Origin of the sequence: Rhizobium sp. MHM7A (assembly GCF_005862215.1) — a bacterium.
Lineage (GTDB): Bacteria > Pseudomonadota > Alphaproteobacteria > Rhizobiales > Rhizobiaceae > Rhizobium > Rhizobium bangladeshense.
Map to the genome: position 1 here is coordinate 114,482 of NZ_VCHT01000006.1, position 113,806 is coordinate 228,287.

The window sequence follows — 113,806 nt, forward strand, 5'->3', positions numbered from 1 at the left end:
TGCCATTCCGAATATAACGTTCCTTCTGTCCATGGGACAATCTCCTTCGTTTGCCATGTGCACGAACAAGCTCGATGCGTTCCAGTTCCCTCAGATAAGGCGGAAGCGAATCCTTCGGAAATCTGGCACCGCAACCGGCGAATCCCGTTCACCCATCGTAGTTAGCCATAGATCCAGCTTGCGACCGCCACCGCGACCGCAACAACAACCAACGTGCCAACGAGGATGCGCATCGAAGGCGAGCGGGTGGTCTGGGGAATGGTCGTCGCGCCTCCGCGCGGCGGCCTTGTCCCTTTCTTAGTCATTAAAGCTCTCTTCGTTCGATCGCCGGTGAAGGACCCTCGTCGCGACCGCTCAACTTCCAGGAAGAAATGGAGCCGAGGGCACTGATGAGTCCGATGGTGACGATGATACCTGGGTAGGCCAGAACCAATCCGCGCGGGGAACCCTGATCAATCGACATCCTCCTCCTGCTCCTACGCGTCCTCAAGTCTGCCCTGAGTGGGTCAGGCTGCTGTCGTCCAGGGCAAGGGCAGCGGTCAGGCCGACACTTTCATCAATGATGCGCGCGCCGCGTTCACGCGTGAGATAGCGCCGCCGATGTTCGCGCCGTCCTTTGTAATTTCGACGACCCGACTTCCCGTGCGAACTTCGACGCCGATCTTTTCAAGGTATCGTGTTGCATAGGCAGAGAGATGCTTAGGAAAGGCCGCCAGAATGCGGGGGCCGGCTTCCACCAGCAGAACGCGGAGATGGTCGGGCTGAAGGTCGCGAAAGTCCTTGCTGATCATGAAGCGTCCGAGCTCCGAAATGGCGCCGGCCATTTCGACGCCGCTGGGGCCGCCGCCAATAATGATGCTCGTCAACAGCGCCTGCTTTTCGGCGGGGCTGTCCGCTCGTTCGGCCTTCTCAAATGCCAGAAGAAGGCGATGCCTGATCTCCCGCGCCTCGTGGATCGTCTTGAGACCCGGCGCCAGAGCCTGCCACTCGTCTGAGAGTGCGGTCCCGTACAGTGCCGGAACCACCGAGGCGGAGTGCGGTTGTCGTGGACCAAAGCGACCTTAGACGCATTCAACCCTGGAGAAGCAGCATGAAATCCCTCAACACCGTCACGAGCGAACGGGCGGTGAGAGCCATGGATGTGCGCGAGGCAGCCATCTATCGCGGACCGCATCTTTACAGCCAAACGCCGATGATCCGCATCCAGCTGGACTTGGGAACGCTGGAGCAGTATCCGACGGACCGCCTTCCTGGCTTCGCGGAGAAGCTCACGCAGCTGCTTCCCGGGCTACACCAACACGGCTGCTGCTACGGCGAAGCGGGTGGCTTTCTCCGCCGCATGGCGGAAGGAACCTGGCTTGGGCATGTGGCCGAGCATGTCGCCCTGGAATTGCAGAACATGGTAGGGGCCGACGTCGCCAGGGGGAAAACTCGTTCGGTGGCGGACGAGCCAGGCGTCTACAACGTCATGTTCGCCTATCAGGAAGAGGAGATTGGCCTGCTGGCCGGGCGTTTTGCGCTGGAACTGGTGGATGGCCTGCTGCCGCCAGAGCTCCAGGGTGTCTCGAGCCTCGGGAAAATCGCTGCTTCTTCACTTGGCGCCTTCGAGCTTGCCGGAGCGCTCGACGCTCTGCGCGCGCTTCATCGGGACCGGGCGTTCGGCCCGACCACGGCATCTCTCATCAAGGAGGCGGAGGTGCGCGGCATTCCCTGGCGTCGAATGGACTCGAGCAGCCTGGTGCAGCTTGGCTACGGCAAGCACCTCCGGCGTATCAGGGCGGGTTGCAGTTCGCTCACCTCGGAAATTGCGGCTGAGATCGCTAGCGACAAGGATCTGACGTGCAAGCTGCTGCAGGAGGCCGGGCTGCCGGTTCCGCGAAGCATCATCGTTGAAGATGCCGCAGCCGCAGTGCGTGCTGCACGTCGCCTTGGTTTTCCCGTCGTCACTAAGCCGATCGATGGCAATCATGGCCGCGGCGTCAATGTGGGTCTGGCCAGCGACGAGGAGGTGACGTGGGGTTTCCTACAGGCGCAGGCGCATAGTCCATCAGTCCTCGTTGAGCAGCAACTGACAGGCGCCGATCACCGCATCCTGATTGTGGCAGGAAAGCTCGTGGCCGCGGCCAAGCGAGTTCCCGCACAAGTCACCGGCGATGGACGATCGACGATCCGGGAACTGATCGAACAGGTAAACCAGGATCCACGCCGCGGCGAGGGGCACGAGGCCGCGCTGACCAAGATTGTGATAGATGAGTGCCTGCTGCATTTCATCGCAAGATCGGGTCTCAGCCTTTCGAGCGTGCCTGCCAGGCACGAGCGGGTGATGCTGCTTCCGACGGCCAACCTTTCGACCGGCGGCACTGCAGTCGACTGCACCGACGAGGTTCACCCCGGCAACGCGCTGATTGCCTGCCGGGCGGCACAGATAGTTGGTCTCGACATTGCAGGCATCGACTTTATCGCGCCGGATATTGGCCGGTCTGTCCTTGAAACAGGCGGAGGAATTATTGAGGTCAATGCCGGCCCCGGTTTCCGCATGCATCTCCATCCCTCCCAGGGACGGGCCCGTAACGTCGCGAAGCCGATTCTCGACCTTCTTTATCCGGAAGGAACGCCCTCGAGTGTGCCGATATTCGCCGTTACGGGCACGAATGGCAAGACGACCACTGCCCGGATGCTTGCCCATATTCTCTCGACCGAAGGCCATACAGTGGGGCTGACCACCAGCACCGGCATATACATAGACGGCCAGCGGATCATGAGCGGGGATTGCACAGGGCCGAAAAGCGCCCGCGTGGTCCTTGCCGAGCCGATGATCGACGTGGCGGTGCTCGAGACGGCCCGAGGCGGCATCCTGCGTGAGGGCCTGGCCTTCGACCGCTGCGACGTCGGTTGCGTGACGAATGTGGCGAGCGATCATCTCGGCTTGAAGGGCATTGGGACCGTTGAGGATCTTGCTGCCGTCAAGTCCATCGTCGTTGAGTCGGTCAGGCGCGGAGGATGGAGCATTCTCAATGCCGACAACAGCCATACGGCCGCAATGCGTGAGGAAGCAGGCGGTCAGCTATGCTACTTCTCGACAGCGCCGCAGGACCGCTGGCCCGATTTCCTGAAGGAACATGTTTGGGAAGGCGGTAGAGCCATCGTTTGCGACCTGGCATCCCAACCGCAGGATATAGTGCTTTACGATGGCGGCCACATGATGCTGGTCGCGACGGCGGATGAAATACCGGCGACCCTTGGCGGCCTGGCCGCCTTCAACGTCGAGAACGCGCTTGCGGCGGCGGCGATGGCCTATTGCGGCGGCATCGCCCTTTCGGCGGTCCGCAACGCGCTGAGCACCTTCGGAACCTCGTTCGAGCAGTCTCCCGGCCGCCTGAACATCATCGACAGGCATGGTTTAAAGATCATCGTCGACTATGCCCATAATCCCGGCGGTCTGCGTGCACTGGGCCAGCTTGTCGAAAAGCTCAAAGCGGAACACGGCAGCTGCATCGGGGTCATCGCGATCGCCGGCGACCGGCGTGATGAAGACATATTGGAAATGGGTAAGCTTTCAGGCGGCATCTTTGACCGGCTGATCTTCAAGGAAGATGAGGATCCTCGGGGCCGGCCTGTCGGTGAGGTGGCCGCCATCCTGAAGGAAGGAGCGCGACGCGCAGGTTTCCCTCCTGAAAACATCGAAATCGTCCTAAGCGAAAGACGAGCCGTCGACAAGGCTCTCGCTATGGCGCTGGAAAATGATCTCGTGGTCATCACTGCCGACGACGTGGGTCAAGTCTGGCAGCAGGCATCGCGTCAGGTCCGCAGGCGCAAAATGGAGGCCTTCGTTCCTCCCGAGATGACGGCCAAGAACGAGGCGAGGATGTCCTGATGTGGTCGATCATTCTACATGGCGGCGCCAAGACCATCACCGAAGAGGACGCAACTGCGAACCGCGCCGGCTGCCGCCGGGCGCTGGAGGCAGGTGCAGAGATCCTGAAGAACGGCGGGAACTGCGTCGATGCCGTTGAAGCGGCAGTATGCGTTTTGGAAGATGATCCGACTTTCAATGCCGGTTATGGCAGCGCGCGCAATGCCGATGGCGAGGTTGAAATGTGCGCAGCGCTGATGGAAGGAGCGAGTTTCAACGTCGGAGCCGTGGCCGTTGCCAAGGGTCTACGCAATCCGATATCCGTCGCCAAGGCGATGCTCTATGAAGAGCCTGTCCTGATTGCCGGCGACTGTGCAAGGGCGTTCGCTGCTGAAGCGGGGGAGAGGCTCTGTGACGCCGACGCAATGAATGCATTGCCCAAAGGATCGGCACACGAGGAAAGAGGACACGACACCGTCGGCTGTATCGCGCTCGACGAGAACGGCCGTCTTGCGACAGCCGTCTCCACCGGAGGCCTTGAGGGCGCGCCGGCCGGAAGAGTCGGCGACTCGCCGCAGCCCGGCTGCGGCTTTTACTGCGACGACAATATCGGCGGCGTCGTCTTCTCCGGCGACGGTGAGCAGATCGCGCGAATGATCCTCGCGGCGCGGGTGATCCAGGCGCTGGAGGATCTGTCGCCCGACCGGGCGGTCGAGGCGGCGCTGACTCATCTGGAGCGCACCGGCGGCGAAGCGGGCGGCATCGTATTGACGCCCGACGGAAAGTTCGGCTGGGGCCATAACAGCGAAGATTTCGCGGTTGCTTTCGCAAGCAGCGCCCATCCTGATCCTCAGATCTACCTGAGAAAGGGGAAAACAAGCCGTGGCTAAGGAAACGAAGGTCGGGAAAACCGGCCACGGCACCCTGATCATCATTGGCGGCCACGAGGATCACGACGGCGAGCGGGTCATTCTGAAGGAGGTGGCGAGCCGCATCAAGGATGGCAAGTTGGTCCTAGCAACGGTGGCCTCGCACGAACCAGATGGCTATTTGGCGAAATACCGGTCGTCCTTTGCCGATGTTGGCGTGCCCGATGTGACCGAGCTCTATATCGACGAGCGCGACCAGGCGGCGATGGAGGAGAAGCTCGAGAGTCTGAGACAGGTCAGAGCGGTGTTTTTCTCCGGCGGGGATCAATTGCGGATCACCAGCCTGATCGGCGACACCCCCATCTACCGGCAGATTCACGACATCTTCGCCGGCGGCGGGGTCATCGCGGGAACCTCGGCGGGCGCTTCGGCAATGAGCGAGACGATGTTAGTGCGCGGGCGGAATGCCTCGTCCTTCCGTATCGGCGATATCAGCATGGCTACCGGCCTTGGGCTTCTTCCGAACGTGATCATCGACCAGCATTTTGCCGAACGCGGGAGGATCGGCCGCCTCATCGGTGCCGTCTCGCAGAACCCTCGCGTGCTCGGCATCGGGATCGACGAAGACACCGCGATTGTAGTTCAAGGCCATCAGTTCCGGGTGATAGGCAGCGGAGCCGTCTATCTCGTCGACGGCGGCGATGTCACCCATTCGAACATTGCCGAAGCTTCTCCTGAGGAAGCTCTATCGATCTACGATCTCAGGCTTCATGTGCTGAGCTCCGGCGATCGGTTCGACCTCGAAACACGTCGGCCTGTCCGGGAGCCGCATAAGGAAGGCTGAGTCCAACGCGCTCTTCCACGGCTGCCGCCTTACATCAGACAGCGGCGCTATCGCCGGATTGACGCCCGCTGCGCCGGTGGATAGACGAGTCGAAGCTAGGGAAGACGTCATCGCTATCGCGGGCGGTGTTGGCATGTTTCACGGTCGTGGCGCTGCGTTTCTTGAACGCGGACGCAAAGGACGCTTCGCGCCTGGCGACCAGCGATTTCCGTTCACTAAGTCAGAGATTAGGCGCATGATCTACCTTGAGGAGATGGCCATGGATCGGGCAATGGCGGAGAAACATTTGCAGCAGGCGCGCGAGCATGTCGCCTTGGGAGAAATGCATCTTGCTCGGCAGCGCGAAATACTGGCCGAGCTGACTCATCGTGGCGCCGACCTCACGGAAGCCAAACGGCTTCTGACGAATTTCGAAGAATTCCAAGTCATCCATCTTGCTCACCTCGACAGGCTCAAAGCGGAACTTGCCTTGCCAAGAGGAGCAGCGTGAGGCGAGAAGCCCACGACAAGATCGAGGGCTCAGATCCTAGCAAGAGTCTGATCGATGACGCACTAATTCACCTCCAGTTTGGAAATCCGGCATCCGGGCAGTTGATGAGTTTCGAACCATCGACCAGGCGGTCGATGACGAGCGACGCTTCGAATGAAACGCTGTAGCTAGAGCCGAACTCGATCTTCATCGAGTCCGGCTTTGTTTAGAGTAATTGTCGAAGGTCAGATGCGAACGGTGCGGAAAGCGGTCCGCAGCTCGTCGCAGAACACTTCGGTCTGCTCCCAGGCGGCGAAGTGGCCGCCCTTGGCCAGCTTGTTGAAGTGGATCAGGTTCGGATAAGCCTTTTCGGTCCAGCTTCGAGGCGCCGCATAGATCTCGTCGGGAAAGACGCTGACCGCCACCGGTATCTTGACGTTCTTCGGCTGAAAGAACGCCAGCTTGTTCTCCCAGTACAGCCGCGCTGACGAAACCGCGGTGTTCGTCAGCCAGTAGAGTGTAACGTTGTCGAGGATATCATCACGACTGAGGCCCTCCGTCTTTCCGTCGAAAATCCGCGCGATGAGCTCATAGCTGCGGATATCATGGTCGATCATCCAAGCGGCGAGCCCGACCGGAGAATCCGCAATGGCGATCAGCGTCTGGGGCCGGTTTGCCATCTCGATCGCATATCCGAGACCATGGGTGTAGAAGTCGGCGAGCTGATCGTAGGCATGCGACTCATCCGGCGACAATCCCACCGGCTTCTTGCCGCCGGGCTGCAAAGCCGCGGCAATGTCGTCCGGTACCGTTGCCGGCATGTTGACATGGATGCCGAGAAGTTCGGGCGGGGCGATCAGCGCCATCTGCTCGGTCACGGCATCGCCCCAGTCGCCGCCCTGCGCGACGTATCTGGTGTAGCCCAGACGTTTCATCAGCTCTATCCATGCTCGCGCGATGCGGATCGGGTCCCAGCCCTTTTCGGTCGGCTTGCCCGAGAATCCGTAACCTGGAATCGACGGGATGACGACGTCAAAGGCATCGGATACCGTGCCGCCATGTGCTGTCGGATCCGTCAGAGGTCCGATGATCTTGATCTGCTCGATGATCGAGCCCGGCCATCCGTGCGTTACGATGATCGGCAGAGCGCCGGCATGCTTCGACTTGACGTGGATGAAATGGATATCGACGCCGTCGATCTTCGTGATGAACTGGGGCAACCCGTTGAGCCTGGCTTCGATTTTTCGCCAGTCGTGGTTCTCCACCCAATATTTCGCCAGCTTCTCGATGGTTGCGGATTGAACGCCCTGCGAGCTGTCATCGACGATTTCGCGTTCAGGAAAGCGCGTTGCCGCGATCCGGCTGCGGAGATCTGCAAGCTGCTCTTCGCTTGCCTTGAATTTGAAGGGGCGGATTTCTTCGGCGCCGTTACCGGCGAATGCTATCGAGTGCGGCAAGACGCCGAGTGCGCTGGCGACAGCGGCGCCGGCCAGAAGGTTTCTGCGGGTAACGAGATTTTCGGCAGACGACATGGTGATCTCCTGTGACGATGTGGGACTTAGGAGAGCTTTCCACTTGCTGCGGCCTCAATCTATTGCACCAAGGTGTCGGCGATACCTTTAGGTGGGTCTCTTTACCTGAACGGAAAATCCTAGGATGACTGCGCAGGCATGGAGTCTGCGGAGTTGAGGAATGGATCGCATCGACGCAATGAAGGTCTTCGTCACGGCTGTGGAAGAAGGAAGCCTGGCGGGCGCGGCGCGCAAGCTCAAGCGTTCCCCAACTGCAATCAGCCGCGCGCTTGGCTTGCTTGAACAGCATGTCGGCGTCGAGTTGCTGCACCGCACGACCAGAAGCCTGAGGCTCAGCGAAGCGGGGCAGCGATATGTCGAGGCATGCCGCCGGGTTCTCATCGACCTCGAGGAGGCAGATATTATCGCCGGCGCCGAACGCTCGTCTCCCCGCGGCGTCCTGACGATCTCGGCCCCGCCGATCCTTGGGGAGGAAGTTCTTCGGCCGGTCCTCGACAGCTTCTTAAAGGCACATCCGACTGTCTCGGTCCGGCTTCTGATGCTCGACAGATTCGTCAATCTGATCGACGAGGGTGTCGACATCGCCCTGAGGATCGGAAACCTCACGGACTCCACGCATATTTCTACGCGCATCGGCGGCGATGTCAGGCGGGTGGTCGTGGCTTCGGGTGAGTACCTGGCGGATAATCCCGCGATAGCGGAGCCTTCAGACCTTTCAGGCCACCACATCATCGCATTCTCGAATTTCGGTCTTGAATCCTGGAGCTTTAGCCCGGCCGCTGAGGGAACCATCCCAAGGACAGTGCATTTCACGCCGCGCTACGTCGTCAACAGCGTCCGCGCCGCAGCTGCTTCCGCCGCGGCCGGAATAGGCGTCACAAGGCTCTACTCCTATCACGTAGCGGAATACGTCCGGGATGGCCGCCTGCAGATCGTGCTTGAGGATTACGAACCCCCGGCCCTGCCGGTGCATCTTCTCTCGCCGCAAGGCCGAACAGCTGTTCCAAAGGTGCGCGCCTTCATGGATTTCGCCGTCCCTAAACTGAGGCTGGATTTAGGACGTATCGCATCCGAGGCTGGCTCTACAAATTGATTATGCCGATTATCGGTCGAGTGTCAGCCGATCGGCAGCAATTCTCCCGGTGAATGATTGCTTCTAAATAAGTCCTACCGACGCCAGAGGGCGTGGACGCGGCCTGACAGATGGCCGAGCACTTGAAAGGATGCAAATCATGAACAGTCAACAGAAGGTCGCCATCATCACCGGTGCCTCACAAGGCATCGGAGAGGCTCTGGTCAAGGCTTACCGGGATCGCGGCTACAACGTCGTCGCCACGTCGCGGTCGATCAAGCAAAATTCGAATACCGGGGTGCACGCCGTTGCTGGCGACATCGCGAAAGCGGAAACGGCCGAGCGCGTGGTGCGGGAAGCCATTGAGCGCTTTGGCCGAATTGACGCCCTCGTCAACAATGCCGGCGTATTCGTTGCCAAGCCCTTTGTCGACTTCACGCAAGAAGATTTCGACTTGAATTTCGGCGTCAATATTTCGGGCTTTTTCCACATCACCCAGCGGGCTGCAAAGGTGATGCTTCAACAGGGCTCAGGACACATCGTCAATATCACCACCAGCCTCGTGAATCAGCCGATAGCAGGTGTGCCCGCGGCACTTGCATCGCTGACGAAGGGCGGCCTGAACTCGGTGACGCAGGAACTGGCGATCGAGTTTGCCAAGACGGGCGTCCGGGTGAACGCTGTATCGCCGGGTATCATCAAGACGCCGATGCACGCGCCGGAAACCCATGAGGCAATGTCTGCTCTGCATCCGGTCGGCCGGATGGGCGAGATCGGCGATATCGTCGACGCTGTGATCTATCTCGAAGGCGCACAGTTCGTCACCGGCGAAATCCTTCACGTCGACGGCGGACAGAACGCGGGCCGCTGGTAAGCGCTGCGATGCCAGACCAAGGAAGTCGCTCCTATCCATCCGCATCCGGGAGGCCCGCAAGCAAGCGGGCCCCCTCGCCGAATGAACGGAATTAAATTACAGAAGTTGAAAGGAATGACCATGCCAATCGTCACGGTACAGGTAACTCGGGAGGGAACCACGCCTGATCGGTCGTCGGTAACAGCCGAGGAGAAGGCGCGCATCATTGCGGGCGTCAGTCAGGTGATGCTCGACGTGCTGAACAAACCGCTGGAGTCGACTTACGTCGTGATCGAGGAAATCGATCTCGACAACTGGGGCTGGGGTGGTCTCCCGACAGCAGAGTACCGCAGGATCCTTGCCGATAAACCTTCGGCCGGCTGAACCCGTCAGGTCGGAAGAGCAGCGCCGGATTGCTCTGCGGCCATGTATTGCGCATACCAGTCCGGCCAGTTCTCGTCGTGCTTGCCTCCGGTACGCATCTCATGGTCGCCATGGGCCGCAGCGGCACGACGAAGGGCGCCGGCGAGATCATTGACAGAGGCGAATGCCGCACCGTTTCCATCAATCCGGCCAGGCAGTCGCGTCGTGACTTCCTGAAAAACCCAGCCGTTTCCATCCGGATCGCTGAATGAGGCAAATGAACCATAGCTGGCACGTGTGGGATGGGGACCGGGCAGTCTTTCTTCGCTGCCACGGTGGTGAAAGACGCCGCCGGCGTCATGGAACACACCGCTCATTTCAGCGCCTCGAGAGGCCAATGCGGCATGAACCATTTCGATGTCGGATACGATGAGATGAAGCCCCTGAGCTGACCCCGGCAGAGCCGAGGTGATCTTCGATCCGAAGATCACCGAGCATGGAGATCCAGGCGGCGTCACCTGTACGACGCGGAACCCGTCCGGGCCGGGAACATCCGCATCGAGCCGCCAGCCAAGCCCAGTATAAAATGCCTTGGCGCGGTCGACGTCTGAGACGGGAATGACAACGACTTCGAGCTTCATGTCGATGTCGCTCAAGGCGGCAGTTCTTGGATTCATTGCGTCATCAATGGTCATTTCGATCTCCTGTTGTGAATTTGCATGCGGTCCTTGCCGCCATGTCGGAGACGATGCGCTTGCGTGGGGGCAACTGTCCATTGTGCCAAGGTGTCGGTCGCTCAAGAGGAGCAGACGACTATCCATAGGTGGCGCCGATACCATCGTGCAATAGCGCTCGCCAACACCATGATCCCAACTAGGGGACCAGCTCCGGTCACGGCAGAGCCGATAGCCCCGCCTGCGACATCCGGTGTTGAAACACGCCATCCCTTCCAGGGCAGACCCAGCCGGCATGCCGGCTCCGTTCGGGAGGCAACCGTTTTTCGGAAAGCAAAGAAGGAGAAAGTCCATGGCAATTTCAAACAAAGGCACGGCGCTGATCACGGGTGGCTCTTCGGGGTTGGGTGCAATCTATGCCGACAGGCTGGCCCGCCGCGGCTACGACCTCATCCTCGTGGCTCGGAGCGAGGATGCGCTGGCCAAGGTGGCAAAGAGCGTGTCGGCGTCCACAGGACGGAGAGTCTCGGCCGTGCGCGCCGACCTTGGCCGGAGGGATGACCTCTTACGGGTGGAAGAGACACTTCGGACCAACCCGTCGATCGCAATGCTCGTGAACAATGCGGGTGTCGGAGCCGTCGAGCCGCTTCTCATGTCGGACGTGGTGGCGATGGAGCAAATGATAAATCTGAACGTCACGGCGCTCACCCGCTTGGTTTACGCAGTCGCACCCGCATTCGTCGCACGCGGCGGCGGGACGATCGTCAACATGGCCTCCGCTCTGGGCATCGCTCCTGAAATCCTGAATGGCGTCTATGGCGCGACGAAAGCGTTCGTGATCGGATTGACGTTCTCGCTGCAGAAGGAGCTTGCCGACAAGAACATCCGAATTCAGGCGGTTCTTCCGGGGGCGGTGGAGACGCCGTTCTGGGATGCGTCCGGCGGTTCATTGGACCGGCTGCCCGAAGATATCGTGATGAAGCCGGAGGACGCGGTCGATGCCGCACTTGCGGGACTGGACATTGGCGAGTTGATCACTCTTCCGTCCGTTCCGGACGCCGAAGACTGGAACGCCTATGAAGCGGCGAGGCAGAGACTGATTCCAAATCTGTCCAGGAGCATCCCGGCAGCGCGTTACAGAGTGCCGGCGCTGGCTTCGTAGCGACGGCACCGGGCGCTGGGCCATTCATCAAAAACATCCGGCGAGCGGTGGAAACGCTCGCCGGATGGTTTCTGACATTCGGTTTGGTTACGCTTCCTCGGTCAACGAGAGAGCAGCGACGACTTCCTTCGTCTCGACAATTGCGCTCGCGTAGTTCGGCAGGTTGACCTCGAGCGCGGCATGCATCATCTCCTGAGAGTAGTCTGCAACGGCGTCCTTCACCACCGTTACGTCGTAACCCAGCTCTGCGGCATAGCGCACAGTCGCCTCGATGCAGGTGTGGGCGACGAGGCCGATCACGATGATCCTCTGGACCCCATGCCGCTTCAATTCGAGATCGAGATCGGTATTTGCGAAACCACTTGAGCACCAGTGCTCCGAGGCCACGACTTCGCCGGCCTGCGGCACGAATTCTGCGCGAAACTCGCCACCCCAGGTGCCGAATTCGAAACTCCTGCGATGCCACGCCGCGCGCTGGATCGGAGCCACGTATTTCCAGTTCTCGTAGTCGCCGGGCCGGTAGCGGTGGTGCATGGCGTAGAAGACGCGCAGCTTCGCTTGCCGCGCGGCGTTGAGCACTTCGAGCATGTGCGGAACGCAGCCGTTCGCCTCGGCCACCTCTTTGATCCGAGGCCAGATCTTTCCCCCCTCCGAGATAAAGTCGTTATAGGGATCGACAACGAGCAATCCGGTATTCTTCCGGTTGAACGATAGTTGTGTCATTGCAATTCTCCTAGAGGTCAGGCCGCTTTTGTCGATGAAGCATTGCGCAAGGCGGCCCGTTCGATGCTTGCCGCAAAAAGCGGTGTTTCACCCTGGTTGTGCGCGATGGACATAGGCTGCCGTTGGGCCCGGAAGACCTCGAAAGGAATGCCCTGCCGATCCAAGAAAGCCATCATTTCGTCGGTTGCGTAGGACCTGACGCGATTAGTGAACTCGCATCGTTGTGCGTCGATTTCCTTCACACTCAGCTCCCAGGTGACGTGGATGGTCAGCCGGCCGTTTGGCGTGAATACATCAGAATCGGAGTCGAGGATAAGATGGTCCTTTTCGCCGAGGGTCTCAGTGTAGTGCTGCACCATCAGGCTTCCGCCGATCGTTTCGACATTGATCGACATCCGTGTGCCGTCAGGGGCCGTGGTAAAACCTGCGGCGATGTGCGCGGGCGAGCAGAGCTGATACTCCTTCTCCGGCAAGGTGAAGCACCATTTCGGGATGTCTACCTGCTCGATCGGCGCATTGATGATCGCAGAGAAACTTGAATCAACAATCTGATTTTCGATGCTGTGCATGTGATCTCTCCATAGCTGTTAGTGATGCTGTGCAGGGCAATCGAACCGGCTCGGTATCGCTGTCCGCGGCCGTAGCGCTGCGGGGCAGCGGTGCGGCCTAGTCGTTGCCTAAAGTCTGAGTGTAGTGCCCAAGCCGCGCTTCGATATCGGGGTTGGTCTGCAAACCCATCTCCATCAGGCGGCCGATGTTCTTCTGCGCAACGGGGCGCTGCACCGACGAGATGAAGGCATCCCAGCCGGCCCCGATCTCCGGATCCGACGGCAGGCTGGCGAAATCGACCAGGCGTTTGGTGTCTGCGATTGCCTGGCGATCGAAACCGGAAATCCTTGCGGCAAGAGCGTCGACGAAGGGATCGAGCTTGTCGTCGTCAAAGGAGCGGTTGACGTAGCCGTATTTCTCCGCCAGCTCGCCGTTGATATCGTCGGAGCCGAGCAAAACTTCCAGCGCTCTGCCGCGTCCCATAAGCCGCGGAAGGCGAGCCATCGGTCCGCCGCCCGGCACCAAACCGGCGCCGACCTCCCACTGCGACAGGATCGCTTTCTCCCTGCTGGCAAAACGCATATCGCTCGCAAGCGCGAGTTCGCTTCCCACTCCCGTCGCCCGGCCGCGGATCAGCGCAATGGAAACGACAGGCGCCTTGCTGATGCGCACCAGCATATCGGGAAGAGGATGGAGACCCGTCCGCCCCGAGGGGAGGCTGGTCGATTCTGCAAGCGGCGGGGTGAAGTTGTAGTGGGTGAGAAAAAAGCCCGGCACGGCGCTGTCGAAGACGACGATCTTCAGCTTCGGATCGGTCTCGATCTCCGCCACGACTTTTTCCATCTGCGGAATGGTTTCAGGACCGAAGATGTTGAAGGGAGGATTGTCGAAAGTGACGCGCCAATAGGCGGGCGACCGCTTGTCGATCCTGATCTGCGGCCGCTCTTTGGCCGACTGAGCTGTGACATCCGACGCGCGGTCGGATTTCTCCGCGACGAGTGTCTGCCCGGCAGGCGCCGGCGCCGGCAGCATCAGCAGCGCCGCAGCTGCGAGAAACTGCGATGACAGGGTCGCGAATGTGGTCGATTTCTGCATTTTTACGTTCATGACTGGCTCCACGGAAATTGAGCGAAGTGTTCGCTAGGTTTCGATCTCGAGGACGAGTTCGACCTCTATCGGCATTCCAAGCGGCAGGCTTGAAACGCCGAGTACGATGCGAGGTGGAACCCGTGTTTCCCCGAAGATCCGGGAAAGCAGCTCGGAAGCGCCATCGGCGACCTTAGGGTGCTCCCGGAAATCACTGGTGGTTGCGATGTAGACGCCGAGCTTGGCGATCGTCCTGATCCTGTCGAGAGATCCGAGATGCGATCTGGCGGCCGACAATCCGCTGAGGCACGCCGTTCTCGCGGCGTCGTAACCCGCTTCGACAGAGAGATCTTCACCAAGCCGCCCCAGATATTTCGGCACGTGCCCGACGACGGGGAGCATGCCGCTCAGGAACAGCAGGGGGCCGGCTTGAACCGTCTCGACGTAAGCGCCGAAGGGCGTCGGCGGAGGAGGCAGCACGAGCGCGAGTTCCCGCAGCCGCGCTTCTGCGCTCGGCGTCACCATTTACCGAGATGTGCGCCGTTGTCGACGTGCAGCACCTCCCCGGTGATGTTGGACGATTCCGCGAGAAAGACGACACCGTCGACGATTTCCTGGACCGCGGTGATGGTGCCCATGGGCGAGAGAGATTTCAGGAAGTCTTTCGAATCCGCCGCGTGCATCGGCGTGTCGACAATGCCCGGAGAAACGGCATTCACACGAATATTGTCGCCGGCAAATTCGAGCGCCAGGCTTTTGGTGATCGCGTTGAGGCCACCCTTGGTGATCATCGCCAGCGATGCATTCACGCCGGCAATCGGGTGATCGGTCAGGGACGAGGTGATGGTGATGATGCTGCCGCCGGCCTTCTGGCGGAGCATCTGCCGTACGGCCTGTTTGGTGAAATGGAGGAAGCCCTCGACGTTGGTCGCCGACAGACGCCGAAGATCCTCGATGGTGTAGTCGAGAAACGGCTTGGTCAGAAAGATGCCCGCATTGTTGACCAGCACGTCGATCGAGCCGAACTGTTCGAGTGCCGTCAGGGCCACACGCTCTGCCGTCTCAGGGTCGCTGACGTCCCCGTCGATCAGCTCAAGTCGCCCGGCCCGATCGAAGAGGGTCGTTTGGCTGATGCGCCTTGATGTCGCGACGACGTTCCAGCCCTTGTCGAGAAACGTTTTCACGAGGCCCGCACCGATCCCCTGCGAAGCGCCTGTGATGACGACTGTCTTGTGTATACTCATTCCCGTGGCTCCGTTCTGTTTGTGTGCGAGATCCCGTCACCAGGGGATGAACCGGGGCGTCTCATTGGCAGGAAATCCGTTTGAGCGGGCTTGGCCGAAGGGCAGGAATTGATTGTCATGCCGCTCGGTGCAGACTTTCGCGCCAAAGGCACTGGGGAGCTATTGCACCAAGGTGTCGCCGATACCTTTGGATCGGTCGGCGCCGGGAATACCAAGGTGTGATGGACCGGTGATGCGGAGAAGGATATCACCCGCGAGCGTAATGCTTCGAATGGAGTCCGATATGACAGCCTGGCACGACCGTCGAATTCTCGATCTTTTCGGAATTGAACTTCCCATCATTCAGGCGCCCATGGCCGGTTCGACCACGGTCGACATGGTAATCGCGACCTGCAGGGCTGGTGGTCTCGGCTCGCTGCCGAGCGCCCAATATTCCGTCGAGCAGCTGCGGGAGGCGCTTCGGCGCATCAATGAAGAGACGGCCGCTCCCATCAACGTGAACTTCTTCAGCCATACGACGCCGGCGGACGATCCGGCTGCGCAGATGAAATGGCGTTCGGCGCTCGCGCCTTATTACCGGGAGCTCGGGCTTGATCCGGCCGTTCCCGTCTCCGGTTCGGGCCGGGCGCCCTTCGACGATGCGTTCTGCGATGTCGTCGAAGAGTTTCGTCCAGCCGTCGTCAGTTTCCATTTCGGCCTTCCGGAGCCGCGGCTGGTCGAGCGCGTGAGGGCCACCGGCGCCAAGATCATATCCTCGGCAACCATCGTGGAGGAGGCGGTCTGGCTGGAAGACAATGGCGTCGACGCGGTGATAGCCATGGGCCTCGAGGCCGGCGGCCATCGCGGCAATTTTCTTACGACGGATATGTCCACGCAGGTCGGGACGATGGCTCTCGTCCCGCAGGTCGTCGATGCGGTGCGAGTTCCCGTCATCGCCGCCGGCGGCATCGCCGACGGTCGGGGTGTGGCTGCAGCATTGATGCTCGGCGCGTCGGCAGTCCAGATCGGCACGGCCTATCTCTTCAGCCCCGAGGCAAAGATACCGGCCGTGCACGCGGCAGCGCTCGGCCACGCAGGCGATGCCAGCACGGCGATCACCAACCTCTTCACCGGGCGGCCGGCACGCGGCGTCGTCAACCGGATCATGCGCGAACTCGGGCCGATTTCCCATATCGCGCCGCCATTTCCGACGGCAGGGGCGGCCCTTGCGGCCATCCGGGCGACGGCGGAGGACAAAGGGAGCGACGACTTCACGAACCTGTGGGCGGGACAGTCGGCAAGGCTCGCGAAACATCTGCCGGCCGGCGAGCTCACGAGATCACTCTTCGACGACGCCATCGCAGTCCTGAATGCGCATTCGAGAGCCCGCAAAGACTGAGGAGCAGTTCGCTTTTCCTGCTGCCGGCGACACCATAGTGCAATGGAACCCATCGTCATTCATGCGCAAGGTAAGCATGTCGACGGCACACAAACCACGTTGATAGCTTCGCCAGCGACCGGAGAGGCGCCGCACGCCTCCACAACGTCTCAATGGAGAGAAGGATGAGCAAGATCCTGATGGTTCTGACTTCGCATGATCGTCTTGGCGACACCGGACGCAAGACGGGGTTTTGGCTGGAAGAGTTCGCGGCGCCCTATTACGTCTTCAAGGATGCCGGCGCGCAGATAGTCGTCGCTTCGCCCAAGGGCGGTCAGCCTCCGATTGATCCTAAGAGCGACGAGGCTGGCAATCAGACGCCTGCCATGGCGCGCTTCAAAGAGGACAGGGACGCTCAGTCGGTCCTTGCCGCCACCGTGCGGCTCGTCGCCGTGGATGCCAGGGATTTCGACACGGTCTTCTATTCCGGCGGGCACGGTCCGATGTGGGATCTCGTCGAGGATCGCACATCCATTTCGCTGATCGAGGATTTCTACAATGCTGGCAAACCTGTGGCTGCTGTCTGCCACGCTCCGGCTGTGTTCCATCACGTCACCCATAACGGCCAACCCATCGTCAAGGGAAAGCGCGTGACCGGCTTCGCCAACAGCGAGGAGGAGGCCGTTCAGCTGACGAAGGTCGTGCCTTTCCTGGTCGAGGATGATCTGAAGGCGCTCGGCGGCAGGTACGAGAAGGCCGACGACTGGGCAAGTTTTTCGATCGTCGACGGCCGTCTGATCACTGGGCAGAACCCGGCATCGTCCACAGCTGCGGCGCACTCGCTCCTGCACCTTCTCGAAAACGAATACGAGCTTTCCAATGCTTGAGCATCCGCCCGAAATCTCAGGCAACGAGAGGAGGGCCGGCGACGGCGGTCCTCTCGACGTCCTCATCGATTTCTACCATGCGTTCAATTCCGGTGACATGAAAGGGCTTGAAGCTGTCTGGTTCGACGGCGAGGCGCCCAGCATGGATAATCCGATCGGCGGGATAAGGCGCGGCTGGGCGTCGATCGCCGAGGGATACGCCAAGCTCTTCGGCGGCGCAGCCAGGGTCAATGTGACTTTCCATGACTTCAGCAGTCAGGGAGGAGAAGAATGGCATCTCTTCGTCGGCCGCGAGCGTGGCGTCTGCTGGACGCCGGAAACACGCTTTGATCTTGCTTTTCGCACAACGCGCTGGTTCGTCCGGATTGATAGCCGATGGCGTCAACTCCATCATCATGGATCGGTCGAGGATCCGACAATGCTGGCTGATTATCAGCGGCTGATCTTTGCCGCGAGTTGATTGCAAGTTCCAATCGGAATGTTCCACGCGCCAATATCCGCGTGGAACAGTTGCGTCGGCTCTTGCTCGGGACTAGGCCCAGGAATCCGCGTCGATTACAGCCTTGGCAAAGGCTTCAGGAGCTTCCTGCGGGAGGTTGTGTCCGATGCCGCCGCCGATGTCGCGATGCTCGTACCTTGCCTTGAATTTCGCCGCATAGGCCTTGGGGTCCGGATGCGGTGCGCCATTGGCATCTCCTTCCAGCGTGATGGTCGGCACGGTAATCTCGGGGCCGGCGGCGAGCTTCTGCTCGTATTTGTCGAACCGCTTTTCTCCCTCGGCCAGGCCCAACCGCCAGCGATAGTTATGGACGACGATGGCGACGTGATCGAGATTGGAAAAGGCAGCTGCGCTCCGCTCGAACGTGGCATCATCGAAATTCCAACGCGGCGAAGCCAGTTTCCAGATGAGCTTTGCGAAATCCTTGGTATATTTCTCGTATCCCTCACGCCCCCGTTCGGTGGCGAAGTAGTATTGGTACCACCACTGCAGCTCCGCGGATGGGGGTAGCGGCTGTTTTCCGGCGCTCTGGCTTCCCACGAGATAGCCGCTGACCGAGACGAGACCTCTGCACCGCTCCGGCCAGAGTGCGGCGACGATATCCGCCGTGCGAGCTCCCCAGTCGAAGCCGGCAACCGTCGCCCTGTCGATCTTCAGGGCGTCCATGAGCTTGATGGCATCCAGGGCGAGCGCCGACTGCTGGCCGTTGCGTTTCGTTTTTGCCGACAGGAACGTCGTGCCGCCATAGCCGCGGAGGAAGGGAACGATGACCCGGTGCCCGCGGGCGGCCAGTATCGGAGCCACTTTCGCGAAGCTATTGATATCGTAGGGCCAGCCATGCAGGAGCAGGACCGGCGAGCCATCGGCGGGGCCGAGCGCCGCATAGGCGACGTTGAGGTCTCCAGCATCAATCCGCTCGCCGGCGTTCAGCGCCCCCTCGGCGGTCGGGGCAGAGGCCGGTTGCTCCGCGTGCGCCGCGCCAATCTCTCCAAGAATTCCTGCCGCCGTCAGCCCGAGAGCGACACCGCCGAATGTCCGGCGTGTCAGGTTCGCGATTTCGATGTTCCGCATAGTTCCGTCTCCAAAGATATGCGCACCAGCAAGCCCGAGGAGAGGCTGCGGCACGCGCGGTTGACGGACAGAGTGTGAAGGGCGGCACAAGGGGTCGCTACTGAACGAAGGTATCGGTCATACCAAGGTATAGCCAATACCTATGTGCAGCTGCGAGGCCGGCAGGCCATCGACATACTCGTCTTTGATCTTTGACGCGGAGCACAGGAGAGGACGATGTACGATGATGACCAGACACGAGGTTCGATTTTTCCGGGCTTCGCTATTCTGCTTGCGATGGCAGCGATGATCGCCGCATTGGTGTTTGTAGGGCAGCCCGTGCAGGCGACCCGGGTCTGGGTTCCGGCAGCGCCGGCCGACCCCGAGCAGACGCAGGACAAAGCGGGGACGGCGTGCTCTTCCGGCTGCATCGTCTCACGCAATCCGGCCTGATCCCATATGGGACACAGATCCATGTATCGGGAATTCGATTGGGGTGGCCGCCCGCTCGGACCGGAGGCGATCTCGATGATCCGGCAGCTCCTCAGGGAATATTGCACAGCCAGAAGCTGCCAGCATCAGGGACCTGAGGCCGAGGATGCGGCGCGTCGCCTGGTCGTCTTATATCAGAATGGAATTGACGATGCCGGCGAGCTTCGCCGTCTTCTGCCAGGCAATTAGAGGCGGTCGCCTGTCGAGACAAACGGCGACCGCCACTCTGTCGCTATCGAAGCGCTGCCGGCAACAGGGCCTTCGTGAAGTCCTGATAGGACACCGGCCGCAGGAACCGATAAATCGCCAGCGTTCCCACGGATGTCGATCGCCCGTCAGCCGTTGCCGGATAAGGTCCGCCATGAACCATGGCGGGAGACACTTCCACCCCGGTTCCGAAACCATTGACGAGCAGCCGGCCCGCGAGCATTTCCAGCGTGGGGATCAGTCGGCGTGCTGCGGCTTCGTCCTCGTCTGCGATATGAAGCGCGACGGTGAGCTGGCCCTCCAGCTCTTCCAGCACTGCCTCGAGCTGTTGAAAATCCCTGCAACGAACGACGAGGCCGGCGGCGCCGAAGACCTCGTCCTGAAGCTCGTGATGCGCGAGGAAAGCGTCCGCCGACGTCTCGAACAGAGCCGCCGTGCCTTCAAATTCGCTGCCGGGCCTGCCCGATGCCACCGCCCGCACCTCTGAATGCTGCCTGAGCCTGGCAACGCCGTCGCAATAGGCCTTTGCAATCGACGGCGTCAGCATTGCCTGAGGCGCGACATCCGGAAGCAGCTCAGCTGTCCTTGCAACGAAGGCGTCAAGTCCAGCGCCGTCGACAGCGAGGATCAGACCGGGGTTTGTGCAGAATTGGCCGGCGCCCAGGACGAGCGACGTCACGAAACTGGCAGCAATGTCGGTTGCCTTGGTCTTGAGCGCGCCGGGAAACAGAATAACCGGGTTGATGCTGCTCATTTCGGCATAGACCGGGATGGGTTGTTTGCGCTTCGACGCGATTCCCATCAGGGCGGTTCCACCACGGCGGGAGCCGGTAAAGCCGACCGCCCGGATCCTGAAGTCCGCCACCAGTTTCTGACCGACGTCGAAGCCGGTGTCGAACAGCAGCGAGAAGGTTCCTGGATGAAGGCTTGCGCTTGCGACGGCCCTCTGCACTGCCCGGCCGACGAGCTCCGAGGTGCCAGGATGCGCCGAGTGGGCCTTTACGACGACCGGGCAGCCCGCGGCCAGCGCGGACGCCGTGTCGCCCCCGGCAACGGAGAAAGCGAGCGGAAAATTCGAGGCGCCAAAGACCGCCACGGGGCCGAGCGGTACGTTTCTGAGCCTGAGATCCGGCTTCGCAACGGGTTTGCGGGAAGGATCGCCTGCATCGAAACGCAGTTCCTGGAAACGGCCTTCACGCACCTCTCTGGCGAACAGGCGGAGCTGGCCGGTCGTGCGCGCCCGCTCTCCCTCCAGCCTTCCCCGGGGGAGCCCGGTTTCCGCCATCGCGCGGAGAACGAGATCATCGCCGATGGCTTCGATTTCCTCGGCGATCTGCTCCAGAAATTTTGCTCTGACTTCCAGATCGGTCTCGCGGTAGGAGGCGAAGGCCTGCCATGCCTGCTGGGCTGCCTGCTCGACATCTTCGGGCGAAGCGCCACCAAAGGAAACCGGAAGTGGCTTTCCGGTAGCCGCTTCGATACCATAAAACTCACCGTTTGAGCCACGTTTTTGCGTTCCCGCAACGAGCAGGTTTCCATTGATTGTCATGATCGATTTCCTTTCAAAGGGCTGATATAGGAACTGAAAGCGTCCCTGTCACTATGGCACGCTATCGCGGGCGCGCGACTGACGGCCGCATGAAGAAAAGGCCGTCTCCGGGCGGACGGAGACGGCCCCTGGCGGACCTTGAGGATCCGCGCGCTCCGGCGGAGGGGAGGACGCGGGAGCACTGTCGCTGTTCAGGCGTATCGCCTTATCGACGAAGGCGACGTAGAAGAGATTATACTGATCGACGCGGATTTTAAGTACACTTAGGTATAGGCTAAACTGTCGAACCGTCCGTGGCGGAATTCAGCATGGGGCACAGAAGCCCGGCTCAATCTTCGCGGCCATATTGACCAGCTCCGGCAGCGAGCGCGCCCTCATCTTCCTCATGACCTGTCCGCGGTGGGCCTTTACCGTGATCACGCTGATATTCAACTTATATGCGACTTGCTTGTTCAGCAGGCCTTCGACGACGAACTGCATGACCTGTCGTTCGCGCGCCGAAAGTGTCTGATAACGGCAATCCAGCTGGCTCATCGAGATGGTCGCCTCAACGGAAGAGCGGATCAGTTCGAGGAGATTATCCGTGCTGGAAGGCCTCGGCAGAAACGTCACCGGATAGCGCGTGGCAGTCAACGTCACCTGGGAATCCCCCTCGGACGTCAGCACGATCACTGGGTGACGAACTGCCTGCAGGCAAATGAGGAGGGTGAGGACGTCCACGTCGAGATCGGGCACGGCGGTGTCGATGATAACGCAGTTGAAGCGCGCATTCCGAGACTGGGTCAGGAAACCCCGTGCAGAACTGAAGCTGGCCGGCCGCCAACCAAGCGTTTGGATCTCTTCCTCGAGAGATCGGCGGGATGCCGGATCGTTGCTCACGAGGCATACGACAGGTGCGTCTTCCGCCGGCGACGCTATCTTTTTTGCCGGGAACTGAAGTAGACTGTCACTATACATGCCATCCTCCTTCTCTTTGTGATCTTGTCGGTCCAGGAATGTTGCGCCGATGCGGCGCGGGACCTGTTCAATCTTCTAGAGCGGGATGACTGCGAACGCGACTTAAGTCGCTTGAGCGAATCTGAAATATCCTGAAATATATCTTCTTGGGCAGCAGGCATTGTTTACAAGCAGGCGCGTTCTTGAGGTTCAGCGGTCCGTGAATTTTCGCGGCTTTGGCAAGAGAGATCGGATTAGCTTGGGACAGATAGAACGGAATCTATTCGAGTTCTCGGGCTGGGAGCTGGATCTTGGGAAGCGGGAGCTCCGTGCTCTCGGGGCTCCGGTCCCTTTAGGCAGCCGCGCCTTCGACGTCCTGGAAGTGCTGGCGACTGCCTCCGGAGAGGCGGTCACCAAGGACGATCTCATGCGACGCGTCTGGCCGGGCCTTGTCGTGGAGGACAACACGATCCAGGTCCACATTTCGGCGATCCGGAAGGCGCTGGGGAAAGACCGGGACCTGCTGAAGACAATCTCGGGCCGGGGGTATCGGCTGATCGGTCAGTGGAAATCCGATCGTCCATCCGCCGCTGGGCAGATTGCGACAACAGACACGCCGTCACTGGAAATCCGGCCTGTCTCGAACATTCCGGCACCCACCTCCGAACTGATTGGGCGCGAGAACGCCCTTCGCAGGCTTCTGACGCTGACCTCGGCATATCGTGTCGTCACACTGACCGGTCCTGGCGGCATCGGCAAGACAGTGCTCGCGTCTGAATTGGCGCGTCATCTGTTGCCGCAACTCGGTGGCGACGCAATCTTCGTGGAACTCGTCTCGCTGGCGGAGCCTGGGCTTGTTCCGACGACCGTCGCCCAAGCTCTCGATCTGAAGCTTCAGAGCGATCAAATCTCGGCAGAGGTGGTCGCGCGCGCCGTCGGTGCACGCCGGGTTCTGCTTGTCATCGACAACTGCGAGCATGTCATTGACGCCGCCGCCGCCATGATCGACACGATCCTGCGAATATGTCCGAATGCGACGGTTATTGCGACGAGCCGAGAATCGCTGCGAATAGAAGGAGAATTCGCCTACCGCGTGCCGCCATTGGAGGTGCCGGACAGTGGAGAAGCGATCAGTGCCGCAGAACACAGCGCCATCCAGCTGTTTGTTGCGCGCACACGGGCGCTTCAATGGGATTTCGAGCCGGATCAGCAGAAGCTCTCAACAATCGCCGACATCTGCCGGCATCTCGACGGCATCCCGCTCGCAATCGAACTGGCGGCGGCCCGCGCTGCGACGCTTGGAATACAGCAGATCGCCGGGCGCCTCGACGACCGGTTCGTTCTTCTCACGGGCGGTCGCCGGACCGCCTTGCCCCGTCATCAGACGCTGCGGGCAGCCCTGGACTGGAGCTATCAGCTCCTGCCGGAGTCCGAGCGCCAGCTATTGTGCAGGCTGGCGGTGTTTTCCGGGGGCTTCACTTTGGATGCCGCCGTGGCCGTGAGCGGTGAAGGGGATGCGGAAACGGCGCTGGCCATATCCAACCTCGTCAGCAAGTCCCTGATTACATTCGACGGATCGGAAAATGCACCGCGCTGGCGTCTGCTGGAGACGGTACGCGTCTATTCGCTCGAGAAACTCGGCGACGGTGAAGATTTTCGCCGGACGATGTGCAAGGTTGCGAAGCATTTTCTTAAATTCTTCAAACCTTTTTCGGAACGGCGCACGCTTTCGGCGGCCATCGAGAACATCACGCACTATCGACGCGAGATCGACAATTTGCGAGCGGCCCTGCGATGGGCATTGTCCGAGGGCGGCAAGGGTCCCCTAGGCGCCAAGCTCGCTGCGATATCGAGTGATTTCTGGACGGCGATCTCGCTGGTATCGGAGGCTGGCGACTGGGCAGAGCGTGCACTCGCCCAGCTCGGCGATGAGAAAGGAAGCCGCACCGAGATGGTCTTGCGCTGTGCGCTCGGTTACGCCCTGATCTACACGCAGGGGATGAATCCCCGCGGGAAAGAGGTGCTCATCGGCGCGCTGCACCTGGCAAGAAGCCTCAACGACCCTGACTACCGCCAGCGCGTCACCTGTGGCTTGTGGCTCTTTTCTGCGAGGTCGGCGAGGCTGGAAGATGCGTTGACATTTGCGCAGGAATACGAGGCCACGCTCGACGAGCGAGACCTGCACGGACGGACCACCGCTTCATGGTTGGTTGGTATCCCGCAAACCTATCAGGCGCGGCACCGGGAGGCAGGTGATCGATTGAGTTGGGCCGCGGCGAACTATCCGGTCGAGCACCGCAAGACCGATCTGCTGAGGCTGGAAGCGGATGTCCGCACCTCTTCCTTGTCTCATAACACGGTCAACCTCATGTCGCGTGGCCTGCTCGAGCAGGCGGCGGAAACGGCAGAACGGGCAATTCACGAGGCCCGGCAAACCGGGCAGCCTTTTGTCCTGTGCGTTGCGCTCGCTTGGTCCGCCTCGTTCGTCGCGCTCAGCCTCGACGACTTGGACCGGGCGAGAGCCTGGGGCGAAGAGCTGTCGCGGCAGGCTTCCCAACATGGCCTTCGGCCCTTTCAGGCCGTCGGCACGAGCGTCAGGGGAGCAATTGCGCGCCGGATCCGCAATGCCTCCGCGGGCGTTGAAGAACTTCGGGCCGGCCTCGCGGAGATGCGCGAAGCTTCATACCTGTTGTTCTATCCCACTTTCCTTTGCGAACTCGCCGCGGCGCTGCAGGCCTTGGGACGATATGATGAGGCGCTCGATGAGCTCGGCAACGCATCGGCGTTTGCGCGAGAATATGGTTACCTCTGGATGAACCCGGAGATACTGAGGAGAAGGGGTGAGGTACTGAGGGATCTAGGATCGAGCTCGCCGGCGACGATAGATGACCTCTTCCTGCGAGCCATGTCGGAAGCTTCGCAGCAGGAAGCGATATATTGGCAACTGATTGCGGCCCTGAGCCTTGTCGACTTCCGTAAGGCGAGACAACATGACGGGGACAGCAAGAGCGTTCTCTTCCCTATCGTTCAACGGTTTACAGAGGGCCTTACCAACCCGATCTTGCGCAGGGCCAAAGCGTTGATTGACTCGCATTAGGGAACGACCAGTACCATCCTCCATCGGCTTTGGAGCTGCCTCGGTGCCGGGGTGACAATCGCGCGACCTGGTGCGGCGGCAGAATTCTCGATCGGCAGCTCGATGCCGAGCGTCAGGCCGCCTGCGGTTTGCGGATGAGGTCAAGCGCGGAAGAATGGCCCATGTTTGAATGGGACATCAGAATTCTCCGGATAAATTGGGCGGGATCGGCCCGGCGGCGGGTGCGCCGGGCTCCAGGCATCAGGCGATCTTCGGAACTGGGACTGTGCGGCGGTCGAGTACGCCGCTCCACATCGTCAGGAAGAGGGCGATGACGACCAGGATCGCACCGACCCAGGGGGTTGCACCAAGGCCCAGCGGCGATTCAACGACCAGGCCGCCCAACCATGCGCCGATGGCGATACCGAGGTTGAAGGCAGCGATGTTGAGCGCGGAGGCGACGTCAACCGCGCCGGGGCGGTGCTCCTTGGCAAGCTGCACCACATAAAGCTGCAGGCCGGGAACATTGCCGAACTGAAGGAAGCCAAGTGCGGCAAGGGTGATGATTGCCAGTACCGGCGAGACCGCGGTGAAGGTCAGGACGACCAGCACTATGGCCTGCAGAATGAATAAGCCGACCAGCGCTTTAACAGGGTTGTGATTGGCGATCTTTCCGCCGGCGATGTTGCCGATGGCGATGGCGATGCCGTAGAGCACGAGGATCAGGCTGACGCTCCGCTCGGAAAACCCGGTGATTTCCTGCAGGATCGGCGCAAGAAAGGTGAAGGCGACGAATGTGCCGCCGTAGCCGAGCGCCGTCATGGCGAAGACGATCAGCAGACGACCGGAGCCGAGAACGCCGACCTGGTCGAGCAGGCTTGCCGGCGGCGCCTTCTTCAGCGTGTTCGGCAGAAGGGCGGTGATGGCGAGGAATGCGACGACGCCAAGGGCGGCAACGACCCAGAAGGTTGCACGCCAGCCGAAGACCTGCCCGATATAGGTGCCGAGCGGAACGCCGGTGACGATGGCGACCGTCAGCCCCATGAACATCATGGCAATGGCCGAGGCGCGACGGTTTTCCGGCACGAGATCGGCGGCGATAGTCGATCCGACCGAGAAGAAGACGCCGTGGGCAAAGGCTGCGAGCACACGGGCGACGAGCAGCAGTTCATAGTTATGCGACAGAGCAGCGACTGTGTTGCCGACGATGAACAGAGCCATCAGGGCAAGCAGCAGCGGCTTTCTTTCGATCTTGCCGGTGAGCGCGGTCAGGATCGGCGCACCGAAGGTGACGCCGAGCGCGTAGACGCTGACGATCAGGCCGGCGAGCGGCAGGGTGATGTTGAGGTCCGTCGCGACCGTCGGCAGCAGCCCGACGATCACGAATTCGGTTGTCCCGATCGCGTAAGCCGCGATCGTCAGGGCAAAGATTGCTAAAGGCATGACAAGTTCCTCTCCGCCTCACCGTCGATGTGAGGGGGCTGAGACAGCGATGCTGTCGGTTGATCGATTGCTGCCTTGCAATATGGCGGAAGAGGACTTGCGCGATAATCCAGATTATTGAAAAAATACCTTTGAACTCAGTTCATAGGTGTTTTGACATGGATAATCGCGCCGGGGAAATGGAAGTATTTGTGGCGACAGCGGAATTGCAGAGCTTTTCGGCGGCCGGGCGGCGGTTGAAACTCTCGCCGTCAGCGGTCAGCAAGCTCGTTACCCGGATCGAGGACCGACTCGGCACCCGCCTTATGGTGCGTTCCACCCGCACGATGAAGCTGACCCCGGAAGGGGAGGTCTATCTTGCAAGAGCGCAGCGCATTTTGGCGGAGATTGCCGAAACCGAGCAGATTGTCGCCGGCGGCGGCAGGATGGTTCCGCGCGGGCTACTGCGGGTCAACGCCTCGGTGGGCTTCGGTGAGCGATACCTGCTTCCACTCATTCCAGCGTTTCTGGAGCTCTATCCCGAAGTCAAGCTCGATGTCTCGCTAACGGACGGCGTCATCGGGCTGATCGAGGAACGCACTGATATCGCCATCCGCTCAGGCCCGATGAGTGACTCGGCACTCAAGGCAAGGAAACTGTTGGAGAGCCGACGTGTGATCGTCGCCTCTCCCGCCTACCTCAAAATGCATGGCGTACCGAAAACGCCACAGGATCTTGCCGATCGCAACTGCTTCTGCTTCAACTTCCGGCGCAGCCTCAATGAGTGGCCGTTTCGCGATCCGCGTTCATCCGAGATCTATCGTGTACCCGTTTCGGGCAATACGTCGGTCAACAGCGGCCTGATCATGCGTCGGCTCTGTCTTGCCGGCAGCGGACTCGGACGGGTCGGCCAATTCCATGTCCAACCGGATATCGACGCAGGTCTACTGATCCCCGTGCTCGAGGACTACAATCCCGAAGACATCGAATTGATCCATGCGGTTTTTGCCGGACACGAGCATTTGGCCGCTCGCATTCGTGCATTCATCGACTTTCTGGTGGAACACGTCAGTGGAGAAAGAAAATCGGAATCGATACCGTGATACCATGATGGTCCCTTGGTTTTCGGCTTGGTCAAGCGATGGCCGGCTCCAATCCGGCGCTCGATCACCATCGAACCACAGCAGCGATGACAGGGCTCTTCTGCCGCTGCTCGACCCGGCACTGATTACTCCGCCACGCCAAAGGACAGGCATGCCCGTTGACGCTCGCCCCTTCTGATCCCATCTGCTCCAGTATGCCCAAGACGAAAACAAATACGAAAAGCAATGATCCCGAGCTGATCAGGGAGTGGTCACTCCCCGCGGAGGCGACGCTCGGATCGGCTGTCAGGGTGAAGGGAATCCTGCAGGAGATCCGGTCCCGCCTGTCCCCCGCGGTCAGAAAGTCGCTGGACATGGAGTCGGGCGAGCTTACCCTCGTCATGCCGGAGACTTCGAAGACAGCGTTTCGCGCGACCTCGTTGATTGTGACTGAAGCCCTCCAGAACATTTCAGACCTTCGGATCATCCCTCGCGAGATCGAGGACATCCTGACGATCACGGCCTCTGAAAGGAAGCGTTGGCTGGAGGATGGACGTCTTCCGAGTGCTGGAACGAGGACCGTCCGGCTGCAAGGCCGAGCGCGACGGATCACCTTCCATGTATTTGATCCACGGGTTGTAGAGGATCTGCTCGACCGCGGGGCCGTGGACGAATGGCGCGAGCAAGACGCGGTGGTGAAAGCCGAAAACAGGAGACGCGCCGCCTATCAGGCGAAGCTGTCGCGATCACTGAAAAAACAAGAAAAAGCCAAACAAGCTGATGAGAACGATGACGACCCCGCGACCGGGCTGAGCGGTTGGGACGAGTTCGGGAGCGAAGGCCTGCTGCGGTAGGATTGGCGGCGTTCGCATCGGCAAATGTTCGCAGGAGTTACCTAGCTCGCCAGAGGATCCGGAGGCGGCAGCCGTAGCCGCCACCCCTTTTTTCCGTGTCAAGCCGCCGTCGGTCGGTTGATTGTCAGGAAGTGCCGGACGACGGGCTTCTCAGGACCGGCATGGTAAGCCAGAACCTTCCCCTGCAGATCGGCGTCGGCGTTCGAGACCCGCTTGTGCTGGCGAAGATGTTCAGCCCAGGATTCCACCATGAACCACTCGACGATCTTCTCAGGGTCCGCCGAGTCCTCAGTGACACCCCATCCGTAGGCACCGTCGCGGCGACGTTCCCTGGAAAGATGGTCGAGAGCGTGCAGGAAGGCTGTGCGGTGCTGCTTCTCGACCTTGTATTCGATCAGGATGAGAACTGGGCCACGATCATGGGCAACTGGCTCGGCAACGAGCGGCTCGGGCCAGTGGTTGGACGGCACAAGGTCGGCATCGCCTGCGGGAAGCTTCACGCGGTGCATGATGAACCCGGCGATGAGCAGGCCGGCCGCTCCAATGAGCAAGGTGGACTGGATGCCGACAGCTTCGCCGACTGCACCCCAGCCGAGGCTTCCGGCAGTCATCGCACCGTTGAAGACGGTTAGGTAGACCGCAAGACCGCGACCACGCACCCAGTTCGGGAGAACGGCCTGTGCTGCTCCGTTGAGTGTCGTCAGGGCGGTGATCCACGCTCCCCCGAGGAAAAAAAGGACCACGATGGCGACGATCTTCGGCGGCGCAAGCGACAGGACTCCCATGACGGCTGCTGTGACAAGCGCGGCGCCGAGAAGCAGGCCGTCGGAGCTCAAGCGTTCACGCAGCTTAGGCATCACCAAGGCCCCGCCGATCGCACCAGCACCTACCGCACCAAGCAGGATGCCATAGAAGCTGGCATCACCACCGAGCAGTTGTCGGGCAACGAGCGGAAGAAGAGCCCAGACCGCGCTGGCGAAGGCAAAGAAGATCGCGGCCCGCAGAAGCACGACGTGCAGTGGCTCGCTCGAGCGGGTGTAGCGAAGGCCGGCCCGGAACGCACCGAAGAAGTTCTCCTGAAGCGCATCGTTGGAGGTCTTTGTCCGCGGCCACCAGACAAGAGCTGCGATCACGACGATATAGCTGGCCACGTCCGCGCCATAGGTGATCCCAGCTCCGAAGGCAGCGAGAAGCAGGCCGCCCGCGGCAGGCCCGATGGAGCGGGCGATGTTGATGCCGAGCGAGTTGAGCGCTACCGCGCTCTTCACGTCCTCGCGCTTCACCAGTTCCGGCACAATTGCTTGCCATGTCGGTCCCATCAGCGCCGCGCCAATGCCGCCGAAAAAGGTCAGGCCGATCAGCGCGCTGACCGAAAGCATGCCTGTCTGCGAGAGAACCATCAGCGCGATGCTGACAGAGGCGAGTAGCACCTGGACGGCAATCAGGAACTTGCGGCGATCGAGGATGTCGGTGAGAACGCCTGCGGGGATGGCAAGCAGGAAGATCGGCAGGGTTCCGGCAGCCTGGACCATGGCGACCGCGGCCGGCGATGCGGACAGATCCGTCATCAACCAGGAGCTTGCGACATCGCGCATGAAGCTTCCGGTGTTGCCGATAACGGTGGCGATCCAGAGGACAGCGAACACGGGCTGTGCAAGCGGCGCGAAGGCTCCCGCGGGTGATTTTGCGGCGCTCATTTGCCTGCTCCCTTTGTGAGGTCAAATGCTGCAACGAACACGAATGCGCCCGCCAGGCCTAGGTGCTCAAAGAAGGCATTGGTGGCCATCATGCGGTCCATCCCAGGCGCCATCTCCCAGAAGCGGAGGGCGATGAGGGTCGCTAGAAGCGTGAAGCCAGCCAGCGCCAGCGCGCCTGCCCAGCGCAGGAAGCCCGAGATGACCATGGCGGAGGCCGTCAGCTCGAATACGATGACGGCGACTGCGAAGAAAAAGGCTGGGTGCAGACCGAAGTGATCCATCTCGCTCAGGGCACCGTTGAAGTCGAAGATCTTGGTGAGTGGGTCTTGGATGTAGGCCGCGCAAAGAGCCATCAGCGACACCATCCGCAAGACAGGTGATCTGACCACGCGTGCCACGCCGCTCCGGATTGGGTTGGATAGTTGAGATTGGTAAGTCATATCTGCTCCTGCATGTTCACCGCGAGCGGCTGCGTTCGATGGAGCGATATTGACTGGTTACCGCATTGCCAACAATTGCAGCAATAGTTTCTATTTAATTGCAAAATCGGCAATTATGGAGTGACGCCCGGGTGCCGGTGGGCCACCCGAGCTGGATGTTCGTCAGACCGCCCAGCAGGAGCAGCCGAGAGCGCCAAAGAAGCCCTTGAGGTCGGCAATCGGGAGCTTGGATGTCCAGGCTCCGGAATGGTCGTGGCCGTGCACGCCGCAATTGCTCGCGCATCCGCATGTAGAGATCGCGGTGCGGCGCAGCGAACGAGCGCCTGCCCCTTCCGGTTCGCCCCAGGCCGCGTAACCGCCGAACTTGCGCACCGGAGACCAGTCTGGCATGGCAGGCGGGATGTCGTTTTCGTCGAGCGCCTTGAAGTCACCCGCGCCGTAGACGATCTTGCCGCCGACCATTGTCAGTTCCGAAACAAGGAAGGAGATCTCGTTCTCGGCGCAGGAGAAGAAATCCTTGTCCGGCACCACGAGATCAGCGAACTGACCCTTCTCGATGCGGCCTTTCTTGCCTTCCTCGTTGGAGAACCAGGTCACTTTCTCGGTCCACATCCTGAGCGCCGTCTCGCGGTCGAGGCAATTGGCGCGCGGATAGAGCTGCATGCCGCCGACGGTCTTGCCAGTTACCATCCAAGACATCGAGACCCACGGATTATAGGAGGCGACGCGGGTGGCATCGGTGCCGGCCGAGACGTTCACGCCTTTGTCGAGCATCTTCCTGATCGGCGGTGTCGCTTCCGCCACGCCGTGCCCGTAGCGCTCAACGAAGTATTCGCCCTGATATGCCATGCGGTGTTGTGTGGCGATGCCACCGCCGAGGGCGGCGATACGGTCGATCGAGCGATCCGAGATAGTCTCGGCATGGTCGAAGAACCAGTTCAATCCTTCGAGTGGAATGTCCTTGTCGACCTTCTCGAACACGTCGAGGGCACGGGAGATCGTCTCGTCATAGGTGGCGTGCAGACGCCACGGCCAACGGTTTTCCGCCAGGACGCGGACAACCTCTTCCAGCTCACCTTCCATTTCCGGAGCCATCTCCGGACGGGGCTGGCGGAAATCCTCGAAGTCGGCGGCCGAGAACACAAGCATCTCGCCCGCACCATTGTGCCGGAAGTAGTCGTTACCCTGCTTGTATTTGACCGACTGGGTCCATTTCAGGAAGTCCTGCTTCTCTTCCTTCGGCTTCTGGGTGAAGAGATTGTAGGCCAGCCGAACCGTCATCTGGTTCTCGTCGGACAGCTTCTGGATGACCTCATAGTCGTCAGGATAGTTCTGGAAACCACCACCCGCGTCGATCACACCTGTCACGCCAAGGCGGTTCAACTCGCGCATGAAGTGGCGGGTCGAATTGACCTGGTAGTCCAGCGGAAGCTTGGGCCCCTTGGCAAGCGTCGAATAGAGAATGCCTGCATTCGGCTTCGCCAGCAGCATACCGGTAGGATTGCCGTTGGCGTCGCGGGTGATCTCGCCTCCGGGCGGGTTCGGGGTGTCACGGGTGTAGCCGACAGCGCGGAGAGCCGCACCGTTGAGCAGCGCACGATCATAGAGGTGCAGAAGGAATACGGGTGTGTCAGGCGCGACAGCGTTGATCTCGTCGAGAGTGGGCAGCCGCTTTTCGGCGAACTGATGTTCCGTGAACCCGCCGACGACGCGAACCCACTGCGGCGCAGGCGTGATCGCCACCTGGCGCTTCAGCATGTCCATCGCGTCGGCGAGCGAGCGTACGCCGTCCCAGCGCAGTTCCATGTTGTAGTTGAGGCCACCGCGAACGACGTGGGTATGGTTGTCGATCAAGCCGGGAAGGACGCGCTTGCCCTTGAGGTCGATGATCTTGGTGCTGGGACCAGCCAGCGCCATGATCTCGCTGTTGGATCCGACCCCCAGAAACAACCCGTCCTTTATTGCGATCGCAGTCGCATTCGGATTGGTCCGGTCAAGGGTCGTCACGCGGCCATTGTGGAGGATCAGGTCGGGATGCATGATGTCTACTCCGGTCTGGTTGGGATCGGCAGCTTTCGCTGGTGAGAAGAGGTTCGAAAACGCCAGGCTCGATGCACCTCCGAGAAAGGATCGACGCGTCGTCATCAACCCCTCTCCTCTACACTCGCATCTGCCTGACGAGCAATGTTGATACCATCGCTACCCTTCGGCAGGTGACCGAACATGTGCGGCTTGATCTGGTGAAGCCATGAGATGGCCGCCGGCTCGCTTCTCCAAAGCGTCTTCGCGAACGGAATGATCTGTTCGCCGACAAGGATTCCGAGAAGGCCGACCAGGGCAATGACAGGCGGTGCGGGTGATCGGACGTTGAGCAGGCTGTAGACGATACCGACGAGCAGCCCTGCGCCAAGCGATAGGAGATAGAGCTTCATGTGATGTTCTCCGATTGCGAAAAGGACCGCTCCGATGGGGTTATCGGAGCGGTCTGATCAGCCCGTTACTTCGCGGGGTTCGGTCCGATGCGCTTGCCGTGCTTGACGCGTTCCTCTGCGCCGTGAACCATCGTGTAGGCATAGTCGATGCCCATGCCGTAAGCGCCCGAATGTTCCTTTGCGAGAGTTGTAACGGCATCGTAGGTTTCCTTACGAGCCCAGTCGCGCTGCCACTCGAGCAGGACCTGCTGCCAGGTGACCGGAATCACGCCTGCCTGCACCATGCGATCCATTGCGTACTTGTGTGCGTCCGAGGATGTGCCGCCGGAGGCATCGGCGACCATGTAAATCTCGTATTCCGGCACGTCATGGAGAGCCGAGAGAGCGAATGTGGTGTTGCAGACTTCGGTCCAGAGACCGGAGACGACGATCTTCTTGCGGCCGTTCGCGGCGTTCTTCGCCAGAGCGTCACGAACGTTCTGGTCGTCCCACGAATTCATCGAGGTGCGCTCGAGGATATCGTTCTCGGGGAACACGGCGAGGAGTTCTGGGAAGGTGTTGCCCGAGAAGGATTGTGTCTCGACTGTGGTGATCGTGGTCGGGATGTTGAAGATCTTGGCGGCCTTGGCGAGCCCGACGACATTGTTCTTCAGCGTCTGACGGTCGATCGACTGGACCCCGAACGCCATCTGCGGCTGCTGGTCGATGAAGATGAGCTGGCTATTTGCCGGGGTCAGGACTTCGAGCTTGGACATGGTCAATTCCTCTTCGGTTTGTTTGGACCGCCTGTTGCGGTGTTAGACATGGGCAGCAGCGGTTGATCGGACGCCCGCGCGACGCTCGTTCTGCAATCCTTGAAGTGTTTGCTGGATCCGTCTCGGAGCCGCTCACTCGTTGTCTTGGCTGCTGAAAACAAACGTATCGCGCGGCTAACGCGTACGGAATTGCAATAAGAATTTCTATTGAATTGCGATATCTGCAACAATAGTTTGACTGCTGGCGCGGCTGAAATGAAAAGCGCCGCGGCCCTTTCGGAACGCGGCGCTCTTATCGCGGCTTTGTCTGGAGATTGCTGCTCATGCCGTCAGCGGCACAAGATTGGCCTGGATCTCATCGCGGTAGTCCTCATATCTGCTCGGGAGTTTGAGAGCCTCGCCGAGATGCGCCGTGTCCTCGTCCCGGTTGAAGCCAGGCTCGTTCGTGGCAACCTCGAACAGAACTCCGCCAGGTGTACGGAAGTAGATGGCCCAGAAGTAATCGCGGTCGATGACGGGCGTGACCTGATATCCCGTGTCCATAAGGGCCTTGCGCACATCAAGCTGCTTCTCACGGTTATCGACGGCGAAGGCGATGTGGTGAACCGAACCTGCGCCCGGACGCGCAAAAGGCGTCTTCGGCAACGCTGCGAGATCGATGGTATCTGCCCCGTTGCCGTTGGGGATGACGAAGCGGGCCACGTCGCCCTCCTTCTCGGCGCGCTGATAGCCCATGAAGCCGAGCAGCTCCTCAGTCGCAGCCGTGTCATGAAGGTTGAAGCGGGCGCCGGCGAAGCCGCGGATGGCCGCAGCGTCTGGGATTCCATCTGCAACCCACGGAGCCCGCGTGTCGTCGGGGGATTCGATCAGCGCAAGCCCGTCGCCGTCCGGCCCCATGAAGCGAAGTCGGTTCGCACCGAAGACGGTGTCCACTTCCAGGCCGTCCACACCTTGAGCGGTAAATCGATCCTGCCAGAACTTCAGCGAGCCCTTCGGCACGGAGAACTGCGTCTCGCCGACCTCGCCGACGCCGGGGCGGCCGAGCATCATGTTCGGGAACGGGAAGTAGGTCATGACCGTGCCGGCCGACCCGATCTCATCACCGTAGTACAGGTGGTAGACGCTCGGGTCGTCGAAGTTGACCGTCTGCTTGACGCGGCGCAGGCCGAGCGTCTCCGTGAAGAAGCGATTATTCTGCCGCGCGTCCGACGCCATCGAAGTCACGTGGTGCAGTCCCTTGATGTCCCTGATCATGGCGATGCCTTTGAGTAGGTTAAAATTCCTTGTTGATGTTAAAGCTACGCCCGTTGATCGCCATCGGGTATTGCAATATTTCTCTCGACTGAATTGCAAATACTGAAACAATGACATGAACGATTACAAAGCCCTTCGGACCTTCCTCCTCGCCGCCGAGAAACGCAATTTCGCCCAGGTTGCCCGCGAATTGGACATGACCCCCGCAGCCGTCACGCGTGCAATTGCCGCGCTTGAAGCAGAACTTGGCGTGCAGCTTTTTGTGCGCACGACGAGGCAGGTCTCGCTGACGACTGACGGCGCAATCTTCGCTGCCCAGATCCAGCCAGCGGTTAAGACGCTGGAAGAAGCGCGGCGGGATGTGATGAATGCACACAAGGCCGACGAAGGGCGGCTCCGGATCAGCGCGCCCACCTGGTTCGGCAAGACGGTGCTGCCGCCGATCCTGTCAGGTTTCAAGGAACGCTATCCGAAGATGAGCTTCGAGATCTCCTTATCCGACGGTTTGGTGAATATCGTCGATGACGACTATGATCTGGCGATCCGCATCTCATCACAGCCTTCGGACAAGTACACGATCTGGAGAAAGATCAGGGTGGTGCCGCGCATCCTGGTCGCGGCACCAGGGAGCCGTTTCGCCGATATGCAACATCCCAATGAACTAAAGCCGGACGACTGCCTCGCCTATAGTGGCGAGAGCCGGCGCGAGACCTGGGTTTTGTCCGACGGCGGCTCGAGCATCACGATCTCGGCAGGTCGAGCCTTCAGCGCCAACAGTGGCGAGGTACTGGCGGACATGGCCGCCGACGGTGCAGGAGTTGCGTTGCTGCCCGGGTTCAATATTGCCGATCACATCCGAAGTGGTAGGCTGGTCCACGTCTTTAAGGGATGGGCGCCGCCGGACCTGTGGCTGACGCTGTTCTACCCGCCTTACCAGGCACTGCCGCCGAGGATTGCGTCATTCTCGAAATTCTTCGAGGAGCAGGTCGCGGCAAAGATGGTCATGCTGGACTGACGCACGCAAAGGCCGGTCAGCGTGATCTGGCGGCACACCGCTTTTAGATCCGATCATCCTCTGGGAGTGCTCGAAGTCTAGCGGCGACCATTTGCTGTAGCTGCCACAGGTTTCGATCATAGATATTGCGGCCTGCCAGATCCAAAACGGTTCGGTGCAGGTATTCCGCGCAGGATCCGGCAGGTCCACAAGCCTGGGCGATCAGCCCTGCCGCTTCTTCGAGGGGGATCTTCTCCGTGAGCGGAGATTGCTTGCTGCTTGCCCAGAACGTGAGCGCCGGGCGTATACCCGTCGGTGTCTTGACCGCGACCCATCGCGCCATGTCGCATACTTCGGCGTATCGGATCTCTCGCGCAAGAAGAGTACGCAGGTTCTCCCTCTTGGTTGTGCACGGGAGCTTGAGGACAAGACCGGAGCAGCTTCCTCCTCGCCGAAGCGCCAGCATGAGGCCCGGCGCATCAGAGGTGGCTCTGAACCGTTCAATCCTCAACGAGAACGAACGGTGCCAGCCGTAAGCGACGGCTTCTTCGCTGGCTGCCACCTCGAAACCCGGGTTCCACATCAGGGATCCGTACGCGAACACCCAGATCTCCTCGTCACCGGCCTCCTCCTCAACCCTGCTGACGAGGTCATCGAGCTGCGCAGACGAAATCGGAGTCCAATTTGGTTCCGGCCCCTCGTCTTCGACAAATTTGAGGGTTTTGGCGACGAGCTGGGGGGTCAGTTGCATGGCAAAAGAGGGTGTCTTGGCGGCGAGTCTTTTGGGCATCGTAGAAACCGTTTGAAACGAGATCACCGGCGGAGACCCATCGCCTCCGGCGGGTTCATGGCGTAACTGCCGCGCGATCAATCAGCGGGTCGGTCGACAACCGCGCGGAATGTGATTTCGACGATCTGCTCGGAGAAAGCCAGTGCCGAAACCCCGATCAGGTTGCTGGCGCACTGAGGCACATCGGTGCCGTACATTTCCTTGCGCACCTTGGATGCGGCCGCAAACGCGCTAGGAACATCAAGCACGTACAGTGTCTCTTCAACGACATCATCGAGGGTCGCACCATATTTGGCGAGCAGAGTCTTTGCGTTGACATAGGTCTGGCGGATCTGGCTCTCCATCTGCGAGAAGTCCGCAGGCCGCTTATCCGCGTCGAGTTCCGCCGGAGCGACAAGATTGCCATTGTCATCGTGGCTCAACTGGCCCGAGACATAGATCGTGTCCTTGACCTGCAAGGCCTGAACGTATCCGAAGGCGCGCTCCCAGGCGACGCCATGGTTCTCTACTTTCTTGGACGGGTTGCTGTTCGTCATGATAAGTTCCTTGCATTAGATGATGGCGTGCCGAGTATGCACTCGTGGTTCATGGAGGCGACGGATGCATGGGAGGCCGCACCCGCCGCCGGACCGATCAGGCGTTCACGAAGGCCAAGAGATCGGCATTCAGGACATCGGCGTTGACGGTCAGCATGCCGTGCGAGAACCCCGGATAGGTTTTGAGAGAGCCGTTCTTCAGGAGCTTGGAGGACTTCAGCGCCGAGTCGGCGATCGGAACGATCTGGTCGTCTTCGCCGTGCAGGACGAGTGTAGGGACAGTGATCGCTTTCAGGTCTTCCGTCTGGTCGGTTTCGGAGAAGGCCTTGATACCGTCGTAGTGGGCTTTGGCGCCGCCCATCATTCCCTGCCGCCACCAGTTCTGGATCACCCCTTCCTGTACGGTCGCACCATCGCGGTTGAAGCCGTAGAAGGGTCCGGCGGGAACGTCCCGAAAGAACTGAGCGCGGTTGGCGGCGAGTGCGGAGCGGAAGCCATCGAAAACTTCCATCGGCAGGCCTTCAGGGTTGCTTTCGGTCTTCAGCATTAGCGGAGGGACGGCGGAGACAAGAACCGCCTTGGCGACGCGTCCAGAAGGCTGACCGTGCTTGGCGACGTACCGGGCGACTTCGCCGCCACCAGTGGAGTGGCCGATATGAACGGCGTTCTTCAGGTCAAGTGCTTCGACCACAGCGAAAGCGTCCGCTGCATAATGGTCCATATCGTGACCTTCCGAGACCTGGGCGGAGCGGCCATGACCACGGCGGTCATGGGCGACGACACGGTAACCCCTGGAGAGGAAGAACAGCATCTGTCCGTCCCAGTCATCAGAAGACAACGGCCAGCCATGATGGAAGACGATGGGTTGAGCGTCCTTCGGACCCCAGTCCTTGTAGAAGATTTCAACGCCGTCCTTGGTGGTTACATATGCCATTGTCTTGGTTCCTTCGATGAGATTGATGGCGGCAGCCCCATTGGCCGCGACGCTGAGAGTGGGTGATATTGTCATGACCGCTGCGGCGGCACCTGCAGAAAGCAGCACGCTCCTGCGGGTCACGGAGGAAAGGGCATCGGTCATTCGGGGTTCCTACGAACTTCGCTTTGAGAGCTTCAGGCGACGCTGAGTTCGTCTGACGGGTTGATAATGCCGTCAAATCCGACGCCTCACAATTGCAGCAATAGTTTCTAGTTTATTGTTGATTGCGCAATTATAGCCGCGACACACGGGTTCTATATCCAAGGCGCTGTTGGCAGTGCTGCCGCCTCTCGGGCATTGCACATGTTCGCACTGCTCAGGCTTTCCCGGGCAGAGCAGTGCACGTCATGACGGTCGCGGATGAATCGGGTGCGGCGATGGAAACGGCCGGACGTGCGTGCGAGCTCCTCGCACGACATGGTACTCCCCACGCGCGCGCGATCGGTCTGGGAGATCGAGAAGCAGGAACGCCCGCGGAGACGATCCTGGGCCCCGCCAAGAGCCTAAATGTGGAAGTGATCGTGATGGGCGCGTACGGGCATCACGGCATTCGGGAAATTTTCGGATCAACGACACGCGAGGTGCTGAACGCCTCTCCGACAGTGCTTTTCCTCCACCACTGAGAGAGCGTTCGCTTGAGACAAGCTCGAAGGGGAACGAGACAGGGATAATGATTTGAGTTCCAGCTTCTTGGCGCCCCCCGCAGGTGGCGAATTAGATTTCTCCTATGCCAGTGAAATTTTCGACAGTCATCGTGTCGCCCGGGAAGAAACATCGACATCCTGAGCGGCAACGAAGGCGGCATTTGTGTTCGTTTTCGGATTGCCATTAGGCCGAGCCAGTGGCAATTTCCCGCGGTCATCGCTCGCCAACTGGAAACGCCATTTGACCGACAACAAGCTGCGATCAGCCGATCCGGAGCTGGAACACCAGGCTCGGCAAGGACTGCCGTCTCTCGTTCTCGCCGCCTTGGGCGTCGTCTATGGCGACATCGGGACAAGCCCGCTCTACGCGTTCAGGGAAGCCCTCCATGCCACCGGCGGTTCGGGAGCGGATCGAGCCGACGTGCTTGGAATCCTGTCATTGATCGTATGGGCGCTTACCATCGTCGTCACGTTGAAATACGTGACGTTCGTGCTGAAGGCGGACAACCGGGGCGAAGGCGGCACCCTGTCTCTCATGACTCTCGCTCGCGAAGGTCTTGCCGGACGGCCGAAGTGGGTTCTCGTCCTCGGCGTGATCGGAGCCTCGCTTTTTCTCGGCGACGCAATCATCACGCCGGCGATCTCCGTTCTGTCCGCGGTTGAGGGTATCGAGGTGGTTGCACCGGCGTTGTCCAACTGGGTCGTGCCTATCACTCTTACGATCATTGCCGTTCTGTTTTTCGTACAACGGTTCGGCACGAGCGGGGTAGCGTCGGTATTCGGTCCCGTAACGGCTCTGTGGTTTGTTGTCCTTGGCGTCAGTGGGGCGATCCACATCTTTGACGACCCGTCGGTGTTGGGCGCAGTCAATCCGGTACACGCACTCCGATATATAGCAAACAACATTGGATCGGCCATCGCGGTCCTCGGAGCCGTCTTTCTTGCCGTGACCGGCGCCGAGGCCCTATATGTCGACCTCGGACATTTCGGACGCCGTCCGATCGTCACGGCGTGGTTTTCGCTCGTCTTCCCCAGCCTGCTCCTGAACTATTTCGGGCAGGGCGCGTTCGTGCTCGCGAACCCGCATACGGCTGAGCATCCCTTTTTCAACATGCACCCGGAATGGGCGAGAATTCCGATGGTCTGCCTCGCGACAGCGGCAACGGTCATCGCCAGCCAGGCAGTGATCTCCGGCGCTTATTCGCTAGTCCGTCAGGCGATGCACCTTAACCTGCTTCCGCGCCTGCGCATCCTCCACACCTCCGAAACGCAATCCGGGCAGATCTTCATGCCGCAGGTAAACAACCTGCTATTCATGTTCGTGGCTGCACTCGTGCTCTTCTTCCAGAATTCAAGCGCCCTATCCGCCGCCTACGGTATCGCCGTGACAGGCGAAATGTTGATCACTTCGATCCTCCTGTTTGTCGTGATCCGCCGTATCTGGAGCTGGAAGCTGGCGACGGCTCTTGCCGTCATGGTGCCGATTTCACTGATCGACGCCGGATTTCTAGCCGCCAACATTGCCAAGTTCGCCGAGGGCGGCTGGGTTCCTGTTGCGGTGGCGTCGACGATGGCGCTCGTCATGCAGACATGGACAGCGGGGCGTCGGCTGCTTGCTTCCCGCACCAAGGCCGACGAAATTCCACTCGCGGCGATCATCGATAACCTGGCCCGGAAGAAGCCGCTCACGGTGCCTGGAACTGCGATGTTCCTGACAAGCGACATCGAAGGAGCGCCAACCGCACTGCTCCATAGCCTGAAGCACTACAAGGTTCTGCATGAGCAGAACGTCATTCTCAGCGTTGTCACCTCTACGACGCCGTTCGTTCCGGACGATGAAAAAATCTTCCTTGAAAGCTTCAATCCCCACTTCAGCCGGCTGGTGATCACGTTCGGCTACATGGAGACCCCCAACATCCCTCGTGCGCTCGTCCTCGCCCGCAAGCTTGGCCTGAAGTTCGATATCATGTCGACCTCGTTCTTCCTCTCCCGCCGAACTATCCTCCCGTCGAAGAAAGGCGGCCTGCCATTCTGGCAGGACCGGCTGTTTATTTCGCTCGCACAGAATGCCAGCAATGCCACAGACTATTTCGGACTGCCGTCGGGGCGAGTGGTCGAGCTCGGGCTGCAGACAGCCATCTAGTATACGCGGCCGCATCGAGATGCTTCTGCTCCTCCTGAAAGGCGTCGTGCGGCTCCGCTGTCGCTTCGTCGAACGGCAAGGAGCGGACGTGGCCTCGCATATGCGCTGAGGCTTGCTCACTCCAGCGCCGGGTCACTCCACGGAACAACTGAATGGAAATGGCTACGAAGCATATGGCAGACCTTAGCCGCCGCGCCTAAATATCTCGATGATGGTTCAAACCCATAGAATTACGCAGGCCGGTGGTCGTCGAAGGAATTTTTCAGCCGCTTATTAATGTGCGACTTGGGAAGCCGCTGACAACAATTCTTCCGGACTCGGCGCGCGGCATATATTTTGGCCTTCCTCTTCGGCTTCTGTGAAACTCCAGCGCACAGTGCCTTCCCGATCGAGCAGGAACTCGCCGATAAGCGGCATGTGACCGGCGATCATAATCTGCCGGTCGGCCGCGGTAATTTCATACCAGTCCTTTTTCTCAAGAAAGTCGCCCGCCGCAGCCGGGTTCATCGGCACTGGCAACTCCCCCGGCAGATCGATCCGCATTGCCATGACCGCGTCCATCCCGAGCTTGTGCGGCCATTCGGTTTCATTCTCCGTGAACTCGAGGATGGGTAAACCGAAGGCCCGATGCGAAGCCCCCTCTGGGTCGGATGCGCTAAGAAGGTCGGGTAGCGGATGGTAACGGAAGTAGAGCCGCGCCCGCTCGACCGGCGTCTTGACCACGGCGAGACATTCGATGCCTTTCTCCTTCAGGGCCGGATTGAGTTGCGCCATCGCCGAGACATGACGCCGGCAGAACGGACAGTGCAGGCCTCGAAACAAACCGATCAGTAACGGGCTGCGGCCTCGAAAGTCATCGAGCGCGATCTTGCCTTCGCGCGAGATCGCGTCGAATACGACATTCGGTGCCCGGTCGCCCGGCTGCAGCGGGCGGTCGACACTACTCGTGGACATGAACAACCTCCTCGCCCGGGATCAGCAAAAAAGGCGGCACACCCAGCGCTCCGGGGGTCGCGCCCGTGCTGGGCGCCAACTCCCTACGCCGGGGCAAAGTGGCGTTCGGCCTCTGCCATATTGCCGAGGTCGAGATAGAGCCTTTGCAGGCCAATCATAGCACGGAAAAAGCATCTGCGGGTGAACATTCAGGCTGGTCAGCAATCCGCGGCGCGCTATCTCCTCTGCGCGATCTTCGATCGAGACGCCTGCCTTTAATCGGCTCACCAGCCGGTGCCAGCCCACAGCGACACCCTGATCAGCCTGAGCAGCCTGCATTGCCACAAAGATCTTGCCGAACCTTCGGCCATGGAGGCGTTCGGCAAGGGCGGGCGGCATGGCTTATCCTGTTGAAAATAGGCGACGCGCGCGATCCCGGCCCCTTCCCCAGCGGGGTCCCGCCGACGCCAAGATGATTGGCGTCGGGGAAAAAGTCCTTTTGGACGTTCCAAAGGTTCTGGCCGAGGCCAAGAACCGGCTTCAAAGAATAACGAAATCTTGATCGGCATCAACGGTTACCGGATCGCACCTTCGGCGCTATTTCCCAGCTTCGCGTTGAAATGCGGGCATCGAGGGAGAGTGTAGGATGCTTCAAATTCGCAAATCCTTGGCAGCCGTGACAGCCGTCATCGCGATTGCCGTGTCGCTATCATCCTGCACGACGAGTTCGAGCGATCCGGTGCAGACCGGTTCGGTCGGATATAGCAGCGTCGACTTCGGCCTCAGACCTGCCTGCCGCGGCGGCTTCGGCAACGATCGGCCTTGCAGCTATTGATCGGTGGTCGCTTGACGCGTCCCATCCACACTGTCGGAAGCCGAAATTTCATTCCGCCTCAGCTTTGTCGCGAGCGTTCAAAGTAGCGATTCACGATGTCCTTTACTTCCCTTGAACTGAACCCTGAAACCTATCTGTGCGGTATCGCGACGGTCCTTTCAAGAGGCGGCCGCTTGCGCAAATGTTCAAGTATCTCCGGATAAGCGTCCTTGCGGACAGTCAGATAGATGAATTCCGCGTGCCAGGCGTCGGCGATATCGACACGTTCGATCATTGACCAAGGGATGAGCTTCGACAGCTTTTGACTAGAGATGCCGTCAGGCCCGATCTCCATTATGGGCTTCGTAAAGTCCACCTTCCGAGCCTTTACCAGAACATAGACGATGAGGGCGAGGAAGACGATCGCGAACAAGCCCTCTCCGAAGCCACTTGTAGGTCTGCTCATTTTGATCTGCCCAAGGGCGATAAGTGAAAGGTATGCGAAAAGGAGCGCCATAACGCAAAGGGTTATCCATCTGACGCTCCCACGCAGTATGAGAATTGGCTGCGTAGCGTTTGGGTCGCGGTCGGTGGCGGGGGAATGTTCATCGGTCACGGTTGAATTCAACTCTCCACGCAACTCATCCGAACACACCTTAACTGTGTAGAGCCGCGGCCCTTCGTTACACCCATCTACCGGAAAATCGTTACGAACACCTGCTAGCGTGATACACAACCGAAATGTTGCTCTAGGAAAGACAGTCATGCGGTATCTTCGGTCCGGGCCGCGTCGGCTTCACACTCAAGAGATGGGCGTTCCCCGCGCCAAATCGGTGGGCTTGAGGTCGGGTGAGATCGCCGACCGGAATATCCGCGTCATCCTGGAAGCGATCCGCCGGCATGGGCCCTTGACCCGCACGGAGCTTGGCCGGCACAGCGGCCTGACTGGGCCCGGCATCACCAATATCCTGCGGCGGCTCGCCGACGAGAAGCTCGTGACGTCGAACCGGCGCAACGGGCTCGGCGGTAGGGCGACCGCCACGGAATTCGCGCTGCGCCCGGAGGGCGCGTTTTCGATCGGCGTCAAACTTCGCCGGACCCGCGGCGAAATTGTGCTGATCGATCTCAGCGGCCAGGTGCATGATCGGGTTTATTTCGACGTGGAACCGGAAGACGGGGTCGGCGCAGTGCATGCGTCGGTCATGGACATGGCCGATCGGCATGCGACATTGCCGATCGTCGGGCTCGGGATCGCCGCCAATGATTGGAGTGACGCGCGCAGCGAACAGCTTGCTGCGATGTCGACGATCTCACGCACCTACGTCGAAAACGAATGCACGGCGAGCCTGCTCGCCGAGCGCACGATCGGCAGCACCATGCCTGAGGGTGGGCTCGCGATGATCATCATCGACGATGACGTGCAGGCGGGTTTCCTCATCCGCGGTATTCCCTATTCCGGCGTCCACGGGCGGGCGGGCAGCATCGGCGAAATGCTGACCGGGCCCGACAATGTCCAGCTCAACACCGTCGTCGGTTTCGATTCCCTGCGCTCGCGCATCGGCGACAAGGACTTCGCGCGCCTGCTCAAGGGGGAGGAGTTCTCCTCGCCCTCGCTGTCGCAATGGATACGCGATGCCGCGGGGCACCTGCTCGATCCCATCATCGCCATGGCAGGCTTCATCGCCCCGAGCGTGGTGATGATCGGCGGCGACCTGCCGCAAGGAGTGATCGAAGCACTGATCCATCAGCTTTCCGTCGAGCGGCGCGACACTTCGACCAGGCCGCTGCTGACGCCCTGGATTTCGCCGATGCGGCCGGCAAGCTTTAGCGGCGGCGGCGTCGCGCTGGGGGCTGCTCTCCTGCCCTTCCTCAACACGCTGCTGCTGCCGCCGGCTTCGGCCTGAACTCTGGCGGGCTCAGCCGATCGCTTCGTCGGCGTGGCTGAGATCGGAGGCGAGCGCCTTGTCCAGCACCTTTTGGATGTTGGCGGCACGCCGGAAGGAGGGTTCCTGGGTCTTGCCCGCCCGCACAGCCTGGACGAAACGCTGATAGTTCGTCTCCACAGGATCGAAGGGCACGTCGCGCCAAGTCGCGGTATGGACGTCCTCGCCAAGGCAGGCGCGCAACGTCGATTTGCCTGTATCGTAGATCATCTCGACCGAACCTGTTTCGCCATAGACCCTGAGGCGCAGCTGGTCCATCTGGCCCGCGGCCGTGCGCGTCGCCTGGATCGTACCGATCGCGCCATTGGCGAAGTCGACATTCATCGTGAAGCTGTCATTGGCGTCGAGATCATATTCGCCGATCTTATGTCCGGGCGCCTTTTCGAAAGTCTTCAGCCGCGCGAAGACATGAGCAACGTCGAGGCAGGAACCATAAGAGGCGAAATCGACGATGTGGATGCCTATGTCGCCGAGCGCGCCGTTCGAGCCGTGCTTTTTACTCAGCCGCCAGAGCCATTTGCTTTCGCTCTTCCAATCGCCCCAGTGGCGGCCGACCAGCCAGCTTTGCAGATGCGACGCCTCGACATGGCGCACCGCGCCGATCTCGCCCGCGAGAACCATCTGTCGGCCCTTCTGCAACGCCGGTGAATTGCGATAGGTGAGGTTGACCATGCCGACCTTGCCCGCCCGCTCGATCGCCTCGGTCATTTCCATGGCCTTGGCCGCATCCGTGGCGAGCGGCTTTTCACAGAAGACATGTTTGCCGGCGGCAATCGCCTGGAGCGTCGTCGGGTGGTGAATGCGGTCAGGCGTGACATTCGCCACCGCGTCAAACTCGCCCCAGGCGAGCGCCTCCTCGAGCGTGGAGAAATGATTGGCGATGCCGTGTTCGGTGCAGAACGCCGCCAGCCGCTCCGGGATGACATCGACGCCGGCGACGACGCTGACGCCTTCGATCGCCTTAAAATGAGCAGCGTGGTGATTGGCCATGCCGCCGGTGCCGAGAATGAGTAAACGCATCGTCTCCTCCACAGAGTTACCGGCTGCCGCTGCCGCCGGGCAAAAACCACCGCCTGCGTTCGCGGCCATCCGCGATCGCTCGGGCTCTTCTTCAGGAAAATTGCGGGTGGATGCGCCGCGCGTGCGTAAGGCGCGCTTCATAACTAAATTCGAAACGCATCCCTTCCGAAAACCGGAGCGTGCGCTAGCTGCTGTTGAATGTCGCCAGCATCCTAACCTCCCAAGCTCTGGCTTGACATCAAATCAAAGTAACTTAATCTAATTAATGCAGCACGGAAAAGAGGAGAGGTCAACCGACCGCCAAGCTGTAATTCGTTCAAAATGGGGAGGAGACCCATCATGAAGAGCGCGACCGTCAGCGCATTGGCGCTGAGCACTGCATTATTTTCAGCATCCACGATTTTTGCCCAGGAACTTGCCACAAAAGACCGGATCGGCCTCGCCGATGCGGCAAAAGCCCTTGTCGTGCGCCTTACCAACGACAGCCCGAACAATTCGGATCCCGCCATCGCCGAGGGCTACCAGAAGCTCTTCGTCGATTTCATCAAGAAGCACCCGGACTGGAAATTGCAGATGCAATTCATGTCCTCCGACATCGGCACCGAACAGGCCAAGATGCTGGAGCAGGCGAAGGCCGGCAATGCGCCGGATTGCGCCGCCGTCGACTCCTTCGTGCTGTCGCAGTTCATGGTCAACAAGGTGCTGGCGGATTTCACACCCTACTTCTCCAAAGAAGAAGTGGACGACCTCTTCCCCTTCATCCGCGCGGGCATCACCGACAAGGACCAGACGATCCGCGCCTGGTGGTGGGATACGGACCTTCGCGTGCTCTATCGCAACAAGTCTGTCGTAGCAGATGCGCCGCAGACCTGGGACGACCTGAAGAAGGCCGCGCTCGCCTCCACCAAGGAAGGCATGGAAGGCGTGCTCTTCAACGGCGGGCGCTGGGAAGGCACGACCTTCGACTGGCTGGCGAACTACTGGGCGCTCGGCGGCAAGCTCGTCGACGATTCAGGCAAGCCGGTCTTCGGCGAAGGCGAGAACAAAGAAAAATTCCTGAAGGCGTTGAACTACTTCAAGGATCTCGTCGATTCCGGCGCGGCCCCGAAGCGCGTCACTACCATCGCCAACTATGACGACATGAACGCGGCGGCAGCTGCGGCGACCACGGCGCTCTTCATCGGCGGCAATTGGCAATATGCTCAGCTGAAGTCGACGCTCGACGAAGAGGAATTCAAGAACTGGACCTTCTCGCCCATCCCCGGCCCTTCGGCCAATGAACGCTCGACCGGCACCGGCGGCTGGACCATCGCTTCGTTCAGCAAGGACAAGGAGAAGATCGAAATGTGCGCCAATCTGGCGCGCGACGTCTACATGGGCCCGGCAAACGCACTGCAGCAGCAGCTGCCGACCCGCAAGTCGCTCTTCGACAAGTACGAGGTCTTCTCGACGGAAGCCAACAAGACCTTCGCCAATGCGCTGGTCGACGGCCAGGCGCGCCCGGGCGTGCCGATCTATCCCGAGATCTCCAACCAGATCCAGATCATGATGGGCGACGTGCTGTCGGGAACGAAGAAACCGGAAGAAGCCCTGGATGCCGCATTCAGCGCGGCGATGGAGGCTTACAAGCGTCTGTGATCCGGCGGGCGTCTCCAACGCTTTCGACCGCGGCGGCGCCTGCCCTTCAGGCGCCGTCGACAGTGCCAAACCCGGACAGAGAAGCCAATGAGCCCTATTGCCATCGAGGCTGACACCCCGCCTCAAAGCAGAACGTTCATGCGCCGGTTTGCCGGTGCGCCCCTGCCCTGGATCATGCCCGTGATCATCGTCATTGGCATATTCTACCTTTATCCCGTCATCGACGTTTTCCGGCTTTCTTTCACCAATGCGACACTGATCGGCGAAAACCACCAATATACGTTTGGCTCGATCTCCAACGCGCTCAGCTCGCCGCAACTCCCCGACATTCTCTGGGCGACGCTGATCTTCGTCGGCGGCAGCGTCATCGGCCAGCAGATCCTTGGTCTTGCGGTCGCCGTCACCGTCATTCGCGGCGAAAAGCGCGGCCTGTTCGGCACTACGATTCTCAGAACAACGGCGCTCGTTGCCTGGGTGGTGCCGGGCATTGCCGGTGGCATCATCTGGCAGATGCTGTTTTCCGAAGCGCCCTACGGCGCGTTGAACAGCATTTTGAGGCTGATGCACATGCCGACCGTCGCCTGGCTTTCGGACCCTGCGATGGCCCCCTGGTCAACGCTGATTTCGAACATCTGGCGCGGCACCGCCTTTTCGATGGTCGTCATGTATGCGGCGCTGAAATCGATCGATCCCTCTCTCTATGAAGCAGCGGAAGTCGATGGCGCGACGGCTTCCCAGCAGTTCTTCTTCGTCACACTTCCGCAGCTGCGCGCCGCCATCCTCGTCAACATGATCCTCATCACCATCCAGACAGTGAACACCTTCGATGCGATCATCTCACTGACAGGCGGCGGACCGGGGCGCGCGACCGAGGTGATCTCGCTCTACGTCTTCAATATTGTGTTCCGAAACTACGATCTCTCCGGCGGCAGCGTGCTCTCCGTGTTGATGCTGATCATCAGCCTTGGGCTTGCCTTCATCTACGCATCCTTCCTGCCGGAGGAGGAAGAGCAATGAGCGGACGCACAGGAAGCCGGCTCGGCGATGCCATGAGCTATCTCTTCATGCTGGTGATGTTCGTCTTCTTCGCCGGTCCCCTCACCTATCTCCTGTCGATGGCGCTTCGTGATAAGCGCGAGGTCTATCGCGGCGCGGCGCGTTACATTCCCGACAATCCCACCATCCAGAACTTCATCACCGTTCTGAACAACAGCTACTTTCCGATCTATCTCTGGAACGGCCTCAAACTTGCTGCCTTGAGCGGCTTCGGCGTGCTGATCGTCGCCTTGCCCGCCGCTTACGCTTTCTCGCGCTTCCAGTTCCGCGGCAAGGGCCTCTCGATGATGGGGCTGCTTCTCTTCCAGATGATCTCGCCGCTCGTCATCATGGTGCCGCTCTATCGCTACATGAACCGGCTCGGCCTACTGGACACGCATTTCGCCGTCGTCATGGTCTATGTCGCGCTCGGCGTTCCGCTGGCGACATGGCTGTTGAAGAGCACCGTCGACGGCATTCCGCGCAGCCTTGACGAGGCTGCCATGATCGACGGCTGCAACCGCTTCTCGGTCTTCTGGCGCATCATTCTGCCCCTGTCGGCGCCGGGCATCGCCTCAGTCTTCATCATCACCGTCATTGCCGGCTGGTCGCAATTCCTGGTGCCCTTCCTGCTGCTCACGAAAAATGACCTGATGCCGATCGGCGTCGGAATCTTTAACTTCCGTGGCATGCAGACTGACTCGTCCATCCAGCTGCTAGCCGCCGCCTGCCTGATCTCCGTCGTTCCGGCGATCGTGGCCTTCCTGTCGCTCCAGAGGCTGATCCTCGGCGCGATGACCAGCGGCGCGGTGAAGGGATGAAGAGGTCTGCTCCACTCTCCACGCGTGAGGAAGGATTGAACCTATGAACCAGACACTCGGCGCCAGGCCCTCCCCCGATCTGACGGGCGCCAATGTCGAAGACGCGGGCGAGCACAACAGGGCCGTCGTCCTGCGCTGCATTCACAGACAGGCGCCGATTTCGCGCGCCGAGATAGCCAGGCAAACCGGCTTCACCAAACCGGCGATCGCCCGCATCGTCGACCGCCTGCTGGACGAGGGCCTGATCATGGAAGCTCGCCGTCGGCATGGGCTGAGAGGCCAGCCGGCAATCGAGCTCGAGATCAATCCGGACGCCTACTACGCCATAGGCGTCAATATCGACCGCGACCATCTGACGATTCTCGCAGTCGACGCCGTCGGCAATGTTCGCGCCCGCGTGCATCACGAAAAACGCTTCATCCTGCCGGCGGAATTCATGCAGCTGACATCAGATGCGATCTCGCATTTCCAGCGCAGCCGGCTGATCGACGATGCGCGCCTTGCCGGTATCGGCCTCGCCATGCCGGATTGGCTCGGCGAAATCTCGCTGCTCGGCAAGCCCGACGCCTATCAGGAGTGGACGGAATTCGATGTGCGGGCGGCGCTGGAGAGCCTGACGCCGCATCCCGTCTTCACCGAAAACGAAGCCAATGCCGCCGCTCTTGCCGAACTCAACTACGGCCTCGGCGCCGAAAGCAGCAGCTTCTTTTATATCGCCGTCAATGCCTGCCCGGGCGGTGGCCTCGTGCTCGACGGCAACGGCCATCGCGGCGCCATGGGCCTCAGCGGCGAGATCGGCTGGCTTCCGATTGCCGATGGCCGCGACGGCGAGGCGCAGAAGGTCCAACTTCTCGGTGAGATCTTCTCGCTGTTCTTCCTCTATGATTTCCTCGCCCGGCACGGGATCAAGGTGAGCGTGCCGCAGGATCTGCTGACGCTCGACGCCCGCGGCAAGCGCCTCGTCTCGCAGTGGCTGAAGGAGATGAGCGCGCATCTGGCGGTCGCCGTCAAACATATCGCCATGATCGTCGATCCCGACGCCGTGCTCGTCGGCGGCCGGCTGCCGATCCGCATCGTCGATGAATTGCTGCGTTATGTGCACGAACATCTCGATGCGCAGGATACGAACCTGCCCTCGCTCCATCGCGCCTCGATCGGCGAGGACGCATCGGCTATGGGCGCGGCGGCGATGCCGATGGCGGCGGCCCTCATGCTCGCCTCGGCCGATGTCGCGCAGCGGACGCGCTCGCCGCTCAAATTCATGGACCGGCTGAACAGTTGAACGGCCGCTTGGCCCGGAGGATATGGTGACGATCGGCTTCTATACCTCAACTTTCAATGACCGACCGCTGGAGGAAGTGGTGGATTTTGCCGCATCGGCCGGTTTCGATGCAATCGAGATCGACGTCGGCGGTCATATCAAGGCGCCCGACCGGGTGGAGGATGCCGTCGCGCTGGCAAGAAGCCGCGGCCTCTTCGTCTCCTCGATCACCTATTTCGGCAATCAGCTCGATGCCGATCGCGAAAGGCGGCGGGAGCTTCGGGCGGGGACATCAGAATTTGCAAGCGCCATTGGGCAAGCGGGCGTCCCGATCTTCGTGATTTTCCCTGGGCGGGACGACACGGCGAGCGACGAGGCCAATTACGACGACTTCGCCGACTTCGCGAATGGGCTGATCGCAGAGACGCAGGCAAGCGGCCTCACCTTCGCGATCGAGAACTGGCCGGGACCTGGAGATAACTTCATCGGGACGACGCCGAAGGGATGGCAGGAGCTTTTCCGCCGGATCGAGGACCGCCGCTTCGGCCTCGAATTCGATCCCTCGCACCTTATCCGCATCGGCGTCGATCCCTATCGGGCGCTGGAGGCGGTGAAGGATCGCATCGCTATTCTGCATGCCAAGGATACGGCGATCGACAAAGAGGCCCTGCAGGCGCTCGGTTATCACGGCAAGGGCTGGTGGCACTACAAGCTGCCGGGGCTCGGCCTCCTCGACTGGCCGCGCTTCTTGCGGCAGGCACGCGGCCACGGTTTTGCCGGCACGCTGTCGATCGAGCACGAGGACGCCTCTTACGGCTGGCCGGGCAAGGACTTGGCCGCGCGCAGGCAAGGCGCGCGCCTTGGCCTCGACTATCTCAAAAGTGTCTTGAACGGACTTTGACGGCGATTTCGGGAGGAGTTTCATGGCCCATGTTTCGGTCAGCAATGCGCGCAAGGATTACGGCGCCTTCAAAGCCATCAAAGGCGTGTCGGTCGATATCGGCGACGGTGAGTTCGTCGTCCTCGTCGGCCCCTCAGGCTGCGGGAAATCGACGTTGCTCAGGATGATCGCCGGCCTGGAGGGCATCACCTCTGGCAATATCCAGATCGGCAAGCACATCGTCAACGAGCTTGCGCCCAAGGACCGCGATATCGCCATGGTGTTCCAGAACTACGCGCTCTATCCGCATATGACGGTGGCCAAGAACATGGGCTTTTCCCTGCGGCTGAAGCGCATGCCGAGGGCAGAGATCGACAAGCGGGTCGGGAATGCGGCGAAAATCCTCGGGCTGGAAGCCCTGTTGGAGCGCTATCCGAAGCAGCTCTCGGGCGGCCAGCGGCAGCGGGTCGCCATGGGCCGGGCGATCGTGCGCGACCCGGCCGTCTTCCTTTTTGACGAGCCGCTGTCGAACCTCGACGCCAAGCTCCGGGTGCAGATGCGCTCGGAGATCAAGGAGCTGCACCAGCGGCTGCAGACGACGACGATCTACGTCACCCACGACCAGATCGAGGCCATGACCATGGCCGACAAGATCGTCGTCATGAAGGACGGGCTGATCGAGCAGTCCGGCTCGCCGCTCGAACTCTACGACCGCCCGAGCAATCTTTTCGTCGCCGGCTTCATCGGCTCGCCGGCAATGAATTTCATCGAGGGCAGCATGGTGGAAGACGGATTCCGGACTGTCGACGGCCTGCTGCTGCCGAGCGAACGCCGGCCAGCCAACGCCGTCACTTACGGCATTCGCCCCGAACATATAAGGCTCGACCCCAACGGCATCGAGGTGACGACCGTTGTCGTCGAGCCTACCGGCTCGGAAACGCTCGTCCTCGCCCGGCTAGGCGGGCAGACGCTGACCTGCGTCTTCCGCGAGCGGATCAGGGCCGCCCCCGGCGATATTCTGAGGATCGCGCCGATCCACGATGCCGTTCATCTGTTCGGCGCGGACGAACAGCGCATCACCTCGGGTGAGGCGCCATTGAGTTAAGCCCGCCGAATGCCCCCTCCCCTTCGGCCGGGCGCCGCCGGGGGCGCGTTCGCCGCGCCCCCGGCCCAAAGTTCCCGGCTTTCCAGAAGCCGTGCATCGGGGCCAAGCGCTTGAACGGGCAATGAAAAGGTTAATATGCGTTAACCTTAAATTTCTTGGCCGGCATCGAAGAATCGCGGATAGTAACGGTTGGAAGGGCTTTCGAACCCGAAAATCGTTATCCGAGAGATCGCTGCCGATGAACGCTAATTCAAACGCCGTGAAGGCCGCGCCGCTCTATTTCGAGGATCAGATTCTCGAGCAGGGCGACGTGATTTCGAAGAAGCTGCATCTGCTCAGCGTGCAGCGCTTTCCGCCAAACGCGAAGAAGACGCTGCGAAGCTTTTCTCTCGCCGAGGTCGCCAATTATGTCGGGGCGTCGCAGAGCACGCTGAAGAAGCTGCATCTCGAGGGCAAAGGCCCCTGCCCGCAGACCTCGCCTTCCGGCCGGCGCTCCTACAGCGCCGAGCAGATGCTGGAACTCAGACGCTATCTCGATGCACATGGCCGCTCCGAGAGCCGCAAGTATGTGCCGCATCGCCGCGGCCATGAGAAGCTGCAGGTGATCGCCGTCGTCAACTTCAAGGGCGGCTCGGGCAAGACGACGACATCAGCCCATCTTGCCCAGCATCTGGCGCTGACCGGCCATCGCGTGCTTGCCGTCGACCTCGATCCGCAAGCCTCGCTCTCCTCGCTGCACGGCTTCCAGCCGGAGTTCGACCAGGCTCCGTCGCTCTATGAAGCGATCCGCTATGACGGGGAGAAGAAGCCGCTCTCGGAAATCATCCACAAGACCAATTTTCCCGGTCTCGACATCGTGCCGGCCAATCTCGACCTGCAGGAATATGAGTACGACACGCCGCTCGCCATGGCCGATAAAACCAGCAATGACGGCAAGACCTTCTTCACCCGCATCTCCCGCGCGCTCGCCGAAGTCGATGACCGCTACGACGTCGTTGTCATCGATTGCCCGCCGCAGCTCGGCTACCTCACTCTGACGGCGCTGACGGCGGCAACGAGCGTGCTGATCACCATCCATCCGCAGATGCTCGACGTCATGTCGATGGGCCAGTTCCTTCTTATGCTCGGCGGCATCCTGAAGCCGATCCGCGCCGCCGGCGCCGAAGTGAACCTCTCCTGGTACCGCTATCTCATCACCCGCTATGAGCCGACCGATGTGCCGCAGGCGCAGATGGTCGGCTTCATGTCGACCATGTTCCACGAGTTCATGCTGAAGAACCAGATGGTCAAGTCGACGGCGATCTCGGATGCAGGCATCACCAAACAGACGCTGTATGAAGTCGAGCGCTCCTCGATGAATCGGGGAACCTATGATCGCGCGCTGGAGGCCATGGATGGCGTCAACGCGGAAATCGCCGGCCTAATTCACCAGGCATGGGGACGGTGACTTTGTCGGCTGACAAATTTGCCATTTCCCTGAAGCATATCAATAAAATGACCGCAATCGGAGGACGCGATGGCACGAAAGAATCTGCTTGAAGGGCTGGCCGAGATGCCTGATGAAAACGCGGGCGCGCCGAGCTATCCGATGCGCGGGGCAGGTCGGTCGCTCGTCCGCTCGCTGGATGAGCTCGCCAAGCAGGCCGAGAAATTCCTGGAGGGCGAAGCGGTGGTCGACCTTGACCCCGATCTCGTCGAGGCCTCCTTCGTAAAGGATCGTCTATCGGAGGATGACGAGGATTTCCACGCACTGGTGGAAGCGATCCGCGCGCGTGGCCAGGATACGCCGATCCTGGTGCGTCCGCACGCAAGGATCGAAGGGCGCTACCAAGTGGTCTTCGGCCATCGGCGGCTGCGCGCGGCCCGCGAGCTCGGCCGCAATGTCAGGGCGGTTGTCAAGACGATGGACGACCGGACGCATGTCATCGCCCAGGGCCAGGAGAATTCGGCGCGCGCCAACCTTACCTTCATCGAGCGCGCGCTCTTCGCCAGACGGCTGGAGGAGCTCGGCTACGACAGGGAGGTCATCTCGGCAGCACTTGCCGCCAACGCGGCTTCGGTCTCGAAGATGATGTCGGTCATGGATCGCATCGCGCAGGAGGTCGTCCAGGCGATCGGGCCTGCGCCCGGTGTCGGGCGCGAGCGCTGGGTGGAGCTGTCGCTGCTCGCGGGCAGACCGGCCAATGCGGCAAGCATCGCCAAGGTCCTGCAGGACGATAGCTTTCATCAGCTGGCTTCTGACAAACGTTTCGAAGCGCTCTACGCCGCGCTGAACAAAACCGCGCGGCCAGTGAAGAAAACGGTCACCGCGAGGAAGGTGACTTGGCAGCCGCGGGACAAGGCGGTGAAGGCCGAAATGAGCAATGACGGCAAGGCGTTCTCGCTCTCGATGAAGGCGAAAAATGCCGGCCGCTTTGGGGAATTTCTCTCGAGTAGGCTGGATGCGCTCTATGACCAATTCCTCGCCGAGGAGGGCAATCAAGGAGACTGAAACCGCAAAAGAAAAAGGCCCCCAAACGAACGAGTCGTGGAAGCCCTTCTCACATCCTTAGCAAGACAGAGAATCGCATTTTCACGAATCCCCGTCAAGAGTCCTGAAGCGCCCTGACGTCTTTTCAGACGGGCAAATGACGCTGCAGCACTTTCCCTCGCATCGTTTCGGTGAGCGGATTTCTTTTGCCCGAATAGAGGTGAAGGAAATGGAGAGTGAATATGTGACGACGCCCTTCGGGCGGCGGCCGATGACGCTTGCCTTGCTGCTGAAACAGCGGCGAGGCGAAGCGATCGCGGCCGGAACGACGCGCAACAAATGGAAATTGTTCCGATCGGCCTGCGAAGCGCGGGCGGGACTCGGCGTGACGGATCGGGCGCTGACGGTGCTCGATGCGCTGCTGAGCTTTCACCCGGAGGATGAGCTCTCCGGCGAAAAGCCGCTGGTGGTGTTTCCCTCGAACGCGCAGCTTTCGCTCAGGGCCCGCGGCATGGCCGCGGCGACCTTGCGCCGGCATCTCGCCGTACTCGTCGAGGCCGGCCTGATCTCCCGCAAGGATAGCCCGAACGGCAAGCGCTATGTGCGCCGCGGCAGGGAAGGCGGGATCGACGAAGCCTACGGCTTCAGCCTCGCGCCACTTCTCGCCCGCGCCGACGAAATCGAGACGATGGCGACGCGTATCGCCGCCGACCGGCAGATGCTGCGCGCCATGAAGGAGCGGCTGACGATCTGCCGGCGTGACATCGCCAAGCTGATCTCCGCAGCCGTCGAGGAAGCCGTTCCCGGCGACTGGCAGCGTTTGTCGTCAATGTTCCAGGCGATCCTGCAGCGCATTCCGAAGGCAGCAAATCTGGAAAACCTCCCGCCGATCCTCCAAGAACTGGAGACAACACGCGAAAATATTATCAACCTGTTGGACCTGCAGGAGAAAATTCAGATGCCGAGCGCCAGTGAATCCCAGATTGAGCGCCACATACAGGATTCGTATCCCGAATCCATGATTGACTTTGAACCGGGCCTGGAAAGCGGGCAGGGGGTAACGGTGGAGAGGCAGACCGAGCGGAATGATCAGCCGCAGACGAAATCGGGCGATGATCGGCCGGAAGGGCAGGCGTATGGCGGGGCGGGATGGCGCTTCTCCGTCAGGAAGAGGGCAGGCGAACTCAAATCCTTCCCGCTCGGCATGATCCTCCAAGCCTGCCCCGACATTGCTGATTACGGCCCGGGCGGCGCAGTGCGCAGCTGGCGGGATTTGATGACGGCGGCTGTGGTCGTGCACCGGATGCTCGGCGTCAGCCCCTCGGCCTATGAGGCGGCGGCAAGCGTGATGGGACCTGCACACGCCGCCACCGTCATGGCCTGTATCCTGCAAAGGGCAGGGTGCATCGCTTCCGCCGGCGGCTATCTCAGAGATCTCACACGGCGTGCCGAGAGGGGCGAATTCGCTCTCGGCCCGATGCTGATGGCGCTACGGCGGGCCCAGGAACAACCTGCCGCCAGGGTTAGCTGACGGCATTCTTTCTGCTGCGCAGCAGTGCAGCGCGGATCTGTTCGTTTTTGCTCAGGACAGGAGCGGGAACAACCGGCGCCCGCTCCGGCGTCTCGGCCTTTGCGGCGCTCTGCTTGAGGCTGAGGAAGCGCTTTTGCGCGACCAGCCGGTCCTCCTGCGACAGCGGCTCGACGGGCTCGCCATCTAGGTTGTGGCGCATGGAGTCGGGCTGGGCGCTGGCGAAATAATAGCGCCGGCAGTGGACATAGGCAGCGGTCGCGCGCCTGAGCGTCGTCACGCCGGCGTCGGGCTTCAGAAGCGGACGCAGCTCGTTGAAGAGACCGACGGCGAAGGGGAGGATCGGATCGCCAGGCTTTGTCGGAAGCACGCCGACCTGTCGGATCAACAGCGTGTTGATCGCGTTTGCCTTCTCCACGTCGAACTCGGTCGCGGCAATCGGCCCGCGGCTGATCTTCCAGGGTTTGTCCATGCATTCTCCATAGCGGCCGACTGTGATGGTATCTTGACGGAGAGAGTAGATAGAGGCGCAGAGCGCACATTGCTACCCCCCGCAGCAGCCGGCGCGAGACGCCATTTCCGGGAGCCGATATAGGCCGGTCCCAGCAGTCGGCCATTCTGTATAATCGTTTTTATCGCGGAATGTGCATTGACCTCCCGCTTCGATTACACTTCTTATCCGCGCCCAAGATGACGTGACAGGCCGCGGGGAGGATATATGCGGGTTTTCTCGAGCATTGACGAGCTGCGCCACACGCTCGATGCGCTAAGGCGGCAGGGACGAACCGTCGGCCTTGTGCCGACAATGGGTTATCTCCACGCCGGTCATATGAAGCTGGTCGCACGCGCTCGCGCCGAGAACGACATCGTTGTCGTCTCGATTTTTGTCAATCCGCTGCAGTTCGGCCCGGCGGAAGACCTCAGCAAATATCCGCGCGATCTTGAGCGAGACGCTGCGATGCTGAAACAGGCCGGGGTCAATTTCCTTTTTTCGCCTGGCGTCGAAGACATGTATCCCCGGCCGATGCAGACGGTGGTCGACCTTCCCGATCTCGGCGGTGAGCTGGAAGGCGCAGTCAGGCCCGGCCATTTTGCCGGCGTCGCCACCGTCGTCACGAAGCTTTTCAACATCGTGCAGCCGCAGACCGCCTATTTTGGAGAGAAAGACTACCAGCAGGTGGTCATCATCAAACACATGGTTGAGGATCTCGCCGTGCCGGTACGCGTAATATCGGTGCCGACGGTTAGGGACAGCGACGGCCTCGCCTTATCGTCGCGCAATGTCTATCTCAGCCCCGATGAGCGGCGCGCGGCGGTGATTGTCCCACAGACGCTCGACGAGGCCGAGCGCTTGATTGGCGAGGGCTTGACCAATGCTGAAGAACTCGAGGCGAAGCTCACCGCCTTCATCGAGCGCGAGCCCCTGGCAAAGCCAGAAGTCGTAGCTGTCAGGGATGCGGAAACCCTGGCGCCGGTCGCCTCGGTCGAAGAACCCATTGTCGTGGCATTGTTCGTACGAATCGGCACGACGCGACTTCTCGACAACAGAGTGATCCGCAGCTGGGCGGGCGGAGACAACAACGTGATCCGGGATAACAAGGTGACGCGAGACAACAGGATTGCCGGCCAGCCGGGAAAGAGAGTGACGAAATGAGCGCCACCGGATCTCAGAAGCGCCTGACGCCGGCACGCATCGCCGCCATGAAGGGTGGCACGCCGATTGTCTGCCTCACCGCCTATACGACACCGATGGCGCGGCTGCTCGACGAGCATTGCGACCTGCTGCTAGTTGGGGATTCGCTCGGCATGGTGCTCTACGGGATGGAGACGACGATTGGCGTGACGCTCGACATGATGATCGCACACGGCAAGGCCGTGATCCGCGGCGTCGGCAATGCGTGCGTCGTCGTCGATATGCCCTTCGGCAGCTATCAGGAATCCAAGGAAATCGCCTTCCGCAATGCCGTGCGCATCATGCAGGAAACCGGCTGCGACGCGGTGAAGCTCGAAGGCGGCGAGGAGATGGCCGAAACCATAGCCTTCCTGACCAAGCGTGGAATTCCGGTCATGGGCCACATCGGCCTGATGCCGCAGCAGGTCCAGACCGCCGGCGGCTATCGTTCCGTCGGCCATTCCGAACACGAGACGTCGAAGATCCGGCGCGATGCGCATGCCATCGGAGGCTCGGGCGCCTTTGCCGTCGTGGTCGAGGGCACGGTGGAGCCGCTCGCCCGCGAGGTGTCGACCTCAATCCACATACCGACCATCGGCATCGGTGCCTCTTCCGCCTGCGATGGTCAGATCCTGGTCTCCGACGACATTCTCGGCCTTTTCAACGACTTCAAGCCGCGTTTCGTCAAGCGCTACGACGAACTCGGAAAGAGGGTCGCGGACGCCGTCGCCTCTTATGCCGAGGAGGTACGCGCGCGCAAATTTCCGGCAGCCGAACATACGTTCAAGCGCCGCAGCTGAGGCAAGGTCGCCAGAACTCAGGCACTAAACTCTCCATCACCCGCTTGCGTGCTGCCTGCGCATCGTCTCAGCCGAGCGGCGCACCGCTTCTGCGACCTCCTGCAGTTGCTTTGCCATAGGCGTCGAATTGCGCCAGACCATGCCGATCGTCCGCGACGGCGGCGGCGAAGGGAAGCGGGCGATCGAGACAGGTGCCGAGCGTGTTTCGACGGCAACGGCCATTTCTGGGATCAAGGTGATGCCGATGCCGGCGCCGACCATCTGGACGAGGGTGGAGAGCGAACTGCCTTCCATGATTTCTCGCGGGCGGGCCGGCCCGACCTTGCAGAAGGACAGCGCCTGATCACGGAAGCAGTGCCCCTCCTCGAGCAGCAGCAGCCGCATTTCACGCAGCGCCTCGCGCTCTGGCACCGGCTTGTCTCCGTCCTCCTGCCGCCTGACCAGCACGAATTCTTCCCTGAACAGCTCGAGTTCGGTGAGCGAGGCTTCCGAGACCGGCAGCGCGACGATCGCCATGTCAAGCTGGCCCTGCGTCAGTTCCTGAACCAGCTTTCCTGTCTGCGTCTCACGCACTTCGATCTGAATTCCGGCGAAGGTGTTGTTGAGATCGTTTATAACAGTCGGCAGCAGATAAGGCGCGATGGTCGGGATGATGCCGATGCGCAGGCGCGTGAGGAAGGAATCGCGCGAGGCGCGGGCGAACTCCCCCAGCTCGTCCACAGCGCGCAGGATTTCGCGGACTCGCAGCGCAAAGGTCTGGCCGAACGGGGTAAGTTTGACCTCCCGCGCGCTTCGCTCGAAGAGCTCGCTGCCCAACTCTTGCTCAAGTTCTTTGATCTGCATGGAGAGCGCCGGCTGGGAAATGGCGCAGGCGTCGGCGGCGCGGCGGAAGCGGCCATCCCGCGCCAGGGCTTCAAAATAACGCAGCTGTTTCAGGGTAAGATTCTTCATAATCTCAGCTTATCGCAGCAATCAGTAAATCCAACTTAAAATTATTGAGCGCTTCCGATATGAAGACTGCCAGGGAGAGAGTGGGGCGCCAGCTCGGCTTATCTTTTGAACCGCAGACAGATCAAGCAATGAAGGAGACGATCATGGATAACCCCACTGACAGCACAGGCAAATGTCCTGTCGCTCATGGCAATACGCCGCGCGGCAGAGCCAACCGCGACTGGTGGCCGAACCAGCTGAATGTGCAGATTCTTCATCATAACTCCGGCCGCGCCGACCCGATGGGCAAGGAGTTCGACTATGCCGAGGAATTCAAGAAGCTCGATCTCGCCGCGCTGAAGAAGGATCTTCACGCGCTGATGACGGATTCGCAGGACTGGTGGCCGGCCGACTTCGGTCATTACGGCGGCCTCTTCATCCGTATGGCGTGGCACAGCGCCGGCACCTATCGCATCACCGACGGCCGCGGTGGCGCCGGTCAGGGACAGCAGCGTTTCGCGCCGCTGAACAGCTGGCCTGACAATGCCAACCTCGATAAGGCCCGGCGCCTGCTGTGGCCGATCAAGCAGAAATACGGCAACCGCATCTCCTGGGCCGACCTCCTGATCCTCACCGGCAATGTCGCGCTCGAATCCATGGGTTTCAAGACCTTCGGTTTCGCCGGCGGCCGCGCCGACGTCTGGGAGCCGGAAGAGCTCTACTGGGGTCCTGAGGGCACCTGGCTCGGCGACGAGCGCTACAGCGGCGAACGGCAGCTCGCAGAGCCGCTCGGCGCCGTGCAGATGGGTCTCATCTACGTCAACCCGGAAGGTCCGAACGGCAATCCCGACCCGGTCGCTGCGGCGCGAGACATCCGCGAAACCTTCGCCCGCATGGCGATGAACGACGAGGAAACTGTGGCGTTGATCGCCGGCGGCCACACCTTCGGCAAGACCCATGGCGCGGGCGACCCGTCCTTCATCGGCGCAGAGCCGGAAGGCGGCGCGATCGAGGACCAGGGCCTCGGTTGGAAGAGCTCCTTCGGCACCGGCGTCGGCAAGGACGCGATTACCGCCGGCCTCGAAGTCACCTGGTCGCAGACGCCGACCAAGTGGAGCAACTACTTCTTCGAAAACCTCTTCGCTTACGAGTGGGAGCTGACGAAGAGCCCGGCGGGCGCGCATCAGTGGCGTGCCAAGAACGCCGAAGCATCCATCCCGGATGCCTATGAGGCGGGCAAGAAGCATGTGCCGACCATGCTGACCACCGATCTTTCGCTGCGCTTCGATCCGATCTACGAAAAGATCTCGCGTCGCTTCCTCGAAAATCCCGATCAGTTCGCCGACGCTTTCGCCCGCGCCTGGTTCAAGCTGACTCACCGCGACATGGGACCGAAAGTGCGTTACCTCGGCCCTGAAGTTCCGGCCGAAGACCTGATCTGGCAGGACGTGATCCCGTCCGTCGACCATCCGCTCGTCGACGACAAGGACATTGCCGATCTGAAGGCGAAGGTTCTCGCGACCGGTCTTACCGTGCAGGAACTGGTTTCGACCGCCTGGGCGTCGGCCTCGACCTTCCGCGGCTCCGATAAGCGCGGCGGCGCCAATGGTGCGCGCATCCGCCTAGCTCCGCAAAAGGACTGGGAAGCCAACCAGCCGGCCCAGCTCGCCAAGGTGCTCGGTGTTCTCGAAGGCATCCAGAAGGACTTCAACGGCGCCCAGACCGGCGGCAAGAAGATCTCTCTCGCCGATCTGATCGTGCTTGCCGGCGCCGCCGGTGTCGAGAAGGCGGCGGCAGCGGGCGGCAACGCCGTCAGCGTGCCCTTCACGCCGGGCCGCATGGATGCTTCCGAAGCCCAGACGGACGCGCATTCCTTCGCGGCGCTCGAACCGCGCATCGACGGCTTCCGCAACTATGTGAACAGCAAGCGCCTGCAGTTCATGAAGCCGGAGGAAGCGCTCGTCGATCGCGCCCAGCTCTTGACGCTGACCGGGCCTGAAATGACCGTCCTCGTCGGCGGGCTGCGCGTGCTGAAGGCCGGTAACCCCGATCATGGCGTCTTCACGTCGCGCCCGGAAACACTGACGAACGACTTCTTCGTCAACCTGCTCGACATGGCCACGCAGTGGGTTCCCGCCGCCGGCAAGGACGGCGTCTATGAAGGCCGCGACCGCAAGACGGGTGCCGCCAAGTGGACCGGCACCCGCGTCGACCTGATCTTCGGCTCGCACTCGCAGCTGCGCGCCTTCGCCGAAGTCTATGGCCAGGCCGACGCCAGGGAGAAGTTCGTCAAGGACTTCGTCACCGCCTGGAACAAGGTCATGAACGCCGACCGCTTCGACCTCGTCTGATCGGCAGCATTCGCCCGGGCGCAGTTCGGCTGCGCCCGGGCTTTTTCTTATCGGTGCATCGCCAGAGCTCAGGCGGCATCATCGAACGGCCCCGGCACTACCACTGTGTCGCGCGACGGCATCCCCCTAACGAGCGCAGCCCGCGGGCATGACGCGCAACGCGCCGCATCCACCTTCAGGGCCGCTCAGGCTGGCCTAGCGTTTGTGTCGCGAAAACGTCGCTGACGAGAGCGCTCCGCGATGACGCCCACCGCGACGAAGCGTCTCGGCGCTCCCGCTAGCGGGGCAGAACGCCGAAGGGCGAGAGCGACAGCAGATCAGGATCGACTGTCGCCGTTGCTTTCGCCACCTTGGCGTGGCTCATGCTGTAGCCATAGGTAAGGACGCGCACGCCGTCGATCATAAAAAATTGCGCCTGGTCCAGGCCAGGCCGCAGGGTGCCGGTCACGGTGACGGTCTCGTACATCCGTGCGAGGTGCAAAGGCTCTTGCGGAACGACACGCACCAACTGGTTGGGCGGCGGGGAGGGCATGTGGCTGCAGGCTCCGGCCCAGGGGACGAGCATGAACTCGTAGACGAGATCGCCGTCCCGGTCGATCGGCAGAACGAAGCCCGTCAATTCGACCAGAAGAGCTTCATCATGCCAGGCAAGCGTTTCTCCCAGCGGGCCGCTGACGGTTGTTTCCGACAGGGGCACAATCGCTTTGGCCTGATCAGGCGGCCGTAACGCGCTCCAGAAGATGGGCTGCGCTGCGGCGAAGGCACCGGAAATCGGCCAAGCGGAGCCAAAGGCCAGCGCCGCGAAGATCAGGCGAAAAGGTCTGTGCTTTGTCATCGCGTCTCCCGGGTCGCCGTGTCGGCGGCCACTGCCAAGCGGATGCTACTCCCGATTTCGCTCGGCCGTCAAAGCCCCTGTCCTTGTTGGGCGTTCCTTCTGGGTTTTCGTACGAGCGAGCGAACTCTCAGAACAGACGCACCATGTCATGGCCCTAGCGTCACCTCTTGTTCTCAAGGATTGACCCAGCGACAAGAGGAGAGAGAGCCGGCCTCGTCATAGCCGAACAAGGCTCTTCGATTGGCCTGCTGCCTCAACTCAAACCAGTCCAGCGTCCGGGCGCGAAAACTCAGAACGCCGAAGCGCGCCTTTCCTTTCGTTTCGTCGAGAGGTTCTGTCAATTCGTCGACAATTTCGAAAGCGCATTCGTCTCCGGGCGGACCGCCCGCATAGGTGACTCGTGTCCGGTTGGGCAGCCTGTTCCAGGCGGTATCGGCACGTTCGCTCCCGGGGCCATGACGCTCGACTGTTCCCCAAAGCCGAAGCTGGAGCCGGCCGATCGGGCTAAAGCCGAGTACTGTGACCTGAGGATTCGCCGAGAGCTCTCTCCATTTCGGGCTTTGTGTATCGGTGTGAAATTCGAGGCTCCGCGTCGCTCTCTCGGCCGCACGCAGCACGACCATGCGTGCTTGCGGCCCGCCCTGCGGGTCGACCGAGCAGAGGTTCACATAGCGGAAACCCGACTGCGGATTCACCGCAGCCCTTTCGAGCTCCGTCCATGCCGAGGCGTCGATATCCGAGAGCTTCACCGCAGTCTGTCTCAGACCGAACGGGCAATGCCGCCGTCAACACGGATGTTTTGGCCGGTGATGTAGCCGGCCCCCTCCGACAAGAGAAAAGCGATAGTGGCTGCGATTTCCTCGCTCGTGCCGTAGCGGCGCATCGGAACGGTGTCGCGCCGCTCTTCGGTGGCGGGCAGGCTATCGATCCAGCCGGGCAGGACGTTGTTCATGCGAATGTTCTTGGCCGCATAGGTGTCGGCGAAGATCTTGGTGAAGCTCGCCAACCCCGCCCGGGCGACCGCGGAGGTCGGGAACATCGGAGACGGTTCGAAGGCCCATGCCGTTGAGATATTGACGATCGCGCCGCCGCCCTGCGCTTCCATGATTGGCGTCACCAGGCGGATCGGCCGCACCGCGCTCAAGAAATAGACTTCCATGCCCTTGTGCCAGTCCTCGTCGGAGATCTCGAGGATCGGCGCGCGCGGGCCGTGGCCGGCGGAATTGACCAAAGCGTCAATCCGCCCCCATTGTTCCATCGCCAGATCGACAAGCCGCTTGAGATCTTCGTTCGACTGGTTCGAGCCGGTGACGCCGACGCCGCCGAGTTCCTTTGCCAGCGCCTCGCCCTTGCCGGAGGAGGAGAGAACGGCGATGCGATAGCCGTCTGCGGCGAGTTTTCGTGCGGCTGCGGCGCCCATGCCGGACCCGCCGGCGGTGATGAGAGCGACCTTTCCTTCAGACATTGAGACCTCCGATAGGTGATTTTGTGCAGCATTATGGCAGATACCGCCGAGACTTTCGCGACAGAAAGAAAGCTGCCAGACTGTAGAAAATCTACTGGATATGCCGATGACCCGATCCCACCGCACCCTGCCGCCTCTGAATGCCCTGCGCGCCTTCGAAGCCTCGGGCCGCAGGCTGAATTTCCGCGCCGCCGGCGAGGAACTGGGCGTCACGCAGGGGGCGGTCGCCCAGCAGGTTCGCGCGCTGGAGGATCAGCTCGGCCTGAAGCTGTTTCAACGCCTTGCCCGCGGCCTGGCACTCACCCACCAAGGCACGCGCTATCTAGCGGACGTGACCCGCGCCCTCGATACGCTTGCTGAAGCGACCGGGCGGCTTCTGGACCGGCCGGAAACGGTGACGATCAGCGTCACCCCTACAGCTGCCACCAAGCTGTTGATCCCACGGCTTGCCGAGTTCCACGCCGCCCTTCCCGACATCGACCTGCGGACGGTCGCCACCGAGGCGCTGGCGGATTTCGATCGCGATCAGGTGGATATTGCGGTGCGCCTCACCCGCCCGCCCTTTCCGGCGAAGCTGCAGGCACTGCTGCTATTCCGCCAGGAGCTTGTAGCGGTCGCGAGCCCGCATCTCGTCAAGGGCCTGGTGCTGCCCTTGAGCGGCGAAGAGCTGCGCAAACTGCCGCTTCTGCACGACTCGCACGATCATTGGCCCGTATTCCTGGGTTCGCGTGAGAAACTGCCCGGCGCGGCGTTCAACCACACGACACTGGCGCTGGATGCAGCACTCGCCGGCCAGGGCGTGGCGCTGGTTTGCAGGGCCTTCGTGGCGGCCGATCTCAAGGCAGAGCGGCTGGTGCAGGTGACGGATGCGACGGCGACCATCGGACCCGATTACTTCCTCGTGCGTAAACGCTCGCCATCACCGCGAAAGGCTGTGGACGCCGTATGGGATTGGTGTGCAGCGCGGCTGTCTCCGCCATCGGACGAAGCGCCCTAGAACATGGTGTTCTTGTTGGCAACCTCGCTAGGGGAGAGGCAGGCCCTCACACCAGCAATACCTTGCCGCCCGTGCGGAAGGGAAGGGCGGCGCGTAGCGCATCACCGACCTTTTCCAGCGGAAACACCTCCCGCACATCAGTGGCGATGACCTTGGCCGCGATCTGCGCCGCGACTTCGGCATAGGCGCGCTGGACCTCGCTCATCGCTTCGGAATGAACCCACTCCCGAAGATGGAAATACGAAAACGCGACGTCAGGATGCGACGCCCAGAAGGACGGCGGGATGCTCTCTCCCGACAGCAGGCCGTAATGCACGAAATGTCCGCCGGGTTTGAGCGCATCGGCAAGGGTCGATGCGCGCGCGCCGCCGACGCAGTCGAGCACCGCGTCGAGCGCATGCAGGCCGGCCAGTCCGGCGGCGAGATCGCCGTCGGCCATGTCGAGAATGATGGCCTCGAGCCGGCCGCTGAGGCGTGCGCGGGATTGTTCGCTGCGAACGATTGCCACCGGCTCGACGCCGGCGGCATTCGCCATGCCGATCAGGATGGACCCGATCGAGGAGGCGGCGGCGTTGATGGCGATGCGCATGCCGGGTCTCAGCCCGATCTTCCTGTGCAGCATCAGCCAAGCCGTCATCGGGTTGACGTAGCTGGTCGCGGCCTCGAAATCGGAAAGCGCGTCGGGGACGCGAAGGCACCAGCTCGGATCGGTGTCCTTGAACTCCTGCCACCCGCCGGCGCTGCGCACCGGCAATACGCGCATCCCGGGCACAAGCCCGTGTACCTCTTCGCCGCACTCTTCAACCACGCCGAAGGCTTCGAAGCCGGGAACGAAGGGCAGCGCCGTACGCCCGGCATAGGCGCCTGAAATGGTGATGATGTCGGAGGGATTGATCGAGCGCGCCAGCAGCCGCACCCGCACCTGGTCGCGCGAGAGCGGCGCCAGTTCGGCCCGCTCTATCGCGACCACCTCCTCGGCCGGCCCGAATTTTCGCACGACCGCCTGATATTGCATTTGCATCCCCCGCACAGTCGGTTAGAACACGCCTTCGAAATTTCGGTGATCGAATGCGCTTTGACGACAGGCCTTTAGCATCGTTCCGGGTCTCGATGCGAGACATCGACATCTATGGCCATGTCCACAATTCGGTTTATCTCGACTATTGCGAGGACGCAGTCGTCGAGCTCCTGCGGCACCGCGGCATTCTCAGCCACTTCCGCCACACCTCCTCGGGCGTGGCCTATCACGTGAAGAAGGCAGAGATCACCTTTCACAATCCGATCGACGTCGACGATGTCGTCGAGCCCAAGGTCGAAGTGGCGCAGATCGGGCGGTCGAGCCTCTCCTTTGCAATCGAGCTCTATCGCCGGCGTGATGGCGCTCATTGCGCATCGGCAGGCCTTGTCTGGGTCTGCGTCGGCCTCTCCGACAGCCGCCCGACGCCGATCCCCGAGGCGACCAGAGCCGCCCTGACGCCGGGCTGAGCCATGCCGATCCATGCAGCGCTTCTTCGACATGCCTTGGAGAGACCGGAAAAGCCGGCAGTCGTGCTCGACGGCCGCTGCCTGACCTATGGCGAACTTTATTCCCGCTCGAGCGCGATCTGTCGGTTTCTCCAGGAGCTTCCGCGCTCGAACCGCCGCTCGCTCGATCTGCCGGGCGTCGAGAAGCTGGTCGCCATGAGCCTCGGCAACCACATCGGCTTTGCCGAATACTTCGTCGCCGCCACCGCGCTCCCGAATGCCTCAGCGGTGATCGATCCGATGATGCCGGCCGAAAGGATCGAACGCATCGTCGAACGCCTGATACCTGACGTGCTCGTCGTCGACGATGGTTCGAGCCCGAGCGCCGAAATCGGCCGCAGGCTCGGCATCCCCTTCATCGTTGCCGGCGCCGAGCCCTTCGACCTCGCGGCAGAACCGGACGACTTGCCGGTCGATGCCGAGGGAATCTTCCTGATCGGCTTCACCTCGGGCACAACAGCCGAGCCGAAGGCCTATTATCGCTCGCGCGAGCAGTGGCGCCGGAGCCTCGACCGGGGACGTCTGGTTTTCGAACTCCGGGACGCGCCCTCGACGCTCTGTCCCGGCGCCCTGGTGCATGGCCTTGCGCTTTACGCCCTAGTCGAGGCGCTCGATGCCGGGGCGACCTTTCATTCGGTGGGGAAATGGAACCCCGGCGCGGTTGCCCACATCCTCTCTTCCGGCATCGAACGGCTGGTCGCCGTTCCGACCCATATAGCGGGCATTGCCCGGGCATGGGCGGACGCGCCGCTGATATCCATGCGCGACGTGCTGACCGCCGGGGCGAAACTGAACCTGAACGAGGTTGAATCCATGCGCCGCCTTTTTCCGAAGGCGCGCATCCGGGAATATTACGGCGCGTCCGAGATCGGCTTCATGACGGTTTCGACGCTCGTCGGCGGCGCGACCGACGATCCGATCGACCGGGTCGGACGCGCCTACCCCGGCGTCAAAATATCCATTCGCGACCCCGAAGAAAACGATGTCGGCACTGATGTGCCGGGCACCATCTTCGTCAACAGCGACCTGATCGCCGACGGCTATCTCTGGGGCGATGACGGGCAGGCGTTTCGGGTCACCCCGGCGGGTGCCACGGTCGGCGATCTCGGCGAAATCGATCAAAACGGCATGCTGCGGGTGATTGGCCGGGCCGGCGGCATGTTGATATCGGGCGGCAACAACGTCTACCCCGCCGAGGTCGAGAGCGCACTCAAAACCTGCCCCGGCGTCGAAGACGCCGTCGTCTTCGGGCTGCCGGATGCCTATTACGGCCAAAGGATCGTCGCCGTGATATCGGGCGAAGCGACGGATGCGAAAATTCTCGGCGACCATTGCGCGGGCAAGCTCGCAAGGTTCAAGATCCCCAGGCAATTCTACCATATCGGCTGCTGGCCGATGACGAGCAGCGGCAAGATCGCGCGCGGGCAGGTAGAGGCATCAGTGGTTTCGGGAGACGGTCTTGTCCTACGCTTATCAGCCTGACGAGGATTGGCAGCCGATCGTGGTCGCCGCCTACCGCGCGCCGATCGGCCGGGCCTTCGGCTCGCTCTCGACGGTCGCGGCCGAAGACCTGCTTGCCCCGATCATCCGCCGTATCCTTGCGGAAACCGGCATTGCCCCCGACACAATCGACGATGTGCTGGTCGGCAATGCCGCCGGCGGCGGCGGCAATATCGGCCGGCTGGCGGCCCTCAATGCCGGCCTGCCGATCGCCGTTCCCGGCGTCGCCATCGACCGGCAATGCGGTTCGGGACTGGAAGCAGTCATCCTGGCCGCCCGGCTGATCCAGGCGAAGGCGGGAGCCTGTTTTCTCGCCGGCGGCGTCGAAAGCGTCAGCACCGCGCCGTGGCGCGTCGAAAGACCGAAAGCAACCGGCGCGCTGCCGCGCTTCTACGGGCGTGCCCGGTTTTCCACCGAGGCGATCGGCGATCCGGAGATGGGCATTGCCGCCGAACATGTCGCGCGCCAATTCGGCATATCCCGCCGACAGCAGGATGAATTCGCACTCCGCAGCCACCGCCTCGCCGTCGCAGCGGCCGAAGCGGGCCTCTTCCGGCCCGAGATCGTCGAGATCCTCACAGCCAATGGCCTGGTGGAGCGAGACGAATGCCCGCGTCCATCGACATCGCTCGAGGCGCTCGCAAAGCTGAAACCCGTTTTCCTGGCCGACGGCTCGGTAACGGCAGGCAATGCCTGCCCTCTGAATGACGGAGCCTGCCTGGTTCTCGTCATGAGCCGCGGCATGGCGAGGAACCTCGGTATCGAAAAGGGCCTCGCCTTCATCGATAGCGCGGCTGCCGGCGTCGATCCCAATCTGCTCGGCATCGGCCCGGTCGCCTCGACCGGCAAGCTTCTGCAGCGCCAGCCCGGCCTCTCGCTCTCGAAGATCGACGTGATCGAATTCAATGAGGCTTTTGCCGCCCAGGTCCTGGCATCGCTCGATCAGTTGGATATATCAGCCGACGCAGTCAACCGGGAGGGCGGCGCCATCGCGCTCGGCCATCCCTTCGGCGCCTCGGGCGCGATCCTCGTAAGCCGGCTATATAGCCAGCTGGTGCGCAAGGACGGCTGGTCGCCCGCCGCGACCGGCCTCGCCATGATCGGCATCGGCGGCGGCATCGGACTGACGGCGCTGTTCGAGGCGGTTAGCTTGTCTTGATGAGACGGCAGTCGGGAACGGAGGCGTCGCACCATCTCCGCTCCTTCCCAACGCCGGGCGACGCAAAATCCCCTCCATTTCCGCAGGCCGCTTCGATCCAGGACTAGCCGTCCTACTGCCTTGGCATAGGCCGACAGCGACCGAGAGAGAATGGTTCGCCGCCGCGATCCGGCGCATTCTCCTGCCGATCGGTTCCGGCCGATGAAGTGACTTGCCCTTGCAGGCACGCAGATTGCGGCTTCAAGGCAAGTCAGCAGAGGACATTCTTCGTAACGGACAAGGGAGATTACCATGAAGATCGTCGTCATCGGCGGCACCGGGCTCATCGGCTCGAAGACCGTGGAAAGGCTGCGTGGGAAAGGGCATGACGTTCTGGCGGCTTCGCCGAACTCGGGCGTCGATACGATCAGCGGCAAAGGCGTTGCCGAAGCGCTATCGGGCGCCGAGGTGGTGCTCGACCTTGCCAACTCGCCCTCCTTCGAGGACAAGGCCGTCCTCGAATTCTTCCAGACCTCGGGCCGCAACCTGCTCAAGGCGGGCGCGGTGGCCGGCGTGAAGCATCACATCGCGCTGTCGATCGTCGGCATGGAGCGGCTGCAGGGCAGCGGCTACATGCGCGCCAAGATGGCCCAGGAAGAGCTGATCAAAGGCTCCGGCATTCCCTATACCATTGTGCATTCCACCCAGTTTCATGAATTCATGGCGGGCATCGCCCAGGCGAACACGGTCGGCCAGACCGCGCACCTGTCGCCGGCCTACCTGCAGCCGATCGCCTCCAACGACGTCGCAGACGTCATGGCCGAAGTGGCGCTCGCAGCACCTGTGAACGGCACCATCGAGATCGGCGGCCCGGAGAAGATCCGTCTTACCGATATCGTCACGCGTCTCTTCAAGGCGACGAACGATCCGCGCCAGGTGATGGCGGATCCGCACGCCCGCTATTTCGGCGTCGAGCTAGATGACACCTCGCTCGTCACCGGTGCCAATGCGCGGCTCGGCAAAATCCGCTTCGACAACTGGCTGCGCCAGCAGCCGCCGCAGAAAAAGAGCGCCTAACCAGCGAGGTGGCGTTCGTCGACCATTCTATAAACTGAGGAGACAAGATATGCTCAGGGAAATCATCTCGGTAACAGCCTTCGCCCTTGTGCTTGCAGCCGGCACCCAGGTTCACGCCGGAGGCGAGAAAGCGAAGGTAAGCGTGGTTTTCGACCAGAAGCTTCCCAATGTTCCGGGCAAAAGCATGAAGGGCGTGCTGGTGGAATATCAGCCCGGCGGCATGTCACCCGGCCATACCCATCCGGATTCGGCCTTCATCTATGCCACCGTTCTCGAAGGTTCGATCCGCAGCGCGGTCAACGACGGTCCGGTGAAAACCTATAAGGCCGGAGAAAGCTTCGCGGAATTCCCCGGCGATCATCACAGCGTCAGCGCCAACGCCAGCACAACCGAGCCGGCACGCCTGCTTGCGGTCTTCGTGCTTGACACGGACGAGACGGAACTGACGATCGACGACAAGTAAAGCCGCTCCCGATGCCCGGCGCCGCCGGGCATCGTTTCCCACCGCCTCAGGCCGCCTGCAGCGCCAGTTCCAGATCGGCGATGAGATCATCCGGATGCTCGATGCCGATCGACAGGCGGATCGTCGATTCCAGCACGCCGATGCGCTCCCTGATATCGGCAGGCACGCCGGAATGCGTCATTGTAGCGGGGTGGCTCGCAAGGGATTCCGTGCCGCCGAGGCTGACGGCGAGCTTGAAGACCTGCAGGGCGTTCAGGAATTTGAAGGAGGCCGGCTGGCCGCCGCGGATATCGAAAGAGAAGGTCGAGCCGGCGCCGGTGCTTTGTGCGGCGAAGGTGCGGCCCGACGGCGAGTCCGGATCGTGATACGGGAGATAATGGACCGTCTCGACCTTTGGATGACCGCGCAGGAAATTGGCGACGGCCCGGGCATTGCTGTTGGCCCGCTCCATGCGCAGCTGAAGCGTTTCCAGCGACCGGCCGAGCATCCAACAGGAATGCGGATCGAGCTGGGTGCCGATCGCGCCGCGCAACGCCTTGACCTGCTTGATGACAGCCTTGCGCCCGAGGACGGCTCCGGCGATCAGATCGGAGTGGCCGCCGACATATTTGGTCAGCGAATAGAGCGAGATATCGGCGCCATGCTCGATTGGCCGCTGGAAGACCGGCCCGAGCAGGGTATTGTCGCAGACGACGATCGGCTGATGCCCCTGCTTCGCTCCGATCGAATCGGCCACACGCCGGATCATCGCGATATCGACCAGGCTGTTGGTCGGATTGGCAGGCGTCTCGATCAGGATCACGGAGACACGACCCTTCGCCGCCGCCTCCTCCGCCGCCTTCTGCACCGACCCCTCGCTGACCCCATCGGCAAAGCCGACTGCGGCGACCCCGAAATTGAGGAAGGTCTTTGCCAGCAAGGTTTCGGTGCCACCATAGAGAGGCTGCGAATGCAGGATCGCATCGCCCGGCCGGACGAAGGCGAACAGAGTTGTGGCAATCGCCGCCATGCCTGAGGAGAAGAGCGCGCCGCTTTCGGTCCGCTCATAGACGGCGAGCCTGTCTTCGACGATCTCGCTGTTTGGATGGTTGAAGCGCGAATAGACGAGGCCAGCGCCCTTGCCGGCCGGCGGCTCGCGACGGCCAGAGACGTAATCGAAAAAATCGCGGCCATCCTCGGCGGAATTGAAGACGAAGGTGGAAGTCAGGAATACCGGCGGCTTGACCGCCCCTTCCGAAAGTTCGGGATCGTAGCCGTAATTCAGCATCTGCGTTTCGGGATGCAGCGCGTGATTGCCGATATGGGTTTTGGAAGGGTGCGGGGCGGTCATGATCGTCTCCTCTGTCGAACCTGCCGAGGGTTAGGATACATCAATTCGAGGAGCAGTCACCGAGACTGCTCAACTGAAGAGTGGAGCATGAGTTCATCCGAAAACCGGTCGCACTTCTCGGCATCAAGCCCCGCCGCTCAGCTCGCAGTCTCGCCCAAAGTATCGGCGACATAGGCGCCGCGCGCGCCCATCGGCAGCGGATGGCCCGTCGTCGTGTCCCGCGCCGTCTGGTGCTCCAGCTCCGCATTGACCTCCGCGCCGACAATGAGAATGACGACGGAAAGCCAGATCCAGATGAGGAAGCCGATCAGCGCGCCGAGCGTGCCGTAGGTGGCGTCGTAATTGGCGAAATGCTCGAGGTAGAAGGAGAAGCCGAGCGACATAAGGGCCCAGGCGACCGCTGTCAGAGCAGCACCCCAGGTCATCCACCGTACCCTGGCGGGTTCGCGGCTCGGACCGAAGCGGTAGATCAGCATGACTGCTGCCGCCACCACAAGCAGGAGCAGTGGCCATCTCAGCAGAAGAGCCATTTGCTCCTGGAATCGGTCGAGCCAGAGATAGGAGAGCACGACCGGCATCACCCCGACCAGCGCCACCATCAGGCCGGCGAAGAAGATTACGCATAAGGTGAAGCAGAAGCCGACCAGGTTCAGCCGCACGAGGCTGCGCTTCTCGTCCTCCTCATAGGCGACGTTCATCGCGTCGAAGATCGCGAGCGTGCCGTTGTGCGTGCTCCAGAGGGCGACGGCGAGGCCGACGAAGAAGGTTATGCCGAGCGTGCTTTCTCGCTTTTCGACAAGCGACTTGATCTGATCGGCAAGAAGATCAAAGGCTCCGGGCGGCAAGAGAATGGCGAGCTCGCGCAGATGTTCGGAGATGGTGACGGGATCGGCAACCAATCCGTAGAGAGACACGAGAGCCGCCAATGACGGAAAGATCGCCAGCAGCAGATAGAAGGTCACGCCGGCGGCAATAAGCGTGACGCGGTCGTGCAGGATTTCATGGAAGACGCGCCAGAACACGTCGCGAAGGCCGCGCATCGGAATGGCCTCGGGTGTGGCTGCGCTACGCCCGTGATCATCGCCGCTCCAACTGGTCGTGGCAGGCGGCGCCAGCGCGTCGCGCTGCCTTGCCTGCAGTACGACCAAAGCACCGATCGCCGCCGCCATCACCGTCGCGGCGAGGGGAAATCTCTTGAGGTGGAGCGCATCAGCCATTACCCTATCCTCCGATTTGCTGCGTTGATAACGCTGGGCGTCGCTAAAAGATGCAAGCCCTTGCTTTCTTGCGGAGAATCCAGGCAGGGGAGGGGCTCTGCCTGCGCCCGGTAACGTTTTTGCGCGCAGGAAGCGCACAGATCATCAAGTCATAAGTTACTGATTTCAAAAGGTCCGCCTGGGCATACGGAAATGAAATCCGTCTTTACTTTCGTTACCGCGCGCGGGCGGGGCTGAGGGTGCTGCCGCTGTTTGCTGCCATTGCGGCTCCAGAGCCGGAGAACCGGACCGCATAAAACCTCACGAAACGCGATCTCGATCCTAATCTCACTGCCGAGATCGGCGGTTGAGCGGCCGGTTTCTTCAACGGCAGCCAGCCGAGCCAAACGGCGGGTGGCAATCCTATTCCGGCAAGCCTGCCTTGCGCAATGCCGATGCCAGCCCATCCATGAGCTGGGGTCGCACCACATCCATTCGTACGAACGCGCCGATCGTCCAGCCGGGCGCGACCTCCAGGAGGCGCCTGGCAGCTGCCCAGGCGGCCTCCAGCCGATCGAGATTGGCGTAGCTCGCCGCTAGGCTGGCGTGGAGTATGCTGAAAGCGGGGTTCACTTGGATCCCGAGCGCTGAATATTTTACGGCGTCCTCAAACCGAGCGGTAAACAGGCTGACCCAGGCCAACGCGAGATAGGAATGATAGTTCATCGGATCGAGCGGGCTTAGCCGGAGGGCCCTGAATGCGTGATCGCGTGACTGATCATAGGTTTCGTTGAACATGTGAACCATCGCGCTTAAACCGTAGGCGAGCGATGAATTTCCATCGAGCATCAGCGCCCTGTCGAGCGCATTGATGGAGCGGTCATAATCATGCGTGATCGTGGCGTGGACGAAGCCCCCCAGGCAAAGCGCCTGCGGTTCATCGCCGCCGGTGGCGAGCGCCGCGTCAGCGTGCCTGAGAGCAGCAGCTCTGTCCTCGGGATGGAACCCGCCACGTAGGAAACGCTGTTCATATCCCCAGGCAGCATAGCCATGCGCGCAGGCATAGTTGGGATCAAGACGCAAGGCCTCGCCCAGCAACCGCAGAGCCTCACTGGTATCCGCCGGTGTATTGGCATAGCTGTGCGGCAGCGCGCGGAGGAATAAATCATAGGCATCCAGGCTATCCGGCCGCTTGCGACGCGCGCGCTCGATCTCCGCGCGCCGGATCGTCGGCTCAAGCGTTCCGACGATCCGTTCGGTCAGTTGATCCTGCAAATCGAAAACGTCCTCAGCCGCACCCTCAAACCTGTCGGCCCAGATATGGGTTGCGTCCCGCCCTTCAATCAAGTGCGCAGTGATACGCAAGCGGTTCGCCGCCCGCCGTACACTGCCTACGAGCACGTAGCGAACGCCTAGATCCCTGGCGATCTGCCTGACGTCCATGGCCCTGCTTTTGTAGGCGAAGGTGGAGTTTCGCGCGATGACGAAAAGGCTCGAAATCTTCGAAAGGTTAGTGATGACATCTTCAACCAATCCATCGGTAAAATATTCCTGCTCTGGGTCGCCGCTCATGTTTTCGAAGGCCAATACGGCTATCGACGGCTTATTCGGCAGGGCAGGTGGCCTTGCCAATCGCGCTTCCGGAGAAGTACCTTCCTGCACCAGACGATGGACTGTGATCGGCTCGGCAATGTTCTTGACCCTTTGCTCGCCCATCGGTTCAAATCCGAAGGCAAGTGTCTTTTCGACCTCGCGCACGACCTTGCCGGAGATACAGATGCCGCCGGGATCGGCGAGTTGCTGCAGGCGCGCCGACACATTGACTCCTTCGCCATAGCGGTCATCGCCGTCGACAATAACTTCACCGAGATTGAGCCCTATTCTCAGCTCCAGCCGCTCATTCTGCGGCACCTCCGCATTGCGCTCGTTTAGCGCGCGCTGCACTGACACCGCGCATTCAACCGCATCCACGGCGCTGCAGAATTCGGCAAGCAAGCCGTCTCCCATGAGCTTGAAGATGCAGCCGCGTCGCCTGGCGATTTCCGGCTCGATCAGCTTCTTGCGTATCGTGGTGAGACGCTCGAAGGTGCCCGTCTCGTCACGCTCCATCAGCGCCGAGTATCCAACCACGTCGGCCGCTAGGATAGCCACAAGCTTCCTGTCCATCAGCCCCTCACATGAAGCAATGCCGAACATTAACATATAAGCGAAGTGCCACCTAGGGCGTCGCCTCCGGCATCGCCGCCCGAGACATGAAGCTCAGCTGGAAAATACGTTGTCCGCGGACAACCGATCCACGGGATCCCCGCCGGCACACGAAGGCCAGCCCTCATAAGAGATGCGCGCAGCAAGAATAATGTCGGACTTGGCACGCCTCCGGACCGCTGGGGTCGGATGGCCGTCGCGGACATGCTGCCAGGTGCCGCCGGGAGCTTCGCGCATTTTTGCTTGCGGCCGACCAGATGTCCCGCGCGCTCAGTTGTCCGCGGACAACCCAATTCTAAACCTGAGGATCACTGGCGGCCGAACGAAACATCCGCCACCACTGCTTCTTTCACGGCGCAATCCGTACGATATCGACGCAGCTACCGGCTTGAATTCGCCGCATTGCGACACTACCTCCTGACGAGCCGAAGCGCTGACCCTCCTAGCTGCTTTGGCCCGATAGACAGCACTCCCCCTCCCATGCTGTCGGTCACTATCGAAGCCCGGCGCACTCTCCCGCGCCGGGCTTCTTTCACTTTGATGCATGGCATCCGCCTCGCCATTCGATGCCCCTGACAGGACGGTTCAGGACGAGGCCTCCCAGGCAGCCCCGCTGATCCTCGGCGTCCCTGATCGACCGCGGCCTCCACCAACGGACCAGGCGCCGCGGCACCCTTCGACACGCCTGAAACCGCAGCAACCTCCACCACCAAAGCAATCCCGGGCGCGGCATCCGCCAACGTCCCTCATACCGAGGCGCGCAGACCAAAGACCGGAGCCTCGAAGGACACGCCGCCACACCGCTCCTTGGATCACCCGACTCGATGCGTGCCCGCCCTCCGAACCCTTGGGTGCCGCTGCGACCTCCTCCAGCACCTCTCGTCTCCCACAGCCTCCGCCGATGGATGCCAATCTGCGGCATCCCCAACCAGCGAGGTTATCCCCAACACCTCTGATGGGATCCGCCAGTCTGGCCGGTATAAACGAGATCAGCAAAAGCAACCGAACTAACAGGGGGATAGCCATGCGCGATGCCATTTGCGGATTGCACAGCGCGAAGACATCAGGCGATCCGGTCGCAGGGCCATATGCTCCCGTCGCGATTCTCACCTGAGCCGGAGCCGTGTCGGGTCGCGGTGCGAGGAGCGGACAGCAAAGCATATTCGAGAGGAACGGATCGATGCCAGCTACAGATGATCAGCCCGCGACCGATCGATGATCCCATCGGCACCCGCCGCTCCGGCGCCATCGGCCGCGCGCCATGTCGGCGGCTCTTCCCACCTGGTCAATGCTGAGCGCGCAGCAGCACCGCTCCCTGTTTCCATCTCTCGCAGGCGCACCCGCGCCACCCCTCCGAGGCCCGGAGCATGTGGCTCTCCTAGGCGCCGCCCAACCTCGAACAGCTACGAGCCTCCGCCAGATCATCCGGTGCCTACCGGCGCCCACGGCCGCCGCCACGCATTCGAAGGCGCGGCGTCCGCCAACGTCCCTCATTCTGAGGCGCGCGGGCCAAGGGCCGGAGCCTCGAAGGACACGCCACCGCACCGCTCCTTGGATCTACCCGACGCGACGCGCACCCGCCCTCCGAGCCTTTGGTGCCGCTGCGCCATCCTCCAGCACCTCTCGTCGCCCGCAGCCGCCCGCCGACGGACCCAAGGTGCGGCATCTCCAACGACCCTCATGCTGAGGCGCTGCATGTCGTTCGGAGGAGGCTCGCGCAGAGGTAAAAGAATTAAACCACGATATTACTTCCATATTGGAATCAAAACAAATCAAATCAAACCTTTATCCCTTACACCACCAACATCCCCTGCCGCTCAGCCAGCGTCACCTCCGCTCGCGTCCCGGCGTTGAACTCCAAAAAATCCGCCTCGATACCGTCGCTGAAGATGACGCCGTGTTCCGGCATTTCGGAGACGATGGTAAGCGGCTGGTCCTCAGAGACGATGCCGGCAACGATGCTGGTGCCGGTGGTGCGGCTGGGAAAGGGTTCGCGCACGAAGTAGCGCAGGTAATCCGCGTCCCAGGCAAAGGACATATCGATCTTCCGGTCGGCGGGTTCGAGGCCGAGCGCGCTCGCGGCTCCTAGACAGCCGGAGTAGAGGCTCTTCAGCCAGCCGGTCGAACCCATGCCCGTGGAGACGATGATACCGCTGGAGGATTGGCGTTCCTCGCGCTCCTCGGCATGCAGGATATAGCGCGCCGAGACGTGGCTTTGCGGGCCGATGAAGAGGTCGTTGACGGCGTGAATGACGGCGCCGGTGTTCAGCGTCGCCTTCGCCATGCTGACGCGCTTGATCGGCCGCTTGTGCTTCAGCGCCTCGCCGATCACCTTCGGAAGGCTCCTCGGGTTGAAGGGAAGCAGCAGGCCGTCCCAGCGTTCGGGGTCGGGGTTAACGCCGAGCACCGGCTGCCCGTCGAGATATTTGAGCGTGTTGGCGACCAAACCGTCCTGGCCGAGCACGACGATGACATCGTCGGGGCCGAAGACGAAGCTCGCGAGGTAGCGGCGGTCGAGGCGCTGAACACGGGCGACGGCGCGCAGGCTTGCTTCCACCTCTGTGATGGCCGTTTCGTACCGCTTCTTCTCGGCGAGGTAGTCGCTGAAATCGGCGCCGAGATGCTCGACATAGAACTGCGCCTGCTGCACCGTGTTGAAGCGGGCAATGAGTTCGTCGAGCCGGGTCGGCCTGACGACCAGGATGATCTTGCGTTCGTCAGAGGCCGGCACGGTCCTTGCCCTCCTGCGGCTGCAAGATCTCCCTGAGAAGATCGGGCGAGACGTTCAGCTGGCCGATCTTCGTCGCATTGTCGGCGAGGTCGCGGAAGGCGAGCGCCATCAACTGGCCCGGCTGCATGCCGACCGAGGCAAGCGCCTGCAGCACTTTCGGATCGGCCTGCTCGAAGGATTTCATCATCGCCGTCATTGCATAGGCTTGGACGTCGGCCTCGGCCCGAGCATTGGTCGCCGCCAGTGTCACCAGGTCGCGGTTTTGCTCTTCGAGCGCGATCTTGCCGGCCATTTCTTCGCGGCGGATCTGCAGCTGCCGTTCCTGAACGGCGCGTTCGGCTTCCATCTGGGCTTCGCGCACCTGCCGCCTCTTGTTCTCCAGGGTGATCTCGGTGGCGATCTCGTTTTCCTTGATCGTCCGCTCCTGTTCGATCGCCGCGTTGCGCCTGCTATAGATAGCTTCGTCGGCCTGCCGGAGCAGTGCTTCGCGGGCCTGCGCTTCCAGCGCCTTCGCGGTTTCGGCCTTCGGCATGACGGCAAGCAGCGACAGACCTAAGATCTCGAGTCCAAGCGCTTCAATTGTCGGATGAACCTTGAGCGCGTCCGCCACGCCGGCGACGAGCGCCTCGCCTGAAGCAAGAACCTCCTTCAGCGACAACGTCTGAACCTCGGCCCGCATCGCCACTTGGACGCGGTCGATCACCCGGGTCGAAAGCTTCTGCGGATCTTCCGAGACATAGTGGCCCCTACGGTCGAGGGTGAAATTCAGAAGTGCCGCCGTGCGGCGCGGGTCGGCGATGCGGTAGGTGATCTGCCCCTGCACCGTCACCTCCTGGAAGTCCGATGTCACCAGAGGAAAGATGAAGGGATCGTTGACGCTGGCAGTCGGCACGAGCACGAGAGAGCTCGAAGGCGAGAAATGCCAGAAGGCAAGACCTGCGCCCTCGCGGACGGCCTTGCCGTTCTGATACTGGATGACGTATTGCGTGGGTTCCGTCTTGATAAAGCGCAGTCCGAACATATCCGTTTTTCCTATCCTTGGCGCGAGCCCCTCGCTCGTGCCGAAAAGGAGAAAACATGACTTAGTGGCAAATGTCAACTAACTTAGTTGTATATTTACACTAAGGCTGACACCTGCTATGTTCCCATCATGACGACACACGATATTGACGCCTTCAAACCGATCGCCACCGTCGATCTCGCCATCTTCTCGCTGTCGCCGGCCGGCCTCTCCGTGCTTCTCGTACGACGCGCGAACGCGCCCTTCACCGGCGACCGGGCCCTGCCTGGCGGCTGGATCCATATCGACGAGGATGCAGATCTGGAGGCGGCGGCGCGCCGTGTGCTGAAGGAAAAGACCGGCGTCGAAGCACCCTACCTCGAACAGCTGCAAACGACGGGAAACCGCGATCGCGACCCGAGAGGCTGGAGCATCAGCATCGTCTACATCGCCCTGCTTTCGGCCGACGACGTCGCAGAGCGGCAAGAAGCGATGGCTGAGGATGCCGAATGGCGGCCGATAGAAGGCGACGGCGTCGGCTTGTCCCTTGCTTTCGACCACGCATCCCTGCTCAAGGAGGCGCTCGGCCGCATCCGAAGCAAGGTCGAATATTCGAGCCTGCCCGGCCATCTGCTGCCTGTCCGTTTCACATTGAGCGAGCTGCAATCGGTCTATGAGAGCCTTCTCGGCCGCAAGCTCGACAAATCGGCTTTTCGAAAACGCATGGCGGAAGCCGATTTCCTGGAGCCGATCGAGGGTGAAATGCGCCGGGCCAGCAATCGGCCCGCTCAGGTCTTCCGCCTGAGGGACACCCGGTCGCTGGTGCTCTTCGACCGGAGAATATGACCGCCCGCTGGGCTGAAATCTGCGGAATGGCGTAAATACAAAAGCTGAGAGCGGCCAGCGCTTCCGCAAAAAGCTGAACCGCTCTAATGTTTCATCATCAGAGGAAATGTTGGATGCGATAGCAAATGGCGAGTGACGCGGCCGATAAGCAGTTCAAGGAAATAGCCGTGCTTGAAGGCCCCGATCAACAGGCAGGTGGCCTTCGCTGAACCTGCGAAGTCGATAATGGCCTCGCCGACCGAGCGGCTTTCCGAACGGATCGCGACGACATCGCCATTCAAGCCGAGTTGCGCAAGTAGCTCCCTGGCGGTGAACTGGTAACTGCCATCTGGCTTATCGTCGACGCACAAAAGAGTGACGTGCTCCGCCACCGCCAGCCACCGCCTTGCGGCAACGACGGCCACTCGTGCGTGATTGTGCGGTTTCCAACCGATCACGAGATGCTGGAGGAGATGACCGGAATAGCCGCCTGCAGGCGGCACGAGCACGAGCTTGCGTTCTTTGAAAAGCAGGTCGTGGAATGCGTCGCGGGCATCCATGTTGCCGTAGCATGGGGTGACGACGAGTGCGCTATCGTGGCATTCGGATGTGACGCAGCGGCCGAGATCACCGCGGCAGTCATCAAGCGGCAGGTCGCTTCGGTCCGGATCGGCCACTTTCCAACTCTCGAAGACGCTTATCACCCTCTCCAGGCGCTGTTGTGGCGAACCCTCGTTCATGTCTCGCAGCATCTGCAAGTCGATTTCTTCGGGCGCGGCGACCATCCATTCCGGATCTGCACCGACATGGGCGGCCGCCATGCTGCCATTGATGGCTCGAGCGGCGTCCTCCGCAATATCGAGGCAGATGCGAGCAGTCGCCGGGTCGGGCAGCAAGGCGATGACATCAGCCTGGACGGTCAACTCGTGAACCTGCCGGGCTAAGATCTCCGCGGGTGGCACCGTTTTTGGGTCGCGGCCGTGTGAAGGTGACGTATTCATCAGGACCTCCGTGCGCGAGCATCCCGCATCGCTCCCTGGTCCAATCCTAAAGTCATAATACGCCCGCGCCTGGTGGCCCGCAACACGCCAAGGGCTTGAACAGATCGGCGCAAGACGGGCAGTAGCCCCATGCTGTGTCGCTTCCATAAGACGTCCGGTAAGGTCTTCACCGAAGCTGGCGCGGCCGTCCTTCATCCTCAATTCGAGGGTACTGACCCATCGTCGGAGCGCGATCAAACGAGAGCCGATCAAGCGTTCAAACGCTGCTGCGTCTGCTGGTCGAAGAAATGGACCTTCGATGTTTCGAAGGAAAGCTTCACCCGCTGTTCCGGCGCGAGCTCGACACGTTCGCGCACGACCCAGGTCAACTCCCTGCCGTCGACTTCGACGGCGACATGGGTTTCCGATCCCGTCGGCTCGACCACCTTGACCACGGCATCGATGCCGGTCTCGCCGCCGAAGGCGATATCCTCGGGACGGATGCCGAGCGTCACCGGCCGGTTTGCCGAACTGGCCGGAGCCCGCGAAAGCTTCACGCGCGGCCCTCCGTTCAGCGCCAGCGCCGGGCTGCCGGCATCGGCGATGCTTCCTTCGAGAAAATTCATGGCGGGCGAGCCGAGGAAACCGGCGACGAAGATGTTGCGCGGCTTGTCGTAGAGTTCGAGCGGGCTGCCGATCTGCTCGACGCGGCCGCCATGCAACACGACGATCTTGTCGGCCATGGTCATGGCTTCGATCTGGTCGTGGGTGACGTAGACGATAGTCGTCTTCAGCCGCTGGTGCAGCGCCTTGATCTCGGCGCGCATCTTGACGCGCAGCTTGGCGTCGAGGTTGGAGAGCGGCTCGTCGAAGAGGAAGACCTTCGGATCGCGAACGATGGCGCGCCCCATCGCGACGCGCTGGCGCTGGCCGCCGGAAAGTTGAGCCGGCTTGCGGTCGAGCAGCGGCTGCAGGCCGAGGATGGCTGCGGCCTCCCCCACCTTTTTCTCGATCTCCGGCCGCTTGATGCCGGCGAGTTCCAGCGCGAAGCCCATGTTCTGGGAGACCGTCATCTGCGGATAGAGCGCGTAGTTCTGGAAGACCATCGCAATGTCGCGGTCCTTGGGCTGCAGATTGTTCACCACCCGCCCGTCGATGCTGATCTCGCCGGCCGTAATGTCCTCGAGCCCGGCGATCATACGCAGCAATGTGGATTTGCCGCAGCCCGAGGGACCGACGAGGATGGTGAATTCGCCATCGGCGATCTCGACGTCGACGCCGTGGATGATATCGACAGCGCCGAAGGACTTCTTGACGTTTCTGATGCTCAAGCCAGACATTTGCGATCCCTCCGACTCTTTTAGCGCTTCCTGCGCACGCGCAGCGCCTGATACGGCTTGCGCGGGATTTTTACGCCGAAGGCGGCGTCCGGCTTGCCGCCGCGCACGACCGAACCGTGGCGGGTCGGATGCGGAACGGGTGCCGCGACCTTCTCGGCCGGCGTGATCGTCATCTCCCAGGTGTCGATGATATCGACGTCGTAATCGTCGCCATCGACCGGCAGGCCGGTGGACCAGACGACCGGCTGATGCTCGCCGAAATAGATCAGGCGGAAATCGCCGTCGCCGTCACGGGCGCCCGAAACGCGCGACCAGGGCCATTCGCCAATGACGCCGAGCGGCTCGAGACCGTGCTTGACGTCGGCCTCCAGCAGGTCGCGCAAGAAGCCGATGCGCTTCCATGCCTCGCCCCGCAGTTCGCCGCCCTTGGCCCACCAGATCAGATCCTCGGGATGGGAATAGGTCTCGCCGTGGCCGGCGTAACCGCCGCGCGCCATTGTGATCCAGAAACGGTGCACGAGCTCCTGCGCATGAAGATTGCCCCAGGACTGCAGGATGTCGCCCTCATATTCCGGCTCGTCGTTGATGACGGGCTTGCCATAGGCGTTGCGCCATTCCTGGGTCCGCTTGACGTCGGGATTCTGAATGCAGGTGTGGGTGACCCACGGCTTGCGGTGATCGAAATTCGCCGTCACGTCGCCATTATGGATCGAGCGCAGGTGCTGGTAGGGATCGTTTTCCTCCAGGATGTGGAAGTAGCGGTCCCATTGCGCCATCGGCTTGGTGTCGATCAGGAAGTCATATTCGTTGGCGAGCGACCACCAGACGTTCCGGTATGCGGCAAGGCGGGCGGCCAGATATTCGACATAGCGGAAATCCTGTTCGGCCGACATGTCGGCATAACCCCAGCGGTCATAGGGATGGAAGATGATGATATCGGCCTCGATGCCGAGGTCGCAGAGTGCGGCGACCTGCTTTTCAAAGTGCTGGAAGGCAGCCAGGTTCGGGCGGTTGAAATCCTCTTTCCCGTCGGCTCCCCGCTCGAAGCAGGCATGCAGCGGCTCGTTGACGTTGTAGGGGTAATCCTTGGGAAACACGCCCATACGCATCTTGTTGAACCGCGCCTTCTTGAGCGTCTCCAGCGTCTGCTTCTGCATTTCGAGCGGCTGGTGCGTCCAGGCATAGCAGGTCGTTCCGAAGGAGAGGAACGGAGTCCCGTCGGCATAGGCGAAGTGGAATTTGTTGCGGACCCGCACCGGGCCGTGATTGCCTGATGAAGGCGAGATTGCAGTGAGTGCGCCGGTCCTGCCGTCGAGTGCCGAAGTCCCGGAGCGCGTCTTGAACGACCACTGGCCTTCGCAATCGGGCATGAAGCGGATGCGGTAGGTACCGTTGCCGTCATAGAAGCCCGGCACGCGGACTTCGCGGCTCTTATGGGTGAAGACGGCATCGAATGCCACGTCGAGATAGGGATTGCCGCCGGCAGGCCCCTCGAAGGAAGCCTCGAACACACCCCATTTTTCGACTGTTGCCTCGGACATTCTGTCTCTCCTCGTAAAATGATTCCGCGATCAGCCCTTGACGGCGCCGGAGGTGAGGCCGGAGACGAAGTAGCGCTGAAACATGAGATAGACGATCGTCGCCGGAAGCACGGTCATGACGATCGCGGCGTTAAGCTGGCCGTAATTGCTGGAAAACTGGCCCTGGAAGGACATCAGGCCGAGCGGCAGGGTCCACATGTGCTGGTCCTGCAGCAGCACCAGCGCCATGGCGAATTCGTTCCAGGTGGAGACGAAATCGAGAATGAGCAATGCGGCGAGCACGGGCAGGCACACCGGCAGGAAGATCCTGCGAAAGATGGTGAAATGGCTTGCGCCGTCGATAAGCGCCGCTTCCGAGAGCTCCTTAGGAATGCTCTTGAAGAAGCCATGCAGGATGAAGACCTGGTAGGGCACGCCGAAGGCGATGTAGGGAAGGATGACGCCGGGATAAGTGTCGATCAGCCCAAAGGAATTGACCAGTGTGAAGAGCGGCGCCAGCATCACCTGGAAAGGGATCATCGTGCCGAAGACGACGAGGAGCAGCAGCGCCTTGCTGATCCTCAGCCTGATCTTGGCCAGCGCATAGGCGGCCATGGCCGAAAGAAACAGGCCGAGCGGCACCTTGATGACGGTGATGATCACGCTGTTGAAAAAGGAGTTGGCGAAATTGCCGCGGCTCCAGGCAGCGCTGTAATTGTCATAGGCAAGCTCGGTGGGCGGCATGAAGGCGCCCGTGCTCGTCACAGCCGCCGGCGACTTCAGCGAGGTGAAGACGATGAAGACGAAGGGCGCGACCCAGACGAGCGCCACGAGGACGAGCGCGATCCAGAGACCAATCAGGACGGGGTCCCGCTTCATCGACGACGGCCGGACTTCCAGGTTCACGGCGGCGTGGTCGCTCGATACTGCTGTCACGATTCGACCTCCTCGTGCTTTTGGGTCCATCTCAAATAGGGAATGACGACGGCCATGGTGATCAGCAGCAGCACGACGGAGATCGCCGCACCCCGGCCGAAATCGAAGATCTGCATGGCCTGCGTAAAGGCCCAGAGCGCCAGCATCTGGGTGGACTGGGCCGGGCCGCCGCCGGTCAGGCCGTAGACAATATCAAAGGCTTTCAGCGACGAGATGGTGGAAAGGACGAGTACGATGGTGATCGTCGGGCGCAACGCCGGCAGCGTCACATGCTTGAACACGGCCCAGCGGCCGGCGCCGTCGATGCGGGCGGCCTCGACCAGCGTCTGCGAGACATTCTGCAGGCCCGCCAGGAACAGCACCATCGAGAAGCCGACCGTCTGCCAGAGATAGGCGACGAAGACGGAGTAAAGAGCGATATCCCTATTCCCAAGCCAGTCCTTGATCCAACCCTGCATTCCCCAGGAGGTCAGCAGCTGGGCGAAGAGGCCGAAGAAGGGGTCGTACATCCACTTCCACATGGTGGCGACGGCAATCGGCGCGATGATGACGGGCAGGTAGAAGATGGCGCGCAGGCCGTTGCGGCCGAAGATTTTCTGGTTGAGGCTGAGCGCCAGGAGCAGCCCGACCATCGGCGGGAAGATCAGGCTCATTGCGGTCCAGATCACCGTGTTGCGGAAGGCCACCCAGAAGACCGGATCTTTGGTGAAGATCGCCGAATAATTGGCAATGCCGACGAATTGCCGGTTGGGATCGAGGCCGTTCCATTTCTGGAAGCTCAGGATCACGACGTTCAGCATCGGGTAGAGCGCAAAGACCGCATAGATCGCCAGTGCCGGCACGAGCAGGATGAGCGCTTGTGCACGCGGGTCATGTGTCGATTGTCGAAGTGACATGCTTTCCTCCTGGCGCGGCGCTTGCAGCCAGCTCACGAAAAGAATGTGCAGCCGATCGACATCGCGATCGATCGGCTGGTGCTTGGGAGGAATCAGCTTCTGCTGGCGATAAAGCTCTGCAGCTGCTTGGCCGCTTCGGCCGGCTCGGTATTGCCCGAGGCAACGTCATTGATAACGCGGAAATATTCCGTCGTCACGTCGAGCGGGAAGGCCTGGTCGCCGTTCATGTAGACCTTGCCGTATTTCTGGAAGATGCCGAGCCACTCCGCTTCGAGCGGCTTCTGGTTGGCATATTGCACGTTCTTGTTGACCGAGGTCGAGCTCAGCTGGCCGAGCAGGTCCTGCTGTACCTTGGTCGACAGGAAATAGTCGAGGAACTTGGCGGCGATGTCGGGATTCTTGCTCTTGGTGCTGATGTAATTGTACTCGGCAAAGCCGTAGAGGCGCTCGGTATTGGTGGGGAAGGGGAAGATGCCGTAATCGTCGAGATTGGCGCCCGAGCCGTTCATCTGGCTGACCAGCCAGTCGCCTTCGAGCATCATCGCCGCGCGGCCGGCGGTAAAGAGGCTGTAGGACTGCTTGTTGTCGATGCCCATGAAGGGCTGCAGCGTATAGTCCTTCGTCCACTTGGCAAATTCGGCGAAGGAATCCGCCGCGCAGGGCTCCTTGGTCCAGTCCAGCGTCATCGCCTTCAGCGCGTCGTGCTTCTCAGCGCCACACTTGGTCTCGAGAATGACGTCCATCAGGCGCATGACGTGCCAGTTGACCGTGCCGCCGAAGGTAAAGGCGGGAATGCCGGCGACCTTCAGCTTCTCGGCCGCGGCGAGAAGCTCGTCATAGGTCTTCGGCTCTTCGGTGATGCCGGCCTGTTCGAAAAGCTTCTTGTTGTAATAGACGGCTTCGCCCTTGAAGGTGAAGGGAACGCCGTGTTTGCCGCCCGGATAGAGGTCGGCGAAAGCCGCTGCCGACGGCAGCAATTCGTCGGTCCACTTGTATTCGGCGTAATATTTGTCGAGCGGCAGGGAGAGGCCGGCCTTCACATATTCGCCGCCGAGGCCGAGACCCGCCCAGCTGAAGTAAATGTCGGGGCCTTTGTCGGAGCCGGCAGCGACGCGCAGCGCCGTCTTGTGCTCGTCGACGGCGCGCTGGACGATTTCGACATGCGTTCCGGGATTTGCTGCTTCGAAATCCGAAGCCGCCTTCTTCAGCGCCGTGTTGGCGGCATTGTTGTCGAAGTTGAGGGTCCAGAGGGTGATGTCTTCGGCGAGAACCGGCCTGGCGGCGAAAGACGCCATGGCGATCGCGATGATGCTCGCAGTCTTCAATTTCGCGGAAAGGGTCAGCATTACGTCCTCCTCTTGTAAAGCCGGGCTCCTTGTCGCAGGTAATGATTAGCATGTCAACTGGTATGATGAGCTAACCATTATGCTGCCGCGCGAATTTTGCGATCGAAGCGATGATGATCGCAGCCGAAGCAGCGCCGGGATCGATATGCCCGATCACCCGCTCCCCCAGCCGCGATGCCCGCCCCTTGGCCGCCGTCATGTTCCTGGTCGCTTCTGAGCCTTGGCGCGCTGCCCGCTCTGCCATGTCGAGAGCTTCGGAGAGGGACGTCCCGGACGCAGGAGCGAGGGCGGCGTCGGCCGCGGGCCGCCAGGTGTCCACCATGGTTTTCTCGCCGGGCTCGGCCTTGCCGCGTTCCTGGATGCCCTGCGCCATCGCCGCGAAAGCACGCCGGAAGTCGTCGTCGCTGAGGTCGGACTTGTCCTTGACGGCGGCGCCGGCGCGCATGAAGGCTGTGGCATAGAGCGGGCCGGACGATGCGCCGACCGCATTCAGGAATGCTTTTGCCGCGGCGTTGAAGGCGGCTGTCGGCGCAGTCTGCGCGGGGTCGAGCGCGCCGACGGCCTTGGCCGCCGCCTCGCAGCCCGCATCCATGGCAAGGCCATGATCGCCGTCGCCGATGACGCCGTCCAGTTCGCAAAGATGGTCGCGATGCGCCGCAATATCATCGGCGATCAGGACAAACAGGCGCTGCAGGTCTTTGGTGGAGATTGCCATCGATCACCTCTTGAACATGGCGCAATCGCAGGGATGGTCGATCAACCGCCGAAGCTCGTCGTCGAGATGCATGAGCGTGACGGACGCTCCGGCCATCTCGAGCGACGTGCAGTAATTGCCGACGAGTGAAGTATGGATGATGAGCCCGGCATCATCGAGCCGCGCCTTCACGCGCCTCATCATGATGTAGAGCTCCATCATCGGCGTGGAGCCGAGCGAATTGACGAGCACGGCGACACGGTCGCCCCGATCTGCCTTCATTTCCCGGAGAATGTTGTCCATCAATTCGTCGGTCACGACGTCGGCAGACTTCAGCGGACCGCGGGCCGTGCCCGGCTCGCCATGGATGCCCATGCCGATCTCCATCTCGTCCTCGCCGATCTGGAAGTTCGGTTTCAATGTCTGGGGCAGCGAACAGGGCGAGAGCGCAACCCCCATTGTATAGGTTCGCGCATTGGCGTGGCGGGCGGCGCGCTCGACTTCGTCGAAGGAATAAAGCAGGTCGCAGGCAGCACCAGCGACCTTGAAGATGAAGACATTGCCGGCCACGCCGCGCCGCTTCTCCCCCTGATCGGAAGGGGCCGACGCCACATCGTCGGTCGTAAGCACGGTGCGGACCTCGATTTCGTCGAGCGCCAGCATTTCGGCAGCCATGTCGAAGTTCATCACGTCGCCGGCATAATTGCCGTACATGAACAGCACGCCGGCGCCGCCGTCGACCGCCCTCGCGCAGGCCATGATCGGATCGGGCGGCGGCGAGGCGAAGACATTGCCGATCGCAGCCGCATCCGCCAGTCCCTTGCCGACGTAGCCGAGAAAGGTCGGCTCGTGTCCCGAGCCGCCGCCGATCACCAGCCCGACTTTGCCCTTGCGCGGGCCGTTTCTGGCGATGATCGCGCGCGGCATGTCTTCCACCGCATAGAGGTGGTCGGGATGTGCCGCAAGAATCCCTTGCAGCATCTCGTCGACCGCATCCGCGCCTGCATTGATAAGCTTCTTCGTCTTCACGCCGATCCTCCCTTAACGAGCTCCGACCTGCATAGATGCGGCTGGCGCGCCGGAGGTCAATGCGCCAGCGGCAAGACCGCGATCGCGAAGGGCGCGAGCAGCACATCTCCGCCCAATGCGCCGCAGTCGACCTTTCGCTCTTCGCACGTCAGGTTGACCATATGCAGCTTAGCGCCTGCGGCATCCACGGCAATAAAAGCGAGAACGTCGGAGGGCGAAGACGAGACGCATTCCTGCCAGGAGGCGCCCGCCAAGCCAGACAAAGTGCGCACAGCGTTGAAGAGTGGCCGACGCCCGCCCTGTTCGGTCGGCTCATCAGGGCCCGCGACCAGGCCGAAGGGACCGGCCAGGGCCGAAAGCGTCAGGCATTCGAGACCGGCATCCAGCACCCGGATTGCGTAGCCGAGCGCGAAAGCCCCGGCGAAGCGGCCGTTATGGCGCGGGTCGCGATTGGCCATCGGGATGCGGCCACCGGAGGGATTGTCCATCGTGCGGCTGCCATAGGGATTCTGCCGCATCGGGATTGTCGAGGGGCCGATGCGATAGGGCTTATCGCCGTAAATCGCGCGCACGGAGCGGGTGATGAAGGGCAGCGCTTCCAATGTCTGCATGACGCTGAGATCGTCGGCCGCATGCACGATCGGATTGGTGCAATGGCTGACGAAGTCGATCTCACCCGCAGGCACACGCTTGCGGTTGAGTTCGGTGAAATAGCTCAGCATGCCCCCGCCGATGCGCGTCTCGGGGAAAGCGGCGCGCGCGGCGGCATAGACGTCTTCGAGGGGAGGGCAGTCCGGCCATTTGCTGCCCGGCGGCGTCGATTGCCGGTCGACGGAAGGCGAGATCAGGACTGCATCCGGTTTGAACTTCGCCATCTGCATCTGGCGGGCGATTTCGGCAACCTCGCTCGCCGGCGACGACTTGCAGGGGAGCGCTATCTCCAACGTCGAGCGGCCGCGATGGAGAGCAGCGATTGCGGCAAAACTCTTCAGCGCTTCGGCGCCGTGCCCGGCATCCGGATCGAAATGGAAGAGAAGCTCGCGAGGCGCGATCTGAGACAGCAGGGACGCAGCCGCGAGGGTCGCATCGGCCTCATCCGGCGTCACGATCACACCGACGCCGGGCATTGTGCCGGTCCGCGTTCCCAGTTTGAGGCTGATCGTCGCGCCCGGCGTAACGACCGAGGAGCGTTTTTCGGAAGAGCCGGCATCCCTGATGATGAGCGAGGTTTTCTGCCGGACAGGCTGGCTGCCCTGAACTTGATAAGGCCAGGGCAGGGCGAGCGGCCGTACGTAGGTCTTGTAGGAGGCATCGGACCAGTTCCTCTGGTCCTCCATTTCGAAAGTATCGCCCTCCATCCGGCATTCCGCCGCAACCCCGGGCATGACCTCGTGGGTGATGGCGCGCATGTCCTTGAATGGCTGCCAGGGCTCGATGAGATCGGGAAAACGCGTTTCGACAATGCGGCCGTCGACATGCTCTACCGTCGCCGGCGAACCGGCGATGCCGACGATCGGATGCAGGATGCAGAAGCCGCAGCGGTTGGTCTCGAAGCCGGTTTCGGTGACGGCTTCGGCCTCGAAGTCGAGCCGGCCCTGGCCTCCCGAGATGCGGATGTCGATAGAGAGCTTTGTTGCGCCCGGCCCGTCGCAGCGAGCCTGATAAGCAACCTCGAAGCAGTCCCCGCTTTGCTCGATCCTGAGATTGGCGATTTCAGGGCTGTAGGTGCCCCAGTCCCGGTCGCGAACGAGGTAGGAAATCGCCCGCAGCACCTCGCTCCCGTCGTAACGGATGGAACGCAGGTTGCCGTCGGCGAGATCGGCCGTCAGCTTTCCGGCCGTCAGGCGGACCGGCTGCTTCTCCTGAGCGCGGGTGCCGTAGAGCGCGAAGGCATCAGTGGTCATCGCAGCATCGCCTTCACATCGACTGTCTTCCTCTGAGCGGCACTGTCATAGGCGGCCTCAACGAGCGCAAAGGTCTTCAGATTGTCGGCCCCCGAGGTCGAGTGCTCCTCGCCGCGTTTGAGCTGATCGACCCAGTGCTGCTGGATCGCGCCGACGCTCTCCTGAATATTGTGCCAGGGCCGCGAAGCCCAGGGCAGCAGCCTCGGAGAGACGTCCATCGTGGTGGTACCCCTGCCGTTGGCGATTTCGAGGCGGTAGCCCTGGCTCAGGCGAATCGTGCCTTCAGCACCGTCGAGCTCGATCAGGGTCTCGGGAAACGGCTCCTTCGAGAGCTTTGTGGCATAGCTGACGTCCACCACTGAGGTGGCGCCGTTTTCATGATCGAGCAGAATGGTCGCAACGTCCTCGCCCTTTATCCCGGGGTTGACCCGCTCTGTCCGGGCCGTCAGCGAACTGACGTCACCAAGGATATAGCGGGCGATATCGAGCGTGTGAATGCCCAGATCTTCGATGATGAAGCGCTCGCCTTCCGCCAGATAGGGCTGGCCGGAGAAGACATCGTAGCCCGAGCGGAAGGAGAAGCGCCCCCAGAAAGGCTTGCCGATTGCGTTGGCAGCGAGCGCCTTTCGCACCGCCTGAACCGGGGTCTGCCAGCGAAAATTCTCGTGCACCATCAAGGCGACGCCGGCATTGCGGCAGGCCTCAACCATCGCCTTCGCTTCCGACAACGTCTTTGCAAAGGGTTTTTGGCAGATGGCCGGCACCCTGTTGCGGGCGGCCATCTCCACCAATGCGCGGTGGCTCTGGACTGTCGTGGCAATATCGACAAAATCGAAGCCGCCATCGGCAAACATCGCCTCGGCGTCTCTGTAGCGGCGTTCGATACCGAACTGGTCGCCGACGATCTTTAGGCGCCCAGGATCACGGTCGCAGATGGCGACGATGTCAGCGCCGTCGACATCATTCCAGGCATGCATCTGGTTGATGGCGAAGAAGCCGCAGCCGATCAGGGCGCCTTTCAATTCCGTCATCTCAACCTGCCTTTGCCATCTGCATGAGGGTTACGCGCTGCTGCAGGCGGCGCTGCGCCTGGTCGACGACCACGGCGATGATGATGACGAGGCCCTTGATGACCATCTGCCAGAAAGAGGAGACGCCCATCATGACGAGCCCGTCGGAGAGGATGCCGATGACGAAGGCGCCGATGATCGTGCCGCCGATCGTGCCGCGCCCGCCCGACATCGAGGTGCCGCCGAGAACGGCCGCGGCGATTGCATTGAGCTCGAAGCTTTCGCCGGTCGCCGGATGCGCCGCCATCAGCTCGGAGGAGATGACGACGCCGACGATCGCCGCGCAGAGGCCGGAGAACATGTAGACGAAGATCTTCACGACATCGACTCGGATGCCGGACATGCGCGCCGCCCGTTCATTGCCGCCGACGGCGAAGATGTGGCGGCCGATCGGCGTCGAGCGGGCGACATAGGCGGCCGCGAGCGCCAGCACGATCAAGATCCAGATCGATACCGGCAGGCCGAGAATGCGTCCCGCACCGAAGAAATCAAAACCGGTCGTGGCATATTCGGGCCGGCCGACGAGGTTCGGAAAGGTCTGACCATCCGACGACAGAAGCGCCAGGCCGCGGGCGACGTAGAGCGTGCCGAGCGTGGCGATGAAGGGCGCGACGTTGAGTTTGGTGATCAAGAGGCCGTTGATCAGACCGATGATGAGACCGATCGACAGTGTGATCAGCACGATCTCGAAGAGATTGAAATAGATGGTGTAGCCGATCGGCAGCTCGATGCCATAGAGGATCAGCCCGCCGGCGAGCATGCCGCAGAGCCCGACGATTGATCCGACCGAGAGGTCGATGCCGCCTGTGATGATGACGAATGTCATGCCCATCGCCAGGAAGGCGTTCAGCGCCACATGCTTCGACATCAGGATCATGTTCGCGGTCGACGTGAAATTCGGCGCGAAGATCGCGAAGAAGATGATGACGGCGAAAAGCGCAATGAAGGTCCTGAGCTTCAGCAGCGTCAGAAGCGCCGAGCCGTTGGCGCCCTTCGGCGCAAGAGTGGTGGAGGTTGCCGCCATCATGACGCGAGTTTCCCTTGATGTCCGTGTCCCTTGGCCGAAGCCGCGATAATGGCCTCCTCCGTCGCCTCGTCCCTGTCGAACACGGCAATCAGCTGGCCGTTGCTCAACACTGCGATGCGGTCGGAAAGCGCCATGACCTCTTCGAGGTCGGAAGTAGAAAATAGGATGGCGAGCCCATTGGCTGCCAGCCGGCGCATGGTGCGGAAGACGTCGGCCTTGGCGCCGACATCGATGCCGCGGCTCGGCTCGTCCATCAGCAGCACCTTCGGATTGGTCATCAGCGCCTTCCCGATGACGACCTTCTGCTGATTGCCGCCTGACATTGAGGTGACCTCGAAATCAGGGTTCGGCGCCTTGATCGAGAGATCGCGGATCGCCTCCTGGATCGCGTTCTTTTCCGCGCCGCTGTCGATATGGAAGAGCCTTGTGAAACGTGAAAGGCTCGCAAGCGTCAGGTTGGAAGCAATGGAGAGCACCTGCACCAGGCCCTCGCGCTGCCGGTCTTCCGGAATGAGGGCGAGGCCGCGGCGGATGCGCCGCGTCGTGTCACGGGCGCGGACTTCCTTGCCGTCGATGAAGACCTTGCCGGTCGAATGCGTATGCCGCCCGATCACGCATTCGAAGAATTCGCTGCGCCCCGCGCCCATCAGGCCGTAAATGCCGAGAATCTCGCCCGCCCTGACCGACAGCGAAACATCGTCGACCGCAAGCCCGCCGGTCGGCCGGGGAAGACTGACATTTTCGGCGCGGAAGACCTCCTCGCCGACGGAATGGGTGACGGATTTCGCGAAATCCTTGGCATCGGAGCCGATCATCGAGCGGACGATCCAGCGCGTGTCGATGTCGCGCACCATCGCCTGGCCGGTGACCTGGCCATCGCGCAGTACGGTGATGTAATCGCCGATCCGCATCAGCTCTTCCAGCCGGTGCGAGATATAGACGATCGCGACGCCCTGAGCCTTCAGCTCTGCGATCACTTTGAACAGGATTTCGACTTCGGCCGCCGAAAGCGCCGATGTCGGCTCGTCCATGATCAGTATACGGGCGTTCAGCGACATCGCCTTGGCGATCTCGACGAGCTGCTGCTGGCCGATCGGCAGGTCCTCGACCATGGCATCGGCCTCAATGCCGGCATCGAGGCGCCGCAGGAATTCGTTGGCCTTCTCGACCTGCGCCTTATGATCGATGCCGAGCAGTCCGCGGGTGATCTCGCGCCTTGCGAAGATGTTTTCGGCCACCGACATGTTGGCGAAGAGATTGAGTTCCTGGAAGATCATGCCGATGCCGTGCGCTTGCGCCTGGGCCGGGCTGTCGAAGGAGACGGGCTCGCCATCCAGGATGATGCGGCCGAGCGTCGGGCGCTCGACACCAGCAATAATCTTCATCAGCGTCGACTTGCCGGCGCCATTCTCACCGACGAGCACGTTCACCGCGCCGCGGCGCAGCTCCAGATTGGCGCGCTTGACGGCGACGATGCCGGAATAGACCTTCGACACGTCGTCGAGGCGCAGGATGACATCGTCCTGATGTATCTCTGCGGCCGTCATGACGCCACCTTCAATTCCGAAGGCGTCACGAGCGGAAGCTCGCCGCTTTTCGGCAGAGGGAACGCGCCGATCACCGTCACCGTCTTGCCTGCCAGGCCATCACGAGGGACAGCGGAGAGAAAGGCGGTATTGGCCTTCTCGTTGAACGCCTTGCCGAACTGCGCCCATTCGATCTGGTTCTTGAACTCGTTGAAGTTGACGAAATCGAGCGTGTCGCGGAGAGCCGTGCCGCGCAACGCAGGTCCGATCTGCACTTTCGCATCGGCCTTGCCGTCGCCGTCCGCGTCGACGTCGAGCGTCGCCGCGCGGGAAGCCGTATCGGCGGCAACGATCTTGCCGGTGATCTTCACCGCGTAGGTCCAAGGCGAGCTGCTCTGCTTGTGGGGGTTGCCGTATTTTTCGCCCGCGGTATCAGGGCTCGTGGCAACGAGCTGCATGACATCCTTCAGCTCGCCTGCGCGCTTTTCGAAATAAGGCACCACCTGTGGCTGCCAGATCGCCTCGACCTTCGCATATGGGTCGAAGGCGGTCTTCGCCGCTGCGGCCGCCTTCTCCTCGGCGGTCGGCGTCTTGATGATCTTACAGCCGGGCAAGGCCGCCGCTACGACGGCAGCGAGCAGGGCGCCCTTCATTCTCAGCATCCGGGTTAACCTCGAGGTCTTGCAAACGTATTGCAGAGGGTGCGATCACGCACCCTCTGCCAAACGCCGCTGATCAGTTCGTCAGGGCGAAGGTCTCAAGCTTGTCCGCATTGTCGGCGTTGATGAGAACGCAATCCATCAGTTGCTTCTCTTCCTTCGGCGTCGTCTTGTTCTTGATGTAGGCGTCCGCCTGTTCGACCGCGAGCTGCGCCTGGGCATAGGCGGGCTGCAGGACGGTCGCTTTGATGCCGCCCGACTTGATGGAATCGCGCACGTCGTTTGAACCGTCGAAGCCGACGACGATCACGTCCTTGCGGCCGGCTGCCTGAAGGGCGGCGATCGCCCCCATTGCCATGGTGTCATTGCCCGAAATGACGCCCTTGATGTCGGGGTTGGCCTGAAGGATGGTCTCCATCTTCGAATAGGCTTCCGTCTGGCTCCAGTTGGCCGATTGCTTGGCGACCAACTTCATCTCCGGATAATCGTCGATGACGTCATGATAGCCCTGGGAGCGGATGCCGGCATTGGTGTCGGATTCCTTGCCGACGAGCTCGACATAATTGCCCTTCTCGCCCATCAGCTTGACGAACTCCTGCGCCCCGAGCTGCGCGCCCTGATAATTGTTCGAAACGATCTGCGCGACGGCAACGCCCGTGGCGTTGATTTCGCGGTCGATCAGGAAGGAGGGAATGCCGGCATCCTTGGCCTTCTTAACGGCGGCGACGGAAGCGTCCGCGCCGGCATTATCGAGGATGATCGCCTTGGCGCCGCGCCCGATCGCCGTATCGATCACTTCCGACTGCTTGTTGGCGTCGTCGTCATGCGTCATGACAAGGGTCTCGTAGCCGAGTTCCTTCGCCTTGGCCTCGGCGCCGACGGCTTCGGCCTTGAAGAAGGGATTGTCATGCGCCGGAGTGATGATGGCGATGAGATCGGCGGCAAAGGCCGGCATGGCCGTTCCGAGCGCCAATGCGCCGGCAAAAGCTGCAAGTGTCAGTCTGCGCGTCAGTTTCATTCTTTCCTCCCTGTGGTGAATGACGCCCCGTTCTCCCCGGAGCGGTGCCCCGTCTCCGGAGCGGTTGCGGGCGAGGGCTTTGCCTCCCCGGGCCGGTTCAGGTGATGCGCCGGATGCTTTCGGCGATCTCCTGCGGTTCGAATACTTTCTTCCAGTCGTCGCGCATCAGCGCCGGAATGCCGAACTCGATCGCCTTGTTGCAGGCATCCGAGAACACGCCGTCGACTTCCTTGAAGATGACCGCGCCGAGCACATTCATATGGCCGAGCAGGAAGTCGCGGGCGGCCTGTTCCGGCACGCCGCGCGCCACGCATTCGTCCATGGCCTGGCGCATGATGACGAGCAGCGATGCGCAGACGGTTTCTGAAAGGCCGGGCTCCAGCATGGCGAGCTGCTCCACCGTGACCCGGTGCGAACGCATGACCGGCGCCCAGATGATCTTCGCGATCTCCTCGCCGAGCGCGTAAGCGCTTTCCGGGCCCTGCATCAGCGCCGAGACGATGTGCTGCTTGGCAAACAGACCGCCGAAATGATCCTTCTTGGCCTGCATGTCGGTCTCGTCGTTGAAGATCGGCGGATGGCAGGGATGGGTGACGAAATAGGTGAGGTCGTCCCGCTTTGGCAGGTGGCCGGCAAAGGGTGCCGCAGCGTCGAGCGCCACCACCATGGTGCCGGGCGCAAGCTTGTCGACGATACCCGCCGCGACCTTGCCGATCGCCGTATCCGGCACGGCAAGGATGACCACTTCGGCGCCGTCGAGCGCGGCGTCGACAGGCACGCTATCGAGGCCGAGATCGTTCTTCAGTCGGGCCTTGCCGGCGTCGCTCACCTCGACATGGCGCACATCGAAGCGCGAGCCTTTCAGATTTTTGGCAAGCCGGTATCCCATTTTGCCGCCGGCCCCGAAGAGCGCAATCTTGGTCATGTTTTCCTCACCTTTTCAGTTCTGGATAGGATCATATACTGGTATGATGAGTCAATCACCATATCACTACTTGCGTGTTCAAGGCGCGTGTTTTTCCGCATCAAGCCGATCGATCGCCTCCACGTTGCCGGCCGACGGGCCGTTGGGGTCGAATTCGGAGGCGAGCCAGACGTCGACGATGGACTTTGCCAGTTCAGGTCCGATAACGCGCGCACCCATCGTGATGATCTGGGCGTTGTTCGATTTTACCGCTCGCTCGGCGGAATAGGTGTCGTGGGTCAGTGCGGCACGGATCCCCGGAACCTTGTTTGCGGAAATGCACACGCCGATGCCGGTGCCGCAGAACAGGATACCGCGCTCATGTTCGCCGTTGACGATCGTCTGGGCGAGGCGCTGTGACAGATCGGCATAGAAGCCCGATTGACTGAGATCATGCACTTCGACGTCCGCCTTGCCCGAGAGATGGGCGGCAATAACGTCCAGGAGCGGTTTGCCGGCGCTGTCGGCGCCAATCGCGATTTTCATGGCAGTTTCCTTTCACTCGCCGTCTGGGGTGGAGATGAGCGATCGATCGCCGCGCTGACGCGGCCGAGGATGTCGAGATAACCTTCGACGGACCAGGCGGAGCGGCCAATGAACAGGCCGTCGATATGCGGCTGCGCGATCAGTTCCTCGCAATTGCCGGGATTGACGCTGCCGCCGTAGAGGACGGGCACCGGGCGGCCGAGAACGGCCTTCGCCACTTCGGCGATCCTGCCGTGCCGCTCCGAAGCGTAATCGGCCGTCGCCGGAATGCCGCTGAGGCCGATCGCCCAGACGGGTTCGTAGGCGAGCAGGATCGGAGCCTTGTCGGCCTCAGTGCCGACGCCGCGCAGGGCCGCCTCGACCTGCCGCCGCAGCACGCTATCGGCCAGACCCTCGTGGCGCTCCGGCAAGGTCTCGCCGATGCAGATGAGCGGCGTCAGCCCATGGCGGATCGCAGCCGAAACCTTGAGGCCGACGGTTTCGTCGGTCTCGCCGAAATGTTCGCGCCGTTCGGAATGGCCGAGTTCGACGAGATCGAGCCGGCAATCCTTCAGCATCACGGGAGAAATTTCGCCGGTCCAGGCGCCGGCATCCTCCCAATGCATGTTCTGGGCGCCGACTTTCACAGAGGTTTCATCAAGCACGCGCTTGACCTCGCGCACCGTTGTGAAGGAGGGAATGACGAAGCGCTGCACGCGGGTATCGCGGTCAGGGTCCGCATCGGCGAGGCGGCGCGCGAAGGCGAGCGCTGCCTCCAGCGTCTTGTTCATCTTGAAACTGGTGCCGACCCAGACGACCATCTCAGTTTCTCCTCCCGTCGCGGATCTGTGTGAAATAGCCGTCGGTGCCGACCTGGCCGCCCTTGAGCGAGATCTGCAGGCCATTGGTCGCGGGATAGTCGCCATGCGCGAGGCAGAGCGGCGAGCCCGGCGTCTGGGGAAGCGGCAGCAGCATCGTCAGCGCGTCGATCTTCAATTGCCGCAGCGCGTGACTTGACGTGTCGCCGCCGGCGACGACCGCGCGCGAAAGCCCCTCCGCTTCGATCAGCCTGCGCAGGATCGTGCCGAGCGCGCTGCCGAGGCGATGACGCGCGCCCGGCAGCCTGTCGATATCGGCGCCGCGGTCGGCGGATGGACCGAGCGCGGTATAGAGAATGACGCTCCTGCCTTCCCTGAGCTTGCCGAGGCCGGCCTGCACGGCCGCCTCCACTGCGCTTTCGCCGGTCTCCGAAACCAGTGCCAGCGGATCCAGCGCAATGGCCTCGAAGCCGTCCTCGACGGCGGCGCGGATCTGCCGCTCGGTCGTCGGCGAGACGCTGCCCGAGACGACGGCGAGACGGTCGACAGGGCCGGGATCGGGAAATTCGGTGCTGCTTTCGCCGATGACGCCGATCCGCCGCCAGGCGTCGAGCAGGGCATATTCTATCCCCGACGAACCGGCGACGAAGCTGCCGGAGCGGCCGGCCACGCGCAGCAGCTGCCGGCCAGCGGCGGTCTGCGTCGCCTCGGAATCGACGTCGATGAGCAGGATGCCTCCCGGGCTCGACGCCAGCGCGTCGATGCGCAGATCGGCATCTTCAGCCGTGATCGAAACGAGATCGGCGAGGAGAACAGGGAGCGAGGTCTGTTTCGACAAATGCACTGCAAGATCCGCCTCGTCCATCGGAGTGACGGGATGGCGGCTCATCACCGGGTGGCGATCGATGCGGAAGACGCGGCCCTGATAGGCGGCGAAGAGATTGCCGAAAGCCGTATATCGCTTCAGCTGCGGCGCGCCCACGATCACAGGCACGATTGCTTGCCCGAAGATCTTGCCGCCGATTTCGATCGCCTTTCCGATATTGCCGACGCCGGGACTGGAATCGAAGGTCGAGCAAACCTTGTAATGGCAGACGGCCGCTCCGAGCGAGCGCAGCCAGTCGAAGGCGGGCACCAGATGCAGTTCCATCCATGCCGGCGTTTCGCTGCGGCTCGTTCCGGCAATGCCGATCGCCCGGCAGTGCCTGAACCGTGCGAGCAGCTCCGGCGTGGGAAGGCCGAGGAACAGCACCGTCTCGACGCCGCGCGAAGCCAGCGCCTCCATCACGTCGGTCGAGCCGGTAAAATCATCGCCGTAGTAGCTGACGAGAAGCTCAGTCATGACGGTCACGCGCCCTTACCGTCGCTGAATTTCTCGATCGAGGCGGCAAGCTCCGGATGGTCTTTGGCGTAGATCTCCAGCGGTATGTCGGCGACCGCCGCCTGCCATGCCTGCTGCACGGCGCGAACACCGGCCGCCGGGCCGCCGGGATGGCTGACGATGCCGCCGCCGCAGAGATAGAGAAGATCGATGGTACGACCGGTGCGCTGATAAGTCTCCGGCGCCTGCCCGCCCCATTGGCCGGAGCCGGCGACCGGAAGCGGCCGATCGGCGTCATCGAAGAGCGGCGCGCTGACGGCCTTGAAGGAAGAGACAAAGCTGTCGTCCGGCTCCCAATATTTCACCCTGATGCCGTTGATCTGAAACTGGTCGATGCCGAGCAGCCGCCAGAATTGCTGATAGACCTTGAAATCCATGCCGGCGCCCGGATCGCGCGTCAGCACGTCCCAGCCGTTGCGATGCGCATGCAGCACCAGATTGGAGCGCTTGCGCAGGAAGCTCATGCCGCCGAAGCCGATCGAATTGATATTGACGACGGCGCAATTGCCACCGGCGGCCGCGACGATATCGTGGTTGCGCATCATCTCGTCCGGATCGGCATGCGAGATGCCGAAGGCATACATCACCTTCTTGCCGGTCTTCTGCTCGTGATCGAGAATGCGCGGCATGATCGCCGCGACGCGCTCCTTGAGCGGCGAATAGGCCGGGCTCATCAGCTTCTCGTCGTCCTTGATGAAGTCGACGCCGGAGTGGATCAGCTCGCCCACCAGTTCCGCCGTCTCGTGCGGTCGCAGCCCGAGCGCCGGCTTGACGATGGTGCCGATGATCGGGCGGCCTTGGACGCCGGTCAGCCGCCGGCTTCCGGCAATGCCGAATTGCGGACCGGGATGGGCGGTTTTGAAAGCCTCCGGCAGCTTCATGTCGACGACGCGGACGCCGGTCATGCCCTTGATCGAATAGACGCCGCCGATCGCGATGGTCATCAGCGCCGAAAGGTCCGTGCCGATCGCCTCCAGCGGGAACGCGATGTCGACGTCGGCGCGGTGGAGCCGCGTGCCGGGTGCGGCCTCGGGCCAGGTCGGATGAGCCGCCTCTTCAAGCGGGCGGATGGCCAGCACGCGGGCGGCGACACGCGCTTTCAGCTCTTCGGTCTCGCCGGGAACCGGTACGAAGGTTCCGGTCGACTGGTCGCTTGCGATCTTGTCCGCCATCGCCTCGACGCTGCCGGGCGTTTCGATGCGGTAGGTCAGGGTTATCATCATGACGGACGGCTGCTCCTCTCGCCAGGCAGATTGCCATGGCATCAACTCGTGATCTGGTATAATGAGTATTCCAATCGATGGAAAGCGGAATTTTCGGGTGCGCAAATTTTGGTCCCAAGCTTTGTCCTTGGTCCGGAAAACTGTTAGGAGGAGACATTTTGAGCCAGCGAGATCTCATGACCCAACCCATCGAACAAATCATCCGCCGGAAGCTTTCCGACGAAGTGTTTGATCGACTCGAGCGGATGATCACCTCGGGAGAGCTTCAGCCCGGCGATGAAATGCCGTCCGAGCGGGTATTGATGGAACGCTTCGGCGTCGGCCGGCCAGCCATCCGCGAAGCCATGCAGTCGCTCGCCAACAAGGGCCTCGTCAGCATCTCGCACGGCGAACGCGCGAAGGTCCTGCGGCTGACGGCAAAATCTATCTTCCGGCAGGTCGATCTCACCGCCAAGATCATGCTGTCGCAATCGGCGGATTCGCTGGAGCACCTGAAAAGCGCCCGCATCTTCTTCGAGCGCGGCATGGCGCGCGAGGCGGCCCAGCGCGCCTCGGCCAACGACATCAGCGACCTCAGGAATATCATCGAGCGCCAGCGCGCCTCGCTTGGGCGGGCTGAGGAATTCATCAATGCCGATATGGAATTCCACACCCGCATCGCCCAGATATCAGGCAATCCGATCTACGTCGCCGTCAGCGAGGCGATGCTCGCCTGGCTGAAGGAATATCACACCGAGATGCTGATCTGGACCGGCAAGGAAAAGTTCACGCTCGCCGAACATGACGAAATCGTCGACCGCCTCGAAGCCAACGACGTCGACGGATCGGAGATGGCGCTCCTGAAGCATCTCGAGAGGTCGCGGGCGCTTTATACGAAGTAGCACTCTATGCGGATCCGTGATCGGTCCGGGCACCTGGCGTAATTTGTCGTCAGCAGCTCCGGAACAATGATGTGCCGGCGAGGTTGTGGATGGGTCAATCACGCAACATCCCAGGAGGATATCAGGATGCGTATGAAACTCGTAGCAGCCTCGCTTCTCGCACTCGGCATGGCGACATCAGCCTTCGCCCAGTCCAATCCGGCTCCGGCCGGCGCCACGATCGACAAGAATACCGCCGACCAGGGCGGTGGCGCAGGCAGCGACACGAAAGCCAAAAAGCCGATGGCCACTGATACCACCACGACCGGCTCAACCACCGGCGGCACAATGAAAACGGACAAGGTCAAATGCCCCGATCCGGTAAACAACTCCGACAATCTCCAGACGCAGGGCGGCAAAAGCAACGCTACCCCGATGGACGAAGCCTGCGCAGCGCATAACAACTGACCGGCTTTCTTGCCTAAAGAACCCCGCTTCGGCGGGGTTTTTTATAATCAAGCCGCTTGGTCCCTCTTCTCCCGACAGCCTTCCGTCCCCACCATTCACCAAAATTCTCGTTGAGATTGCAGCAGCTAGGTGGTCCTATCCCTGCCTGCGTAGCCTTGAGTCCCTCGCCCGTTCTCCCAACACTTGACCGAGTGGCCCATGTCGATTTCAGATGCGATCTACCGTCCCTTCGAAACGCTGATCCGGCCGCTCGATATTCCCTACCGGCCGCTGCCCTCAAAGGGGCCGGTGACGGTGCTTTTGCATTTCATCGAGATGTTCCGCGGCGTGCTGATTGCGCTGGCGCTGTCTTCGATGGCGATGGAGGCGATCAACCTGACGATCGTCTGGGGGCTTTCGATCATTGTCGACGGCGTGACCGAGCAGGGTGCTTCCGCCTTCCTGCGCAATGAATGGCGGCTGCTGACCGTTCTCGGCGTCCTGATCTTTCCAGTCATGCCGATGGTGTCCTTCGTGCTCAATACGCTGAATTCGCATACGTTAGGCATCGCAATGCCGGCTGCCATTCAATGGCAGGGCCACAAGGCTGTCGAGCGGCAGGATCTCGCCTTCTTCCACGATCTCTATGCCGGCCAGGTTTCCTCGCGGCTGCAGCAGGTTTCCTCCGCCGTCCAGCAGCAGATCCTTGCCGGCTTCCAATCCATCCCGCGCTTCCTGATGCAACTCATAGGCTCGGTGATCTTGCTGAGCGCGCTCGCCTGGCAGCTTGCTTTGCCTGTCGTCGTTTGGATCGCGTTCAACATTGCCTTCACCGCCCGGGTCGTGCCGATCTTTGTAGAGCGCTCGCGCCGCACCGCCAAGCAGCGCAGCCTGGTCGCCGGCGCCATTACCGATCTCTACACCAACATGCAGATGATCAAGCAGTTCGCGGCCGAAGATAGCGAGGCTGGCGCAATCCGGCGCATCATCGGCAAGGCCGTGCAGACGCAGCACAGCGAGCAGCGCATCTACCGCTCGTCAGAGGTGACAGTCGTCATCCTCAACACGCTGCTGTGGCTGACCATGCTGGCGATCGGATTTTCCGGCCTGGTCAATGGCTTCCTCACGGTCGGCGAGTTCGTCGGCGCGGTCTACATTCTCAACCGGCTGTCGTCGCAGATCTTCGTCTTCCTGCAGATGGGTCAACAGATCTTCCAGGCGATCGGCACGATCAAGGATGCCATGCCCGTCATGACGACACCGCCGACGATCACCGATCGGCCGGATGCGAGCGAACTCAAAGTGGAACGGGGTGAGATCCGTTTCGAAAACGTCCGCTTCGCCTATAAGTCCGGCAAAGCTGTAATCGAGAAACTGTCGCTGACGGTCCGGCCTGGCGAGAAGGTCGGGCTGGTCGGCCTCTCCGGGGCAGGCAAGACAACGCTCGCAAACCTGCTCCTGCGCTTTTACGATATCAAGGAAGGCGCGATCCTGATCGACGGCCAGGACATTCGCGCGGTGACCCAATCAAGCCTTCGTCGCGCGATCGGCGTGATCGCCCAGGATGTCGCGCTGCTGCACCGTTCAGTCGGCGACAATATCCGCTACGGCCGGCCGGAGGCGACGCAGGAAGAGATCGAAAGGGTGACGAAGATGGCAAGCGCCGATGCCTTCATCGCCGATCTCACAGACAGCGAAGGTCGGAAGGGTTATGAGGCCTTCGTCGGCGATCGCGGCATCAAATTGTCTGGCGGCCAGCGCCAGCGCGTCGCCATCGCCCGCGTGCTGCTGAAGGACGCGCCGATCCTTGTCCTCGATGAGGCGACTTCCGCACTCGACAGCGAATCCGAAGCCGCCATCCAGGAAAGGCTGAATCTTGTCATGGAGGGTAAGACGGTTATTGCCATCGCGCATCGCCTCTCAACCATCGCCAGGATGGACCGGATCGTCGTGCTCGACCACGGACGCATCGTGGAAGAAGGCCGGCCGGAGGAACTGGTCGAGCAGGACGGCCTGTTTGCCCGACTGTGGAAGCGCCAGACCGGCGGCTTCATCCCCGAGGAAATCGACTGAGCTGGAGCAGCAGCGGCTGTCACGGCTTGACTCACGGAAACGGGATTGATACCGATGTGGGTAATCGATAACCCAAGCGAACTCGTGACTGCTTCACTCAATGACATAGCCGCCCGCGCAGGCGTTTCCGTCAAGACCGTATCCGGCGCCTTGCATGGCGGCTCGGCGCGCATGTCGGAGGAAACACGTCAGCGGATCAAGGAGATTGCCGAAGAGCTCGGCTATGTCACCAACTTCGCCGCCCGCAGCATGCGGCAGGGCTGGATGCCCCTCGTCGGCCTCGTTGCCGATGACTTGATCACGTCGCCTTTCGCGACGGAGATCATCAGAGGGCTCGACGGCGCGGTGCGTGCGGCCGACATGGCGGTCTTTGCCATGACGCTCGGCGGCCATCGCAGCATAGCGTCGATCCTCGATGAGATGCGGCGCTTTCGCCCGCGCTCGATTGCCTATGCCGCCATGTATCACAAGAGCGTCAACCTGCCGCCCGAGTTTACCGACACCGTGGGCGTCATGATCAACTGCCGGGATGCCAACGACCGTGTGACGTCCCTGGTGCCGGATGAAACGGGAGCGGCCGTTGAGATTACGAACTATCTCGTCGAGGCAGGCCGTCGCAATATCGCCTTCATCAATCTGCCGGGGCTTCTCGCCGGCGAGCTCCGCGAACTCGGCTTTCGCCAAGCGCTCGATCAAGCGGATATCGACGGAGCCGGCGCCATTGTCCTGCCCGCCGTCAGCAAGGCGATCTACAGCGACCGGGCCCACAGCCTCGTGCACGCGCATGTGCATGATCTCATGACAGGTCCGCGACGCCCCGATGCCATCCTGTGCGGCAACGATCGCGTGGCCATGGAGGTCTATGCCGCCCTGCGCCGCTCGGGCGCCACCATTCCCGATGACGTCGCCATCGCGAGCTTCGACAATCAGGTCGAGATCGCCTCGCGTCTCGATCCGCCGCTGACCACCATGGCGCTTCCCCATCGCGCCATGGGCCGCCAGGCTGCGCACATCCTGCTTGCCGAAGACCGGCCCCCGGTCGGAGTGCAGAAACTGCCGTTCCAACTGGTGGAGCGGGCATCCGTATAATTTGAGCCAGGCCCATTCAATTGAGGAGGAATTCTAATGGGTAATCGTTTACTTTGGTCTCTGATCCTGTCTTCGACTATGATAGCCCCATGGGCGCAGGCAGCCGAGAAGACTGCCATACAGGTCATGCATCAGGGCGATCCGGGCTTCGTGGCCGCCTACGGCAAAGTCGCGGAACGCTTCGAGGCCGCAAATCCCGATATCGATGTCCAGTTCATCTATGCACCGCACGACGCATATAACGAGAAGTTCAGCGCGGCCGTCATGGCCAAACAACTGCCCGATGTCATGGAGCTCGATGCTCCGTTCCTCGCCAATTATGTCTGGTCGGGTTACCTTCAGCCCATCAAGCCGCTGATCGACAAGGATCTCCTTGACGACATGACGGAATCCAACATTGCTCAGGGCACGTACCCGATCGACAAGGATCTTTATGCGATCGGCCTGACCGATTCCTCGGTCGTTCTTTACGGCAATAAGAAATATCTCGAAGCCATAGGCGCCCGCATCCCGAAATCCGTGGACGATGCGTGGACGCGGGAGGAGTTCGAAAGCTATCTCGAGAAGCTTTCGAAGCTCGATGGCGTGAAATGGCCGATCGACACCTTTCGCGGTTACGGCATCAAGACCGAATGGATCACCTATGCCTATGGGCCAATCCTGCAATCGGCCGGCTGCGACCTGATCGACCGCAAGGTCTGGAAATCCGAGGGAACGCTCGACAGCGACGCCTGCGTCGATGCACTCGCCATGATGCAGAAATGGGTCAAGAACGGCTGGGTCGTGCCGCAGTCGGCCGGTACCAACCAGTTCTTTGCCGAAGGCAATCCGGCCGCGCTGGCGCTCGGCGGACACTGGGTCTATGCGGAGGCGGCAGCGACCATGAAGGACAACATCGTCGTCATGCCGCTTCCCAAGTTCGGCGCAAAGGGAGCGAGCCCCGACGGCACCTGGATCTGGGCGATCACGAAGACCTCGAAGCATCCCGATATATCAGGCAAGTTCATCAGCTTCCTGCTGAAGGACAAGGAGTTCCGGGCCTACGTCGCAAGCCAGTCCGGCTATCCCGGCTTGAAGAGCTTCGCAGCCGAGTCTCCGCTCTATGCCGATGGCGGTCCAATGGCGATTGCCTTCGAACAGGCATCGAAGACCGCCGTCGCCCGCCCGCCGCATCCAGCCTATCCCACAATCACGTCGGCCTTCATGCAGGCCGTCGACGAGGTGTTCAATGGCGGCGATGCCAAGGAGGCGCTGACATCCGCCGCCGAGAAGATCGACCAGGATATCGAGGACAATGACGGATATCCGCCGTTCGGTGACGAGCAGTAATCGCCGTCGTCGCTGAACAATCGGAGCCTTGCAATGTCTCCGCCCGACTTTGCAAGGCAGAACCGGCGTCAAGCCTGAGAGGAGGATTTGCATGGTCATGCAACAATCGACATCATCGAGACCCGCCCGAATGGCGCTCCAGCGTGACAAGGGGCGCCTGATGCAGGAAGCGGCCATGCTCGCGCCCGCGGTCATCCTGCTGACTGTGTTTCTGATCATGCCGTTTCTGCTGTCCTTCTGGACGGCGATGACCAACCAGCCTCTGGTGCCGAGGCCGACGCCGGTCCGGTTCATCTGGTTCAACAATTTCATCCGCATCTTCAAGGACGACCTTTTCTGGACAGCCCTCTGGAACGTCTCGCGCTTCACCTTCTGGATCATTCCGGCCCAGTGCGGTCTCGCTTTCGCAACAGCCCTCCTGCTGCATCAGAACCTGCCGTTCCGCAATCTGCTGCGCGGCATGTTCTTCCTTCCGGCGATCACGTCGATGGTCGTAGTCTGCGTCATCTGGGGCACCCTGTTTCAATATCCCACGGGACCATTCAACCAGATCCTCGGCTTCCTTTCCGTCGGAGCGATCCAGCCGATCGATTGGCTCGGCGATCCCGAATGGGCGATGTTCTCGCTCGTCCTGCTCTCGGCCTGGCAGGCCTATGGTTTCCAGATGATCGTCTACCTCGCCGGCCTTCAGGGCATTCCCGACGAACTCTACGATGCCGCCAAGATCGACGGCGCGAACGCTCTCCGGCGCTTCTGGCACGTCACCATGCCCGGCCTGCGGCCGACCCATGTCTTCGTGCTCGTGATCACCACCATCCAGGCTTTCAAGCTCTATACCCAGGTCGCCATTCTCACGCAGGGCGGACCGAAGAGCAGCACCGAAACGGTGGTGCATTACATGGTCCGCGCCGGCTTCGAGGAGCAGAAGATGGGTTATGCCTCCGCCGTCTCCGTCATCCTGTTCGTGATCGTTCTCATCATCGCGCTGATCCAGCGCCAGCTCCTGAGGCGCTTCGATGTCTGATATCGCTCTCTCGATCCCGCAGCCCCGCGCAGCACGGCCCCGCTCCGCCGCCAGGGTTCTGCGCACCGTCCAGACGGTCTCTATTTTCATCATCGCCCTGGTGATCGTCTCGCCGTTGCTGCTCCTCGTCGTGGCGAGCCTCAAGGACGACCGGTTCCAGATCCTTGCCGACATGGGCAGCTTCCGAGCCTTCTGGGTTTCGAATCCAACGCTCTCCAACTATGCGGAGGTCGGCCACCTCTCGGGCGAACTCGCCTTCGGCCGTTACCTCATCAACTCTCTGATCATACTGGCCACCACGGTTTGTTCCGGCCTCATCGTGAATTCGATGGCCGGTTTCGTCCTGGCTTGGGGATCGCTCCGTGGCCGCGGGGTCATTCTGTCGGTCGTGATCGCGCTCTATGTGATCCCGCAGGAAAGCATCATCATGCCCCTCGTGATCATGGTTTCCAGGGCGGGAATATCCGACACCTTCGCGGTGCAGATCGTCCCCTGGATCGCGAGCCCTCTCTATATCTTCCTGTTCTACCAGTTCTTCACGCAGCTCCCGAAGGAGCTGCTGGAAGCTGCCGAGATGGATGGCGCATCCTTTTTCCGGGCCTATCGCTCCATTTTCCTGCCGCTCAGCCTGCCCGCACTCGCCACCGTGTCGATCCTGATGGGTATTGAGACCTGGAACCAGTATCTTTGGCCGATCCTCGTGACGCAGACGGATTATGCCCGGCCGATCGCGGTCGCCATCGCGACCTTCTTCGGCCAGGACAGCATCTACTGGGATCGTGCGATGGCCGCCTCCGTATTGATGATGATCCCGATCCTGGGGCTCTACCTCGCATTCCAGCGCTGGTTCGTGAGTTCCTTTATCGGCTCTGCCGTGAAAGGTTGAAATATGACAGATCAAGGGATTTCTCCGACCCATGAAAGCGGGCCGGAGACGATCAGCGCAGCACTCCCTGCAGGAACCACGATCCATGCTTGGATCAAGGCTTCGCACGGGGGCGCTCGGGGAAGGCTGAGCGCCCATGTCGATGGTAAGCCGGCCGGTGCCGTCGAAACATCAAATCCCCATGAATTCGAGTTTCGGCGGCTGACGCTGGAGAGCGGCGGGGAGACCGCCTTCACCTACGACCCCGCTGCGGCAGACGTCTCGCTTGTCTATGCCTTCTCTCAGCCCCGCGTTCTCGACGAGGGCATCCGGCTGTTGCATGTCAGGCCTTCGAATGCCGCGCCCGATATCACCGGCGGCTATCATTTCCGCCCGCCTTTCGGCTGGATGAACGATCCAAACGGTTTCGGAAGATTCGACGGCAGGGTGCACCTCTTCTATCAGCACTATCCCCACAGCCTTCGGTGGAACAACATGCATTGGGGGCATGCGGTCTCGGAGGATTACCTTCGCTGGACGCATCTTCCGATCTTTCTTCCCCCTTCGGACGAAATCGCCGCGCGGGCGGATGGACGCGGCGGCGCATTTTCCGGCTCCGCGATCGCGCTTGAGGGCGCGGGCGTTCGCATCTTCTTCACCGAACATATTAAGGACCGGGAACCGGAGGAGCAGGTTCAGTTCACGGCCACCAGCCGCGATCTTGTCACTGTCAAACCCGCACACCTGATCCTGCCTGAGCGGCCCGCGGGTCTGGGGCTGACGACCGACTTTCGCGACCCCTATGTTTTTCCAGGCCCCGACGGCAAATGGAAGATGCTGCTGGGCACGCGAGACCGCGAGGGCGGCGTCATCCTGCTTTACGAAACGGACGACCCGGCTGCGGCGGTGGGATGGACCTTCCTCGGCATGCTCCATCGCGAGAACCGCTTCGGGATGACCGCAGCGGAGTGCCCCTGCATGGTTCCCCTCGATGGTCCCGTGAACGAGCCGATGACGCGTTGGGCTCTGATTTTCGGCCTTCTGACCAGCCGCGACCCGGCAACAGGCCGGCGCAACATGACGCTTGCGACCATTGGCCGTTTCGATGGCCGCGCGTTCTCCGTGGAATTCGAACAGGAGCTGGATTTCGGCACCGACGCCTATGCATTCCAAGCCTTCGTCGATGGCAGCGGCCCGGTCGGAATCGCATGGCTCGCAAACTGGACGGACATCTCCAAGGAAATCGACATGCCGACAGCCATGACGCTGCCGCGCCGGCTGGCGTTGCGTCAGGGGGCGCTGATCACGCCGCCGGTTACCGGTGTGGAAAGCCTGCGACAGCGCCGGCTTGATGCCCATGGCCTTCTTGACGGCCGGAGCGTCGATCTTGCTGACGGCTGCGTCGAAATCCTGCTCACCCTCCAGGAGGCGGGCAACGCGTTCCACCTTGCATTCGATCATCCCGAGGCGGCGGTCGCGGTTCAGCTGACCGACGATGGGCTGAGCATTCACTTTTCGGTGACGAATGCCAAAGCGTCGCCGATCTACATCGCCGCCGGCGCACGGCCGTCGACCATTCGGCTGTTTCTCGATGCAGGTTCGATTGAAGTCTTCGCCGACGATGGCCGCTGGACCGGAACCAAGCGGCTGCCTGGCTTCAAGGGGATAAGCTCGATGCGTCTATCGGCGCCCGAGGGCAATGTGCGCGCCGCCGAAATCTGGCAGCTCGGTCTTTGATCTCCGGGGCAACCCGGACAAAAGCACGGCCGCCGGGGCGCGGCGGCCGTTGCGAAGGAGAATAGCGCTCTTAGCGGCTTAGGCCGCCTTGCCCTTGCCTTTCACATTGGCCGAGGACTCGGCGAGTTGCGTGAGCTTCTTGTCGGTTGCTTCTTCCTCGGCAAGCGTTGCCTGCAGCAGCGGCACGGCATCTTTGAGGCCGAGCTGCTTTGCCCAGGCGATCAGTGTGCCGTAGCGGGCGATCTCATAATGCTCGACGGATTGGGCCGATGAAATAAGGCCGGCGTCGAGAGCGACCGTGCCCTTGAACTCGTCCATGATTTCTTCAGCTTCGGCGATGATGCCCTGAATGGCTTCACAAGTCTTGCCGCGTGCCGGTTTGCCGATCATTTCGAAAACCTGTTCCAGGCGTTCGACCTGCGCCTGGGTCTCGTCGCGATGCTGCAGAAAACCGGCCTTGCCCTCTTCCGATTGCGCCGCGCGGGCCATCTTCGGCAGAGCCTTCAGGATCTGCTTTTCGGCGTAGTAGATGTCCTTGAGAGTATCGAGAAACAGGTCGTTCAGAGTCTTCTCGGTTGCCATTTAGTCCTCCTATGGCGTGTCGTGACGACGATCAACTCTCGCATGGGCCGGATGTTCCGGTTGGAAGTATGACGCCCCCGTAGCCGGAGGCGTCATCTCTATCCGGCCAAGGAAGAGGCCGTCCGACAGGGTCGAGACGGCGATCACCGAACGATTGCGGCACGCCGTTGTTCCCATCCCCGAGCCGGCGACGAGTTGGCGGCCCAACCCGGACTTTTGTCCGGTATCGTACGGCAACGAATAGGAAGCCAGCGACTTTCCTTTTCATTCCAGGAGAGAAAAATGGCCTACTCGTCTTCAGTACGCTCTGCCTCGCATTGCAAAGACAAATCCGTTATCGAACGGGAGATCGTCGAACTTACGCCGGCATTGCGGGCCTTCGCGCGACGTTTCCTGCGCAGCGATGATGACATCGATGACCTCGTACAGGAAACCTTGCTGAAGGCGCTGAACTCGCTTCATCTCTACCAACCCGGCACTTCGCTTAAATCCTGGCTTTTCACCATCCTGCGAAATACGTTCTGCACCAATTATCGCCGGCAGAAACGCGAGCCGGCTGGAATGGACGCTGCGATGGAACAGGTCGCGATCGCGCCCACACAGGAGTGGGTGCTGCGGGAGCACGAACTGCAGCGGGCATTGACACTTCTTTCAGACGATAGGCGCAGGGCTCTGACATTGGTTGCTGCCGGAACGAGCTACGAGGAGGCCGCGAAAATGTGCGGGTGCCGGATCGGCACCTTGAAAAGCCGTGTGAGCCGCGCCCGCGAGTGCCTGGTTGCGATGCTCGGAAACCATCTCGTCGATTGATCGCGTGGCACCGGCCCGCACTCGCATCGACCGGCGAGCGGAACAAGTTGTCATGGCCGTGGTGCCTAGGTCTATAGGTTCGGCCGATCGAATCGGTATGGGCAACCGCGGCCAGGCTGGAGAGTCATGATCGCGCGAAGCCACGCAATCTTCCCCAGAGTAAACCGCGCCGGATGGATCGATACGCTACGAGTGATCACGACGGTCATGGCTCCGACCGTGGCCAAGGGCATCATCATTCGCCGGCCGACAATGGAGCGGCTGGCGCAGCGGCAGGGCTTTGACACAAAGGCCGTGCAACAGATGCAGCGGCTGAAAAATAAATATGGTCCAGCCCCTCTTCTGCTACCTATCCCATTCCGACCACAGCTGCTGATACTGAACCCGGGCGATGTCGCCACGGTGCTCCAATCTTCGCCCGAACCATTTGCCGCGGCAACCGCGGAAAAGCACGCGGCTCTTGCTCACTTCGAACCGAAAAACGTCCTTATCTCATCGGCTCCTCAGCGGGCCCAGCTTCGGCCGGCTCATGAACACGCGTTGGCAACCGCAGATCGGCTGCATCCATATGCGACGCAGTTCAAGAATATCGTCGAAGACGAGTTCTCGCAGGTTCTGACCGGCATCGGATCCGGCCGCCCTTATGAGCTCGATTGGCCGGCTTTTTCGCAGACTTGGTTCCGGGTCGTCCGGCGAGTCGTCCTTGGGGAGCGCGCCCGCAATGACGTCACATTGACCGAGACCCTGAACGAACTTCGAGGCAGGGCGAACTGGGCATTTGCCCTCCCGGTCGATCAGCGCAAGCTTGCCCGGTTTCATGAGCAAGTCGGTCGCTATCTCGGAGAGCCGGAAAAGCATAGTCTCGTGAACCGGTTTCCCAAAGGCGATCAGCTTGCTCCGGAGAATCAAGTGGCGCAGTGGCTGTTCGCCTTCGATGCAGCCGGAATTGCCGTTCTAAGGACGCTGGCGGTACTGGCCTGCCATGTGGGTTACTGGAGCAAAGCCGTGGAAGAGGCGATGGGCCGGGAGCTCGATCGCCCCTTCACACGCAGTTGTCTGCTCGAGGTCCTGCGGCTCTGGCCGACGACGCCCGTCATCCTCAGGCAGCTGGCCAAGGATATCAAGTCAGGAAACAGGGTCATTGCTCGCGGCACGGGCGTCATCATCTTCGCCCCTTTCTTCCATCGAGATCCTGCGCTTCTCTACGCCAATCGGATGGAGCCGAGCATCTGGGGACAGAATGATGCCTTGCCGAGCGCCGGGCTGGTGCCCTTCAGCGCCGGTCCCGTCATTTGCCCGGCACATAACCTCGTGCCGATGATTGCAAGCTTTGCCGTCGGCA

Annotated in this window: 109 protein-coding genes (2 of these 109 cut by a window edge); 51 read left to right on the forward strand and 58 right to left on the reverse strand. The window is 61.5% G+C overall.

Going from position 1 to position 113,806, the window contains the following annotated elements; translation table 11 throughout:
• The 3 genes from FFR93_RS20670 to FFR93_RS20675 all read right to left on the reverse strand — a co-directional run.
• On the reverse strand, positions 1–33 hold the 5' portion of the coding sequence (locus FFR93_RS20670) for a DUF4142 domain-containing protein (RefSeq protein WP_171049227.1). It extends 348 nt beyond the left edge of the window; only the first 33 of its 381 coding nucleotides appear in the window; the start codon lies at positions 31–33; its stop codon lies beyond the left edge, outside the window.
• 128 nt (positions 34–161) lie between these two features.
• Positions 162–305: a hypothetical protein gene (locus FFR93_RS40970; RefSeq protein WP_171049228.1), complete on the reverse strand. Its 144-nt coding sequence runs from the start codon at positions 303–305 to the stop codon at positions 162–164.
• A gap of 234 nt (positions 306–539) precedes the next feature.
• The gene (locus tag FFR93_RS20675; RefSeq protein ID WP_246661348.1) at positions 540–1,025 is read right to left on the reverse strand and encodes an FAD-dependent oxidoreductase; all 486 of its coding nucleotides are present in this window, start codon (positions 1,023–1,025) and stop codon (positions 540–542) included.
• Positions 1,026–1,090: 65 nt separating this feature from the next.
• On the opposite strand from FFR93_RS20675, the gene cphA reads away from it, so the two are divergent.
• Genes cphA through FFR93_RS41545 form a run of 4 tightly spaced genes read left to right on the forward strand, consistent with a single transcriptional unit; the run spans position 1,091 to position 6,056 of the window.
• The gene (gene cphA / locus FFR93_RS20680) at positions 1,091–3,874 is read left to right on the forward strand and encodes a cyanophycin synthetase (RefSeq protein WP_138394577.1); all 2,784 of its coding nucleotides are present in this window, start codon (positions 1,091–1,093) and stop codon (positions 3,872–3,874) included.
• Positions 3,874–4,743, forward strand: a complete 870-nt coding sequence (locus FFR93_RS20685; protein WP_064712324.1) for an isoaspartyl peptidase/L-asparaginase family protein — start codon at positions 3,874–3,876, stop codon at positions 4,741–4,743. The genes cphA and FFR93_RS20685 overlap by 1 nt, the downstream gene beginning before the upstream one ends.
• Positions 4,736–5,566 carry a cyanophycinase gene (locus tag FFR93_RS20690; protein ID WP_064708477.1) on the forward strand — a complete coding sequence of 277 codons (831 nt, stop codon included), beginning with the start codon at positions 4,736–4,738 and terminating at the stop codon, positions 5,564–5,566. The genes FFR93_RS20685 and FFR93_RS20690 overlap by 8 nt, the downstream gene beginning before the upstream one ends.
• A 58-nt stretch (positions 5,567–5,624) precedes the next feature.
• Entirely contained in the window at positions 5,625–6,056 is a 432-nt protein-coding gene (locus tag FFR93_RS41545) for a hypothetical protein (RefSeq protein ID WP_246661349.1), read from the forward strand.
• Positions 6,057–6,123: 67 nt separating this feature from the next.
• On the opposite strand, the gene FFR93_RS41970 is transcribed toward FFR93_RS41545, so the two are convergent.
• Together FFR93_RS41970 and FFR93_RS20700 are read right to left on the reverse strand one after the other, a co-directional pair.
• Positions 6,124–6,246, reverse strand: a complete 123-nt coding sequence (locus tag FFR93_RS41970) for a hypothetical protein (protein ID WP_281407911.1) — start codon at positions 6,244–6,246, stop codon at positions 6,124–6,126.
• Between the two features lie 34 nt (positions 6,247–6,280).
• Positions 6,281–7,567 (reverse strand): epoxide hydrolase family protein, encoded by a 1,287-nt coding sequence (locus FFR93_RS20700; RefSeq protein ID WP_138394578.1) that lies wholly within the window; start codon positions 7,565–7,567, stop codon positions 6,281–6,283.
• 160 nt (positions 7,568–7,727) lie between these two features.
• On the opposite strand from FFR93_RS20700, the gene FFR93_RS20705 reads away from it, so the two are divergent.
• The 3 genes from FFR93_RS20705 to FFR93_RS20715 all read left to right on the forward strand — a co-directional run bounded on the left by FFR93_RS20705 (position 7,728) and on the right by FFR93_RS20715 (position 9,876).
• A complete protein-coding gene (locus FFR93_RS20705; protein WP_138394579.1) occupies positions 7,728–8,660 on the forward strand; it encodes a LysR family transcriptional regulator in 933 nt (310 codons plus the stop codon).
• Positions 8,661–8,799: 139 nt separating this feature from the next.
• On the forward strand, positions 8,800–9,513 hold the full coding sequence (locus FFR93_RS20710; RefSeq protein ID WP_138394580.1) for an SDR family oxidoreductase: 714 nt from the start codon (positions 8,800–8,802) through the stop codon (positions 9,511–9,513).
• 120 nt (positions 9,514–9,633) lie between these two features.
• Positions 9,634–9,876, forward strand: coding sequence for a 4-oxalocrotonate tautomerase family protein (locus FFR93_RS20715; RefSeq protein WP_064708575.1), 243 nt, complete (start codon positions 9,634–9,636; stop codon positions 9,874–9,876).
• A 5-nt stretch (positions 9,877–9,881) separates the two neighbouring features.
• Here FFR93_RS20715 and FFR93_RS20720 read toward each other — a convergent pair whose 3' ends face one another.
• Positions 9,882–10,550: a VOC family protein gene (locus tag FFR93_RS20720; protein WP_138394581.1), complete on the reverse strand. Its 669-nt coding sequence runs from the start codon at positions 10,548–10,550 to the stop codon at positions 9,882–9,884.
• A 331-nt stretch (positions 10,551–10,881) separates the two neighbouring features.
• On the opposite strand from FFR93_RS20720, the gene FFR93_RS20725 reads away from it, so the two are divergent.
• Positions 10,882–11,691 carry an SDR family oxidoreductase gene (locus tag FFR93_RS20725; protein WP_138394582.1) on the forward strand — a complete coding sequence of 270 codons (810 nt, stop codon included), beginning with the start codon at positions 10,882–10,884 and terminating at the stop codon, positions 11,689–11,691.
• Between the two features lie 87 nt (positions 11,692–11,778).
• Here the strand turns inward: FFR93_RS20725 and FFR93_RS20730 are convergent, their stop codons facing one another.
• The 5 genes from FFR93_RS20730 to FFR93_RS20750 form a co-directional block, all read right to left on the reverse strand.
• Positions 11,779–12,414, reverse strand: a complete 636-nt coding sequence (locus tag FFR93_RS20730; protein ID WP_138394583.1) for an isochorismatase family cysteine hydrolase — start codon at positions 12,412–12,414, stop codon at positions 11,779–11,781.
• Positions 12,415–12,431: 17 nt separating this feature from the next.
• Complete coding sequence (locus tag FFR93_RS20735) at positions 12,432–12,983, reverse strand: hypothetical protein (protein WP_064712330.1); 552 nt, start codon at positions 12,981–12,983, stop codon at positions 12,432–12,434.
• Positions 12,984–13,080: 97 nt separating this feature from the next.
• Entirely contained in the window at positions 13,081–14,070 is a 990-nt protein-coding gene (locus FFR93_RS20740) for an enoyl-CoA hydratase/isomerase family protein (RefSeq protein WP_171049229.1), read from the reverse strand.
• A gap of 33 nt (positions 14,071–14,103) precedes the next feature.
• On the reverse strand, positions 14,104–14,574 hold the full coding sequence (locus tag FFR93_RS20745; RefSeq protein ID WP_138394584.1) for a RidA family protein: 471 nt from the start codon (positions 14,572–14,574) through the stop codon (positions 14,104–14,106).
• Entirely contained in the window at positions 14,568–15,293 is a 726-nt protein-coding gene (locus FFR93_RS20750) for an SDR family oxidoreductase (RefSeq protein WP_138394585.1), read from the reverse strand. The genes FFR93_RS20745 and FFR93_RS20750 overlap by 7 nt, the downstream gene beginning before the upstream one ends.
• 283 nt (positions 15,294–15,576) lie before the next feature.
• Here FFR93_RS20750 and FFR93_RS20755 point away from each other — a divergent pair, with 283 nt between their 5' ends.
• The 3 genes from FFR93_RS20755 (at position 15,577) to FFR93_RS20765 (ending at position 17,997) form a co-directional block, all read left to right on the forward strand.
• On the forward strand, positions 15,577–16,671 hold the full coding sequence (locus FFR93_RS20755; RefSeq protein ID WP_138394586.1) for a nitronate monooxygenase family protein: 1,095 nt from the start codon (positions 15,577–15,579) through the stop codon (positions 16,669–16,671).
• A 164-nt stretch (positions 16,672–16,835) separates the two neighbouring features.
• On the forward strand, positions 16,836–17,537 hold the full coding sequence (locus tag FFR93_RS20760; RefSeq protein ID WP_138394587.1) for a type 1 glutamine amidotransferase domain-containing protein: 702 nt from the start codon (positions 16,836–16,838) through the stop codon (positions 17,535–17,537).
• On the forward strand, positions 17,530–17,997 hold the full coding sequence (locus tag FFR93_RS20765; RefSeq protein WP_138394588.1) for a nuclear transport factor 2 family protein: 468 nt from the start codon (positions 17,530–17,532) through the stop codon (positions 17,995–17,997). Before FFR93_RS20760 ends, FFR93_RS20765 begins: the two co-directional genes overlap by 8 nt.
• A 72-nt stretch (positions 17,998–18,069) precedes the next feature.
• On the opposite strand, the gene FFR93_RS20770 is transcribed toward FFR93_RS20765, so the two are convergent.
• Positions 18,070–19,107, reverse strand: a complete 1,038-nt coding sequence (locus tag FFR93_RS20770; protein WP_138394589.1) for an alpha/beta hydrolase — start codon at positions 19,105–19,107, stop codon at positions 18,070–18,072.
• A gap of 216 nt (positions 19,108–19,323) precedes the next feature.
• On the opposite strand from FFR93_RS20770, the gene FFR93_RS20775 reads away from it, so the two are divergent.
• Together FFR93_RS20775 and FFR93_RS20780 are read left to right on the forward strand one after the other, a co-directional pair.
• The gene (locus tag FFR93_RS20775) at positions 19,324–19,539 is read left to right on the forward strand and encodes a hypothetical protein (protein ID WP_138394590.1); all 216 of its coding nucleotides are present in this window, start codon (positions 19,324–19,326) and stop codon (positions 19,537–19,539) included.
• Positions 19,540–19,560: 21 nt separating this feature from the next.
• Entirely contained in the window at positions 19,561–19,767 is a 207-nt protein-coding gene (locus FFR93_RS20780; protein ID WP_138394591.1) for a hypothetical protein, read from the forward strand.
• A gap of 43 nt (positions 19,768–19,810) precedes the next feature.
• On the opposite strand, the gene FFR93_RS20785 is transcribed toward FFR93_RS20780, so the two are convergent.
• Entirely contained in the window at positions 19,811–21,334 is a 1,524-nt protein-coding gene (locus FFR93_RS20785; protein WP_138394592.1) for an aldehyde dehydrogenase (NADP(+)), read from the reverse strand.
• Between the two features lie 303 nt (positions 21,335–21,637).
• Positions 21,638–22,213 carry a LuxR C-terminal-related transcriptional regulator gene (locus tag FFR93_RS20790; protein ID WP_246661350.1) on the reverse strand — a complete coding sequence of 192 codons (576 nt, stop codon included), beginning with the start codon at positions 22,211–22,213 and terminating at the stop codon, positions 21,638–21,640.
• 316 nt (positions 22,214–22,529) lie between these two features.
• Between FFR93_RS20790 and FFR93_RS20795 the strand changes: the two genes are divergently transcribed.
• A complete protein-coding gene (locus FFR93_RS20795) occupies positions 22,530–25,367 on the forward strand; it encodes a winged helix-turn-helix domain-containing protein (RefSeq protein ID WP_138394594.1) in 2,838 nt (945 codons plus the stop codon).
• Positions 25,368–25,607: 240 nt separating this feature from the next.
• Here FFR93_RS20795 and FFR93_RS20800 read toward each other — a convergent pair whose 3' ends face one another.
• Positions 25,608–26,789, reverse strand: coding sequence for an MFS transporter (locus FFR93_RS20800; RefSeq protein WP_138394595.1), 1,182 nt, complete (start codon positions 26,787–26,789; stop codon positions 25,608–25,610).
• Positions 26,790–26,947: 158 nt separating this feature from the next.
• On the opposite strand from FFR93_RS20800, the gene FFR93_RS20805 reads away from it, so the two are divergent.
• Both FFR93_RS20805 and FFR93_RS20810 read left to right on the forward strand, forming a co-directional pair.
• Entirely contained in the window at positions 26,948–27,871 is a 924-nt protein-coding gene (locus tag FFR93_RS20805; protein WP_064708459.1) for a LysR family transcriptional regulator, read from the forward strand.
• Positions 27,872–28,065: 194 nt separating this feature from the next.
• A complete protein-coding gene (locus tag FFR93_RS20810) occupies positions 28,066–28,704 on the forward strand; it encodes a hypothetical protein (protein ID WP_138394762.1) in 639 nt (212 codons plus the stop codon).
• 98 nt (positions 28,705–28,802) lie between these two features.
• Here FFR93_RS20810 and FFR93_RS20815 read toward each other — a convergent pair whose 3' ends face one another.
• The 6 genes from FFR93_RS20815 to FFR93_RS20840 form a co-directional block, all read right to left on the reverse strand.
• On the reverse strand, positions 28,803–30,401 hold the full coding sequence (locus FFR93_RS20815) for an MFS transporter (protein ID WP_138394596.1): 1,599 nt from the start codon (positions 30,399–30,401) through the stop codon (positions 28,803–28,805).
• Positions 30,398–30,841, reverse strand: coding sequence for a DoxX family protein (locus tag FFR93_RS20820; protein ID WP_138394597.1), 444 nt, complete (start codon positions 30,839–30,841; stop codon positions 30,398–30,400). The genes FFR93_RS20815 and FFR93_RS20820 overlap by 4 nt, the downstream gene beginning before the upstream one ends.
• 162 nt (positions 30,842–31,003) lie before the next feature.
• A complete protein-coding gene (locus FFR93_RS20825; protein WP_138394598.1) occupies positions 31,004–32,986 on the reverse strand; it encodes an amidohydrolase in 1,983 nt (660 codons plus the stop codon).
• Complete coding sequence (locus tag FFR93_RS20830; RefSeq protein ID WP_064712337.1) at positions 32,986–33,273, reverse strand: XapX domain-containing protein; 288 nt, start codon at positions 33,271–33,273, stop codon at positions 32,986–32,988. The genes FFR93_RS20825 and FFR93_RS20830 overlap by 1 nt, the downstream gene beginning before the upstream one ends.
• 65 nt (positions 33,274–33,338) lie before the next feature.
• Positions 33,339–34,028: a hydrolase gene (locus tag FFR93_RS20835; RefSeq protein WP_138394599.1), complete on the reverse strand. Its 690-nt coding sequence runs from the start codon at positions 34,026–34,028 to the stop codon at positions 33,339–33,341.
• A 321-nt stretch (positions 34,029–34,349) separates the two neighbouring features.
• Positions 34,350–35,282 (reverse strand): VOC family protein, encoded by a 933-nt coding sequence (locus tag FFR93_RS20840; protein ID WP_138394600.1) that lies wholly within the window; start codon positions 35,280–35,282, stop codon positions 34,350–34,352.
• Positions 35,283–35,397: 115 nt separating this feature from the next.
• On the opposite strand from FFR93_RS20840, the gene FFR93_RS20845 reads away from it, so the two are divergent.
• Positions 35,398–36,297: a LysR family transcriptional regulator gene (locus tag FFR93_RS20845; protein WP_064708451.1), complete on the forward strand. Its 900-nt coding sequence runs from the start codon at positions 35,398–35,400 to the stop codon at positions 36,295–36,297.
• A 43-nt stretch (positions 36,298–36,340) separates the two neighbouring features.
• Here FFR93_RS20845 and FFR93_RS20850 read toward each other — a convergent pair whose 3' ends face one another.
• From FFR93_RS20850 to FFR93_RS20860, 3 genes are all read right to left on the reverse strand, one after another.
• On the reverse strand, positions 36,341–37,066 hold the full coding sequence (locus tag FFR93_RS20850; protein ID WP_138394601.1) for a gamma-glutamylcyclotransferase: 726 nt from the start codon (positions 37,064–37,066) through the stop codon (positions 36,341–36,343).
• Positions 37,067–37,143: 77 nt separating this feature from the next.
• Complete coding sequence (locus FFR93_RS20855; RefSeq protein WP_138394602.1) at positions 37,144–37,602, reverse strand: Rid family hydrolase; 459 nt, start codon at positions 37,600–37,602, stop codon at positions 37,144–37,146.
• A 97-nt stretch (positions 37,603–37,699) separates the two neighbouring features.
• Positions 37,700–38,536, reverse strand: a complete 837-nt coding sequence (locus tag FFR93_RS20860) for an alpha/beta hydrolase (RefSeq protein WP_205910749.1) — start codon at positions 38,534–38,536, stop codon at positions 37,700–37,702.
• Positions 38,537–38,925: 389 nt separating this feature from the next.
• Here FFR93_RS20860 and FFR93_RS20865 point away from each other — a divergent pair, with 389 nt between their 5' ends.
• On the forward strand, positions 38,926–39,201 hold the full coding sequence (locus FFR93_RS20865; RefSeq protein ID WP_138394604.1) for a universal stress protein: 276 nt from the start codon (positions 38,926–38,928) through the stop codon (positions 39,199–39,201).
• 262 nt (positions 39,202–39,463) lie between these two features.
• Complete coding sequence (locus tag FFR93_RS20870) at positions 39,464–41,365, forward strand: potassium transporter Kup (protein ID WP_138394605.1); 1,902 nt, start codon at positions 39,464–39,466, stop codon at positions 41,363–41,365.
• Positions 41,366–41,638: 273 nt separating this feature from the next.
• Here the strand turns inward: FFR93_RS20870 and FFR93_RS20875 are convergent, their stop codons facing one another.
• Positions 41,639–42,319 (reverse strand): redoxin family protein, encoded by a 681-nt coding sequence (locus FFR93_RS20875; protein WP_064708446.1) that lies wholly within the window; start codon positions 42,317–42,319, stop codon positions 41,639–41,641.
• 625 nt (positions 42,320–42,944) lie between these two features.
• Between FFR93_RS20875 and FFR93_RS20885 the strand changes: the two genes are divergently transcribed.
• Positions 42,945–43,133: a hypothetical protein gene (locus FFR93_RS20885; protein WP_064708445.1), complete on the forward strand. Its 189-nt coding sequence runs from the start codon at positions 42,945–42,947 to the stop codon at positions 43,131–43,133.
• Positions 43,134–43,263: 130 nt separating this feature from the next.
• On the opposite strand, the gene FFR93_RS41550 is transcribed toward FFR93_RS20885, so the two are convergent.
• A complete protein-coding gene (locus tag FFR93_RS41550; RefSeq protein ID WP_246661351.1) occupies positions 43,264–43,578 on the reverse strand; it encodes a hypothetical protein in 315 nt (104 codons plus the stop codon).
• Between the two features lie 298 nt (positions 43,579–43,876).
• Between FFR93_RS41550 and FFR93_RS20895 the strand changes: the two genes are divergently transcribed.
• Complete coding sequence (locus FFR93_RS20895) at positions 43,877–45,016, forward strand: ROK family transcriptional regulator (protein WP_064708443.1); 1,140 nt, start codon at positions 43,877–43,879, stop codon at positions 45,014–45,016.
• A 12-nt stretch (positions 45,017–45,028) separates the two neighbouring features.
• On the opposite strand, the gene FFR93_RS20900 is transcribed toward FFR93_RS20895, so the two are convergent.
• Positions 45,029–46,075 carry a Gfo/Idh/MocA family oxidoreductase gene (locus FFR93_RS20900; protein WP_138394607.1) on the reverse strand — a complete coding sequence of 349 codons (1,047 nt, stop codon included), beginning with the start codon at positions 46,073–46,075 and terminating at the stop codon, positions 45,029–45,031.
• Between FFR93_RS20900 and FFR93_RS20905 the strand changes: the two genes are divergently transcribed.
• The 10 genes from FFR93_RS20905 to repC all read left to right on the forward strand — a co-directional run bounded on the left by FFR93_RS20905 (position 46,062) and on the right by repC (position 56,816).
• Complete coding sequence (locus tag FFR93_RS20905) at positions 46,062–46,337, forward strand: hypothetical protein (protein ID WP_138394608.1); 276 nt, start codon at positions 46,062–46,064, stop codon at positions 46,335–46,337. The two genes, FFR93_RS20900 and FFR93_RS20905, sit on opposite strands and share 14 nt — an antisense overlap.
• Positions 46,338–46,414: 77 nt before the next feature.
• A complete protein-coding gene (locus FFR93_RS20910; protein WP_138394609.1) occupies positions 46,415–47,713 on the forward strand; it encodes an extracellular solute-binding protein in 1,299 nt (432 codons plus the stop codon).
• A gap of 87 nt (positions 47,714–47,800) precedes the next feature.
• Positions 47,801–48,730, forward strand: coding sequence for a sugar ABC transporter permease (locus FFR93_RS20915; protein WP_138394610.1), 930 nt, complete (start codon positions 47,801–47,803; stop codon positions 48,728–48,730).
• Complete coding sequence (locus tag FFR93_RS20920) at positions 48,727–49,569, forward strand: carbohydrate ABC transporter permease (protein ID WP_064708439.1); 843 nt, start codon at positions 48,727–48,729, stop codon at positions 49,567–49,569. The genes FFR93_RS20915 and FFR93_RS20920 overlap by 4 nt, the downstream gene beginning before the upstream one ends.
• Before the next feature lie 43 nt (positions 49,570–49,612).
• A complete protein-coding gene (locus FFR93_RS20925; RefSeq protein ID WP_064708438.1) occupies positions 49,613–50,851 on the forward strand; it encodes an ROK family transcriptional regulator in 1,239 nt (412 codons plus the stop codon).
• A gap of 25 nt (positions 50,852–50,876) precedes the next feature.
• On the forward strand, positions 50,877–51,731 hold the full coding sequence (locus tag FFR93_RS20930; protein WP_138394611.1) for a sugar phosphate isomerase/epimerase: 855 nt from the start codon (positions 50,877–50,879) through the stop codon (positions 51,729–51,731).
• Between the two features lie 22 nt (positions 51,732–51,753).
• Positions 51,754–52,815, forward strand: a complete 1,062-nt coding sequence (gene ugpC, locus FFR93_RS20935; protein WP_138394612.1) for a sn-glycerol-3-phosphate ABC transporter ATP-binding protein UgpC — start codon at positions 51,754–51,756, stop codon at positions 52,813–52,815.
• A 238-nt stretch (positions 52,816–53,053) separates the two neighbouring features.
• On the forward strand, positions 53,054–54,262 hold the full coding sequence (gene repA, locus FFR93_RS20940) for a plasmid partitioning protein RepA (RefSeq protein ID WP_138394613.1): 1,209 nt from the start codon (positions 53,054–53,056) through the stop codon (positions 54,260–54,262).
• A gap of 69 nt (positions 54,263–54,331) precedes the next feature.
• A complete protein-coding gene (gene repB, locus FFR93_RS20945; protein ID WP_138394614.1) occupies positions 54,332–55,306 on the forward strand; it encodes a plasmid partitioning protein RepB in 975 nt (324 codons plus the stop codon).
• A 208-nt stretch (positions 55,307–55,514) separates the two neighbouring features.
• On the forward strand, positions 55,515–56,816 hold the full coding sequence (gene repC, locus FFR93_RS20950; protein WP_138394763.1) for a plasmid replication protein RepC: 1,302 nt from the start codon (positions 55,515–55,517) through the stop codon (positions 56,814–56,816).
• Here repC and FFR93_RS20955 read toward each other — a convergent pair.
• A complete protein-coding gene (locus tag FFR93_RS20955) occupies positions 56,809–57,285 on the reverse strand; it encodes a ProQ/FINO family protein (protein ID WP_138394615.1) in 477 nt (158 codons plus the stop codon). The two genes, repC and FFR93_RS20955, sit on opposite strands and share 8 nt — an antisense overlap.
• Positions 57,286–57,531: 246 nt before the next feature.
• On the opposite strand from FFR93_RS20955, the gene panC reads away from it, so the two are divergent.
• Both panC and panB read left to right on the forward strand, forming a co-directional pair.
• Positions 57,532–58,467, forward strand: a complete 936-nt coding sequence (panC, locus tag FFR93_RS20960) for a pantoate--beta-alanine ligase (protein ID WP_138394616.1) — start codon at positions 57,532–57,534, stop codon at positions 58,465–58,467.
• Positions 58,464–59,285, forward strand: coding sequence for a 3-methyl-2-oxobutanoate hydroxymethyltransferase (gene panB, locus FFR93_RS20965; protein WP_064708432.1), 822 nt, complete (start codon positions 58,464–58,466; stop codon positions 59,283–59,285). Before panC ends, panB begins: the two co-directional genes overlap by 4 nt.
• Before the next feature lie 36 nt (positions 59,286–59,321).
• On the opposite strand, the gene FFR93_RS20970 is transcribed toward panB, so the two are convergent.
• The gene (locus FFR93_RS20970; RefSeq protein WP_138394617.1) at positions 59,322–60,236 is read right to left on the reverse strand and encodes a hydrogen peroxide-inducible genes activator; all 915 of its coding nucleotides are present in this window, start codon (positions 60,234–60,236) and stop codon (positions 59,322–59,324) included.
• 143 nt (positions 60,237–60,379) lie between these two features.
• Between FFR93_RS20970 and katG the strand changes: the two genes are divergently transcribed.
• Positions 60,380–62,566, forward strand: coding sequence for a catalase/peroxidase HPI (katG, locus tag FFR93_RS20975; protein WP_138394618.1), 2,187 nt, complete (start codon positions 60,380–60,382; stop codon positions 62,564–62,566).
• Positions 62,567–62,843: 277 nt separating this feature from the next.
• Here katG and FFR93_RS20980 read toward each other — a convergent pair whose 3' ends face one another.
• The 3 genes from FFR93_RS20980 to FFR93_RS20990 form a co-directional block, all read right to left on the reverse strand.
• On the reverse strand, positions 62,844–63,401 hold the full coding sequence (locus FFR93_RS20980) for a DUF3299 domain-containing protein (RefSeq protein WP_138394619.1): 558 nt from the start codon (positions 63,399–63,401) through the stop codon (positions 62,844–62,846).
• A gap of 173 nt (positions 63,402–63,574) precedes the next feature.
• Positions 63,575–64,150, reverse strand: coding sequence for a pyridoxamine 5'-phosphate oxidase family protein (locus FFR93_RS20985; protein ID WP_138394620.1), 576 nt, complete (start codon positions 64,148–64,150; stop codon positions 63,575–63,577).
• An 11-nt stretch (positions 64,151–64,161) separates the two neighbouring features.
• A complete protein-coding gene (locus FFR93_RS20990; protein ID WP_138394621.1) occupies positions 64,162–64,866 on the reverse strand; it encodes an SDR family oxidoreductase in 705 nt (234 codons plus the stop codon).
• Positions 64,867–64,972: 106 nt separating this feature from the next.
• Between FFR93_RS20990 and FFR93_RS20995 the strand changes: the two genes are divergently transcribed.
• Positions 64,973–65,863 (forward strand): LysR substrate-binding domain-containing protein, encoded by an 891-nt coding sequence (locus tag FFR93_RS20995; protein ID WP_138394622.1) that lies wholly within the window; start codon positions 64,973–64,975, stop codon positions 65,861–65,863.
• Between the two features lie 46 nt (positions 65,864–65,909).
• Here FFR93_RS20995 and FFR93_RS21000 read toward each other — a convergent pair whose 3' ends face one another.
• On the reverse strand, positions 65,910–66,878 hold the full coding sequence (locus FFR93_RS21000) for a zinc-dependent alcohol dehydrogenase family protein (protein WP_138394623.1): 969 nt from the start codon (positions 66,876–66,878) through the stop codon (positions 65,910–65,912).
• Between the two features lie 53 nt (positions 66,879–66,931).
• On the opposite strand from FFR93_RS21000, the gene FFR93_RS21005 reads away from it, so the two are divergent.
• The 5 genes from FFR93_RS21005 (at position 66,932) to FFR93_RS21025 (ending at position 71,565) form a co-directional block, all read left to right on the forward strand.
• Positions 66,932–67,348: a thioesterase family protein gene (locus tag FFR93_RS21005; RefSeq protein ID WP_138394624.1), complete on the forward strand. Its 417-nt coding sequence runs from the start codon at positions 66,932–66,934 to the stop codon at positions 67,346–67,348.
• Positions 67,349–67,351: 3 nt separating this feature from the next.
• Entirely contained in the window at positions 67,352–68,869 is a 1,518-nt protein-coding gene (locus tag FFR93_RS21010; RefSeq protein WP_138394625.1) for an AMP-binding protein, read from the forward strand.
• A complete protein-coding gene (locus tag FFR93_RS21015; protein ID WP_138394626.1) occupies positions 68,847–70,046 on the forward strand; it encodes a thiolase family protein in 1,200 nt (399 codons plus the stop codon). The genes FFR93_RS21010 and FFR93_RS21015 overlap by 23 nt, the downstream gene beginning before the upstream one ends.
• 291 nt (positions 70,047–70,337) lie before the next feature.
• On the forward strand, positions 70,338–71,102 hold the full coding sequence (locus tag FFR93_RS21020; protein ID WP_138394627.1) for an SDR family oxidoreductase: 765 nt from the start codon (positions 70,338–70,340) through the stop codon (positions 71,100–71,102).
• Between the two features lie 49 nt (positions 71,103–71,151).
• On the forward strand, positions 71,152–71,565 hold the full coding sequence (locus FFR93_RS21025) for a cupin domain-containing protein (protein ID WP_138394628.1): 414 nt from the start codon (positions 71,152–71,154) through the stop codon (positions 71,563–71,565).
• Between the two features lie 46 nt (positions 71,566–71,611).
• Here FFR93_RS21025 and FFR93_RS21030 read toward each other — a convergent pair whose 3' ends face one another.
• The 5 genes from FFR93_RS21030 to FFR93_RS21055 form a co-directional block, all read right to left on the reverse strand.
• The gene (locus FFR93_RS21030; RefSeq protein WP_138394629.1) at positions 71,612–72,895 is read right to left on the reverse strand and encodes a cystathionine gamma-synthase family protein; all 1,284 of its coding nucleotides are present in this window, start codon (positions 72,893–72,895) and stop codon (positions 71,612–71,614) included.
• A gap of 137 nt (positions 72,896–73,032) precedes the next feature.
• On the reverse strand, positions 73,033–74,112 hold the full coding sequence (locus tag FFR93_RS21035) for a YihY/virulence factor BrkB family protein (protein WP_064708421.1): 1,080 nt from the start codon (positions 74,110–74,112) through the stop codon (positions 73,033–73,035).
• Positions 74,113–74,514: 402 nt separating this feature from the next.
• A complete protein-coding gene (locus FFR93_RS21040) occupies positions 74,515–76,257 on the reverse strand; it encodes an adenylate/guanylate cyclase domain-containing protein (protein ID WP_171049230.1) in 1,743 nt (580 codons plus the stop codon).
• A 1,831-nt stretch (positions 76,258–78,088) separates the two neighbouring features.
• Positions 78,089–79,027 (reverse strand): sugar kinase, encoded by a 939-nt coding sequence (locus tag FFR93_RS21050; protein WP_138394631.1) that lies wholly within the window; start codon positions 79,025–79,027, stop codon positions 78,089–78,091.
• Entirely contained in the window at positions 79,014–80,048 is a 1,035-nt protein-coding gene (locus FFR93_RS21055) for an SPFH domain-containing protein (RefSeq protein ID WP_138394632.1), read from the reverse strand. Before FFR93_RS21055 ends, FFR93_RS21050 begins: the two co-directional genes overlap by 14 nt.
• A 129-nt stretch (positions 80,049–80,177) precedes the next feature.
• On the opposite strand from FFR93_RS21055, the gene FFR93_RS21060 reads away from it, so the two are divergent.
• The gene (locus tag FFR93_RS21060; protein WP_138394633.1) at positions 80,178–80,873 is read left to right on the forward strand and encodes an NUDIX domain-containing protein; all 696 of its coding nucleotides are present in this window, start codon (positions 80,178–80,180) and stop codon (positions 80,871–80,873) included.
• Between the two features lie 83 nt (positions 80,874–80,956).
• On the opposite strand, the gene FFR93_RS21065 is transcribed toward FFR93_RS21060, so the two are convergent.
• The 19 genes from FFR93_RS21065 to oiaX all read right to left on the reverse strand — a co-directional run bounded on the left by FFR93_RS21065 (position 80,957) and on the right by oiaX (position 101,648).
• Positions 80,957–81,853: a universal stress protein gene (locus FFR93_RS21065; RefSeq protein WP_138394634.1), complete on the reverse strand. Its 897-nt coding sequence runs from the start codon at positions 81,851–81,853 to the stop codon at positions 80,957–80,959.
• Between the two features lie 248 nt (positions 81,854–82,101).
• Positions 82,102–83,172, reverse strand: a complete 1,071-nt coding sequence (gene ugpC, locus FFR93_RS21070; RefSeq protein ID WP_064708417.1) for a sn-glycerol-3-phosphate ABC transporter ATP-binding protein UgpC — start codon at positions 83,170–83,172, stop codon at positions 82,102–82,104.
• A 20-nt stretch (positions 83,173–83,192) separates the two neighbouring features.
• Positions 83,193–84,713 carry a DUF5060 domain-containing protein gene (locus FFR93_RS21075; protein WP_138394635.1) on the reverse strand — a complete coding sequence of 507 codons (1,521 nt, stop codon included), beginning with the start codon at positions 84,711–84,713 and terminating at the stop codon, positions 83,193–83,195.
• Positions 84,714–84,743: 30 nt separating this feature from the next.
• Positions 84,744–85,628 carry a carbohydrate ABC transporter permease gene (locus FFR93_RS21080; RefSeq protein WP_064708415.1) on the reverse strand — a complete coding sequence of 295 codons (885 nt, stop codon included), beginning with the start codon at positions 85,626–85,628 and terminating at the stop codon, positions 84,744–84,746.
• On the reverse strand, positions 85,625–86,524 hold the full coding sequence (locus FFR93_RS21085) for a sugar ABC transporter permease (protein WP_138394636.1): 900 nt from the start codon (positions 86,522–86,524) through the stop codon (positions 85,625–85,627). Before FFR93_RS21085 ends, FFR93_RS21080 begins: the two co-directional genes overlap by 4 nt.
• A 92-nt stretch (positions 86,525–86,616) precedes the next feature.
• Positions 86,617–87,870, reverse strand: coding sequence for an ABC transporter substrate-binding protein (locus FFR93_RS21090; protein ID WP_138394637.1), 1,254 nt, complete (start codon positions 87,868–87,870; stop codon positions 86,617–86,619).
• Between the two features lie 70 nt (positions 87,871–87,940).
• Positions 87,941–88,585 (reverse strand): dihydroxyacetone kinase subunit DhaL, encoded by a 645-nt coding sequence (gene dhaL, locus FFR93_RS21095; RefSeq protein ID WP_138394638.1) that lies wholly within the window; start codon positions 88,583–88,585, stop codon positions 87,941–87,943.
• A gap of 3 nt (positions 88,586–88,588) precedes the next feature.
• Positions 88,589–89,593: a dihydroxyacetone kinase subunit DhaK gene (locus tag FFR93_RS21100; protein ID WP_138394639.1), complete on the reverse strand. Its 1,005-nt coding sequence runs from the start codon at positions 89,591–89,593 to the stop codon at positions 88,589–88,591.
• A 56-nt stretch (positions 89,594–89,649) separates the two neighbouring features.
• Positions 89,650–91,497 (reverse strand): hypothetical protein, encoded by a 1,848-nt coding sequence (locus FFR93_RS21105; protein WP_138394640.1) that lies wholly within the window; start codon positions 91,495–91,497, stop codon positions 89,650–89,652.
• Complete coding sequence (locus tag FFR93_RS21110; protein WP_138394641.1) at positions 91,494–92,528, reverse strand: Gfo/Idh/MocA family oxidoreductase; 1,035 nt, start codon at positions 92,526–92,528, stop codon at positions 91,494–91,496. Before FFR93_RS21110 ends, FFR93_RS21105 begins: the two co-directional genes overlap by 4 nt.
• Before the next feature lies 1 nt (position 92,529).
• Positions 92,530–93,594, reverse strand: coding sequence for an ABC transporter permease (locus tag FFR93_RS21115; protein WP_138394642.1), 1,065 nt, complete (start codon positions 93,592–93,594; stop codon positions 92,530–92,532).
• Positions 93,591–95,141 (reverse strand): sugar ABC transporter ATP-binding protein, encoded by a 1,551-nt coding sequence (locus tag FFR93_RS21120; RefSeq protein ID WP_138394643.1) that lies wholly within the window; start codon positions 95,139–95,141, stop codon positions 93,591–93,593. The genes FFR93_RS21115 and FFR93_RS21120 overlap by 4 nt, the downstream gene beginning before the upstream one ends.
• Complete coding sequence (locus tag FFR93_RS21125; RefSeq protein ID WP_138394644.1) at positions 95,138–95,782, reverse strand: DUF2291 domain-containing protein; 645 nt, start codon at positions 95,780–95,782, stop codon at positions 95,138–95,140. Before FFR93_RS21125 ends, FFR93_RS21120 begins: the two co-directional genes overlap by 4 nt.
• A gap of 73 nt (positions 95,783–95,855) precedes the next feature.
• A complete protein-coding gene (locus tag FFR93_RS21130) occupies positions 95,856–96,797 on the reverse strand; it encodes a D-ribose ABC transporter substrate-binding protein (RefSeq protein WP_064708405.1) in 942 nt (313 codons plus the stop codon).
• Between the two features lie 97 nt (positions 96,798–96,894).
• Positions 96,895–97,722, reverse strand: coding sequence for a phosphogluconate dehydrogenase C-terminal domain-containing protein (locus FFR93_RS21135; protein ID WP_138394645.1), 828 nt, complete (start codon positions 97,720–97,722; stop codon positions 96,895–96,897).
• A 78-nt stretch (positions 97,723–97,800) separates the two neighbouring features.
• Positions 97,801–98,247, reverse strand: coding sequence for an RpiB/LacA/LacB family sugar-phosphate isomerase (locus FFR93_RS21140; RefSeq protein ID WP_138394646.1), 447 nt, complete (start codon positions 98,245–98,247; stop codon positions 97,801–97,803).
• Complete coding sequence (locus FFR93_RS21145; RefSeq protein WP_138394647.1) at positions 98,244–99,047, reverse strand: triose-phosphate isomerase; 804 nt, start codon at positions 99,045–99,047, stop codon at positions 98,244–98,246. The genes FFR93_RS21140 and FFR93_RS21145 overlap by 4 nt, the downstream gene beginning before the upstream one ends.
• Before the next feature lies 1 nt (position 99,048).
• Positions 99,049–100,386, reverse strand: a complete 1,338-nt coding sequence (locus FFR93_RS21150; protein WP_138394764.1) for a four-carbon acid sugar kinase family protein — start codon at positions 100,384–100,386, stop codon at positions 99,049–99,051.
• Positions 100,387–100,391: 5 nt separating this feature from the next.
• A complete protein-coding gene (gene oiaX, locus FFR93_RS21155; protein WP_138394648.1) occupies positions 100,392–101,648 on the reverse strand; it encodes a 3-oxo-isoapionate-4-phosphate decarboxylase OiaX in 1,257 nt (418 codons plus the stop codon).
• Between the two features lie 176 nt (positions 101,649–101,824).
• Between oiaX and FFR93_RS21160 the strand changes: the two genes are divergently transcribed.
• The 8 genes from FFR93_RS21160 (at position 101,825) to FFR93_RS21195 (ending at position 111,072) form a co-directional block, all read left to right on the forward strand.
• Entirely contained in the window at positions 101,825–102,529 is a 705-nt protein-coding gene (locus FFR93_RS21160) for a transcriptional regulator NanR (protein ID WP_064708400.1), read from the forward strand.
• Positions 102,530–102,655: 126 nt separating this feature from the next.
• Positions 102,656–102,976, forward strand: a complete 321-nt coding sequence (locus tag FFR93_RS21165; protein ID WP_064708399.1) for a hypothetical protein — start codon at positions 102,656–102,658, stop codon at positions 102,974–102,976.
• Between the two features lie 198 nt (positions 102,977–103,174).
• Positions 103,175–105,028, forward strand: a complete 1,854-nt coding sequence (locus tag FFR93_RS21170) for an ABC transporter ATP-binding protein (RefSeq protein WP_138394649.1) — start codon at positions 103,175–103,177, stop codon at positions 105,026–105,028.
• An 84-nt stretch (positions 105,029–105,112) separates the two neighbouring features.
• A complete protein-coding gene (locus tag FFR93_RS21175) occupies positions 105,113–106,117 on the forward strand; it encodes a LacI family DNA-binding transcriptional regulator (RefSeq protein ID WP_138394765.1) in 1,005 nt (334 codons plus the stop codon).
• 36 nt (positions 106,118–106,153) lie between these two features.
• Complete coding sequence (locus FFR93_RS21180) at positions 106,154–107,446, forward strand: sugar ABC transporter substrate-binding protein (protein WP_138394650.1); 1,293 nt, start codon at positions 106,154–106,156, stop codon at positions 107,444–107,446.
• A gap of 91 nt (positions 107,447–107,537) precedes the next feature.
• On the forward strand, positions 107,538–108,470 hold the full coding sequence (locus tag FFR93_RS21185) for a sugar ABC transporter permease (protein WP_138394651.1): 933 nt from the start codon (positions 107,538–107,540) through the stop codon (positions 108,468–108,470).
• Positions 108,463–109,356, forward strand: a complete 894-nt coding sequence (locus tag FFR93_RS21190; RefSeq protein WP_138394652.1) for a carbohydrate ABC transporter permease — start codon at positions 108,463–108,465, stop codon at positions 109,354–109,356. The genes FFR93_RS21185 and FFR93_RS21190 overlap by 8 nt, the downstream gene beginning before the upstream one ends.
• Positions 109,357–109,359: 3 nt before the next feature.
• Positions 109,360–111,072: a GH32 C-terminal domain-containing protein gene (locus FFR93_RS21195; RefSeq protein ID WP_138394653.1), complete on the forward strand. Its 1,713-nt coding sequence runs from the start codon at positions 109,360–109,362 to the stop codon at positions 111,070–111,072.
• A gap of 78 nt (positions 111,073–111,150) precedes the next feature.
• Here FFR93_RS21195 and FFR93_RS21200 read toward each other — a convergent pair whose 3' ends face one another.
• Positions 111,151–111,654 carry a ferritin-like domain-containing protein gene (locus tag FFR93_RS21200; RefSeq protein WP_064708392.1) on the reverse strand — a complete coding sequence of 168 codons (504 nt, stop codon included), beginning with the start codon at positions 111,652–111,654 and terminating at the stop codon, positions 111,151–111,153.
• A 282-nt stretch (positions 111,655–111,936) separates the two neighbouring features.
• Between FFR93_RS21200 and FFR93_RS21205 the strand changes: the two genes are divergently transcribed.
• A complete protein-coding gene (locus tag FFR93_RS21205) occupies positions 111,937–112,464 on the forward strand; it encodes a sigma-70 family RNA polymerase sigma factor (RefSeq protein ID WP_064708391.1) in 528 nt (175 codons plus the stop codon).
• A 126-nt stretch (positions 112,465–112,590) separates the two neighbouring features.
• Positions 112,591–113,806, forward strand: the 5' portion of a protein-coding gene (locus FFR93_RS21210; protein WP_138394654.1) for a cytochrome P450. It continues 122 nt past the right edge of the window; the window shows 1,216 of its 1,338 coding nt (coding positions 1–1,216); its start codon is at positions 112,591–112,593; its stop codon lies beyond the right edge, outside the window.

Bases quoted from the DNA above. Each gene is read 5' to 3' on its own strand.
- panC (WP_138394616.1), top strand. From the start codon at position 57,532: ATGCGGGTTTTCTCGAGCATTGACGAGCTGCGCCACACGCTCGATGCG.
- FFR93_RS21075 (WP_138394635.1), bottom strand. From the start codon at position 84,713: ATGTCCGAGGCAACAGTCGAAAAATGGGGTGTGTTCGAGGCTTCCTTC.
- FFR93_RS21035 (WP_064708421.1), bottom strand. From the start codon at position 74,112: ATGGCTGATGCGCTCCACCTCAAGAGATTTCCCCTCGCCGCGACGGTG.
- FFR93_RS20855 (WP_138394602.1), bottom strand. From the start codon at position 37,602: ATGACGAACAGCAACCCGTCCAAGAAAGTAGAGAACCATGGCGTCGCC.
- FFR93_RS21025 (WP_138394628.1), top strand. From the start codon at position 71,152: ATGCTCAGGGAAATCATCTCGGTAACAGCCTTCGCCCTTGTGCTTGCA.
- FFR93_RS20760 (WP_138394587.1), top strand. From the start codon at position 16,836: ATGAGCAAGATCCTGATGGTTCTGACTTCGCATGATCGTCTTGGCGAC.
- FFR93_RS21120 (WP_138394643.1), bottom strand. From the start codon at position 95,141: ATGACGGCCGCAGAGATACATCAGGACGATGTCATCCTGCGCCTCGAC.
- FFR93_RS20925 (WP_064708438.1), top strand. From the start codon at position 49,613: ATGAACCAGACACTCGGCGCCAGGCCCTCCCCCGATCTGACGGGCGCC.
- FFR93_RS21090 (WP_138394637.1), bottom strand. From the start codon at position 87,870: ATGCTGACCCTTTCCGCGAAATTGAAGACTGCGAGCATCATCGCGATC.
- FFR93_RS20835 (WP_138394599.1), bottom strand. From the start codon at position 34,028: ATGTCCAAGCTCGAAGTCCTGACCCCGGCAAATAGCCAGCTCATCTTC.
- FFR93_RS20775 (WP_138394590.1), top strand. From the start codon at position 19,324: ATGTACGATGATGACCAGACACGAGGTTCGATTTTTCCGGGCTTCGCT.
- FFR93_RS20815 (WP_138394596.1), bottom strand. From the start codon at position 30,401: ATGAGCGCCGCAAAATCACCCGCGGGAGCCTTCGCGCCGCTTGCACAG.
- FFR93_RS21195 (WP_138394653.1), top strand. From the start codon at position 109,360: ATGACAGATCAAGGGATTTCTCCGACCCATGAAAGCGGGCCGGAGACG.
- FFR93_RS21005 (WP_138394624.1), top strand. From the start codon at position 66,932: ATGCGCTTTGACGACAGGCCTTTAGCATCGTTCCGGGTCTCGATGCGA.
- FFR93_RS21140 (WP_138394646.1), bottom strand. From the start codon at position 98,247: ATGAAAATCGCGATTGGCGCCGACAGCGCCGGCAAACCGCTCCTGGAC.
- FFR93_RS21060 (WP_138394633.1), top strand. From the start codon at position 80,178: ATGACGACACACGATATTGACGCCTTCAAACCGATCGCCACCGTCGAT.
- FFR93_RS20905 (WP_138394608.1), top strand. From the start codon at position 46,062: ATGAGTAAACGCATCGTCTCCTCCACAGAGTTACCGGCTGCCGCTGCC.
- FFR93_RS21000 (WP_138394623.1), bottom strand. From the start codon at position 66,878: ATGCAATATCAGGCGGTCGTGCGAAAATTCGGGCCGGCCGAGGAGGTG.
- FFR93_RS20910 (WP_138394609.1), top strand. From the start codon at position 46,415: ATGAAGAGCGCGACCGTCAGCGCATTGGCGCTGAGCACTGCATTATTT.
- FFR93_RS20825 (WP_138394598.1), bottom strand. From the start codon at position 32,986: ATGACGACGCGTCGATCCTTTCTCGGAGGTGCATCGAGCCTGGCGTTT.
- FFR93_RS20840 (WP_138394600.1), bottom strand. From the start codon at position 35,282: ATGATCAGGGACATCAAGGGACTGCACCACGTGACTTCGATGGCGTCG.
- FFR93_RS20705 (WP_138394579.1), top strand. From the start codon at position 7,728: ATGGATCGCATCGACGCAATGAAGGTCTTCGTCACGGCTGTGGAAGAA.
- FFR93_RS21125 (WP_138394644.1), bottom strand. From the start codon at position 95,782: ATGCTGAGAATGAAGGGCGCCCTGCTCGCTGCCGTCGTAGCGGCGGCC.
- FFR93_RS21205 (WP_064708391.1), top strand. From the start codon at position 111,937: ATGGCCTACTCGTCTTCAGTACGCTCTGCCTCGCATTGCAAAGACAAA.
- FFR93_RS20850 (WP_138394601.1), bottom strand. From the start codon at position 37,066: ATGCCCAAAAGACTCGCCGCCAAGACACCCTCTTTTGCCATGCAACTG.
- repB (WP_138394614.1), top strand. From the start codon at position 54,332: ATGGCACGAAAGAATCTGCTTGAAGGGCTGGCCGAGATGCCTGATGAA.
- FFR93_RS20710 (WP_138394580.1), top strand. From the start codon at position 8,800: ATGAACAGTCAACAGAAGGTCGCCATCATCACCGGTGCCTCACAAGGC.
- FFR93_RS21145 (WP_138394647.1), bottom strand. From the start codon at position 99,047: ATGGTCGTCTGGGTCGGCACCAGTTTCAAGATGAACAAGACGCTGGAG.
- FFR93_RS20700 (WP_138394578.1), bottom strand. From the start codon at position 7,567: ATGTCGTCTGCCGAAAATCTCGTTACCCGCAGAAACCTTCTGGCCGGC.
- ugpC (WP_064708417.1), bottom strand. From the start codon at position 83,172: ATGTCTGGCTTGAGCATCAGAAACGTCAAGAAGTCCTTCGGCGCTGTC.
- FFR93_RS20745 (WP_138394584.1), bottom strand. From the start codon at position 14,574: ATGGTGACGCCGAGCGCAGAAGCGCGGCTGCGGGAACTCGCGCTCGTG.
- FFR93_RS20865 (WP_138394604.1), top strand. From the start codon at position 38,926: ATGACGGTCGCGGATGAATCGGGTGCGGCGATGGAAACGGCCGGACGT.
- FFR93_RS41550 (WP_246661351.1), bottom strand. From the start codon at position 43,578: ATGAGCAGACCTACAAGTGGCTTCGGAGAGGGCTTGTTCGCGATCGTC.
- FFR93_RS21085 (WP_138394636.1), bottom strand. From the start codon at position 86,524: ATGTCACTTCGACAATCGACACATGACCCGCGTGCACAAGCGCTCATC.
- FFR93_RS20820 (WP_138394597.1), bottom strand. From the start codon at position 30,841: ATGACTTACCAATCTCAACTATCCAACCCAATCCGGAGCGGCGTGGCA.
- FFR93_RS21170 (WP_138394649.1), top strand. From the start codon at position 103,175: ATGTCGATTTCAGATGCGATCTACCGTCCCTTCGAAACGCTGATCCGG.
- FFR93_RS21020 (WP_138394627.1), top strand. From the start codon at position 70,338: ATGAAGATCGTCGTCATCGGCGGCACCGGGCTCATCGGCTCGAAGACC.
- FFR93_RS20915 (WP_138394610.1), top strand. From the start codon at position 47,801: ATGAGCCCTATTGCCATCGAGGCTGACACCCCGCCTCAAAGCAGAACG.
- cphA (WP_138394577.1), top strand. From the start codon at position 1,091: ATGAAATCCCTCAACACCGTCACGAGCGAACGGGCGGTGAGAGCCATG.
- FFR93_RS20780 (WP_138394591.1), top strand. From the start codon at position 19,561: ATGTATCGGGAATTCGATTGGGGTGGCCGCCCGCTCGGACCGGAGGCG.
- FFR93_RS21115 (WP_138394642.1), bottom strand. From the start codon at position 93,594: ATGATGGCGGCAACCTCCACCACTCTTGCGCCGAAGGGCGCCAACGGC.
- FFR93_RS21165 (WP_064708399.1), top strand. From the start codon at position 102,656: ATGCGTATGAAACTCGTAGCAGCCTCGCTTCTCGCACTCGGCATGGCG.
- FFR93_RS20805 (WP_064708459.1), top strand. From the start codon at position 26,948: ATGGATAATCGCGCCGGGGAAATGGAAGTATTTGTGGCGACAGCGGAA.
- FFR93_RS21180 (WP_138394650.1), top strand. From the start codon at position 106,154: ATGGGTAATCGTTTACTTTGGTCTCTGATCCTGTCTTCGACTATGATA.
- FFR93_RS20990 (WP_138394621.1), bottom strand. From the start codon at position 64,866: ATGTCTGAAGGAAAGGTCGCTCTCATCACCGCCGGCGGGTCCGGCATG.
- FFR93_RS20800 (WP_138394595.1), bottom strand. From the start codon at position 26,789: ATGCCTTTAGCAATCTTTGCCCTGACGATCGCGGCTTACGCGATCGGG.
- FFR93_RS20980 (WP_138394619.1), bottom strand. From the start codon at position 63,401: ATGACAAAGCACAGACCTTTTCGCCTGATCTTCGCGGCGCTGGCCTTT.
- FFR93_RS20685 (WP_064712324.1), top strand. From the start codon at position 3,874: ATGTGGTCGATCATTCTACATGGCGGCGCCAAGACCATCACCGAAGAG.
- FFR93_RS20860 (WP_205910749.1), bottom strand. From the start codon at position 38,536: ATGGCATATGTAACCACCAAGGACGGCGTTGAAATCTTCTACAAGGAC.
- FFR93_RS20715 (WP_064708575.1), top strand. From the start codon at position 9,634: ATGCCAATCGTCACGGTACAGGTAACTCGGGAGGGAACCACGCCTGAT.
- dhaL (WP_138394638.1), bottom strand. From the start codon at position 88,585: ATGGCAATCTCCACCAAAGACCTGCAGCGCCTGTTTGTCCTGATCGCC.
- FFR93_RS21055 (WP_138394632.1), bottom strand. From the start codon at position 80,048: ATGTTCGGACTGCGCTTTATCAAGACGGAACCCACGCAATACGTCATC.
- FFR93_RS20920 (WP_064708439.1), top strand. From the start codon at position 48,727: ATGAGCGGACGCACAGGAAGCCGGCTCGGCGATGCCATGAGCTATCTC.
- FFR93_RS20885 (WP_064708445.1), top strand. From the start codon at position 42,945: ATGCTTCAAATTCGCAAATCCTTGGCAGCCGTGACAGCCGTCATCGCG.
- FFR93_RS20895 (WP_064708443.1), top strand. From the start codon at position 43,877: ATGCGGTATCTTCGGTCCGGGCCGCGTCGGCTTCACACTCAAGAGATG.
- FFR93_RS21105 (WP_138394640.1), bottom strand. From the start codon at position 91,497: ATGACCACTGATGCCTTCGCGCTCTACGGCACCCGCGCTCAGGAGAAG.
- FFR93_RS20955 (WP_138394615.1), bottom strand. From the start codon at position 57,285: ATGGACAAACCCTGGAAGATCAGCCGCGGGCCGATTGCCGCGACCGAG.
- FFR93_RS20740 (WP_171049229.1), bottom strand. From the start codon at position 14,070: ATGAACGTAAAAATGCAGAAATCGACCACATTCGCGACCCTGTCATCG.
- FFR93_RS21040 (WP_171049230.1), bottom strand. From the start codon at position 76,257: ATGGACAGGAAGCTTGTGGCTATCCTAGCGGCCGACGTGGTTGGATAC.
- FFR93_RS20995 (WP_138394622.1), top strand. From the start codon at position 64,973: ATGACCCGATCCCACCGCACCCTGCCGCCTCTGAATGCCCTGCGCGCC.
- FFR93_RS20755 (WP_138394586.1), top strand. From the start codon at position 15,577: ATGACAGCCTGGCACGACCGTCGAATTCTCGATCTTTTCGGAATTGAA.
- FFR93_RS20810 (WP_138394762.1), top strand. From the start codon at position 28,066: ATGCCCAAGACGAAAACAAATACGAAAAGCAATGATCCCGAGCTGATC.
- FFR93_RS21200 (WP_064708392.1), bottom strand. From the start codon at position 111,654: ATGGCAACCGAGAAGACTCTGAACGACCTGTTTCTCGATACTCTCAAG.
- FFR93_RS20785 (WP_138394592.1), bottom strand. From the start codon at position 21,334: ATGACAATCAATGGAAACCTGCTCGTTGCGGGAACGCAAAAACGTGGC.
- repA (WP_138394613.1), top strand. From the start codon at position 53,054: ATGAACGCTAATTCAAACGCCGTGAAGGCCGCGCCGCTCTATTTCGAG.
- FFR93_RS21110 (WP_138394641.1), bottom strand. From the start codon at position 92,528: ATGACGGAATTGAAAGGCGCCCTGATCGGCTGCGGCTTCTTCGCCATC.
- FFR93_RS41970 (WP_281407911.1), bottom strand. From the start codon at position 6,246: ATGAAGATCGAGTTCGGCTCTAGCTACAGCGTTTCATTCGAAGCGTCG.
- panB (WP_064708432.1), top strand. From the start codon at position 58,464: ATGAGCGCCACCGGATCTCAGAAGCGCCTGACGCCGGCACGCATCGCC.
- FFR93_RS20750 (WP_138394585.1), bottom strand. From the start codon at position 15,293: ATGAGTATACACAAGACAGTCGTCATCACAGGCGCTTCGCAGGGGATC.
- ugpC (WP_138394612.1), top strand. From the start codon at position 51,754: ATGGCCCATGTTTCGGTCAGCAATGCGCGCAAGGATTACGGCGCCTTC.
- FFR93_RS20725 (WP_138394582.1), top strand. From the start codon at position 10,882: ATGGCAATTTCAAACAAAGGCACGGCGCTGATCACGGGTGGCTCTTCG.
- FFR93_RS20900 (WP_138394607.1), bottom strand. From the start codon at position 46,075: ATGCGTTTACTCATTCTCGGCACCGGCGGCATGGCCAATCACCACGCT.
- FFR93_RS20875 (WP_064708446.1), bottom strand. From the start codon at position 42,319: ATGTCCACGAGTAGTGTCGACCGCCCGCTGCAGCCGGGCGACCGGGCA.
- FFR93_RS20735 (WP_064712330.1), bottom strand. From the start codon at position 12,983: ATGCACAGCATCGAAAATCAGATTGTTGATTCAAGTTTCTCTGCGATC.
- katG (WP_138394618.1), top strand. From the start codon at position 60,380: ATGGATAACCCCACTGACAGCACAGGCAAATGTCCTGTCGCTCATGGC.
- FFR93_RS20845 (WP_064708451.1), top strand. From the start codon at position 35,398: ATGAACGATTACAAAGCCCTTCGGACCTTCCTCCTCGCCGCCGAGAAA.
- FFR93_RS21135 (WP_138394645.1), bottom strand. From the start codon at position 97,722: ATGACCAAGATTGCGCTCTTCGGGGCCGGCGGCAAAATGGGATACCGG.
- FFR93_RS21065 (WP_138394634.1), bottom strand. From the start codon at position 81,853: ATGAATACGTCACCTTCACACGGCCGCGACCCAAAAACGGTGCCACCC.
- FFR93_RS21010 (WP_138394625.1), top strand. From the start codon at position 67,352: ATGCCGATCCATGCAGCGCTTCTTCGACATGCCTTGGAGAGACCGGAA.
- repC (WP_138394763.1), top strand. From the start codon at position 55,515: ATGGAGAGTGAATATGTGACGACGCCCTTCGGGCGGCGGCCGATGACG.
- FFR93_RS21130 (WP_064708405.1), bottom strand. From the start codon at position 96,797: ATGAAACTGACGCGCAGACTGACACTTGCAGCTTTTGCCGGCGCATTG.
- FFR93_RS21150 (WP_138394764.1), bottom strand. From the start codon at position 100,386: ATGACTGAGCTTCTCGTCAGCTACTACGGCGATGATTTTACCGGCTCG.
- FFR93_RS20730 (WP_138394583.1), bottom strand. From the start codon at position 12,414: ATGACACAACTATCGTTCAACCGGAAGAATACCGGATTGCTCGTTGTC.
- FFR93_RS40970 (WP_171049228.1), bottom strand. From the start codon at position 305: ATGACTAAGAAAGGGACAAGGCCGCCGCGCGGAGGCGCGACGACCATT.
- FFR93_RS20765 (WP_138394588.1), top strand. From the start codon at position 17,530: ATGCTTGAGCATCCGCCCGAAATCTCAGGCAACGAGAGGAGGGCCGGC.
- FFR93_RS21185 (WP_138394651.1), top strand. From the start codon at position 107,538: ATGGTCATGCAACAATCGACATCATCGAGACCCGCCCGAATGGCGCTC.
- FFR93_RS21190 (WP_138394652.1), top strand. From the start codon at position 108,463: ATGTCTGATATCGCTCTCTCGATCCCGCAGCCCCGCGCAGCACGGCCC.
- FFR93_RS21030 (WP_138394629.1), bottom strand. From the start codon at position 72,895: ATGACCGCCCCGCACCCTTCCAAAACCCATATCGGCAATCACGCGCTG.
- FFR93_RS20770 (WP_138394589.1), bottom strand. From the start codon at position 19,107: ATGCGGAACATCGAAATCGCGAACCTGACACGCCGGACATTCGGCGGT.
- oiaX (WP_138394648.1), bottom strand. From the start codon at position 101,648: ATGATGATAACCCTGACCTACCGCATCGAAACGCCCGGCAGCGTCGAG.
- FFR93_RS20970 (WP_138394617.1), bottom strand. From the start codon at position 60,236: ATGAAGAATCTTACCCTGAAACAGCTGCGTTATTTTGAAGCCCTGGCG.
- FFR93_RS21160 (WP_064708400.1), top strand. From the start codon at position 101,825: ATGACCCAACCCATCGAACAAATCATCCGCCGGAAGCTTTCCGACGAA.
- FFR93_RS20830 (WP_064712337.1), bottom strand. From the start codon at position 33,273: ATGAAGCTCTATCTCCTATCGCTTGGCGCAGGGCTGCTCGTCGGTATC.
- FFR93_RS20720 (WP_138394581.1), bottom strand. From the start codon at position 10,550: ATGACCATTGATGACGCAATGAATCCAAGAACTGCCGCCTTGAGCGAC.